116 protein-coding genes, 1 tRNA gene, 1 other RNA gene and 3 other annotated features (2 of these 121 running past the window's edge) are annotated in these 115,343 nt (G+C 30.0%); of the genes, 95 read left to right on the top strand and 23 right to left on the bottom strand.

What is annotated here, in order from left to right:
* A protein-coding gene (gene holA / locus QPK35_RS03945) for a DNA polymerase III subunit delta (protein WP_290034173.1) crosses the window boundary here: on the top strand, positions 1 to 331 show its 3' portion. Its footprint begins 701 nt before the window's first position; the window shows 331 of its 1,032 coding nt (coding positions 702-1,032); the start codon falls outside the window, past its left edge; it ends in the stop codon at positions 329 to 331.
* A gap of 11 nt (positions 332 to 342) precedes the next feature.
* Here holA and rpsT read toward each other — a convergent pair whose 3' ends face one another.
* Positions 343 to 597 carry a 30S ribosomal protein S20 gene (gene rpsT / locus QPK35_RS03940; protein ID WP_290034172.1) on the bottom strand — a complete coding sequence of 85 codons (255 nt, stop codon included), beginning with the start codon at positions 595 to 597 and terminating at the stop codon, positions 343 to 345.
* Positions 598 to 863: 266 nt separating this feature from the next.
* Here rpsT and rpsO point away from each other — a divergent pair, with 266 nt between their 5' ends.
* The 5 genes from rpsO to tig all read left to right on the top strand — a co-directional run bounded on the left by rpsO (position 864) and on the right by tig (position 6,875).
* Entirely contained in the window at positions 864 to 1,133 is a 270-nt protein-coding gene (rpsO, locus tag QPK35_RS03935; RefSeq protein WP_290034171.1) for a 30S ribosomal protein S15, read from the top strand.
* 147 nt (positions 1,134 to 1,280) lie between these two features.
* The gene (locus tag QPK35_RS03930) at positions 1,281 to 3,026 is read left to right on the top strand and encodes a ribonuclease J (RefSeq protein ID WP_290034170.1); all 1,746 of its coding nucleotides are present in this window, start codon (positions 1,281 to 1,283) and stop codon (positions 3,024 to 3,026) included.
* Positions 3,027 to 3,118: 92 nt separating this feature from the next.
* Complete coding sequence (locus tag QPK35_RS03925; protein WP_290034169.1) at positions 3,119 to 4,015, top strand: hypothetical protein; 897 nt, start codon at positions 3,119 to 3,121, stop codon at positions 4,013 to 4,015.
* 193 nt (positions 4,016 to 4,208) lie between these two features.
* Positions 4,209 to 5,396 (top strand): elongation factor Tu, encoded by a 1,188-nt coding sequence (tuf, locus tag QPK35_RS03920; protein ID WP_290034168.1) that lies wholly within the window; start codon positions 4,209 to 4,211, stop codon positions 5,394 to 5,396.
* A 165-nt stretch (positions 5,397 to 5,561) separates the two neighbouring features.
* A complete protein-coding gene (gene tig, locus QPK35_RS03915) occupies positions 5,562 to 6,875 on the top strand; it encodes a trigger factor (protein ID WP_290034167.1) in 1,314 nt (437 codons plus the stop codon).
* 37 nt (positions 6,876 to 6,912) lie between these two features.
* Here tig and QPK35_RS03910 read toward each other — a convergent pair whose 3' ends face one another.
* The gene (locus QPK35_RS03910) at positions 6,913 to 7,551 is read right to left on the bottom strand and encodes a TetR/AcrR family transcriptional regulator (protein ID WP_290034166.1); all 639 of its coding nucleotides are present in this window, start codon (positions 7,549 to 7,551) and stop codon (positions 6,913 to 6,915) included.
* Between the two features lie 205 nt (positions 7,552 to 7,756).
* On the opposite strand from QPK35_RS03910, the gene QPK35_RS03905 reads away from it, so the two are divergent.
* The 5 genes from QPK35_RS03905 (at position 7,757) to QPK35_RS03885 (ending at position 16,901) form a co-directional block, all read left to right on the top strand.
* Positions 7,757 to 11,704 (top strand): MMPL family transporter, encoded by a 3,948-nt coding sequence (locus QPK35_RS03905; RefSeq protein WP_290034165.1) that lies wholly within the window; start codon positions 7,757 to 7,759, stop codon positions 11,702 to 11,704.
* Positions 11,705 to 11,870: 166 nt separating this feature from the next.
* On the top strand, positions 11,871 to 13,115 hold the full coding sequence (gene clpX, locus QPK35_RS03900; protein ID WP_290034164.1) for an ATP-dependent Clp protease ATP-binding subunit ClpX: 1,245 nt from the start codon (positions 11,871 to 11,873) through the stop codon (positions 13,113 to 13,115).
* A 64-nt stretch (positions 13,116 to 13,179) separates the two neighbouring features.
* Positions 13,180 to 14,604 carry an NADP-dependent phosphogluconate dehydrogenase gene (gnd, locus tag QPK35_RS03895; RefSeq protein WP_290034163.1) on the top strand — a complete coding sequence of 475 codons (1,425 nt, stop codon included), beginning with the start codon at positions 13,180 to 13,182 and terminating at the stop codon, positions 14,602 to 14,604.
* A gap of 102 nt (positions 14,605 to 14,706) precedes the next feature.
* Positions 14,707 to 15,393 carry a response regulator transcription factor gene (locus QPK35_RS03890; protein ID WP_290034162.1) on the top strand — a complete coding sequence of 229 codons (687 nt, stop codon included), beginning with the start codon at positions 14,707 to 14,709 and terminating at the stop codon, positions 15,391 to 15,393.
* Positions 15,393 to 16,901: a HAMP domain-containing sensor histidine kinase gene (locus QPK35_RS03885; RefSeq protein WP_290034161.1), complete on the top strand. Its 1,509-nt coding sequence runs from the start codon at positions 15,393 to 15,395 to the stop codon at positions 16,899 to 16,901. The genes QPK35_RS03890 and QPK35_RS03885 overlap by 1 nt, the downstream gene beginning before the upstream one ends.
* Before the next feature lie 40 nt (positions 16,902 to 16,941).
* Here QPK35_RS03885 and yidC read toward each other — a convergent pair whose 3' ends face one another.
* Both yidC and QPK35_RS03875 read right to left on the bottom strand, forming a co-directional pair.
* Positions 16,942 to 17,865 carry a membrane protein insertase YidC gene (gene yidC / locus QPK35_RS03880; RefSeq protein WP_290034160.1) on the bottom strand — a complete coding sequence of 308 codons (924 nt, stop codon included), beginning with the start codon at positions 17,863 to 17,865 and terminating at the stop codon, positions 16,942 to 16,944.
* Between the two features lie 80 nt (positions 17,866 to 17,945).
* Positions 17,946 to 18,206, bottom strand: coding sequence for an acylphosphatase (locus QPK35_RS03875; protein ID WP_435302716.1), 261 nt, complete (start codon positions 18,204 to 18,206; stop codon positions 17,946 to 17,948).
* Between the two features lie 140 nt (positions 18,207 to 18,346).
* Between QPK35_RS03875 and QPK35_RS03870 the strand changes: the two genes are divergently transcribed.
* The 4 genes from QPK35_RS03870 (at position 18,347) to QPK35_RS03855 (ending at position 21,960) form a co-directional block, all read left to right on the top strand.
* Positions 18,347 to 19,510: a hydroxymethylglutaryl-CoA synthase gene (locus tag QPK35_RS03870; RefSeq protein ID WP_290034158.1), complete on the top strand. Its 1,164-nt coding sequence runs from the start codon at positions 18,347 to 18,349 to the stop codon at positions 19,508 to 19,510.
* Positions 19,511 to 19,618: 108 nt separating this feature from the next.
* Positions 19,619 to 20,491: an exonuclease SbcC gene (locus tag QPK35_RS03865; RefSeq protein WP_290034157.1), complete on the top strand. Its 873-nt coding sequence runs from the start codon at positions 19,619 to 19,621 to the stop codon at positions 20,489 to 20,491.
* A 10-nt stretch (positions 20,492 to 20,501) separates the two neighbouring features.
* On the top strand, positions 20,502 to 21,473 hold the full coding sequence (locus QPK35_RS03860; RefSeq protein ID WP_290034156.1) for a hypothetical protein: 972 nt from the start codon (positions 20,502 to 20,504) through the stop codon (positions 21,471 to 21,473).
* A 19-nt stretch (positions 21,474 to 21,492) separates the two neighbouring features.
* The gene (locus tag QPK35_RS03855; RefSeq protein ID WP_290034155.1) at positions 21,493 to 21,960 is read left to right on the top strand and encodes a hypothetical protein; all 468 of its coding nucleotides are present in this window, start codon (positions 21,493 to 21,495) and stop codon (positions 21,958 to 21,960) included.
* An 88-nt stretch (positions 21,961 to 22,048) separates the two neighbouring features.
* Here the strand turns inward: QPK35_RS03855 and QPK35_RS03850 are convergent.
* Positions 22,049 to 22,122 (bottom strand) — tRNA-Arg (locus QPK35_RS03850).
* Between the two features lie 130 nt (positions 22,123 to 22,252).
* Positions 22,253 to 22,330, top strand: a sequence feature (ribosomal protein L21 leader region).
* Between the two features lie 16 nt (positions 22,331 to 22,346).
* On the opposite strand from QPK35_RS03850, the gene rplU reads away from it, so the two are divergent.
* The 13 genes from rplU (at position 22,347) to recN (ending at position 31,899) form a co-directional block, all read left to right on the top strand.
* Positions 22,347 to 22,655 (top strand): 50S ribosomal protein L21, encoded by a 309-nt coding sequence (gene rplU, locus QPK35_RS03845; RefSeq protein ID WP_290034154.1) that lies wholly within the window; start codon positions 22,347 to 22,349, stop codon positions 22,653 to 22,655.
* A gap of 18 nt (positions 22,656 to 22,673) precedes the next feature.
* Complete coding sequence (locus QPK35_RS03840; RefSeq protein WP_290034153.1) at positions 22,674 to 22,991, top strand: ribosomal-processing cysteine protease Prp; 318 nt, start codon at positions 22,674 to 22,676, stop codon at positions 22,989 to 22,991.
* 23 nt (positions 22,992 to 23,014) lie between these two features.
* Positions 23,015 to 23,296 carry a 50S ribosomal protein L27 gene (gene rpmA / locus QPK35_RS03835; RefSeq protein WP_290034152.1) on the top strand — a complete coding sequence of 94 codons (282 nt, stop codon included), beginning with the start codon at positions 23,015 to 23,017 and terminating at the stop codon, positions 23,294 to 23,296.
* A gap of 48 nt (positions 23,297 to 23,344) precedes the next feature.
* Positions 23,345 to 24,397, top strand: coding sequence for a M24 family metallopeptidase (locus QPK35_RS03830; protein WP_290034151.1), 1,053 nt, complete (start codon positions 23,345 to 23,347; stop codon positions 24,395 to 24,397).
* A 101-nt stretch (positions 24,398 to 24,498) separates the two neighbouring features.
* Entirely contained in the window at positions 24,499 to 25,056 is a 558-nt protein-coding gene (gene efp, locus QPK35_RS03825) for an elongation factor P (protein WP_290034150.1), read from the top strand.
* A 27-nt stretch (positions 25,057 to 25,083) separates the two neighbouring features.
* On the top strand, positions 25,084 to 25,512 hold the full coding sequence (locus QPK35_RS03820) for an Asp23/Gls24 family envelope stress response protein (RefSeq protein ID WP_290034149.1): 429 nt from the start codon (positions 25,084 to 25,086) through the stop codon (positions 25,510 to 25,512).
* Positions 25,512 to 25,910 carry a transcription antitermination factor NusB gene (gene nusB, locus QPK35_RS03815; RefSeq protein WP_290034148.1) on the top strand — a complete coding sequence of 133 codons (399 nt, stop codon included), beginning with the start codon at positions 25,512 to 25,514 and terminating at the stop codon, positions 25,908 to 25,910. Before QPK35_RS03820 ends, nusB begins: the two co-directional genes overlap by 1 nt.
* A 136-nt stretch (positions 25,911 to 26,046) precedes the next feature.
* Positions 26,047 to 26,904: a bifunctional methylenetetrahydrofolate dehydrogenase/methenyltetrahydrofolate cyclohydrolase FolD gene (folD, locus tag QPK35_RS03810; protein ID WP_290034147.1), complete on the top strand. Its 858-nt coding sequence runs from the start codon at positions 26,047 to 26,049 to the stop codon at positions 26,902 to 26,904.
* Positions 26,905 to 28,245, top strand: a complete 1,341-nt coding sequence (xseA, locus tag QPK35_RS03805) for an exodeoxyribonuclease VII large subunit (protein ID WP_290034146.1) — start codon at positions 26,905 to 26,907, stop codon at positions 28,243 to 28,245.
* 5 nt (positions 28,246 to 28,250) lie between these two features.
* Positions 28,251 to 28,487 carry an exodeoxyribonuclease VII small subunit gene (locus tag QPK35_RS03800; RefSeq protein WP_290034145.1) on the top strand — a complete coding sequence of 79 codons (237 nt, stop codon included), beginning with the start codon at positions 28,251 to 28,253 and terminating at the stop codon, positions 28,485 to 28,487.
* A complete protein-coding gene (locus QPK35_RS03795; protein WP_290034144.1) occupies positions 28,477 to 29,364 on the top strand; it encodes a polyprenyl synthetase family protein in 888 nt (295 codons plus the stop codon). The genes QPK35_RS03800 and QPK35_RS03795 overlap by 11 nt, the downstream gene beginning before the upstream one ends.
* A 10-nt stretch (positions 29,365 to 29,374) precedes the next feature.
* On the top strand, positions 29,375 to 30,193 hold the full coding sequence (locus QPK35_RS03790) for a TlyA family RNA methyltransferase (RefSeq protein WP_290034143.1): 819 nt from the start codon (positions 29,375 to 29,377) through the stop codon (positions 30,191 to 30,193).
* Positions 30,194 to 30,213: 20 nt separating this feature from the next.
* On the top strand, positions 30,214 to 31,899 hold the full coding sequence (gene recN / locus QPK35_RS03785) for a DNA repair protein RecN (protein WP_290034142.1): 1,686 nt from the start codon (positions 30,214 to 30,216) through the stop codon (positions 31,897 to 31,899).
* 31 nt (positions 31,900 to 31,930) lie between these two features.
* Here recN and lexA read toward each other — a convergent pair whose 3' ends face one another.
* Positions 31,931 to 32,554, bottom strand: coding sequence for a transcriptional repressor LexA (gene lexA, locus QPK35_RS03780; protein WP_290034140.1), 624 nt, complete (start codon positions 32,552 to 32,554; stop codon positions 31,931 to 31,933).
* A 140-nt stretch (positions 32,555 to 32,694) separates the two neighbouring features.
* Here lexA and QPK35_RS03775 point away from each other — a divergent pair, with 140 nt between their 5' ends.
* The gene (locus tag QPK35_RS03775) at positions 32,695 to 32,964 is read left to right on the top strand and encodes a DUF896 domain-containing protein (protein WP_290034139.1); all 270 of its coding nucleotides are present in this window, start codon (positions 32,695 to 32,697) and stop codon (positions 32,962 to 32,964) included.
* A gap of 83 nt (positions 32,965 to 33,047) precedes the next feature.
* Entirely contained in the window at positions 33,048 to 33,287 is a 240-nt protein-coding gene (locus QPK35_RS03770) for a YneF family protein (RefSeq protein ID WP_290034138.1), read from the top strand.
* Positions 33,288 to 33,371: 84 nt separating this feature from the next.
* Here the strand turns inward: QPK35_RS03770 and QPK35_RS03765 are convergent, their stop codons facing one another.
* Positions 33,372 to 33,998: a lysophospholipid acyltransferase family protein gene (locus QPK35_RS03765; RefSeq protein ID WP_290034137.1), complete on the bottom strand. Its 627-nt coding sequence runs from the start codon at positions 33,996 to 33,998 to the stop codon at positions 33,372 to 33,374.
* A 91-nt stretch (positions 33,999 to 34,089) separates the two neighbouring features.
* Here QPK35_RS03765 and QPK35_RS03760 point away from each other — a divergent pair, with 91 nt between their 5' ends.
* The 4 genes from QPK35_RS03760 (at position 34,090) to tsf (ending at position 37,077) form a co-directional block, all read left to right on the top strand.
* Positions 34,090 to 34,839 (top strand): tRNA1(Val) (adenine(37)-N6)-methyltransferase, encoded by a 750-nt coding sequence (locus QPK35_RS03760; protein WP_290034136.1) that lies wholly within the window; start codon positions 34,090 to 34,092, stop codon positions 34,837 to 34,839.
* Positions 34,826 to 35,107 carry a GIY-YIG nuclease family protein gene (locus tag QPK35_RS03755; protein WP_290034135.1) on the top strand — a complete coding sequence of 94 codons (282 nt, stop codon included), beginning with the start codon at positions 34,826 to 34,828 and terminating at the stop codon, positions 35,105 to 35,107. The genes QPK35_RS03760 and QPK35_RS03755 overlap by 14 nt, the downstream gene beginning before the upstream one ends.
* A gap of 184 nt (positions 35,108 to 35,291) precedes the next feature.
* Complete coding sequence (gene rpsB / locus QPK35_RS03750; RefSeq protein ID WP_290034134.1) at positions 35,292 to 36,086, top strand: 30S ribosomal protein S2; 795 nt, start codon at positions 35,292 to 35,294, stop codon at positions 36,084 to 36,086.
* A 115-nt stretch (positions 36,087 to 36,201) separates the two neighbouring features.
* A complete protein-coding gene (gene tsf, locus QPK35_RS03745) occupies positions 36,202 to 37,077 on the top strand; it encodes a translation elongation factor Ts (RefSeq protein ID WP_290034133.1) in 876 nt (291 codons plus the stop codon).
* A 98-nt stretch (positions 37,078 to 37,175) separates the two neighbouring features.
* Here tsf and QPK35_RS03740 read toward each other — a convergent pair whose 3' ends face one another.
* From QPK35_RS03740 to QPK35_RS03725, 4 genes are all read right to left on the bottom strand, one after another.
* Positions 37,176 to 37,430 (bottom strand): DUF1883 domain-containing protein, encoded by a 255-nt coding sequence (locus tag QPK35_RS03740; protein WP_290034132.1) that lies wholly within the window; start codon positions 37,428 to 37,430, stop codon positions 37,176 to 37,178.
* Between the two features lie 120 nt (positions 37,431 to 37,550).
* A complete protein-coding gene (locus QPK35_RS03735; RefSeq protein ID WP_290034131.1) occupies positions 37,551 to 37,763 on the bottom strand; it encodes a hypothetical protein in 213 nt (70 codons plus the stop codon).
* A gap of 20 nt (positions 37,764 to 37,783) precedes the next feature.
* On the bottom strand, positions 37,784 to 38,737 hold the full coding sequence (locus tag QPK35_RS03730) for a hypothetical protein (protein WP_290034130.1): 954 nt from the start codon (positions 38,735 to 38,737) through the stop codon (positions 37,784 to 37,786).
* Positions 38,738 to 38,759: 22 nt separating this feature from the next.
* Positions 38,760 to 40,196 carry a C69 family dipeptidase gene (locus QPK35_RS03725; protein ID WP_290034129.1) on the bottom strand — a complete coding sequence of 479 codons (1,437 nt, stop codon included), beginning with the start codon at positions 40,194 to 40,196 and terminating at the stop codon, positions 38,760 to 38,762.
* Positions 40,197 to 40,348: 152 nt separating this feature from the next.
* Between QPK35_RS03725 and thmT the strand changes: the two genes are divergently transcribed.
* Positions 40,349 to 40,537, top strand: a complete 189-nt coding sequence (thmT, locus tag QPK35_RS03720) for a 2-hydroxymuconate tautomerase (protein WP_290034128.1) — start codon at positions 40,349 to 40,351, stop codon at positions 40,535 to 40,537.
* Between the two features lie 39 nt (positions 40,538 to 40,576).
* On the opposite strand, the gene QPK35_RS03715 is transcribed toward thmT, so the two are convergent.
* A complete protein-coding gene (locus QPK35_RS03715; RefSeq protein WP_290034127.1) occupies positions 40,577 to 41,386 on the bottom strand; it encodes a Cof-type HAD-IIB family hydrolase in 810 nt (269 codons plus the stop codon).
* Positions 41,387 to 41,521: 135 nt separating this feature from the next.
* On the opposite strand from QPK35_RS03715, the gene QPK35_RS03710 reads away from it, so the two are divergent.
* Genes QPK35_RS03710 through QPK35_RS03700 form a run of 3 tightly spaced genes read left to right on the top strand, consistent with a single transcriptional unit; the run spans position 41,522 to position 44,731 of the window.
* Positions 41,522 to 42,277: an alpha/beta fold hydrolase gene (locus QPK35_RS03710; RefSeq protein WP_290034126.1), complete on the top strand. Its 756-nt coding sequence runs from the start codon at positions 41,522 to 41,524 to the stop codon at positions 42,275 to 42,277.
* Between the two features lie 46 nt (positions 42,278 to 42,323).
* Positions 42,324 to 43,304, top strand: coding sequence for a hypothetical protein (locus QPK35_RS03705; protein WP_290034125.1), 981 nt, complete (start codon positions 42,324 to 42,326; stop codon positions 43,302 to 43,304).
* 56 nt (positions 43,305 to 43,360) lie between these two features.
* Complete coding sequence (locus QPK35_RS03700; protein ID WP_290034238.1) at positions 43,361 to 44,731, top strand: RsmB/NOP family class I SAM-dependent RNA methyltransferase; 1,371 nt, start codon at positions 43,361 to 43,363, stop codon at positions 44,729 to 44,731.
* Between the two features lie 40 nt (positions 44,732 to 44,771).
* Here QPK35_RS03700 and fni read toward each other — a convergent pair whose 3' ends face one another.
* Genes fni through mvk form a run of 4 tightly spaced genes read right to left on the bottom strand, consistent with a single transcriptional unit; the run spans position 44,772 to position 48,810 of the window.
* A complete protein-coding gene (gene fni, locus QPK35_RS03695; protein WP_290034124.1) occupies positions 44,772 to 45,797 on the bottom strand; it encodes a type 2 isopentenyl-diphosphate Delta-isomerase in 1,026 nt (341 codons plus the stop codon).
* A complete protein-coding gene (locus QPK35_RS03690) occupies positions 45,794 to 46,864 on the bottom strand; it encodes a phosphomevalonate kinase (RefSeq protein WP_290034123.1) in 1,071 nt (356 codons plus the stop codon). Before QPK35_RS03690 ends, fni begins: the two co-directional genes overlap by 4 nt.
* 12 nt (positions 46,865 to 46,876) lie before the next feature.
* Positions 46,877 to 47,854 (bottom strand): diphosphomevalonate decarboxylase, encoded by a 978-nt coding sequence (gene mvaD, locus QPK35_RS03685; protein ID WP_290034122.1) that lies wholly within the window; start codon positions 47,852 to 47,854, stop codon positions 46,877 to 46,879.
* Entirely contained in the window at positions 47,854 to 48,810 is a 957-nt protein-coding gene (gene mvk / locus QPK35_RS03680) for a mevalonate kinase (protein WP_290034121.1), read from the bottom strand. The genes mvaD and mvk overlap by 1 nt, the downstream gene beginning before the upstream one ends.
* Positions 48,811 to 49,049: 239 nt before the next feature.
* On the opposite strand from mvk, the gene QPK35_RS03675 reads away from it, so the two are divergent.
* The 4 genes from QPK35_RS03675 to QPK35_RS03660 all read left to right on the top strand — a co-directional run bounded on the left by QPK35_RS03675 (position 49,050) and on the right by QPK35_RS03660 (position 54,519).
* Positions 49,050 to 51,809, top strand: a complete 2,760-nt coding sequence (locus QPK35_RS03675; RefSeq protein ID WP_290034120.1) for a helicase C-terminal domain-containing protein — start codon at positions 49,050 to 49,052, stop codon at positions 51,807 to 51,809.
* A 17-nt stretch (positions 51,810 to 51,826) separates the two neighbouring features.
* Entirely contained in the window at positions 51,827 to 52,330 is a 504-nt protein-coding gene (locus tag QPK35_RS03670) for a cell wall elongation regulator TseB-like domain-containing protein (protein ID WP_290034119.1), read from the top strand.
* 101 nt (positions 52,331 to 52,431) lie between these two features.
* Complete coding sequence (gene asnS / locus QPK35_RS03665; protein WP_290034118.1) at positions 52,432 to 53,733, top strand: asparagine--tRNA ligase; 1,302 nt, start codon at positions 52,432 to 52,434, stop codon at positions 53,731 to 53,733.
* Positions 53,734 to 53,820: 87 nt separating this feature from the next.
* On the top strand, positions 53,821 to 54,519 hold the full coding sequence (locus tag QPK35_RS03660; protein WP_290034117.1) for a DnaD domain-containing protein: 699 nt from the start codon (positions 53,821 to 53,823) through the stop codon (positions 54,517 to 54,519).
* A 45-nt stretch (positions 54,520 to 54,564) separates the two neighbouring features.
* Here the strand turns inward: QPK35_RS03660 and QPK35_RS03655 are convergent, their stop codons facing one another.
* The 3 genes from QPK35_RS03655 to recU all read right to left on the bottom strand — a co-directional run bounded on the left by QPK35_RS03655 (position 54,565) and on the right by recU (position 58,689).
* The gene (locus QPK35_RS03655) at positions 54,565 to 55,665 is read right to left on the bottom strand and encodes a baeRF6 domain-containing protein (protein ID WP_290034116.1); all 1,101 of its coding nucleotides are present in this window, start codon (positions 55,663 to 55,665) and stop codon (positions 54,565 to 54,567) included.
* A 122-nt stretch (positions 55,666 to 55,787) separates the two neighbouring features.
* Positions 55,788 to 58,070, bottom strand: a complete 2,283-nt coding sequence (locus tag QPK35_RS03650; protein WP_290034115.1) for a transglycosylase domain-containing protein — start codon at positions 58,068 to 58,070, stop codon at positions 55,788 to 55,790.
* Complete coding sequence (recU, locus tag QPK35_RS03645; RefSeq protein WP_290034114.1) at positions 58,051 to 58,689, bottom strand: Holliday junction resolvase RecU; 639 nt, start codon at positions 58,687 to 58,689, stop codon at positions 58,051 to 58,053. Before recU ends, QPK35_RS03650 begins: the two co-directional genes overlap by 20 nt.
* A gap of 79 nt (positions 58,690 to 58,768) precedes the next feature.
* Here recU and QPK35_RS03640 point away from each other — a divergent pair, with 79 nt between their 5' ends.
* The 27 genes from QPK35_RS03640 (at position 58,769) to greA (ending at position 85,030) form a co-directional block, all read left to right on the top strand.
* On the top strand, positions 58,769 to 59,329 hold the full coding sequence (locus QPK35_RS03640) for an SLOG family protein (protein WP_435302715.1): 561 nt from the start codon (positions 58,769 to 58,771) through the stop codon (positions 59,327 to 59,329).
* 61 nt (positions 59,330 to 59,390) lie between these two features.
* Positions 59,391 to 59,732, top strand: coding sequence for a cell division regulator GpsB (gene gpsB / locus QPK35_RS03635; RefSeq protein ID WP_290034113.1), 342 nt, complete (start codon positions 59,391 to 59,393; stop codon positions 59,730 to 59,732).
* 20 nt (positions 59,733 to 59,752) lie between these two features.
* Positions 59,753 to 60,127, top strand: an RNA gene (gene rnpB, locus QPK35_RS03630) — RNase P RNA component class B.
* Between the two features lie 109 nt (positions 60,128 to 60,236).
* Positions 60,237 to 61,358 (top strand): THUMP domain-containing class I SAM-dependent RNA methyltransferase, encoded by a 1,122-nt coding sequence (locus QPK35_RS03625; RefSeq protein WP_290034112.1) that lies wholly within the window; start codon positions 60,237 to 60,239, stop codon positions 61,356 to 61,358.
* Positions 61,359 to 61,379: 21 nt separating this feature from the next.
* A complete protein-coding gene (locus QPK35_RS03620; RefSeq protein ID WP_290034111.1) occupies positions 61,380 to 61,763 on the top strand; it encodes an EbsA family protein in 384 nt (127 codons plus the stop codon).
* 45 nt (positions 61,764 to 61,808) lie between these two features.
* The gene (gene lspA / locus QPK35_RS03615; protein WP_290034110.1) at positions 61,809 to 62,261 is read left to right on the top strand and encodes a signal peptidase II; all 453 of its coding nucleotides are present in this window, start codon (positions 61,809 to 61,811) and stop codon (positions 62,259 to 62,261) included.
* Positions 62,254 to 63,153, top strand: a complete 900-nt coding sequence (locus QPK35_RS03610; protein WP_290034109.1) for an RluA family pseudouridine synthase — start codon at positions 62,254 to 62,256, stop codon at positions 63,151 to 63,153. Before lspA ends, QPK35_RS03610 begins: the two co-directional genes overlap by 8 nt.
* 139 nt (positions 63,154 to 63,292) lie before the next feature.
* Entirely contained in the window at positions 63,293 to 63,826 is a 534-nt protein-coding gene (gene pyrR / locus QPK35_RS03605) for a bifunctional pyr operon transcriptional regulator/uracil phosphoribosyltransferase PyrR (protein ID WP_290034108.1), read from the top strand.
* Positions 63,827 to 63,972: 146 nt separating this feature from the next.
* Positions 63,973 to 64,923: an aspartate carbamoyltransferase catalytic subunit gene (locus tag QPK35_RS03600; RefSeq protein WP_435302721.1), complete on the top strand. Its 951-nt coding sequence runs from the start codon at positions 63,973 to 63,975 to the stop codon at positions 64,921 to 64,923.
* Positions 64,923 to 66,206, top strand: a complete 1,284-nt coding sequence (gene pyrC, locus QPK35_RS03595; RefSeq protein WP_290034106.1) for a dihydroorotase — start codon at positions 64,923 to 64,925, stop codon at positions 66,204 to 66,206. Before QPK35_RS03600 ends, pyrC begins: the two co-directional genes overlap by 1 nt.
* Position 66,207: 1 nt before the next feature.
* Complete coding sequence (locus tag QPK35_RS03590) at positions 66,208 to 67,293, top strand: carbamoyl phosphate synthase small subunit (protein WP_290034105.1); 1,086 nt, start codon at positions 66,208 to 66,210, stop codon at positions 67,291 to 67,293.
* Positions 67,286 to 70,462, top strand: a complete 3,177-nt coding sequence (gene carB / locus QPK35_RS03585) for a carbamoyl-phosphate synthase large subunit (protein ID WP_290034104.1) — start codon at positions 67,286 to 67,288, stop codon at positions 70,460 to 70,462. The genes QPK35_RS03590 and carB overlap by 8 nt, the downstream gene beginning before the upstream one ends.
* 31 nt (positions 70,463 to 70,493) lie before the next feature.
* Positions 70,494 to 71,438, top strand: a complete 945-nt coding sequence (locus tag QPK35_RS03580; protein WP_290034103.1) for a dihydroorotate dehydrogenase — start codon at positions 70,494 to 70,496, stop codon at positions 71,436 to 71,438.
* Positions 71,428 to 72,144, top strand: coding sequence for an orotidine-5'-phosphate decarboxylase (pyrF, locus tag QPK35_RS03575; RefSeq protein ID WP_290034102.1), 717 nt, complete (start codon positions 71,428 to 71,430; stop codon positions 72,142 to 72,144). The genes QPK35_RS03580 and pyrF overlap by 11 nt, the downstream gene beginning before the upstream one ends.
* Complete coding sequence (gene pyrE, locus QPK35_RS03570; protein ID WP_290034101.1) at positions 72,144 to 72,764, top strand: orotate phosphoribosyltransferase; 621 nt, start codon at positions 72,144 to 72,146, stop codon at positions 72,762 to 72,764. Before pyrF ends, pyrE begins: the two co-directional genes overlap by 1 nt.
* A gap of 76 nt (positions 72,765 to 72,840) precedes the next feature.
* On the top strand, positions 72,841 to 73,785 hold the full coding sequence (locus QPK35_RS03565; protein WP_435302714.1) for an LCP family glycopolymer transferase: 945 nt from the start codon (positions 72,841 to 72,843) through the stop codon (positions 73,783 to 73,785).
* 165 nt (positions 73,786 to 73,950) lie between these two features.
* Positions 73,951 to 74,916 (top strand): LysR family transcriptional regulator, encoded by a 966-nt coding sequence (locus QPK35_RS03560; RefSeq protein ID WP_290034100.1) that lies wholly within the window; start codon positions 73,951 to 73,953, stop codon positions 74,914 to 74,916.
* A 38-nt stretch (positions 74,917 to 74,954) separates the two neighbouring features.
* Positions 74,955 to 75,881: a manganese-dependent inorganic pyrophosphatase gene (locus QPK35_RS03555; RefSeq protein ID WP_290034099.1), complete on the top strand. Its 927-nt coding sequence runs from the start codon at positions 74,955 to 74,957 to the stop codon at positions 75,879 to 75,881.
* A gap of 115 nt (positions 75,882 to 75,996) precedes the next feature.
* The gene (locus QPK35_RS03550) at positions 75,997 to 76,920 is read left to right on the top strand and encodes an alpha/beta hydrolase (RefSeq protein ID WP_290034098.1); all 924 of its coding nucleotides are present in this window, start codon (positions 75,997 to 75,999) and stop codon (positions 76,918 to 76,920) included.
* Positions 76,921 to 77,019: 99 nt separating this feature from the next.
* A complete protein-coding gene (locus tag QPK35_RS03545) occupies positions 77,020 to 77,787 on the top strand; it encodes a TrmH family RNA methyltransferase (RefSeq protein ID WP_290034097.1) in 768 nt (255 codons plus the stop codon).
* Between the two features lie 97 nt (positions 77,788 to 77,884).
* On the top strand, positions 77,885 to 78,373 hold the full coding sequence (locus tag QPK35_RS03540) for an HD domain-containing protein (protein ID WP_290034096.1): 489 nt from the start codon (positions 77,885 to 77,887) through the stop codon (positions 78,371 to 78,373).
* Positions 78,374 to 78,445: 72 nt separating this feature from the next.
* A complete protein-coding gene (locus QPK35_RS03535) occupies positions 78,446 to 78,787 on the top strand; it encodes a winged helix-turn-helix transcriptional regulator (RefSeq protein ID WP_290034095.1) in 342 nt (113 codons plus the stop codon).
* A gap of 44 nt (positions 78,788 to 78,831) precedes the next feature.
* Positions 78,832 to 79,046 (top strand) — a binding site (T-box leader).
* Positions 79,047 to 79,098: 52 nt separating this feature from the next.
* On the top strand, positions 79,099 to 80,145 hold the full coding sequence (gene pheS, locus QPK35_RS03530) for a phenylalanine--tRNA ligase subunit alpha (protein WP_290034094.1): 1,047 nt from the start codon (positions 79,099 to 79,101) through the stop codon (positions 80,143 to 80,145).
* A gap of 12 nt (positions 80,146 to 80,157) precedes the next feature.
* Positions 80,158 to 82,578: a phenylalanine--tRNA ligase subunit beta gene (gene pheT, locus QPK35_RS03525; RefSeq protein WP_290034093.1), complete on the top strand. Its 2,421-nt coding sequence runs from the start codon at positions 80,158 to 80,160 to the stop codon at positions 82,576 to 82,578.
* 108 nt (positions 82,579 to 82,686) lie between these two features.
* Positions 82,687 to 83,865, top strand: a complete 1,179-nt coding sequence (gene mltG, locus QPK35_RS03520) for an endolytic transglycosylase MltG (protein WP_353851763.1) — start codon at positions 82,687 to 82,689, stop codon at positions 83,863 to 83,865.
* An 18-nt stretch (positions 83,866 to 83,883) separates the two neighbouring features.
* Positions 83,884 to 84,531 carry a uridine kinase gene (udk, locus tag QPK35_RS03515; RefSeq protein ID WP_290034092.1) on the top strand — a complete coding sequence of 216 codons (648 nt, stop codon included), beginning with the start codon at positions 83,884 to 83,886 and terminating at the stop codon, positions 84,529 to 84,531.
* A 25-nt stretch (positions 84,532 to 84,556) separates the two neighbouring features.
* Positions 84,557 to 85,030, top strand: coding sequence for a transcription elongation factor GreA (gene greA / locus QPK35_RS03510; protein WP_290034091.1), 474 nt, complete (start codon positions 84,557 to 84,559; stop codon positions 85,028 to 85,030).
* Positions 85,031 to 85,133: 103 nt separating this feature from the next.
* Here greA and apf read toward each other — a convergent pair whose 3' ends face one another.
* A complete protein-coding gene (gene apf, locus QPK35_RS03505; RefSeq protein ID WP_290034090.1) occupies positions 85,134 to 86,138 on the bottom strand; it encodes an aggregation-promoting factor in 1,005 nt (334 codons plus the stop codon).
* 233 nt (positions 86,139 to 86,371) lie between these two features.
* Here apf and QPK35_RS03500 point away from each other — a divergent pair, with 233 nt between their 5' ends.
* Positions 86,372 to 86,848, top strand: coding sequence for a DUF6568 family protein (locus QPK35_RS03500; RefSeq protein WP_290034089.1), 477 nt, complete (start codon positions 86,372 to 86,374; stop codon positions 86,846 to 86,848).
* A 53-nt stretch (positions 86,849 to 86,901) separates the two neighbouring features.
* On the opposite strand, the gene QPK35_RS03495 is transcribed toward QPK35_RS03500, so the two are convergent.
* Together QPK35_RS03495 and QPK35_RS03490 are read right to left on the bottom strand one after the other, a co-directional pair.
* Complete coding sequence (locus QPK35_RS03495) at positions 86,902 to 87,252, bottom strand: hypothetical protein (RefSeq protein ID WP_290034088.1); 351 nt, start codon at positions 87,250 to 87,252, stop codon at positions 86,902 to 86,904.
* 17 nt (positions 87,253 to 87,269) lie between these two features.
* Positions 87,270 to 88,229 carry a nucleoside hydrolase gene (locus QPK35_RS03490; RefSeq protein ID WP_290034087.1) on the bottom strand — a complete coding sequence of 320 codons (960 nt, stop codon included), beginning with the start codon at positions 88,227 to 88,229 and terminating at the stop codon, positions 87,270 to 87,272.
* Positions 88,230 to 88,552: 323 nt separating this feature from the next.
* On the opposite strand from QPK35_RS03490, the gene QPK35_RS03485 reads away from it, so the two are divergent.
* From QPK35_RS03485 to QPK35_RS03430, 12 genes are all read left to right on the top strand, one after another.
* Positions 88,553 to 89,629 carry an ABC transporter ATP-binding protein gene (locus QPK35_RS03485; RefSeq protein WP_290034086.1) on the top strand — a complete coding sequence of 359 codons (1,077 nt, stop codon included), beginning with the start codon at positions 88,553 to 88,555 and terminating at the stop codon, positions 89,627 to 89,629.
* A gap of 1 nt (position 89,630) precedes the next feature.
* The gene (locus QPK35_RS03480; protein ID WP_290034084.1) at positions 89,631 to 90,509 is read left to right on the top strand and encodes a carbohydrate ABC transporter permease; all 879 of its coding nucleotides are present in this window, start codon (positions 89,631 to 89,633) and stop codon (positions 90,507 to 90,509) included.
* Positions 90,506 to 91,324, top strand: coding sequence for a carbohydrate ABC transporter permease (locus tag QPK35_RS03475; RefSeq protein ID WP_290034083.1), 819 nt, complete (start codon positions 90,506 to 90,508; stop codon positions 91,322 to 91,324). The genes QPK35_RS03480 and QPK35_RS03475 overlap by 4 nt, the downstream gene beginning before the upstream one ends.
* Complete coding sequence (locus QPK35_RS03470) at positions 91,308 to 92,588, top strand: MBL fold metallo-hydrolase (RefSeq protein WP_290034082.1); 1,281 nt, start codon at positions 91,308 to 91,310, stop codon at positions 92,586 to 92,588. The genes QPK35_RS03475 and QPK35_RS03470 overlap by 17 nt, the downstream gene beginning before the upstream one ends.
* A gap of 30 nt (positions 92,589 to 92,618) precedes the next feature.
* Positions 92,619 to 93,905, top strand: coding sequence for an ABC transporter substrate-binding protein (locus QPK35_RS03465; protein ID WP_290034081.1), 1,287 nt, complete (start codon positions 92,619 to 92,621; stop codon positions 93,903 to 93,905).
* 122 nt (positions 93,906 to 94,027) lie between these two features.
* On the top strand, positions 94,028 to 94,510 hold the full coding sequence (locus QPK35_RS03460; protein ID WP_290034080.1) for a DUF3013 family protein: 483 nt from the start codon (positions 94,028 to 94,030) through the stop codon (positions 94,508 to 94,510).
* 11 nt (positions 94,511 to 94,521) lie between these two features.
* Positions 94,522 to 95,409, top strand: coding sequence for a 50S ribosomal protein L11 methyltransferase (gene prmA, locus QPK35_RS03455; RefSeq protein ID WP_290034079.1), 888 nt, complete (start codon positions 94,522 to 94,524; stop codon positions 95,407 to 95,409).
* A 3-nt stretch (positions 95,410 to 95,412) separates the two neighbouring features.
* The gene (locus QPK35_RS03450) at positions 95,413 to 96,177 is read left to right on the top strand and encodes a 16S rRNA (uracil(1498)-N(3))-methyltransferase (protein WP_290034078.1); all 765 of its coding nucleotides are present in this window, start codon (positions 95,413 to 95,415) and stop codon (positions 96,175 to 96,177) included.
* Between the two features lie 39 nt (positions 96,178 to 96,216).
* Complete coding sequence (locus QPK35_RS03445; RefSeq protein WP_290034077.1) at positions 96,217 to 96,537, top strand: hypothetical protein; 321 nt, start codon at positions 96,217 to 96,219, stop codon at positions 96,535 to 96,537.
* Positions 96,538 to 96,584: 47 nt separating this feature from the next.
* A complete protein-coding gene (locus QPK35_RS03440) occupies positions 96,585 to 98,810 on the top strand; it encodes a RelA/SpoT family protein (protein WP_290034076.1) in 2,226 nt (741 codons plus the stop codon).
* 25 nt (positions 98,811 to 98,835) lie between these two features.
* Positions 98,836 to 99,282 (top strand): D-aminoacyl-tRNA deacylase, encoded by a 447-nt coding sequence (dtd, locus tag QPK35_RS03435; RefSeq protein WP_290034075.1) that lies wholly within the window; start codon positions 98,836 to 98,838, stop codon positions 99,280 to 99,282.
* Positions 99,283 to 99,300: 18 nt separating this feature from the next.
* Entirely contained in the window at positions 99,301 to 99,930 is a 630-nt protein-coding gene (locus tag QPK35_RS03430; RefSeq protein WP_290034074.1) for an HAD-IA family hydrolase, read from the top strand.
* A gap of 41 nt (positions 99,931 to 99,971) precedes the next feature.
* Here QPK35_RS03430 and QPK35_RS03425 read toward each other — a convergent pair whose 3' ends face one another.
* On the bottom strand, positions 99,972 to 100,850 hold the full coding sequence (locus QPK35_RS03425) for an N-acetylmuramoyl-L-alanine amidase (RefSeq protein ID WP_290034073.1): 879 nt from the start codon (positions 100,848 to 100,850) through the stop codon (positions 99,972 to 99,974).
* Between the two features lie 172 nt (positions 100,851 to 101,022).
* Positions 101,023 to 101,201 (top strand) — a binding site (T-box leader).
* Between the two features lie 67 nt (positions 101,202 to 101,268).
* Between QPK35_RS03425 and hisS the strand changes: the two genes are divergently transcribed.
* The 13 genes from hisS to dsdA form a co-directional block, all read left to right on the top strand.
* The gene (hisS, locus tag QPK35_RS03420; RefSeq protein ID WP_290034072.1) at positions 101,269 to 102,546 is read left to right on the top strand and encodes a histidine--tRNA ligase; all 1,278 of its coding nucleotides are present in this window, start codon (positions 101,269 to 101,271) and stop codon (positions 102,544 to 102,546) included.
* Positions 102,547 to 102,563: 17 nt separating this feature from the next.
* Positions 102,564 to 104,336, top strand: coding sequence for an aspartate--tRNA ligase (gene aspS / locus QPK35_RS03415; protein WP_290034071.1), 1,773 nt, complete (start codon positions 102,564 to 102,566; stop codon positions 104,334 to 104,336).
* Between the two features lie 148 nt (positions 104,337 to 104,484).
* Complete coding sequence (locus QPK35_RS03410; RefSeq protein ID WP_290034069.1) at positions 104,485 to 105,357, top strand: YitT family protein; 873 nt, start codon at positions 104,485 to 104,487, stop codon at positions 105,355 to 105,357.
* Between the two features lie 17 nt (positions 105,358 to 105,374).
* Positions 105,375 to 106,550, top strand: coding sequence for a CDP-glycerol glycerophosphotransferase family protein (locus tag QPK35_RS03405; RefSeq protein WP_290034068.1), 1,176 nt, complete (start codon positions 105,375 to 105,377; stop codon positions 106,548 to 106,550).
* Between the two features lie 14 nt (positions 106,551 to 106,564).
* A complete protein-coding gene (locus QPK35_RS03400; RefSeq protein WP_290034067.1) occupies positions 106,565 to 107,722 on the top strand; it encodes a glycosyltransferase in 1,158 nt (385 codons plus the stop codon).
* Between the two features lie 2 nt (positions 107,723 to 107,724).
* Complete coding sequence (locus QPK35_RS03395; RefSeq protein ID WP_290034065.1) at positions 107,725 to 108,927, top strand: glycosyltransferase; 1,203 nt, start codon at positions 107,725 to 107,727, stop codon at positions 108,925 to 108,927.
* Positions 108,928 to 108,941: 14 nt separating this feature from the next.
* The gene (locus tag QPK35_RS03390; protein WP_290034064.1) at positions 108,942 to 109,961 is read left to right on the top strand and encodes a glycosyltransferase; all 1,020 of its coding nucleotides are present in this window, start codon (positions 108,942 to 108,944) and stop codon (positions 109,959 to 109,961) included.
* 45 nt (positions 109,962 to 110,006) lie between these two features.
* Complete coding sequence (tagD, locus tag QPK35_RS03385) at positions 110,007 to 110,417, top strand: glycerol-3-phosphate cytidylyltransferase (protein WP_290034234.1); 411 nt, start codon at positions 110,007 to 110,009, stop codon at positions 110,415 to 110,417.
* A 1-nt stretch (position 110,418) separates the two neighbouring features.
* The gene (locus tag QPK35_RS03380; protein ID WP_290034063.1) at positions 110,419 to 111,324 is read left to right on the top strand and encodes a deoxyribonuclease IV; all 906 of its coding nucleotides are present in this window, start codon (positions 110,419 to 110,421) and stop codon (positions 111,322 to 111,324) included.
* A gap of 171 nt (positions 111,325 to 111,495) precedes the next feature.
* The gene (locus QPK35_RS03375; RefSeq protein WP_290034062.1) at positions 111,496 to 112,701 is read left to right on the top strand and encodes a glycosyltransferase family 2 protein; all 1,206 of its coding nucleotides are present in this window, start codon (positions 111,496 to 111,498) and stop codon (positions 112,699 to 112,701) included.
* Positions 112,698 to 113,009 (top strand): hypothetical protein, encoded by a 312-nt coding sequence (locus QPK35_RS03370; RefSeq protein ID WP_290034061.1) that lies wholly within the window; start codon positions 112,698 to 112,700, stop codon positions 113,007 to 113,009. Before QPK35_RS03375 ends, QPK35_RS03370 begins: the two co-directional genes overlap by 4 nt.
* Entirely contained in the window at positions 112,993 to 113,910 is a 918-nt protein-coding gene (locus QPK35_RS03365; RefSeq protein WP_290034060.1) for a polysaccharide deacetylase family protein, read from the top strand. The genes QPK35_RS03370 and QPK35_RS03365 overlap by 17 nt, the downstream gene beginning before the upstream one ends.
* 123 nt (positions 113,911 to 114,033) lie before the next feature.
* On the top strand, positions 114,034 to 115,343 hold the 5' portion of the coding sequence (gene dsdA, locus QPK35_RS03360; protein WP_290034059.1) for a D-serine ammonia-lyase. 19 nt of this gene lie beyond the right edge of the window; only the first 1,310 of its 1,329 coding nucleotides appear in the window; its start codon is at positions 114,034 to 114,036; the stop codon falls past the right edge of the window.

Raw genomic sequence — 115,343 nt, 5'->3', positions numbered from 1 at the left:
ACTCGCAATGTATCGTGATTTATTAGCACAAAAGGAAGAACCGTTAAAAATTAATGCAATTTTGTTAAGCCAATTTAGGTTACTACTTCAAGTAAAAATTTTAAAAAAACATGGATATGCACAGGGAAATATTGCAAGCACAATAAAAGTTCATCCTTATCGTGTTAAAATTGCTTTAAGAAAAATTAATAGATTCAGTATTAAGGAATTAAAAAGAGGATTTTTAGGATTAGTTGAAAACGAATTGAAAATGAAATCAACTCAGGAAAGTCCAGAATTATTATTTCAAATGTTTCTTTTACAAATGAATACAAAAAAAAATCTGGGATAACCCAGATTTTTTTATTTAGCTAAACGATTAGCCATACGTGATTTATCACGAGCAGCTTTATTAGCTTTAATTAAGCCTTTTGAAGCTGCCTTATCAACAGCAGAAACAGCTGCTTGATAAAGTTCTTCAACATTATCAGCACCAGCAGTCTTAGCTTTTTCAAATTTCTTAACAGCTGTACGCATCTTGCTTAATTGTGCAGAGTTGCGATCATTTGCTTTTTCATTTACTTTAACACGTTTGATTGCAGATTTAATAATAGGCATGTTTTCACCTCCACATAATGCGATCACATTAAACTTTAACATAAGTAATTATACAAGAGCAAATTAAACATTGCAATAAGAAATTAAATTGCATAAAATTATGTGATAAAAATAATGGATATTGAGATAAGGTATTTGATTAAATAGTACTTGCATTTTATTTAACTATTATGTAAAATCTACTTTGTACCACTACTGAGTTTATCTCGATTCACCGACGGTTTACTCGGTAATAGGCATATATTTTTTGAAAGGGTGGGAATAGAATGGCTATTTCACAAGAAAAGAAAAACGAATTAATGAAAAAATACGCTCGTCATGAAGGCGACACAGGTTCAGCAGAAGTTCAAATCGCTGTTTTAACAGAAGATATTAATGAACTTAACGCACACGTTAAGGAACACAAAAAAGATTTTGCTGCACAACGTGGTTTAATGAAGAAAATTGGTCACCGTCGTAACTTACTTGCATATTTACGTAACACAGATGTTCAACGTTACCGTGAATTAATCAAGAGTTTAGGTTTACGTCGTTAATATTTATGAAGCTATGTTACTACATAGCTTCTTTTTTTATACTTATATTTTTCATAATATTGTTTCACGTCTTTAAATATAAATGTGGTATACTAATAATTAAGTACTGTGAACGGTTTTAATTATTTTAATATTAGGAGTGAAATTATGAGCGAAATTAAACTCGACGTGTTAAGTGGCGTACGTGAAAATGGGAAAAATATGTATGCAGTAGAAGTCGATGATAAAATTTTTATTTTAGATTGTGGCCTTATGTACCCAGAAAATGAATTATTAGGGATTGATATTGTTATTCCTAATTTTGATTATTTAGAAGAAAATGCTAGAAAAATTCAAGGAATATTTTTAACACATGGTCATGCTGATGCAATTGGCGCATTACCATATTTTATCGAAAATCATCCTGTTCCAATTTTTGGTTCTGAATTAACAATTGCATTAGCTAAAATTGCATGTGAAAATGTATCAAAAGCAAAAAAATTTAACGATTTTCATATTATTGATGAACAAACTGAGATTGATTTTGATGATGTAACTGTTTCATTCTTTAAAACAACTCATTCGGTACCTGATTCATTAGGAATAGTTTTACAAACACCAGAAGGCAATATTGTTTATACTGGAGATTTTAAAATTGATCAGACTGCAACAAGTGATTATCAAACTGACTACTCTCGAATTGCGGAAATTGGTAATCAGGGAGTTTTAGCTTTATTAAGCGATTCTACAAATGCTGAAAATCCTATTGAAATTGAAAATGAAAAGGATGTTTTAGATTTTATTTCAGAAACTTTTGAATATCATTCTGGTAGAATTGTTGTTTCTGCGCATTCTTCTAATATAATTCGGATTCAACAAGTTTTTGAAGCAGCATATCAAAATAATCGTAAAATAGCATTAATTGGATATGATGTAGAAAAAATTGTTAAAACTGCTTTAAGACTTAATAAATTACATATTCCTGATGATGATTTATTAATTGATATTCATGATATTGGAAAATATGATGATGATGAATTAGTTATTTTACAAACAGGTCGTTCTGGGGAACCTTTAAAATCATTACAAAAAATGGCACTTGGTCGTCATAAATCAGTAAAATTAAAACATGGTGATCTCGTTTTAATTACAACAACACCTTCACCATCTATGGAAACAAATGTTGCTAAAACTCGTGATATGATATTTAGAGCTGGAGCAAATGTTAAAACAATATCTGATAATATGAATTTATCAGGACATGCGAGTCGAAATGATTTGCAATTAATGTTCAATCTTTTAAAACCAAAATTTGTTATTCCTGTTCAAGGCGAATATAGGCAATTATTTGCAACTAAGGAATGTGCACTTGAGGTTGGCATACCTGATGAAAATGTAATTTTAGTAAATAAGGGTGATATTTTAGAATACACTCGTGATAAGTTTCAATTAATCCAGTCAGTAGATGCAAGTAATACGTTAATTGATGGTATTGGAATTGGAGATATTGGTAATATCGTATTACGAGATCGTAAATTATTAGCTGAAGATGGTATTTTTATTGCAGTCGTTACAATAGACCGTAGAAAGCATAAAATAGTTGATACTCCTAAAATTACTTCTCGCGGATTTGTATATGTGAAAACAAGTCGAGATTTAATTGCAGAAAGTCGTGAAATTGTTACTAAAGTAGTTCAAAATAATTTAGATAATAAAGAATTTGATTGGACTCATTTAAAACAAGATATTCGTGACCAATTAAATCACTACTTGTATGAACAAACTAAGAGACATCCTGTAATTATGCCTGTTATTATGGAAATAAATCAATCTCATATGAAAAAGGGCCATAAAAAAGTAAAAAAAGAGAACGTTAAGCAACAAAAAAATAATTCAAAATCGAAAAATAAATAATATAAAAAGGTTGTGACCGCTTGGCATAACCTTTTTATATTTTATAGAGACTAAGTAGCTTTAATTAATTTTAGATATTTAGGAGATTAAGGATGGATGAAAAAAAACTAGAATTATTGAAACAAAAAGCATATAAGTTAATGGAAAATCAAAATTACTGTGAAGCAGTAGAGATATATAATGAAATTTATTTAAAAGAAAATAGTTTTAAAAATAATTATTCTCTTTTCCATGCATTGATGAAAAATCAGGAATATTCCAAGGGATTGGAAATTGCATTTGAATATTTAAAAAAATATATTCAAAATGATCTTGCGTTATATGAATTGTTTGATGCTTATTTGTATTCAGGAGATATTTTTGATGCTTTTATTTTATTCTATGAAATTAAAGATTTTGCCAACCATGATGAACAGAAAATCATTGAGGAAAAGTTGACAAATTATAATAAATATCTTTCAAAAGAACAACAAATTAAGAAAGATGAAGTTATTAAAAAAATTAAATATGCTGGTTTTTTTAATGATAAAGAACAATTGGACATATTAAATGATATAAAAATTCTTAATCCTACTGAATTGCAAGTAAATGTTAAGAATGCTTTAATTGATCCAAATACAAATGAAGTTTTTCGAATTTCAATATTAGATGCATTAAGTAAAGTAAATAATTCAGAAGTTGAATGCTTAGGAATTAATGGTGAAATTAGGAATTTTGATTTAAATCAATTAAAAAAAATAAAAAAATCCACAGAATTAAAAAGTAAAATTCTATTGAAAATAGATGAATTATATCCAGATATAACTGATGAAAATAGAAATCAACTAATTACAGAAGTATTTTTAAAAGTCATAATTTTATTAACAAGTTGTAATTTTGATTTTTCTGAATATATAAAAATCATTTTTACACCAAATGAATTTTTAAATGGAAAACAAAGAGAGTTAGCTGAAAAAATTGAAAAAATATTTGAAAAAAGATATTTCTAATAAAAATTTACAAGTTTTATATTTACAAATGATTAATACACTTATATAATGAATCAAGGATTCTTCTTTTAAGATAAAAAACTAGTTTAATTACTTGGTTTTAATTAAAAGAAGTAGTATAATAAAACTCAAAAGAATATCAACAAACATTTTTTTGTGGATATCTTTGGAAAAATTCAGGAGGTTCGTATTAATGGCAAAAGAACATTACGAAAGAACAAAGCCCCACGTTAACATTGGTACAATCGGCCACGTTGACCACGGGAAAACAACTTTAACAGCAGCTATTACAAAAGTTTTAGCTGAAAAAGGTTTAGCACAAGCTGAAGACTATGCTTCAATCGATGCTGCTCCAGAAGAACGTGAACGTGGTATTACAATTAACACAGCTCACGTTGAATATGAAACAGAAAAGCGTCACTACGCTCACATCGACGCTCCAGGACACGCTGACTATGTTAAGAACATGATCACAGGTGCTGCTCAAATGGATGGTGCTATCTTAGTTGTAGCTGCAACAGATGGTCCTATGCCACAAACACGTGAACACATCTTACTTGCTCGTCAAGTTGGTGTTAAGTACATTGTTGTATTCTTAAACAAGACTGACTTAGTTGATGATGATGAATTATTAGACTTAGTTGAAATGGAAGTTCGTGACTTATTAAGTGAATACGACTTCCCTGGTGACGATATTCCTGTAATTCGTGGTTCAGCTTTGAAGGCATTGGAAGGCGATAAAGATGCAGAAGCTCAAATCATGAAATTAATGGATACAATCGACGAATACATTCCAACACCAGAACGTCCAACAGATAAGCCATTCTTAATGCCTGTTGAAGATGTATTTACAATCACAGGTCGTGGTACTGTTGCTTCAGGTCGTGTTGACCGTGGTACAGTTTCAGTTGGTGACGAAGTTGAAATTGTTGGTTTGAAGGATGAAGTTCTTAAGACAACAATTACAGGTGTAGAAATGTTCCGTAAGACACTTGACCAAGGTGAAGCTGGAGATAACATCGGTGCTTTACTTCGTGGTGTAAACCGTGATCAAGTAGAACGTGGACAAGTTTTAGCTAAGCCAGGTTCAATCCAAACTCACAAGAAGTTCAAGGGTGAAGTTTATGTCTTAACTAAAGAAGAAGGTGGACGTCACACACCATTCTTCTCAAACTACCGTCCTCAATTCTACTTCCACACAACTGACGTTACAGGTGTTATCGAATTACCAGAAGGTGTAGAAATGGTTATGCCTGGTGATAACGTTACATTTACAGTAGAATTAATTGCACCAGTTGCTATTGAAAAAGGTCTTAAATTCACAGTTCGTGAAGGTGGACGTACAGTTGGTGCCGGTGTTGTTTCAGACATCCTTGACTAATTCAAATAATTGTATATTAAAGAGCTTAAGTTTAACTTAAGCTCTTTTTTTATTAAATTATCAAAATTTATTAGAATTCATTTACTTTTAACGATTTGTAAGGTAAACTTAATTAATATACAGATGCTATTTATTGTATAAAATTAATAGTTCGGAGGGAATAAAATGTCTGTTAAGTGGGAAAAAGAAGAAGGCAAAAATAACGGTAAATTAACCTTCAAAATCCAACCAGATAAAATTAAGGAAGGCTTGGACATTGCTTTTAACAAAGTGAAAAAATCATTGAATGTTCCAGGTTTCCGTAAAGGAAAGGTTCCTCGCCAAATATTTAACAAAATGTATGGCGAAGAAGCATTATATCAAGATGCTTTAAATGCTTTATTACCTGAAGCATATGCAAATGCTGTATCTGAATCAAAAATTAAGCCAGTTGGTCAACCTGAAATTAATGTTGAATCAATGGAAAAGGGTTCAGAATGGGTTTTATCAGCTATGGTTACTGTTGAACCTGAAGTTAAATTAGGTGAATATAAAGGACTTGAAGTTGAAAAACACTCTACACGTGTAACTGCAAAAGAAGTTGATGCAGAATTAGAACGTCGTCGTCAACAACAAGCTGAATTAGTTTTAAAAGAAGACGAACCTGCTGAAAAAGGCGATACAGTTGTAATTGACTTTGAAGGTAAAGTTGATGGTAAAGCTTTTGATGGTGGCAAGTCACAAAACTATTCATTAGAATTAGGCTCAAATACATTCATTCCTGGCTTTGAAGATCAATTAATTGGTCACAAAGCAGATGATGACGTTGAAGTCAAGGTAACATTCCCAGAAGATTACCAAGCAAAAGAATTAGCTGGCAAAGATGCTATTTTTGATGTTAAGATTCACGAAGTTAAACAAAAAGAACTTCCAGAATTAGATGATGATTTTGCTAAAGATATTGATGATGATGTTGATACATTGACTGAATTAAAAGCAAAGATCAAAGAACAAATTAAAGAACAAAAAGAAGCTGCTGCCAAGAATGCAATTCAAGAAGAAGCAATTTCAGAAGCAGTAGAAAATGCTACAATTGGTGACATCCCAGAAGTTATGATTGAAGATGACGTACAACGTCAAATGGATCAATACTTCGGTGGTATGCAACAACAAGGAATCGATCCACAAATGTACTTTAAGTTAACAGGTACTTCAGAAGAAGATTTACGTAAGCAATTCCGTGAAGGTTCTGAAGAACGAGTAAAGACTAACCTTGTTCTTGAAGCTATTGTAAATAAGGAAAACCCTGAAGTTACAGATGATGAAATCAACGACGAAATCAAAGATTTAGCTAAGCAATATGGTATGGATGAAAAAGCTGTTCGTGCTGCTTTATCAACAGATATGTTAAAACATGATATTGCAATGCGTAAAGTTGTTGATGAAATGACTGATTCAGCAAAACCTGTATCAAAAACAAAGAAAAAAGAAAGTAAATAATTCTTAAAAAAAGCCATGTCAATGACATGGCTTTTTTTTATTTTTGAAATGAATTATCATCAATTTCACTAACACCTAAAATATCATGAGGACTTAGATATCGTGTCCTAATAATAATTTCAGCGATTTTTTGTGGGGATTCAGGATTAGTTTTAGATAACCAAAGTTTAATGATATTTAATAATTCTGAAACCACAATTTCATGTGCATAATCATCGGGAATATATTTATTTAACATATGATTTCCTTTAATATAATCTAAATCAAGATTTAAAATGTCGTCTAACATGCGCTTTATCTTTACTTCAAAATATGGATCGCCATTTGGACCAATTAAAGCCTTTGCCAATTCAAAATCAGCATAAATATATTCTATTATTTGATTAATGGTTGAATATAAGCGTAATTGAATTTCTTCTCTAGAATGTTCTTTTAATGTATTTTCTAATTTGTCAAAATTTAATGAGTGATTAACATGATTTAGAAATTGCTGTTCATAATGATTTATTAAATCAGGTTTATCAATGAAATGTTTATAAAATGTACTACGATTTATATTTGCAGTTTCAGTAATATCCTTTACCGTAACATGATTTAATCCCTTTTCATTTACTAAATTAATAAATGCAGCTTTAATTTTTTTATCTGTAGTAACGATTTTTTTATGAATAGCCATTTTTTTACTCCTTATAGTATTATTCAGTAATATATTATCAAACGATTTAAAGTAAAATACAAATTTAATTAAACATAAATTTATATTAGAATCAACATAATTAAATAAATTGATGATTGTTTTCAAATAAAAAATACGATATATTATATTAAAGTGAAAGCAACACAGTGTCTATTTAATTTTAAATTAGAAAGAGGGAATCATAATGGAAGAAAATAAATCTTCCAAGAAACGTTATATAGTACAAGCAATTATATGGTTTGCACTATTGGTGGTTTCATTGATTGCCTTACCGAACATAAATAAATTGGTTCGAGAGAAAGGGCAAATCACATTACCTAGTTCAGCAACAAGTCAAGTTGCTGATACTATTCAAAATCATTGGGGAAGACATGAAAGTAATACACGACAAGTTGTTGTGGTATTTAATAACGGTGATAAAAAACTTACTAAATCACAAAAAGAAAATATTGATGATACAATCAACTCATTAAATAAGCAGAAGAAAAAGTATCATATTAAATCAATGACTGCTCCAAACGAAAATAAATATACAAAAGAGCAGTTGATTTCAAAAGATAAAACAACAGAAATTTTACAATTAAATGTTGATAAAAAAATCACAGTGTCAAAAACACGTGAGTTAATTACAAAAGGGGCAAAAACACCGGGAGTAAAGACTTATGTTACAGGTAGCGATATATTAAATGATGACTTCATTAATGAAACTCAGCAAGGAATTAAGAAGACAGAAGCGATTACAATTGTTTTTATTTTTATTGTATTAGCATTTATTTTCCGCTCGCCTTTAACACCAATTTTTTCATTATTATCTGTAGGAATTTCAATGTTGATTTCTTTAAGTTTAGTAATGAATCTTGCAAGTCGATATAACTTCCCATTATCAAACTTCACACAAGTGTTTATGGTTGTTGTTCTATTTGGTATTGGGACTGACTATAATATTTTAATGTTTGATCAATTTAAAGAAGAATTAAGTAAAGGACTGACGCCGCTGCAGGCTACACGAAATTCGTTGAAAATTGCTGGTAAAACAATTCTCTTTAGTGGTTCTTCTGTATTAATTGGTTTTTCTACATTAGGACTTGCTAAATTCAGTATTTATCGTTCTGCAGTAGGTGTTGCAGTTGCAGTTGCGATTTTATTATTAGCATTACTTACATTGAATCCATTTTTTATGGCCTTACTTGGAAAGCATATATTTTGGCCAACTAAAAGATTTAATGGATCTTCGTCAAATAAAATGTGGCATAACATTTCAAAAACAATGGTTAAAATGCCATTTATTGGATTATTAGTAACGCTGTTATGTACATTACCATTTTTCTTTTCAAAGGGTAATCCATTAAATTATGATACTTTAGTAGAATTGAATGATTCAGTGCCTGCTAAACAAGGTTTTAAGGTTGTCGAGAAACACTTCTCAAAGGGAACTGCAGAACCTACAACATTGTATATTGAAACTGATCATCCTTTGAACAATGAAAAAGACCTTAAAGAAATTGATGACTTAGCTCAACAAATTAGAGCCGTTAAAGGTGTTAAAACAGTTGCAACTGTTACAGAACCTGGTGGATCGAAGTTAAAAGAACTTTACGTAAATGATCAATTAAAAACTGTTACAGATGGAACAAAAGATGCTCGTAAAGGGTTAACTCAAATTAGTGATGGTTTAAATGATGCAAATGATCAGTTAAAAAATGCAAATGTCCAATCAGGTGTTGATGGTGCAAAACAACTTTATGATGGAAGTAAACAACTTCAATCTGGTGCAAATACACTTTCAAACGGTGCTAGTGCTTTAGATAGCGGCATGTTGACTTATGCAAATGGAGTATATACGTTAAACAATGGTATGAATCAACTTGCTAGTTCAACAGGTGGATTAAAAGATGGTGTAAATACACTTTATAATGGTGCTAATACTTTAAGTAATGGATTGAATACATTAAATAGTAAAACAGGTTCATTAAGCTCTGGCATTGGTTCACTAACAAATGGTGGACAAAAACTAGCAGATGGTTCAAATCAATTAGCTCAAAAATTAAACGAAGTTAAAAATAGTGGGCAAATGAACCAATTGAATTCTAGTGTTTCACAATTACAAAGTGGAGCTAACCAAATTGCGGATGGATTAAGCCAAATGCAAAATCAACTTGCAGGTCAAAATTTTGATACATCAAAAATTAATGAATTGAAAGATGGATTGAATGCATTAAATCAACAGTTGGAAAATCTAAATAATATGTCAACGCCTGATTTAAGTAATATTCAAAAATCTGCACAGGTTTTATCTTCAAATAGCGATAAGGCTAAAACAGATGCAAGTAATTTAGAAAATTCGCTTAATGATCTAAAGAACGCAGCTTCATCTGCAAATTCAACTCAGGGATTATCTGAACAAGATATTAATAATATTGTTGATTCAGTAAATTCAAATGGTGGACAAAAATTAACTGATGCTCAGGAAAGTGCATTAAGAAAAACTTTGCAGAATACATCAGAACAAATATCAAAAAAACAAGCTGATATGATGAGTAGTTTGAATGGTAGCATTGAAAATGCAACTACAAATGCACAAAACTTACAAAATGATATGCAAAATGTTTCTTCAAGTGGCAATGATTTATCTTCACAATTAAATGAATTGAAATCATTAAGTGATCAAATGAGTAATCTTAAGACACTTGCTACAAAACAAACACAAGCAAATAATAGTTCATTAGAAGCATTAGATAAGTTAAACAATGCTGTAAATGGTTTGAAACAAATAAATGATGCATTAGGACAACAAGGATTAGTTGATGGATCACGTAAAGTTTCAGATGGATTAAATCAATTAAGCTCTGCAACTGGACAAATGCAACAGCTTGTATCACAAGCTGCTGATGGAGCAACACAAATTAATAATGGCGTAAATGCATTAAATGGTGGATTAGGACAATTAAGTTCACAAGTGCCAACATTAACAAGCGCAATTTCACAATTAGCAAATGGTTCAAATCAATTAACAGGTGGAATTGGTTCGATGAGAAGCCAAATGCCTACAATGTTGAATGCTATTTCTGCATTGAATAGTGGAACAAATCAACTAGCAGCAAATACACCAGCATTACAATCTGGAGCTAATCAAATTGCTTCAGGCGCATCATTATTGGCACAAAACCAAGGAACCTTGACAAATGGATTAGGTCAAATGTATAGCCAAATTAATGGATTAGCTGGTCAAGTTGGTAAATTAGAAAATGGACTTTCAACAGCAAGTAATGGTGCTGACAAGATTAATGATGGATTAGGAGATGCTAATAGCTATCTTAAAGGATTAAAGAATTCCGCTGCAGCTGATTCTTACTATGTACCAAAAGACGTACTTAATAGTAAAGAATATCAAAAAGCAGAAGATGCATATCTATCAGAAAATAACCATGCAGTTAAATTTACAATTATTTTAGATGAAAATCCTAGTTCATTAAGTGCAATGAATACAGTTGATAATATTCACAGTTTAGTGAATAAATCAATTAAGGGTACTTCTTTATCTGGAGCAACAGTTGCACTTGGCGGTCAAACATCATATATCAATGATACAAAAAACATTGCATCTAAAGATTTCATTAGGACAGCTATAATTATGTTAAGTGGAATTTTACTTGCATTAATGTTTATTACACGTTCTATCTTGCAGCCGTTTTATATTCTAGGTACATTGTTATTAACATATATTATGTCATTAGATATTACACATTTAATTAGTAAAGCATTCCTAGGACAAAGCATGTTAACATGGAATACACCATTCTTTAGTTTTATTATGTTAATTGCCTTAGGAGTAGATTATAGTATTTTCTTAATGATGAAATATCAAGAATATGATTCAATGTTAGCAACACCAGGTGTTAGAATAGTTAAAGCAGCTACTGAAATTGGAGCAGTTGTTGTTTCGGCAGCTTTGATTTTAAGTGGTACATTTGCTGCTTTGATGCCATCTGGAGTATTAACTTTAATTCAAGTTGCGTTAGTTGTAATTATTGGGTTAACAATTCTAGTATTTGCTATTCCAACAATTATTCCAAGTTTACTTAGTCTAACTTATCCAATTAAAGATAAAATGGATGGAAAAAACAATAAATAAACATTAATATAAAAGCTATGGTGAATATTCATCATAGCTTTTTTTATGCTATATAATAAAATATTTCAAATCTTTTTTATAAAAATAAAGCCAGAAAATAGAATAAATTATTAAAATTTGGTAAGATAAAGGTATCGATTTTTAATAGGTGAAGGTGAAATTAGTTATGCATGAAAATACAGATAATCAAGATGAAATCAGATGTTCATTTTGTGGAAAATCAGAAGCACAAGTTGGCAGTATGATTTCTGGGCCTGGCGTTTATATCTGTGATGAATGTGTTGGAGTGGCAGAATCTATTATTAAACAAGAAAAGCAGGCACAAATGACTAATAGTTTTTCGAAAATTCCAACACCTAAAGAAATAGTTAAAACTTTGGATCAATATGTTATTGGGCAAAGCGAAGCTAAAAAGATTTTAGCTGTAGCTGTATACAATCACTATAAAAGAATTAATTCATCACTATCATCTGATGATGATGATACTGAATTGCAAAAGAGTAATATTTGTTTGGTTGGTCCAACCGGATCCGGGAAAACATATCTTGCACAAAGTTTAGCAAGAATTTTAAATGTACCTTTTGCAATTGCTGATGCAACTACATTAACTGAAGCAGGATATGTCGGTGAAGATGTAGAAAATATTTTACTTAAATTAATTCAAAATGCGAACTATGATATTGAACGTGCAGAACATGGGATTATCTATATTGATGAAATAGATAAAATTGCAAAAAAATCTGAAAATGTGTCAATTACACGAGATGTTTCAGGAGAAGGGGTGCAACAAGCACTTCTAAAAATTCTTGAAGGAACAATTGCTAATGTACCTCCTCAAGGTGGTCGTAAACATCCTCAACAAGAAATGCTACAAATAGATACAAAAAATATTTTGTTTATTGTAGGTGGAGCATTTGATGGAATTGAAACGATCGTAAAACATCGATTAGGTGATAAAACAATTGGTTTTGGAACAAGTTCAATAATGAAAAATGACATAAATGAAAAAAGTATTATGCAGCAAATTATTCCTGAAGATTTGATGAAATTTGGTTTGATTCCAGAATTTATTGGTCGTTTGCCAATTCTTACTTCCTTAGAGAAATTAGATGAACATGATTTGGTAAGAATTTTAACAGAACCAAAGAATGCATTGGTTAAACAATACAAGAAATTAATGTCTCTAGATAATGTGGATCTTCAATTTACGGAAGATGCATTAAATGAAATGGCAAAAACTGCAATTCAAAGAAATACAGGTGCTCGTGGATTACGATCAATTATTGAACATACAATGATGGATGTTATGTATGAAACTCCAAGTAATGACCAAATAAGTAAAGTAATAATAACAGGTGAAACTGTAAAAGGTACAGGTAAACCTGAAATTGTGATGACAAATAGTAAATAAGCCTTTTCTAAGAATTTTATTTTTGCTAAAATAAATCTTAAAGAATGTAGCAGGAGGAATAAAAATGAAAAAAGCGCAATTCGGTGTAATTGGAATGGCTGTAATGGGGAAAAACTTAGCATTAAATATTGAACGTCAAGGATATGACGTTGCAATTTATGATTGGGATAATTCATATACTAAGAAGGTTATGGCTGACCATGGTGATAAGAACTTTATTCCAAGTTTTGAAATTGAAGATTTTGTAAAATCAATTCAAAAGCCAAGAAGAATTTTAATGATGGTGAAGGCTGGAGCGCCTACAGATTCAACAATTCAAAATGTATTACCTTATTTAGAAAAAGGTGATGTTTTAATTGATGGCGGTAATACATTCTTTAAAGATACAATGCGTCGTAATAAAGAATTAGAAAATTCCGGCATCAATTTTATTGGAATGGGAACATCTGGCGGTCAAAAAGGTGCATTGAATGGACCATCTTTGATGCCAGGAGGTCAAAAAGAAGCATATGATTTAGTTGCTCCAATTTTAAAACAAATTGCTGCAAAAGCTCCTGAAGATGGTGAACCATGTGTAACTTATGTGGGTCCAAATGGTGCAGGACACTATGTTAAAATGGTTCATAACGGAATTGAATATGGTGATATGGAACTTATTGCTGAAAGTTATGATTTAATGAAACGCATTTTAAAAATGTCAAACGCCGAAATTGCTGAAGTATTTAATAATTGGCGTTCAACAGAGTTAAGTAGTTACTTAATTGATATCACTGCGGAAATTCTAACTAAAAAAGATGATTTAGACACAGGCAAAGATATTATTGATGTTATCTTAGATCGTGCAGGAAACAAGGGTACAGGGAAATGGAGTTCTCAAAGTGCATTAGATTTAGGAATGCCTCAAACACTTATTACTGAAGCTGTTTATGCACGTTATATTTCTGCTATGAAAGATGAACGTGTTGAAGCAAGTAAAGTATTACCTGCTCCAGATGTAGAAATTGGTGAGTTAGATAAAAAAGAAATTATTGAGCAAATTCGAAAGGCTTTATATTTCAGTAAAATTATGAGCTATGCCCAAGGATTTGAACAAATTAAAGTTGCATCGGATAATTACGATTGGAATATTGATTTAGGTGAATTAGCCAAAATTTGGCGTGCAGGGTGCATTATTCGAGCTCAATTCTTGCAAAAGATTACGGATGCATATCAAAAGGATCCTAAATTAAATAACTTATTACTAGATGATTACTTTAAGGAAATTGTAATGAATTATCAGGAAGATGTTCGTAATATTGTTGCATTGGCTGTTAAAACAGGTATTCCATGTCCATGTTTTACTGCTGCAGTCACATACTATGATCAATATCGTTCACAAACATTACCTGCTAATTTAATTCAAGCACAGCGAGATTATTTTGGCGCCCATACTTATGAACGAACAGATAGAAAAGGTAATTTCCATTATGAATGGTATCCAGAAGAGTAAGTATTAACACAAAACAATAAAACGCCGTCTTTTAATTTAAACCATTAAAGTATAAATTAGGGGGCGACGTTTTTAATTATGAAGAATAGGAGAGTGAATGCGTTGAACAAAATTTTAATTGTTGAAGATGAAGAAAATTTAGCAAGATTTGTAGAATTAGAATTAAAGCATGAAGGATATGAAACACAGGTTGTTTATGATGGAAGAGAAGCTTTAGAATTAGCACTTGATAATGATTGGGATGCAATCTTATTAGATTTGATGCTTCCAGGATTGAATGGATTAGAAGTATGTCGTCGAATTCGTCAAGTTAAAACTACACCTATTATTATGATGACGGCACGGGATTCAGTAATTGATAGAGTTTCTGGACTTGACCACGGAGCAGATGACTATATAATTAAACCATTTGCAATTGAAGAACTTTTAGCACGCCTAAGAGCTGTACTCCGTCGAGTTGATCTTGAAAGCGAAGGAAATTCTAATAAAGCTACAACCGTTAAATATAAAGATTTAACAATTGAGAAAGAAAACCGCGTTGTTCGACGTGACGATGAAGTCATTGAATTAACAAAACGTGAGTATGAATTATTATTAACATTAATGGAAAATATTAATGTTGTATTAGCTAGAGAAGAGTTATTGAAAAAAGTATGGGGATATGAAAGTAAAATTGAAACAAATGTTGTAGATGTTTATATTCGATATCTTAGAAATAAGATTGATCGTCCTGGTGAAGATAGTTATATTCAAACTGTTCGTGGAACAGGTTATGTGATGCGGTCGTAATGACAAAAGAAATCATAGACGTTGATAGTATCCAAGCAAATCAAGAGAAAAAATCAGTTTCATTAAAACTAAAGTGGGCGCTTGGAACAGCGATTGGGGTAACAATTATCTTTGGCATATTTGCTATCTTATTATTTCAATGTTTTTCAAATATCTTATTTAAACAAGAACAAAGCTATTCTAGAGATGCGCTCCAAGCAACTGAAAAAAAGCTCACTGGATATGATCAACCGTTAGATAAAAATAACATCCAACAGAGTTTTAATATTAGTTATTCCCCAAAAAACAATGATTCTTTAAATACACCGTACAATGATTCATTTATTCAGTCTGCGGCACATAAAAATTTAATTGTAAGTATTTATAATAATAGTGGAAATCAACTATACTCAACAAGCAAGGAAGTTCTTACTTTTAAAAAAGTAAGAAGTACAGAAGAAAATAAAGTAAAAAGTGATAAACATACAGTACTTTTGATTCGAAAACCGATTTATTCAAAAAAAACTAATGAAAAAATTGGATATATTCAAATTTCTGATAAACTAATTCAATATGATCAAACAAGAAAGAAACTAGTTTATTTATTTATTATTATAGGAATTACTGTTTGCTTTGCAATCTCTTTGATGAGTTACTGGCTTGCTTCAATTTTTTTACAACCAGTAGATTTATTAAACGAAACAATTGATGAAATTAATAATAGTGATGATGAAGCTAAAGCATTGTCAGAAGTAAGAGTTCCAGTAATTTCTAAAGACGATGAATTGGCGCAACTTAGTAATTTATTTAATAATATGTTAGATAGGATGCAAAGATATATAGAACAACAGCAACAGTTTGTAGGAGATGTTTCGCATGAATTAAGAACACCTGTTGCAATTATTCAAGGACATCTAGATTTACTTAAACGTTGGGGAAAGGATGATCCTAAAGTTTTAGAAGAATCAATTCAGGCATCACTACAGGAAATAGATCGAATGAAAAATCTTGTACAAGAAATGCTTGATCTGTCTAGAGCAGACCAAGTGGAGGTACAGTATGGCAGTGAAACTTCAGATGCTAGAGAAGTTGGGTTACAAGTATATAACGATTTTCAAATGATTCATCCTGATTTTCAAATTATTTTGGATAATGATTTAAAAAATAAAACATTAGTAAAAATATATCGAAATCATTTGGAACAAATTTTAATCATTTTACTTGATAATGCGGTTAAATATTCAACTGATCGAAAAGAAATTCACTTAACAATGTCTAAAAATACACGATATGTAGAATTTGTAGTACAGGATTTTGGTGAAGGAATCTCACAAGAAAATATTAAAAAAATTTTTGATCGTTTTTATCGAGTTGATAAAGCACGTAGTCGTAATAAAGGTGGTAATGGATTAGGACTTTCAATTGCACATCGTTTAGTAGAGGGGTATCATGGAAAAATTAGTGTAGAAAGTGTTGAAAATCAAGGCTCTGTGTTTAGGGTTCAATTACCATTAGTAAATCCAGAATAAAAAAATGGAATTTATAGTTTTAACTATAAATTCCATTTTTTTATTTTTTATGATTTTGTTTGCCAGCATTTCGTTGGCGGTTATTTTCATGGATTTGTGCAGCTTTTTCTTGAGCTTCATGAATTTGTTTTTTTATTGGCTTAACCTTTTTAGGTTTATTTTTAGTTTTTTGAGCCATTTCTTTTGCAATTTCTGCTTTAATTTTCGGACGCATTCCATTTACTAATAATGTTTGGAAACAGGCAATTATTCCTCCAGCAAAGAAATATAAACCTAATCCTGCAGGTGCAATCCATGTCATGAAAGCAAACATTACAGGAGTATAAATCATCATCATTCCAGTTGTCATTTTATTCATTTGACTATCTGGCATTCCTCGAGTAGCTAACCATCCTTGGAGTGCATAAATAAGAAAAGTCAATGCAACGAATGTGAAACTTCGACCTGCTAAATTAATTCCAAAGAAAGAGGAATGTGCTAAATCTGGAGAATATTGAATAGCAGCATATAAAGCAGCGAAGATTGGCATTTGAATAATTAAAGGAAGACATCCAATACCACCTGTCATTGAAATTTCGTTTTCACGGTATAAAGCCATCATTTCTTGACTTAATGCCATTTGCTCTTCTTGGCTTTGAGCATTCTGTGCCTGCTTTTGAATCTCCATTAATTGTGGTTGAATAGCAGCAATTTTTTCTTGTTGTATTGTTGATTTCTTCATTTGCCCTAGCATTAAAGGCATTAATAATAAGCGTACAACAATTGTAATAAATACAATAGCCCAACCATAACTACCATTCAGCAAGTTTGCAATCCAAGTTAATAAATGTTGTGTCGGAACAGCTAACCAATCGTAAACGATGCCATATGGCTTACCTGAACTTGTTCGTTGAACACATCCACCTAAGAACAAAGTAATTGTTAAGAATGAGATGGCAAGGATACCAACTTTTTTCTTTTTCAATTTTAAATTCCTTTCATTTTGAGTAATACAAATTTTATAATAAGCAAAAAAGAAAGGAATTTCAATATTTACTAAAAAGTTTATTCATAAACAATTGAAAAATCAGAGTAATTTTTTTGCGAAATTTCTTTAATAATATAATGATCAACATGTCCACTTGGAGATGGAGAGAGTTTTACTTTATCGATAAACTCTTGCAGAAGTAAAGGAGTACCCTCCGCTTCAATATAAACAGAGCCATCATTGCGATTCATTACAATACCTTTGATACCTAATGAATCAGCTAATTGTTTTGTTGAAAATCTGAATCCTACACCTTGAACTAAACCATACACTTCCATTTTAATACATTTCATGAAAACACTTTCTTTCTTGGATTTAATTATATTCTATCATATTTGGATTTTATTGCAGGTTTTCTTTTTCATTTTATAATTGATTATGTTAAAATTTATTCTAGTATTTTTTTGGAGGGATTTTGATGAATATTGGTATTGATAAAATTGGTTTTTTTACTCCACATTTATATTTAGACATGAAAGATCTAGCCGAGGCTAGAAATGTTGACCCAAATAAATATTTAATCGGAATCGGTCAAAGTAAAATGGCTGTCATTCCTCCTACACAAGATGTAGTATCAATGGCCGCAAATGCTGCAGATAAAATTTTAACAGAAGAAGATAAAGAACAAATCGACATGATTTTATTTGCTACTGAATCTGGAGTAGATAATTCTAAATCAGGCGCTGTATATATTCAACGATTATTAGGATTTAAAAAACAGGTAAGAGTAGTAGAACTCAAGCAAGCATGTTACGCAGCAACGGCAGCAATTCACTTTGCACATGGTCATATTGCAATGAATCCAGATTCTAAAGTTTTAGTTATTGGAGCAGATAATGCACGTTATGGTCTTGGTACAAAAGGCGAAGTAACTCAAGGTGGTGGTGCGGTTGCAATGTTAATTAGTCGCAATCCACGTATTTTATCTGTACAAGACGATGGAACATACTGGGCTGATGATGTCATGGACTTTTGGCGTCCACTTACACATGATGAAGCTTTAGTAGATGGCAAGTATTCAACAAATGTTTATCTTGATTTCTTTAAACATGTTTTTGAAGAATATCAAGCTAAGACAGGTTTTGATATTTCTAAATTTGATGCAATGTGTTTCCATTTGCCATATACAAAAGAAGGATTTAAAGCTTTAAAAATAGCAATAGAAAATGCAGATGCAGAGGTAGCAACTAAATTAACAAGAGAATTTGAAAATGTACGTCGTTATAGTAATCAAATTGGTAACTTATACACAGGTTCACTTTATCTAGGTTTCTTATCATTATTAGAAAATGCAACAGATTTAAAACCAGGGATGAGAATCGGAATGTATAGTTATGGTTCTGGTGCACAAGGCGAATTCTATTCTGGATTACTACGACCAGGTTTTGATAAATACATTGAACATCAAGCCTTCCAAAAAACTTTGGATGCTCGGAAACGACTCACTGTTGATGAATATGAAAAAATTTATAATTCAAGAATTAAAGATGAAAAAACACGTAAATTAGATATTAGTTCAGATCCAGCTAAATTTGTATTTGCTGGTGTAGAAGATTATCAACGACAATACGTTGTACGTTAATTCAGTTTAATCAAATAAATTAATAGTGAAACATTGCTTTTAATGACTTTTTTTGTCAAAATAGAATTAAAGCAATGTTTTTATTTTAGGTAATAAGAGGAGATTCTTATGACAAATGATAATCAATTTACTTTATCAGATCATGATAAAGCAACAGAAACATTAACGCAGGCAGTAACTGGAAAAATCCAGTATTTACAAACACTTGATGATGCTGTAAAAAAACAAGATGATCGTCATGTTTACGAATTAATTGATGCTCAGCGTTATGCAGAAGAAATTTTACAAGCACATGAAAGTATTAACAATTTTGGAAATGAAAAATTAGTTGAGGATATTAAACCACAAATCAGTGATTTTTTAAGTAAAAAATTAATTGATTATTTAAATGAAACATATCCATTTTTCTATTTTGAAGAAACTGTTCCAGGAAACTTTCAATTTTATTTTGGAAATTGGTGGGGCAGAAGATTATTTGGAACTTTTGATGTGTTAAATGTTAAATTTCATTTTGACAAAAATGAGTATGATAAATTATCTAAAGCATTTGAACTTGAATTTGAAAATAAGAGATTGAATAGTGATGCAATTGAACGGCTATCAAAGGAAAATGAACAATTGCAAAATTTAATTGATTCACAAGACGAACGCGATCAACAAAAAGAAGAGTTGCGTGCACAAATTAAAGAAATTACACAAGAAAAAGTTATGCCATGGGAAAGTTCAAAGCAAAAAGAATCTAAACAAAGATTGATAGATAAGTTAAGTCATCTTACAGAATTAGATGAAAAAGCAAATAGTGCATATCGAACAATTAGAGATAATGAAGAAACTATTTTAGCTTTATCTAAGGAAGATACATTGATTGGTTATGAAAAGCAAAGTATTGTATCTAAATTTGGAACTTTTGAAAACTTTGAAGCCAAAAACGAAACATTATATCGTGATTATATAGCTAATTTGATTGCATCAAAAGAATAGGTGAGATTCAATGGATGAACAAAATAAATTAAAAACAATTACATTTCTTCCAAATGGTCAAGAAAAAATGCAAACTAAGGATGTGCGTTCATTAAGTACAACAGGTAGATTGTTAGCATATCGTGATCAACTAAAGAAAAACTTAGATAATGGTATTCATTTTACAGAAATTTTAAATGAATTAATTACAACTAAAAATCCAGATACATTATTGACTTCAATCCAACAACTTTCTACATATCAGCTAGATTCAGCTTATTTGATATATCCACAACAATATAGCAAGCAGGATTTTTATTTAATATTTTTAAGCCGCTTATTAGGTTTGCATCAAGCTGAAAAACTTGTTTTACAAGCTAATGAAAAAAATGATGAACTTTATCATCAATTTCCAGGAATTGATAGTTTAGGTTACTTTACATTTCAAGAAAATGTTGATGGTAGTGCATACTATGTTGAACGTAAAAATAATGAAGCATTATTTTTTATTGATTTTAATAAACATCTTTTATTATTCAATAGTGAATCTTTAACTGATTTATTAATTAAAAAATATCGTAGTGAAGTTTCTCATGAGGTACTAAGACAATTTGAATTACAGCTTTTAGCAATTGGAAAGTTTATGAAGGAGGATTACGGGTTTGATGTAGACTTCAATATTTTGGATCCATCAAACTATGCTAAATATCCAATTATGGATGCTCAAATGCCACAAAAGGCACTTGATAAATTATTTATTTCTGCTTCGAACGCTGATTATATGCTAGTTACAGGTACTCAAAATGAGGCAATATTAAAATTAAATCATGGTATAGAAATGGCAATTGGACCATCAGAAAATAATCAATGGATTATTCAAATTAAAGACCCAGATAATAGAATTTCATGGTTTGATATATTGAATAAGTATGATTTCTTACGTGATTGGTACCTTAATAATTTAGATAGTTTAGAAATAAAGAATGATCCAAGATACTATTAATGAAGAGAAGGTTTTAGTCATGGATTTTAATCAAATGTTTTCAATTGCTCGACACAGTGAATACTCTGAAATGTTACCAGCTAAGAGTTATTCATTAGATGAAAAATATAGTAATTTAGTAGTGAATGTAAATTTAAGTCTAGCTACTTTATTTAATAAAATTCGAAATAAAGCATCAAAATCTGAATTACTTGATAGTTATTGCATGACAATGAGAGATTTTTTTGCAATTGCAAATTTTAAAGAGTGGACATATATTATGTTAATGAGTGATGAAGATTTAAATGCAATTGGGCAAAAATGGAAAAGTGAATCACTTGCAATGGTTTATTTAAGCATTCAGCAACAGATTAATAGTTGTTATTTTAAACGACAACCTCAAAGCTTAGTACATGCATGGCATATGTTCTTAAAACTTGGGTTAATAGATTTGGACTTTGATGAAAATCAAATTGAAAGTCATTTTGAAAAAATGTTTATGAAATAAAATTAATTCAGTCTAATTTATTTAGACTGAATTTTTTTATAAAAAAAGCACAATATCATGATTGATATTGTGCTCTAGATAAATTGAATGATTCGGGAGAGATTCGAACTCTCGACAATCCGCTTAGAAGGCGGATGCTCTATCCAGCTGAGCTACCGAACCATATCAACAACATAATGATTATATTATTATTGTGAAAAAAAGTCAATTCAAAATTTCAATGAATTTCATTAATATATATTTGACTAAACACAAATTTTCTGATAATATACAACTGTTGTACTTGTGCATAGTACAACTGCAACCGCACGTTTTAAGTTTAAGTGTCTCTTTTGGAGGCCACTAAATTACGGCGAGTCTAAGGATTAATTAAGGAGGTGCACAAGATGTACGCAATCATTAAAACTGGTGGCAAGCAATTAAAAGTTGAAAAAGGTCAAGCTATTTACGTTGAAAAATTAGACGTTAAAGCAGGTGACAAAGTAACTTTTGATGAAGTTGTATTAGTTGGTGGCGAAAAAACTGTAATCGGTACACCATTAGTTGAAGGTGCAACAGTTACAGGTACAGTTGAAAAACAAGGCCGTGCTAAGAAAGTTGTTACATTTAAGTACAAGCCTAAGAAACACCAACACACAAAACAAGGTCATCGTCAACCATATACAAAGGTTGTTATTGACGAAATTAATGCATAATTGAAAGCTGGTTAGGTTTTGATTCAAGCACAAATTAGCTACTATCAAGATAAAATTAGCGGATTTAAATTATCAGGTCATGCAGGATCAGGAGAATATGGACATGATATTGTTTGTGCTGCTGTTTCTGCTTTGGCAATTAATACAGTCAATAGTTTGGAAAAGTTGGCAGATTCAAATCCAGTTATTGAATCGGATGAAGGATCTGGATTTTTAAATGTTAAACTTCCAATTGACCAAATTCAACATCCAAAAGTTCAACTTTTACTTGAAAGTTTTAAGTTAGGCTTATTAGATATTGAAAATAGTTATGATAAATACATCGAAATAAAATAAATAATCAAGGAGGTGCAACGGTTATGTTAATGAACTTACAATTCTTCGCTCATAAAAAGGGTGGTGGTTCAACTGCTAACGGTCGTGACTCAAAGGCTAAGCGTTTAGGCGCAAAGAGTGCTGATGGTCAAGTTGTTAAGGGCGGTTCAATCATCTACCGCCAACGTGGTACACACATTTATCCAGGTACAAATGTTGGTATGGGTGGCGACAACACATTATTTGCTAAAGTTGAAGGTGTTGTTCGTTATGAACGCAAAGGACGTGACAAGCGTCAAGTATCTGTATACCCTGTTGCAGATTAATTTATTTTATCAAGAGGTTGGGAACCAACCTCTTTTTTTGTGAGGAAAATGGAAATAAATAATAGAATTAATAAATTAAGAAAATATTTAAAAGAATTTTCTTTAGATGGCTTTTTAGTTACTAACCAAACAAATATTAAATACTTAACAAATTTTACTGGTGACGATGGGATTGTATTAGTAACTTTTGAAAGTGTATATTTAATTAGTGATCAAAGATTTAAAATTGAATTAAATAATCTCAAAGATATTCAACCTATAATTTCTAATGAATATTTGAAGGCTACATGTGATATTATTTCAAAAGATCATTTGATTGCAGTAGGATTTGAAGATTCTATCGAATTTAGCATGTATGATTATTTAGATGAAAATGCTACTTCAGATATTGTTTCGATTTCAAATTTAATAGAGTCATTGCGATCGATCAAATCAAATAATGAGATTCAAAAAATAAAAAAAGCAAATTTAATTGCTAAAAAAGCATTTGACTTTTTTATTGATAAAATTGATTATCAAACAGAAAGAAGTTTAGCAATTGATTTGGATTATTTTTTAAAGAAAAATGGTGCAGATAAACCTTCATTTGATACAATTATTGCAAGTGGAAGTAATACTGTATTACCACATAGTACTATTTCAAATAGGAAAATTAACCATAATGATTTAGTAATGCTAGATTTTGGATATTTTGTTAACGATTATACATTTGATATTACTAGAACAATTAGTTTGGGAAAACAAAATAAAGAAATTAAAAAAGTATACAACGTTGTTTTAGATGCCCTAAATGAAACAACAAAATTAGTTCGTAGTGGATTGCCAGCAAATTTGCTTTATGAACGCGCAAAAAAAATATTAAAGAGCAATAATTTAGATCAATATTTTACGCATGGAATTGGCCATGGTATTGGGTTATCAATTCATGAACTTCCCAATTTGAATAGTTTTGATGAATTGATTTCAGGACAAATTATTACAATTGAACCTGGGGTATATATTCCAGGTTTAGGTGGAATTAGAATTGAAAATGATATTTTAGTTACTGAAAATGGATATGAAAATTTAACACCAATTTCTACTGAATTCATAGAGCTTTAGTAATAATATGCTTGACAAATCTTTAAATTCACGTGAAAATATTGTGTATAGTTCTTTTGGATAAGACGGAATTTTTAAATTACCCTAGGAGGAATAATTAAATGATTTCTGTAAATGATTTTAAAAACGGATTAACTATTGAGGTAGACGGCGAATTATGGCGTGTTGTTGAATTTCAACATGTTAAACCAGGTAAAGGTTCTGCCTTCGTTCGTTCTAAATTAAAAAATTTACGTACAGGTGCTGTTCAAGAAAAGACTTTCCGTGCAGGTGAAAAAGTAAATCAAGCACAAATCGATCGTAAAGAAATGCAATACTTATATGCAGATGGCGACAACTATGTATTTATGGATACAAATACATATGAACAACTTGAATTAAACAAAACACAAATCGAAGATGAAATTAAATATTTAAAAGAAAATATGTCAGTTAAAGTTGTAATGTTTGGTTCAGAAACATTAGGTGTTGAATTACCTAATACTGTTGATTTAGTAGTTGCTGAAACTGAACCAAATATTAAAGGTGATACATCATCAGGTGGTAGTAAACCAGCAACAATGGAAACTGGTTTAGTTGTTCAAGTTCCATTCTTTATTAATGAAGGTGAAACATTGACTATTAATACAGCAGATGGAACATATATTTCACGTGCATAGTTATGCATAATTAAAGGAGGCTTAATAATGACTGAAGATAATAATATTATTTTAGCAAGTCAAGAACCTGGTTTAGGAGAAATCAAGATTGCACCGGAAGTTGTTGAAGTCATTATTGGAATTGCGGCCAGTCAAGTTGATGGAGTTTATTCAATGCGAGGTTCTTTAGCCAATAGTGTATCAAAATTATTCGGTAAAGAAGATCGAAGCAAAGGGGTAAAATTAGATCAAAAGGATTCTGAATTAAAAGTAGATGTTTACGCTCTATTAAATTATGGAGTTTCAGTACCTAAAGTTGCTTGTGAGATTCAAGAAAAAGTAAAACAACAAGTACTTTTTATGACTGGGTTAAAATTAGATATTGTTGATGTTCATGTTCAAGGAATTGTTCCTGAAAAACAGGAATCAGCAATTGATCCAAATAATCCTTTTGCCGAAGAAGATGGTGAAGAATAGTGAGTATTACAAGACATCAAATTAGAGAATTAGCATTTCAAACTTTGTTTGCAGTTAATAGCAATCCAGATGCTGATAAACAATTTGTGGTTGATTCACTTTTGGAAGAAAATAAAGTAAAAAAGCAACCTGAATATTTACTCATGCTTGTAAATGGTGTATTGGAGCAACAAAATCAATTAGATGATTTAATTTCAAGTAAACTTAATTCTAAATGGACGTTAAGTCGTTTAAATAAGACAGATTTAATTATTTTACGTCTTGGTTTATATGAAATTAAATTTGTTCAAGATGTACCTAATAAAGTTGCTTTAAATGAAGCTTTGCAATTAGCAAAGGAATTTAGTGATGAAAAAGAACGTAGTTTTATAAATGGCGTTTTATCGAATTTTGTCTAAATTTGTTTTATTTAATTTTTAAGTTTTTATGTAAAGAGACTGTGATTTTATTCATAGTCTCTTTATTTTATAATTAATTTTTAAATAAAAAAATTAATTGAGATATGCTAAAATGAAGAAGATACTAAATTAAGGAATGATTTTTGTGACAACGAAACTAGATGGAAAAAAGCTAGCAATTAAAATAAGGGAAGATTTAAAAAAAAGGGTTGAAAATTTAAAAAAGAATGGAATTAAACCATGTTTAGCAGTGATTTTGGTAGGGGAAGATCCTGCAAGTAAAGTATATATTAGAAATAAAAAAAAGGCAGCGGAAAAAGTCGGAATGGAAACATTTGATAAGTTACTTCCAGAAACAACAACTGAAGAAGAGTTAATTAAATTAATTAAGAAATTAAATAATGATCCAAAAATTCATGGAATATTGGTTCAACTACCATTACCTAAAACTATTAATGAACAACATGTAATGCAGGCTATTGATCCTGCAAAGGATGCAGATGGTTTTCATCCAATGAATATTGGCAAATTATTTATGAATCAAGCTCAATTAATACCATGTACACCACATGGTATTATGAAACTTATTTCAGAATATAATATTGATTTAACTGGAAAAAATGTTGTTATTGTAGGAAGAAGTCAAATCGTGGGTATGCCACTTATTGCTTTAATGATGAATGCCAATGCGACAGTGACTGTTACTCATAGTTATACACAAGATCTTGTAAATAAGACCAAAAATGCAGATGTTGTTATTACAGCTATTGGTAAAACAGAATATTTTGATGAAAGTTATTTTAATGAAAATGCAATTGTAGTTGACGTAGGAACTAATCGAAACAGTGAAGGTAAATTAGTAGGGGATGTTAACTATGATTCTGTAAATGGTAAAGTAGCTTATCTTTCCCCAGTACCTGGTGGAGTTGGTCCTATGACAATTACAATGTTATTGGAACAGACGATTCAAATTGCAGAAAGAAGTATCAAATAGATGCAACATGATCAATATTTGACAGTTACCGCATTAACAAAATATATTAGTAAAAAGTTTACGTATGATCCATACCTAGATAAGGTATATCTGATTGGTGAAATTTCAAACTTTCGTTTAAGACCTCGTCATCAATATTTTAGCTTAAAAGATAAAAATGCAAAGATTGAAGCAGTTATGTTTCAATCAAATTTCAAACGCATTAAATTTCAACCTGAAGAGGGAATGAAAGTTCTTGTTACTGGAAAAATTGAAGTTTATGAGCAAACTGGAAAATATCAAATCAATATTGAAACGATGCAGCCGGATGGAGTTGGTGCTTTATATAAAGCTTATGAGCAATTAAAAGAAAAACTAACTCAAGAAGGACTATTTAGCAAACCAAAGAGAGAGTTAGCTAAATTTCCTAAAAGAATTGCAGTAATTACTAGTCCATCTGGTGCTGTAATACGAGATATTATAACAACTACTCGAAGGAGATACCCTATTGTACAATTAGTCTTATTTCCAGCTGAAGTTCAAGGAGAATATGCGAAAGATTCACTTGTAAAGAGATTAAAAGAAGTTAATAAACTTGCAAATTTTGATACAATTATTATTGGTCGAGGTGGTGGATCTATTGAGGATCTCTGGCCATTTAATGAAGAAGAAGTTGCTCGAGCAATTGCTAACAGTAAAATTCCTGTTATTTCATCAGTAGGTCATGAAACAGACACTACATTAGCTGATTTAGCAGCAGATGTTAGAGCAGCAACTCCAACTGCAGCAGCAGAATTGGCAACTCCAGTATTATCAGAGGTACTTGTAAAGTTAAAAGATTCACAAGTTCGTTTAGCAGGATCTATGCAACGAATAATTAAAAATAAATCAAATCAATTAACGAAATTAAAGAATTCATTTATTTTTACTCAGCCTGAACGATTATATGATGGTTATGTTCAAAGACTAGATTTAGCAGAAACAAGATTGATTAATAAAATTGAAACTATTTTCCATCAGAATCAAAATCGCTTATTGATGGAGAAAAATAAGTTAGAACATGTATCACCAATTAATAGAATTGAAAAGTTAAATGTATTATTAGATTCTAGCAAAAAACAACTTGTTACTTTAACTAATAATATTATTAAAGAAAAAATTTCAGAATTTAAGAAAAAAGAAAAGGCTCTTGAATTGTTAGATCCATCACAAATTATGGATCGTGGATATTCTTATGTTACAGCTATTAAAAATGACGCAGTAATTAAGAATGTAGATGATTTAAGTGATAATGAAGAGTTAAATTTACATTTTAAAGATGGAGTTGCACAGGTTAAAGTGCTTAGAATTAGAAGGGATTAATTCTTATGGAAAATAAAAAAATGAGTTTTGAAGAACAAATGGATGAATTAGAAAAAATTGTTAATCAATTAGAACAAGGCGATGTTCCATTAGAACAAGCTTTAGATCAGTTTCAAAAGGGAATGGAAATAAGTAAAAAATTACAAAATACATTGGATAATGCTCAAAAAACATTAACTCATGTAATTGATAATGATGAAAATGAAGAATTATTTGAAAAAGAGGATTTAGATGAAAAATAATTTATTAAATAATTTTATTGATAACGTAAATCCTCAATTAAATAATTTTTTAGATGACTATTTAAAAAGTTTGAATTGTTATTCTGTTTTAAATGAAGCAATGCGATATTCTGTAGATGCAGGCGGAAAACGTATACGACCTATTTTAATTTTAGCTATTGTTAAAAGTTTAAAAAACGAAATTAATAAAGATGATATTAAGGTTGCTTCTAGTCTTGAATTAATACATACTTATTCTTTAATTCATGACGATTTACCTGAAATGGATAATGATGACTTAAGACGAGGTAAACCAACAAATCATAAAGTTTTTGGACAAGCAATGGCTGTTCTTGCTGGTGATGCATTATTAACAACTGCATTTGAATGTATCTGTAATACACGATTAAACAATGATTTAAAAATAAAATTAATTAGTGGATTAAGTAAAGCTGCGGGTCCGGAAGGAATGATTAATGGACAAGTAGGAGATATACAGGGAGAAAAACAAGAATATAATTTATCTCAATTAAGAAAAGTCCATTTAGGTAAAACAGCTGCATTACTTAAATATGCTTGTTATGCTGGATCTCTATTAGGAAATGCAAATCAGAAACAAGAAAAAATATTAGTTGATTTTGGCGAGAAATTCGGACTTGCTTTTCAAATATATGATGATATTTTAGATGTAATTGGAAATAAAGAACAACTCGGCAAAAATGTACATAAAGATAATTCTGAAAATAAAAATACATATCCTATTTTATTAGGCCTGGATGGCGCTAAAAAATGTTTAAATAAACTAATAGGTGAAATGTCAAGAAATCTAAATGAATTATCAAAGAATAATTTTGATATAGAATTATTAATGGGATTTTTAGAATATTTTAAATATTAAGGGATTAGTCATGAAAAAAGAAAGAATTGATGTATTGCTAGTTCAACAAGGATTATTTTCAAGTCGTGAACAGGCAAAAAGAGCCGTAATGGCTGGTGAGATTTTAGGTGAAAATGAAGAACGATTAGATAAACCTGGTATGAAAATCTCTCCTGAAATTAAATTACATTTTAAGGGAACTAAGATGCCATATGTTAGTCGTGGTGGATTAAAACTTGAAAAGGCACTAAAGGTATTTAAATTATCAGTTAAAGATAAAATTGTATTAGATATCGGTTCATCAACTGGTGGATTTACAGATGTCTCTTTGCAAAATGGAGCAAAAAAAGTTTATGCATTAGATGTTGGAACTAATCAATTAGTCTGGAAGTTAAGACAAGATGAACGAGTTGTAGTAATGGAAAATACTAATTTTCGTTACAGCAAGTTAGAGGACTTTAATGAAGGACAACCGGAATTTGCAACTACAGATGTTTCTTTTATTTCATTGAAATTAATTTTGCCACCTCTTCATTCTATTTTAAAAACAAATGGAGATTTAGTTGTACTTATTAAACCTCAATTTGAAGCTGGACGTGAGAAAGTTGGAAAACATGGTATTATACATGATGAAAAAGTTCATCAAGAAGTAATAAATGAAATTGTTAATTTTTCAGTTGAAAATGGTTATGATGTATGTAATTTAGATTTTTCACCAATTACAGGTGGACATGGAAATATTGAATTTCTAGTTCATTTAAAGAAAGTTAGCGGTTTAGGCGAAATTTATTCAAATATTAATATAGATGAAGTTGTAAAACGTGCACATGCCACATTACAAAATCAATAGTTAAGAGAGGAGCAATACCAATGTTACAAGAGCTAGTAATCAAAGATTTTGCAATAATTGAAAAAGCAAATATTGATTTTCAATCAAAGATGACGGTTTTAACAGGTGAAACTGGTGCAGGTAAATCAATAATTATTGATGCATTAGGACTTTTAGCAGGTGGTAGAGGTTCCGTAGATTTTATTCGTAATGGAACTAATAAAGCTTCTCTTCAAGGACAATTTTTATTACCAAAAGAAACATTAATTTTTAGTATTCTTGATGAATTAGGAATTGACCATGAAGACGGTACTATAATACTTCAACGTGATTTATATAAAACGGGAAGAAATGTTTGCAGAGTAAATGGTATATTAGTTAATTTAACAACATTGCGTAAAATTGGAGAATTGTTAATTGATATCCATGGACAAAATGAACATCAATCATTAATGCGGCCTGAAACGCATTTGGGATTACTAGATGATTATAACCATGAATTAAATAAAGATATTGATAAGTTTCACAAAGCCTTTAAAGAATACCAAAAATTACAACGAGCACTTGAAAAAAGAAGAGCAAATGAAAAGGAATGGGCTCAAAGACTTGATATTTTACAATTTCAGTTAGAGGAAATTGAGAATGCTGATTTGAAACCTAATGAAGAAATTGAACTAAATGAAGAAAAAGATCGTTTGGATAATTACCAAGAGATTCATGGCGCGTTAGAAAATAGCTATCAGGTTTTAACAAATGGTAATTCTGATATTATTGGTCAACTTGGAACTTCTATGGATGAATTAGGAAAGGTTTCGGATTATTCTGATGATTTAAATAACATCTATGAAAAAGTATCAGATGCATTTTATAATTTGCAAGACGTATCGCATGAAATCTCTTCACAATTAGATTCAATGGAGTGGGATGAAGGTCGCTTAGATCAGATTGAGCAAAGATTAGAGTTAATTCATCAACTAAAAAGAAAATATGGAGATTCTGTAGAACAAATAATTAACTATGGAAACAAAATTAAAGTAGAATTAAATGATATGCAAGGTGGAGAAGAAAACATAGAAGAACAAGAGCAAGAAGTTCAAAACGCATATAGTAAAGCACTTAAATTAGCTCAAAAATTATCAAAGAAAAGGCATCAAAGCGCTCAAGAATTGGAAATAGCGATACACAAACAATTAAGCGCATTATATATGGATAAAGCCATTTTTAAGGTTAAATTTAAAGAAAATAAAAATTTAACTAATGAAGGATTAGACGATGTGGAATTTTATATACAGACAAATCCAGGAGAATCAATGGGACCATTAGCTAAAATTGCTTCTGGTGGCGAACTTTCAAGAATTATGTTGGCTTTGAAAACAATTTTTTCTCAAAAACAAGGAGTAACAAGTATCATTTTTGATGAGGTAGATACTGGAGTTAGTGGTAGAGTAGCACAAGCAATTGCTGAAAAAATTTCACAAATTGCTCAAAAATCCCAAGTTTTATGTATTTCTCATTTACCACAAGTTGCAGCAATTGCTGATCATCATTACTTTATTTATAAAAAAATAATTAATGGTCGTACAGAAACTTGTGTAGAGAAATTAAATTCCAAAAATAAAATTAAAGAGATTGCAAGAATGTTGTCTGGATCTGAAATTACTGAATTAACACTTGAACATGCAAAAGAATTAATAAAAATGTCAGATCAAATAAAAACTGAATTTTAGAAAAAAACCTAAGGAATTAACCTTAGGTTTTTTAAATGCTATCACGATAAAGCCCAATGACTTTTCCTAAAATAGTTACATGATTTAAAATTATAGGATCCATCATATCATTTTCAGGTTGTAAACGATAATGATTTTTTTCTTTGAAGAAACGTTTACATGTAGCTTCATTTTGGTTATTCATTGCGATAACAATATCTCCGTTATCTGCAAAAGTTTGTTTTCGAACAATTACTTTGTCGTCATTTAAAATTCCAGCATTTATCATACTTTCACCACGAATTGTAAGCATAAATAAATCATCTGCAGATTCAAAATTAGGTGGCAGCGGGAAATAATCGCTAGTTTGTTCCACTGCTAAAATAGGTTGTCCTGCTGTCACAGTTCCAATAATAGGAATAACATTTGATTTTTTAGTTACGCCTAATGCCTCTACTCCTGCATCAGTCACTTCAATTGCACGTGGTTTTGTTGGATCTTTTGTAATAAAACCACGATTACTTAAGCGTGTTAAGTGACCATGCACAGTCGATGTAGATGATAAATTTACTGCTTCGCCAATTTCACGTACAGTAGGAGGATATCCCTTCTTTTGAACGGTTTCATAGATAAAACGAAGGACTTTCATTTGACGTTCTTCAATTGATTTTGCCATAATGTTACCTCGTTAATCTTATATTAGTTTGATATTATCATAATTTTTTTTTAAGTACAAACAAAAGTTCGTTTTTGGTTGATTAAAAAAGTATATTTATGTAAAATATACTAGTAAATTCGATTGAGAGGAGGATTAAAATGTCTGAAAACAAGGAACAAAAAAATGGTAAGATTTCAGATGAATTAATCGAAAGAATCAATGAACTTTCACATAAAAAGAAAAATGAAGGTTTAACTGAAGAAGAAGCAGCAGAACAAAAAGAATTATACAAAAAATATCTTGCAACTTTTAAAAATAACTTTCGTAGTCAAATCGAAATGCTTCAAGTATATGATGAAAATGGTAATGAAGTAACTCCTGAAAAAGTTAAGGAAATACAACGTAAGCGTGGACTGCGTGATGACTAATTAGTTTTTTGTTAAGAGTCCTTTATTTTTTATAATTTTTTCGCTAAAATTAATTATATGTTATTTGTAAGGAGGACTAAATCTTGTCAACAGGATTTGTAATTTTATTTGTTGTACTTGGAGCAATTGCTGGTTTTATTGGTGGCTTTTTTGTTGCAAAGAAATATCTTGAAAACTATTTAAAAAAGAACCCACCATTTAATGAACAAATGCTTAGAACTATGATGCTTCAAATGGGACAAAAGCCTTCACAAAGAAAAATTAATCAAATGATGACTTCAATGAAGGCTAGTTATGCAAAAGAAAACAATAAGAAAAAGTAATTCTTAATATAAATAGTTAATTTTACTATATAAAATGAGAGACCATGACATTGTCAAAGTCTCTCATTTTATATTTATTTAAATTTATTTTTTAGAAGAAGGATCAATATATACAAAATTTGGATCAATTTCATTATCTAATTTATTAAATGCCTGTTCCATTTGTTTAATTACCTTCTTTTGGTTTTCGTCTGTGAGTTTTGTTTTTCGATCAATATAAATTGGATCACCAAAAGCAACTACAGTTTTTTTACGTGAAAGTAACGATTTAAAAGTTAATGGTCCTTGATAAACTGCAGGGACAATGGGGACATTTGCCATTTTTGATATTAAAGTTACGCCACCCTTCATAGCTTGTGAATGACGAGTTCCAGATGGAAACATAATTAATGATATATCCCGATTTCGTAGCCACTTTACTGGAATTTTTATTGCAGATGGTTTTGGATTTTCACGATCAACTGGAAATGCATTTGCATTTTTTAAAATAAATTTTAAAATAGGGTTTTTAAAGAGTTCTTTTTTAGCCATAAAGGCAAATTGTTTGGGCGATGCAGCAAGTGCAAAAAATAACGGATCAAACCATGTTCGATGTGGTCCTACTAGAATGTAATTGCCCTGTGGTAATTTATCTTTATTTAAAATTGTAATTTTCCCATTTAAAATGCGGACTAAAAATGCCACAACTCTTCGCATAAAGTTGTAAAACATTAAAAGACTCCTTTCATAATTTTATACATGCTTTAGTATGCAAAAAATTATTCAAAGTTGCAAGTTTATTTTTATTTAACGAGGAAAAAATATGGATATTAAATTATATGAAGATGAACGAATTGATCAATTATATGCACAAGATGTGAAAATTATTCAAAGTTCGAGTGTATTCTCTTTTTCGCTTGATGCTGTTTTATTAGCAAATTTTGTAAAGCCGAGCTTTAAAAATAATAAAAAAGCACTAGATTTATGTGCAGGTAATGGTGCTGTTGGTCTTTTTATTAGTAAAATATTTAAGGGAAAAATTGATGAGGTAGAAATTCAAAATCGGTTAGCAGATATGGCTTTGCGCAGTGTTAAGTTAAATGATTTAGAAAATAAAATTACAGTTTATAACGAAGATTTAAATAGTATAGATTCAATTTTAAAAAAAGATTCATACGACATTGTAACATGTAATCCTCCATATTTTAAAGCTTCATCAAATAGTAAAAAAAATCCAAATAAATATTTGGCAATTGCAAGACATGAAATTGCTGTAACATTAGAACAGGTAATTTCTGTTAGTAGTGGAATGTTAAAGACGGGGGGAAAATTATATTTAGTTCATCGTCCTGATCGCTTATTAGAAATATTAGAAACAATGAAAAATAATCGATTAGCGCCTAAAAGAATAAAACTAGTTCATCCAAAACGAGAAAGAGAAGCAAATATGGTGTTAATTGAAGCAATTAAAGACGGAAAAATAGATGGAATGAAATTTTTAGCACCGATTTTTATTTACAATAAAGATGAATATACTGATGAAGTAAAGGAAATGCTTTATGGAAGAAAGTAAATACTTTATGTATGTGTTATTATGTTCAGATCGCACATTTTATGGTGGGTATACCAATGATCTAAAAAAAAGAATAAAAAAACATAATAGTGGTAATGGCGCTAAATATACCAAAACTAGGCGTCCTGTAAAATTAATTTTTTATAAACAATTTAATACAAAATCTGAGGCTTTAAAGGCAGAATATGCATTTAAACATCAATCTAGAAAGAAAAAAGAAAATTTCTTATTAGAAAATGGTGTTCCTGAAAAATATCTAAAAAAATAAAATCATTATTTAAGATATAAAATTCTTATTAATTAAAATAATATTGCTTTTTTTATGATTATTTATTATACTTAAAGAAGTGTTTTTACACAATTCACACCTTATGCGATAGATTCGGAGGTGCTCTAAGAGTTCTGAATCAATTGAACATAGGGGAGGAACAAACTATTTTGGAGGTATTGTAATGTCAGTTATTACAATGAAACAATTACTTGAAGCTGGTGTACATTTTGGACACCAAACACGTCGTTGGAACCCTAAGATGAAGAAATACATCTTCACAGAACGTAATGGTATCTATATCATTGACTTACAAAAAACAGTTAAGTTAATTGATCAAGCTTATGATTTTATGAAAGATGCTGCAGCTGATGATGGTGTAATTTTATTTGTTGGTACAAAGAAACAAGCACAAGATGCTATTGAAGAAGAAGCAAAACGTGCAGGTCAATATTACGTTAACCATCGTTGGTTAGGTGGTACATTGACAAACTGGAATACAATTCAAAAACGTATCAAACGTTTAAAGGATATCAAGAAGATGGAAGAAGACGGAACATTTGAACGTCTTCCAAAGAAAGAAGTTGCTTTATTAGTTAAAGAACGCGATCGTCTTCAAAAATTCCTTGGTGGTATTGAAGATATGCCTCGTATCCCAGATGTAATCTTCATCGTAGATCCTCGCAAAGAACGTATTGCTGTTAAGGAAGCTCAAAAATTAAATATTCCTATCGTAGCTATGGTTGATACAAATGCTGATCCAGATGAAATCGATGTTAAGATTCCATCAAACGATGATGCAATTCGTGCCGTACGTTTAATTACTTCAAAGATGGCCGATGCAATTATTGAAGGTCGTCAAGGTGAAGATGAAGTGGACGTTGACGTGGAAACATTCGTTGATGATGACGAACAAGTAGATTCAATCGAAGATATCGTAGAAGCTGTTGAAGGCGACAACGATACAGATGCTGAATAGTTTTTAATAAATGGCTGTCTCAAAGTGGGCGCAAAGCCTTTTGTTTTGAGACAGTTTTTTAGAATGTTAATTATTTATTATTTAAATAAAATTTTATTTAGGAGGATGTAGTTCTATGGCAAAAATTTCTGCACAACAAGTTAAAGAATTACGTGATAAAACAGGCGTTGGTATGATGGACGCTAAAAAAGCTTTAGTTGCTGTTGATGGCGACATGGATAAAGCTATTGACTTTTTACGTGAAAAAGGTATTGCAAAAGCTGCAAAGAAGAGTGATCGTGTAGCTGCTGAAGGTTTAGCAAGTGTTGTTGTTAAAGGTAACACAGCTGCAATCGTTGAAGTAAATGCAGAAACAGACTTTGTTGCTCAAAACGATAAATTCCAAGCATTAGTAAAGCACACAGGTGAAGTAATTGCTGATGCAAAACCAGCTAATGTAGAAGCCGCATTAGAAATTAAAACAGAAAAAGGTACTTTAAACGATGAATTCATTGAAGCTACACAAGTTATCGGTGAAAAGATTACATTACGTCGTTTTGAAGTAATTGAAAAATCAGATAATGATAACTTTGGTTCATACTTACATGACGGTGGACGTATTGCTGTTTTAGCTGTTTTAGAAGGTGCAGACGAAGCTACTGCAAAGGATGTAGCAATGCACGTTGCAGCTATCAATCCTAAATATGTAAATCGTGACCAAGTGCCAGCAGATGAAGTTGCTCACGAAAAAGAAGTTTTAACAGAAGAAGCTAAAAATGAAGGTAAGCCAGAAAAAATCATTGAAAAAATGGTTGAAGGTCGCTTAAACAAGTTCTTCTCAGAAATTTCATTAGATGATCAACCATTTGTTAAAGATGGTGACCAAACAGTTGCTAAATATGTGGCTTCAAAGGGTGGTAAAGTTAAAGCATTTTACCGTTATGAAGTCGGTGAAGGTATCGAAAAACAAGAAAATAACTTTGTAGACGAAGTTATGTCACAAATTAAATAATCTATTTAATTATTAGCTCTATTCCTTATAGGAATGGAGCTTTTTTTAATATAAATAATCACAAATTTGCAAAGAAGTTTACAAATTTGTGATTGTTGTTAATTTTGTTCCCAGCAATATGAGTATCTACTGTCACATTCTCCATCGTTTACAAGTAAGTACCAAATTCCTGGTTGATTGACGGACACTCTGGCAGGACTAAAAATAAATCTACCTCCATAAAATACATATTCTGAGCCATCAAAATAATTTTTTAAGTTATTATAATCTAATAAAAATACATTACATGCAAAGGGAATTTTTACAATTGCAGATAAAATTTTCCCTTTGTTTTTACAATGTGGGATATGCATATAACATCACCTCTTTAGTGTAGGATACATTATTTGTTACTTAATTTGTTATAAAATTTTAAAATGATCAGATTCATTGCTTTATAAAAAAAGAAGTATGAGGAAAATCATACTTCTTTTTTATTTAGTTGGAAATTCTTTTCCAATTTCAATACATGCGATTTCATTACTACCACCAATTGTTTTCACACCAGGTAATTCGTTTAATGCTTCTGCTAATGCAGAAATATTTAAGCCACTTTCATTTTTTATCTCTTCAATTGTTTCAATATTTCGGATGCCACACGGCCTATTTGAAGGAGCATGCTTGATTAATATTTTTTCTAAATTCATAATAAAACCTTCTTTGAAACTTAAATCATATATGTTTCTTGTGCTTTAATCATTTTAACAATGTCTGAAAAATCGCTTTGTGGTAACGAATGTTTAAATTTTCTAGCATAAATATCAATTTGATTTATTAACGGTGTTGGATCTTTTTTTTCAACTAACATATCTTTTTTTATTTCATCTTTTGTATAACATATTAAGTGATTCTTTTGTTTCTCATTAATCTCTGAACCATCATCAATATAATAAAAATCATTATCTGGAAAATAATAATTTAATAACTTTGCGCTTTTGCATTGCCAGATTATTGGTTGATCTTGTTTTAAAGAATAATCATTAATTTCATTTAATCGTGTTGGATTAAATGGTTTTAACCATGATTGAAGTAAAGTTAGGTCAGAAAATAAAGAAGGTAAATTTTCAGAAAAACTTTTTTCTGAATAATTAACCTGCGTTGCGGTAGTATCTGGATTGATATTACTATTAAAAGATGTAAATTGAGTTAAATGTGCATCGCGGAACATTCGTTTCCATTTTTTAATTCTATTTTTATATTGTCCTTGAGTAATAAAATTTGGAACGTATCCTAATTTTTCACCTGAAGCAGTATCCTCAATTATAATTGCAATAGATCCAATTAAGCCATCATCATTGTCATATGCAGTGATATTAAATTCTAATCCTAATTTTGTTTTGTATCCAGTAGGTAAAATCCGAAAATTTGGCATTACGTTTGGACGAGAAATAATATTATAACGCCATAATTTTTGTAATAAAAGCATTAAATCATGACTCAAGTTTATTCTTCGAAATTTATTAGAATTATTTTGTATAATGTTTAAAGTATCTAATGATAAATGCGTAACGATAACATCATCAAAAGCACTAGCATTTTCTACATCAGAGTCAATAATAGCATTTTTTATTGATGATTTGATAATTAGACCTCTTGCACCATTAATTTGCGTAATTTTCATTGAATAATTAAAACTCCTTTAATTATAGATTTAAATCAGTTTTAAAGTTTAGTTTTGACATATCAGTGGATTCTGTTATTAACTGATATGTCAATTCTTTCATCTTTGTAATTCCAAGTTGTTGAATTTTAATACTTTGTTTTGTTAAATATTCAGTCAATTGTGGCTCATCAAGACTAGTTGCATTTTTATCTGTTATTGAGATAAGTTCAGTAAATTTAGAATAAAGTTCATCTTGGACATCAGACAGCATTTTACCAAATTCAAGATAATGAGGATCAACTAAAACTCCAACTAATTTATAAATCCAATATGCTGAATCAGGTGAGTATACTTGAGCTCCTTTTTTATAAGCTTCGTGAACATCAGTTGCACTGGCATAGAAGGGGACGTAAACACTTTGTGCAGCTACTCCCATTGCTAGCCAATGAATACCAGCTAACTTCGAAGAGACGTTAGAACGTAATTGTAATATATGTGATTCTTGAGTCTTTGCAAGACTAATTGGTCTGAATTTATTCTTTAAATCTTTTGGACCATTTCCAAGTGGATCATATTCTGTTCCTTTAAAGTGGGAGGCAAGGACATTTTGAACGTCATCTAAATGAATTAGCCTGTTAGCTTTTCTGATGAATGGGAGATCATCACTCATTGGTTCTTGTTTAATTTCAGGATTTAACTGACGTTGTCCATCCCAGACACGAGGAGTGTTGTAAATTTCATCAGAAAATGTATGAGTACCAAATATATTACGGAAATTAAAACCATTATTACTTGGATTAAGATGATTTTTACTTACAAATTTCTCAATATCTTTGGAATACATAAAGTTTTCTGAATCTGAAAAATCAATTTCTTGTATAGATAATTGATTAGCTACAACAGCATAGCAGTCATCAGGGATTCGTTGGGCAACCCAATGGTGTCCAGAGCCAATTTCCATATACCATACTTCATTTACATCAGAAAATAAAACGCCATTAGCTTCAGCTGCACCATGTTTCTCAACGATTGAGCCTAAACGTGCAACTCCTTCACGTGCAGATTTAATAAATGGTAAAACGGTGTTTATCATTGCTTCTTCAGCAATTCCTTCATTCGTTAATGGATCAAATCCAAGAACACGTTTATTTGCATATGCACTTTCTGTAGCACTCATTGCTACATTATATTCATTAATACCGTCTTCTTCCATTAAACCATATTCGGTAGTCCATTCAGGAGTAGCAGTATATTTAAAGCTAGTAGAAGGTAAATCAATTGAAAATTTACTATTTTTATCTGCAGAAGTGTAATGATTATTCTGAAGATTTTCTTTATGAGGATGAACAGTCATATGTTTAGGCCATGCACTTTTAAAATCTTCATTTCGACCAATCATTGTTGAACCATCTGCAGTAGCTTTTTTTCCAACTAAGATGCTTGTACATGCAGATAAATTTTGTTGATTATATGCCATTACTAAAACCTCACTTCGATTAAATATTCTATGGTAATTATATCAAGATTGTAATTAAATTAAAAATTTGACTTAATAATATTTTCAAATCTAGATTTTAATCGCTCTGTTTGATAACATATACTAAGAAGATTGAAAGGAGAATGTTTATTATGCCATTAGTTCATGTAGAATTAATTGAAGGTCGTTCACAAGAACAATTAAAACAACTTGTTGAAGATATTACTAATGCAGTTACTAAAAATACAGGTGCACCAGCAGAACATGTACATGTCATTTTAGAAGAAATGCGTAAAGATCGTTATGCTGTTGGCGGAGTTTTAAAAAGTGATGAAAAATAAAAAAATAGTCTAAGAAATTAATTCTTAGACTATTTTTTATTATGCCAAGTCTAAATAATCTTCTAGATAAAAAGCCATACCATCATGATCATTATCTAAAGAAGTAACATCATTTGCTAATGAACGAATTTGTTCAGTTCCATTTTTCATAGCAACTCCCCATCCGGCATATGTAAGCATTTCAGCATCATTGTGTTCATCTCCAAATGCAATGATATCTTTTTGCTCAATTTTAAAATGATTTGCTAAATACCGTATACCATATGTTTTATTAATTCCTCGTGGAGATAGTTCTAGTATTGGATTTGGTCCTCCCCATACACCAACGCTTATGCGATCACCAAAACTTGAGTTTAGCTCGTTAACAATCAGTTCCTTTTTTTCTTTATCTACAAGTAACATCATTGAAGTAGGGTCTTGTTTAAGATTAAATTTATTAAGAACTTCATTTGAAGTTAATGCAGTAGGAAAATAATCTCCCCAAGTATGATTGGGAACATCGGCAAGTGCTAAGTTTTTCCCTTCAGCAGCTATTACTTTGATTCCTAAATTTTCCTTTTCTTTTAAAATTTCAAATGCAATTTTTTTATTAAATGTTAATTCATACTCTTTGTCCCATTTTTTGTGAGGAATATGACCTAAAGCGCCATTAAAATTAATCATGGGACTTGTTAGATTAAGTTCATCATAATAATTAACAGAATTTCGGTTAGGTCTTCCAGTTACTATTGAAACAATATGGCCAGCATCTTGAGCTTTTTTTAAAACTTGCTTAGTTTTAAAAGATAATTCAGAGTTACTATTTAAGGTTGTTCCATCTAAATCTAATGCAATTAGTTTTCTATTCAATATTATACCTCCCTTGTAAAATCGTAATTAATATAAAATTAACACAAACACATTATAAATGCTAGAGTTTATTTATAATAAAGCGTTATAATGTTTAATATAATTAATCAACTATAAATAATAAGGAGCAAATTTATGATTTCAATTTCTCACAAAATGTATGAAAATTTACCATTTTTAGAAATAGTGGAAGAAAGCAAAATAGATGATCCTTTACCACTAATTATTTTTTATCATGGTTGGCTTGGTAGAAAGGAAAATGTACTAACTCAAGGATATGAAATTGCCAAAAGAGGTTTTAGAGTTGTATTACCAGAAGCGTTATTTCATGGAGAACGTGCTGATGGACCAACAAAAGATCACCAATTACAATTTTGGCAAATAATTGAAAAATCAATTGAAGAATTTCCAAAATTTGTTAAACTATATGCACAACAAGACTTAATATTAGATAATAAAGTTGCAGTTAGTGGTCTATCAATGGGTGGAATTACTACTTGTGCAATTTTTACTGTTTATCCATGGATTAAATGTGCAGTATGTTTAGAAGGAACACCTAATCCAGTAGCATTTGCAAAATTATTAATAGATAATTTACCTGGTATTGAAAATATTCCTGAAGACTTTATACATGAGCAACTTGCTGGATTAAATGAGATTGATTTATCATTAAACCCAGAGAAGATTGCAGGACGACCATTACATTTTTGGCATGGCACAGATGATAAAATGGTACCTTATGATTTAACTAAGAAATTTTATGATGAAGTAAGTGGAAAACCATATGCTAAAAATGTGACTATGACAACTACAGAAGGGGCAGGACATAAAGTATCATTTGATACAACTGTTGAAATGGCAGATAAATTTGTAGAATATTTTACTGATTAATTTATAGTAATGAAATGTTTAATTTTAATCAGTTAGGATGTAGTTTATGGCTAAAAAAAATTTTTTAACGATCTTATATGCGGCGATTCTTTCTTTTGCATGTGTATTTATTTTCTCAAAGATTAATCAACGAGATTTAACATTACAATTAAATAATCATAATTTAACAGCACAAACTTATCAAATCAATTTAAAAGAAAATGAAAAATTAAGTAAGTTTACTGATGAATTAAATGAATGTTCTAAAATAAATAATGTTCAAGTACATTTTCAATCAAAGAAAGACAAAAATGTAACTTATTTTTATGGAAAGGGAAATTTTCCAATTCCGCCAATGATTTCAGGATCTTTTTTTTCTAAAAATGATTTTGATTCAATTGTAAATGTAGCTGTTGTAGGTCAAAATTTAAGTAAAAAATTATATAAACCTAAAGATCAAGCATATTTGCATTATGGAAATTATTATATTCCAGTATTAGGTGTTATGGGTGATCAAACTCATTCAAAATTAGATAACCAAATTTTTATTGCTGGAGGAAAAGAAATTATGGAAAATCTAATGTCCAATGATTTTCTAATTAAAATAGATGGACGTAAAGATTTTTCTACAAAGATGTTGAAAAAAACATTTAATGCTGCAAGTGTTAAAAAAATTAATAAACAGAACACATTTGTTCAAAGTGGATCATGGGTATCTAACCATTTTGTTCAATTAATGGGATTAGTTTTGATTATTTTTGCAATGCTAGCAGCAATAATCTTATGGACAGTTGCTGGAAATAAAGATTATCGTGAAGAGTTATTTTCTTTAAGAGATAAAAAGCGAGTTATATTTAATGAATGGCGTTCATTTACAATTTACAATGGAATTGGTATCATAATAGGGACGTTATTAGGAACAATGATATTTACGTTAAGTACATATATACAATTAATTCCATTTATTGTTATTTTTTACTTAATGTCAAGTTTAATTTTCTATATAATCGTACGTAAGAAAATCAGTAAATTAAATATTAAATATTAATATTAATTCCAGAAAGGAGCAGAAGTGGTAATAAAGGGACCACTTCTATTTTTATGTTGCAATTACCAAAAGACTTTATTGAAAAGTATAAAAAATTATTGGAAAATGAAGCACAAAGCTTTTTTGATAGTTTAAATGAAGATACTCAAAAAGCTTTTAGAATAAATTCACTAAAATTGAATTATAAAGATATAAGCATGTCCTTAGGAGAACCAATTCCGTTTATAAATAATGGGTACTATGGGCAAATACACGGAAAATCATTAGAACATCAATCTGGTTATGTATATAGTCAAGATGTTAGTGCTATGTATGTTGGTCAAGTTGTAAATGCAAAACCAGGAGAATTTATATTAGATTTATGTGCTGCTCCAGGTGGAAAATCTACCCATATAGCTCAACAATTAGATAATGAAGGGTTATTAGTAAGTAATGAAATAAATCATAAGCGAGCAGAAATTTTAGTGGAAAATTTAGAACGATTTGGTGCTAAAAATGTAATTATTTTAAATGAAAGTCCTGAAAATATTTCGCAAAACTTTCCTCCAATATTTGATAAAATTATTGTAGATGCTCCATGTTCAGGAGAAGGTATGTTTAGAAAAAATCATGATGCAATTAAATATTGGCACAAGGATTATCCAAATGAATGTTCAGTTCGCCAAAAAAACATTTTAAGTGATGTAATTAAAGTTTTAAAACCAGGCGGAGAATTGATTTATTCCACATGTACCTTTGCACCCGAAGAAGATGAACAAGTAGTACAATGGATTTTAGACAATTATAGAACTTTAAGATTAGCTAATATTGAAAAATGTGATGGAATGGATGCTGGTAGACCAGATTTTGCAAATGGTAATCCAGAACTCGTTAAATGTGTTCGTCTTATGCCACATCATTTTAAAGGGGAAGGACAGTTTATTGCAAAATTTGAATCTACAGAACCACAAAAAGTAATTAAAAAGAAAAAAAGAAAAAGGAATAAACAAAATAATTTTCAATTAAATAAAACAGAGTTTGAGTTATGGCGACAATTTATTAAACCTTTTTCAGATGATTTAGCTAATCAAAATATTGATAATTTTAAAGTATTCAATAATCATTTATATTTTTATAAAAATGATTGGCCAGATATCAGTAAACTAAAATTTATGCGCCCAGGTTTATACCTAGGTGAATTTAAGAAAAAGAGATTTGAACCAAGTTATGCTTTAGCTCTTACTTTGAATCCCGAACATACAAATAAAAAAATTGAATTTACAAATGATCAATGGGCAAAATATTTGAGAGGTGAAACTGTGAATATTGATGTACAGGTTATGAATGGTTGGTATTTGTTAACTTGTAATCAAAAAGCATTTTCATTTGGCAAAGTAGTAAATGGAATTGTTAAAAATTTCATACCTAAAAAAATTCGATTTAAATAAATAAAAAGACACAAGAATTGTAATTCTTGTGTCTTTTTATTTATAATTGATTTTTAAAAGTTAAAAGCTCAGGGCTTAGAAAATATTTTGTTTCATGTAATTCAGCAATGTTTTTACATCCTAAAAGGACCATAATATCTTTTATTTCTTCTTTAAATTTTTCAATTGTTTCAATTAATTCATTTTTTCCATATTTAATTAATATATGTAAAAAATATCCTGAAATTCCTACATTATCAGCACCGAGACAAAGTGCTTTAACTATATCTAGTGGATTTCGAATTCCTCCAGAAGCAGTAAATGAAATATAATTTGTATAAGGTTTAATACTAAGCAAACATTGCGCTAAACTAAAACCTAAATCATTTATATATTGGTAATCATGAGAATCGTGTCTACGTTGATTTTCAATTCTTATAAAATTAGTACCACCTTTAGCACCTAGATCAATGTTTTGGATTCCAATTGAGGCAAGCTTGTTGATGGTTGTAGGTGAAATTCCTTGTCCAACTTCTTTAATCATTATTGGTTTATTTAAATTAGAAACAATTTGCTCAATATTGTCTTTCCAATAAAATTCACGATCTCCTTCAGGCATTACAATTTCTTGAGCAACATTTAAATGAATCTGCAATCCGTCAGCTTGACAAATTTTAAGTGCTTTTTGAGCATTTTCTAATGTGTTTCCAGCACCTAAATTAGTGAATAATAAAGTATCTTGAGTTATTTCTCGTAATTTAGCAAAACCTGCTTGGCAATTTTTATTTTTTAATGCAACACTTATTGATCCTGTTGCAAAAGGAATTTTACAATAGTTTGCAGCTTCTGCTAACTGAAAATTATATTTATCAGTTTCAGGACTTCCCCCAGTAATTGCATTAATAAAAAAGGGACTATCTATTTGATATCCCATTAATGTTGTTTTTAGTGAAACTTCATCTCGACTAATTTCAGGTAGATTATCAAGCATTAACTCTACTTGATCCAGTTGATTAAAACTTTTATCGTGATATTGTTTTTCGGCTATAATTACATGTTCGTCTTTTCGATGTTCTTGAATATTCATGATAAAATTTCCTCTTGATAGATTGATAATTGAAGGGGGATAATGTTATTTTTTTTCCATTCTTGAATTACATTTTTATAGTTATCATTTTTGTTAAAAATGGCAATACCACAATCGCCACCACCTGCACCTGATGTTTTTGCAGAACCACCATTATTATTAGCAATTTCAATTAATCTTTTTAACTTAGGTGTCTCAATTTCAACGCCACTTAATTTTCCTAAATTATTTAATAGGTGGTGGTTAGTATTTATCTCTTTTTGAATTAATGCGAGATTTTGTTTTTTAAACCCTTCAATTAATTTTGATACACAATCTTTACTTTTTAAAATAAAATCTTGATAGTTAGCCTCATGATAAGCTTTAACTTCTTTTATTAAGTGACTAGTAGATGCTGGTATGCCAGTCCATCCAATTAATAATTTTAAATCAGATGGTGCAGTTAGCGTTTCAATTTTTAAATCTGGCCAGTTTTGTTGAATTAAAGGTAGTAATGATTTTTGATTTTGCTTTTCTAACCAATCGCGGTTTACTGAATGATATCCAATCCAACCAGTATAAGCAATTGCTGCAATATCTCCAAGCGAACCATTTCCTTGTATATTATAATGTGCAAGAGCTGCAAGTTTAAATAAGGTTAGTCGATCAATTTTAAAGTTATAAAATGCACAAAGAACTTTGACTACACCTACTGTAACGGCTGCTGAAGAACCTAATCCATATTTTTTACCATCACCATTATCTAATTGACTATCAATAACTAAATCAAAATTTTTTAATTGAATATGATTTTCAATTAAAAATTTTTCAGTTACATGAATTGCTGATAAAACATAATCTAATGAATCTGTGTGATTAATTAAATTAACTTGATTCTTATCGCGAATCCATGAAAGGGGAGTATCCTGATATTGCTTAGAGAAAATTGTACCATGTTGTTCAGATGATTCTTTTATTGATAAATTAATAAATCTATTAATTGTTGTTACAACAGCAGGAAAACCATTTTCAACAACTGCATACTCACCAGCAATATATAATTTCCCAGGGACTTTAATATTAATCACACAACCACATCCTTATTTATTTAGATACTTAATTCCTGGTCCAGGTTTAGCAAACTCAAATTCGATATTTGAGAATTTTTGAGATAATTCATTTTTAATTATTGCTGCATCTTTTTGTTGACATAAAATTTTTACGTTTGGACCAGCATCAAGAGTGTAGTAGCATAAAATATTTTGTTCTTCTCGAATTTTTTCAACAGCTTGCATAATTTCTAAACTCATCGGTTCAAAATAATTAAAATGTGGGGTAGCACTTAAATTTAAAGAGTGCATTCTTAAAGCATTACTTTCAGTTATTTCACCTATTAATTTAAAGTCTCGTTTTTTAATAGCATCTTTTATATTTATTAAATCATTATTAACGCTTTTAACCCATGCTGAATAGAAAGGAGAAGTTTCAACAACACCTTGCATTCCTGCTCTTGATGATACTTTTTTTTCATTACGATTAACCATTGCAACCAGCATGCCAATTTCCCAATCTAATTCTTCTTCTATAGGAACAGCATAAGAACTATCATCGTCATATCCTTTTACCCATTCAACAAATCCGCCGTAAATTGATCGACACGCTGAGCCAGATCCTTTTCGAGCTAATTTAGATAAGTCTTGACGATTTAAATTTAAACCAGCAGCTTTACTTGCAGCAGCGGCTAATGCGGCATATGCAGATGCTGAAGATGCTAATCCAGCAGTTGATGGCACATGATTAACTGAATCAATTCGAGCAAATAATTTGATATTTGCTTTTTTTCGGACAATATCTAGGAACTTGGAAACTTGTAAATTATTTTGTATATTACCATTTAATGAAAAAATATCATTTTTTAAATTGCTATCAAACTGTACGCTTGTGTCTGTATAAAAATGATCTAACGTTAAGGAAAGGGATCCATTCATTGGAATTATAAGATCTTGATTCTCTTTTCCCCAATATTTTACTAATGCAATATTTGTATGCGCACGTACAGTTATTTGAGGACTCAACATTAATTAATATCCTCCTTAAATAATGGTTCTATCCATGTTTTAGTAGCCCCATTTTGCTTTAAAATATTAGAAAGGTGTAAAGCGTCACTTTGACTTTTTACAAGATTAATAAAGCAGCCACCTTTACCACCGCCAGTTAATTTGCTACCTAAAGCACCATTAGATAAGCTAACACTAATTAAATTATTTAATTCGCTACAACTTACACCAAGTTTAACGAGATTTTCTTGTGCATCATTAAATATATCGCCTAAAAGCTCAATTTTATTATTAGATAAAGCATCTTTTGCACTGTAAGTTAATTGTCCAAGATTTTCAATTAATTTTTGTGTTTCATCAGGATGCTGAATTAAACGTTCCTTTACAATAGAAATAGCTTCACTTGTTTTTCCTTTAATACCACTATCTGCAATTACTAAGTAGCCATTTAGATTAACTGGAATATTTTTTAATTCTTGGTTTCTAACCATCCAAATGGGTTCTTGGCTTGCGCATGTTGCAGCATCTAAGCCGCTAGGGTTTTTATGTGTATCTTTTTCTGCTATATTAGCTAAATTTAGAAGTCTAGTTTTTGTTAAAGGTTTATTAATATAGTTATAAAAAGCTCGAATTAAAGCAATTGAAACAGCTGCTGAAGATCCCATACCTCGTTCTGCGGGTAAAGAACTATCAATTTTGATATTTAATGATTCAAATACATTATTTTTATTTGTTAGGTAATCAATTAAATGTTTAAAACCAATCATTGAATTAGGTAAAGTATCTAACTGACCATTAAAATATGTACTTTCGATATTTATATCAGTCAAATCTGATTTCTCAATTGTAACTTTAACATTAACTGTTGTAAGAGGAAGTGCAATTGCAGGTTGACCGTATACAACAGAATGTTCGCCAATCAATATGATTTTTGCGTTACTTATTCCTTGAGCTTGAATTCTTTTTGTCTCAGTCAAGGCTAAGCTTCCTTTCATATAAGTTATTCCGATCAATTTACCTATTGGTAAAATCATTTTAATTATACATTACATTTACAAAATGTAACAATAATAATTATAAAGTTAGTCTACTGAATTTTAACATTTAAATCTTTAATTGCAAACTTTAAAAGACTAAAATGTATATCTTTTTTTGAGTTAAATTAATTTTTTTTGTAAAATCTATTATAGGAATTTATAGAGAGAGAAATGCAAAAATGAAAAAAAAGACATTTGCCGTAGTTGATTTAGAAACAACGGGAACTAAAATGGATGGTACAAATAGAATAATTCAGTTTAGTTGTGTTTTTGTTGAAGGATATAAAATTGTAAATAAGTTTAATACATTAGTTAATCCACAGTGTAATGTTCCATCAGAAATACAACATTTAACTGGAATATCACAAACAGATTTACGCAAAGCTCCAATTTTTGAAGACGTTGCGGGTACAATATACGCATTATTACAAGATACGATTTTTGTTGCACATAATATTCAATTTGATTATCGTTTCCTAAATGATGAGTTAGAGCGTGTAGGATATCCTCGGTTGGATTTATCTGGAATAGATACTGTTCAGTTAAGTCAAATACTATATCCATGTATGAACTCTTATAGACTCCAAGATTTAGCACAGTCTTTAAAGATTGTGCATGATCATCCTCATCAAGCAGATAGCGATGCGTTAGTAACAGCTAAATTATTAATAAAGTTAAAACAAAAAATTCAAAAGTTACCTTATACATTAGTAATACAATTATCAAAAATGAGTAATGTATTACTATATGAAACAGGTGATTTATTTAATGTAATTAAAAGAAATAAAACTATTGAAAAGAACTATATTAAAGTTGGAAAAATTACATTACATAAACAAGATGAAACAATTGAAGATAAATCAAATTTAAATAATAGTTGGCAGAAAAAGTGGGCTGAAAAATTTGAAAAGAGGCCAGAGCAAAATCAGTTAATTGATGATGTATATAAAGAATTAAGAGGGGCAAATAAAACTGCCTTTTTTGAAGCCCCTACAGGGATTGGAAAGACACTAGGATATTTATTGCCATGTACATTACAGTCAATTCATGGTCAAAAATTTTTAATTAGTACCACAACAAATGCTTTACAGAATCAATTGATAGAAAAAGAATTTCCTAAATTAAATAATATATTGTCTTATAAACCTAATGTTGTTTCTATTAAGGGAAGTCAGCACTATATTGATTTGGATAAGTTTGCTCATACATTGGACTTGGTGCAAAATGATTATACAAAGATGGTACAAATGAGGATATTAGTGTGGCTTTCTGAAACTAAAACAGGTGATTTAGATGAATTACAATTAACTGTAAAGCAATTGCCGTTATTTGATGAAATAGTACATCATGGTATAAAGGGACTTAATCCAGATAGCATGTATTATAAATATGATTTTGTTCAACGAAGATCACAAGAAATAAAAAATGCGGATTTTATAGTTACAAATCATGCATATTTACTGAAACATGCTTCTGAATTTCAAAAATTAAATCGAGTTTTGATTATTGATGAAGCACAACAGCTTGTTGCAACAACATTGCAGAATAATAATCAAATTTTAGATTTAGATGAAGTTAAGATTTTAGCTGATACACTTTTAGTAAAGATGGAATCTTGTGTTTCTTATTCATTTAATAATTTAGTTAAACAAAATTTAATTACAGAAGCAGAATATCATAAATTATTGTTGCATATTAGAACTATTGATCATCAAGTACCAGTAATTCGTGATGATTTATATTTCAATTTTATTCAGAAAAAAAATAATTTAGGTATCAATGAAATACCTATAAAATTTAAACGTTTATTTGGATTTTTTAAATCGAATGTAAATATATGGAAAAAAATTGATAACTCTATAAAATTTATAAATAAAAAAAATCAAAGTTTATATCAACATTTTATTGAATTGCTTGATAATAATAGATTAGATAATCAATCATTTAGTTTGTTTAAATCATATTTTAAGTTATGTAACCAACTTTTAGACTTATTAAAAAATTGGAATTTACTATCAGTTGAAGAACTTGAGCATAATCAAGATCAAAGTTTGATTTGGTTAAGTTATCCTGTCAATCAAGAAGGAGCACACCTGCGAATTCATTTTGGCCTTTTTGAAGCTTCTGATTTTTTAACAAATTCTGTATATAAACAATTTACTAAAGTATTTTTATTTAGTGGAAATCATTTTTCAAAACAAACATATTCTTACATTAGTCAACAATTAGGTTTAGATTTAAAAACTTCGCATTATGTATATAAAACATCATTTGATTATCAAAAAAATTCAAAACTCGTTGTAATAAAGGATGCTCCAGATGTTTCATATTCAGCTAAGGAAGAATATATAAAATATTTAGTACATTCAATAAAACAAATATGTCATGCACAAAATAAACAAACAATGGTTTTATTTAATTCAAATGAAGTCATAGAAAAAGTGTATAATTGCTTAATTGATTCAAGTTTAAATGAAAATTGGGAAATTTTAGCACAGGGAATCACAGGAAGTTCTGAAAAAGTAAAGAAGCGTTTTATTAATGATAGTAATTTCTCACAATTGTTATTAGCTACTGGAACATTTTGGGAGGGAATAGACTTACCTCAAAAAAAACTTGAAACTTTAGTAATAACAAGATTACCATTTCAAGCTTTTCAAAGTTCATATAATCAAATACGTTATCGAAAAGAGGAACAAAAGGGTGGAAATGCATTTAATGATATAAGTTTACCAGAAGCTGTAATGCGATTCACGCAAGGAATAGGAAGATTAATTCGAACTCAAAATGATAAGGGGTTAGCAATTTTACTTGATTCAAGAATTTTAACCCGAAATTACGGACAAGAATTTTTTAAATCATTACCAAATAAAATGCCTGTAGATAAAATTATTCAGGATAATTTAGAAAGTACGATTCAAAGTTTTTTTGATAAGTAATAAGATAGGAGAAAATTATGACAACACGGATTGAACGTCAAATTAAACGTAATAAACACTTGATTATTTACGGTATTATTGCTTTGGTTTTCATTTTAATTTGGGGATTTTATATGATTGCTCAAATGCCATATAGAGAAGCAAAACATGAAGCAACACAAATGGCAGAAAAATATGCAAAAATTGAAAATGTAGATAACTTCTATATTTATAATCGTGATAACACATATTACACGGTCGAAGGTGAAAATAACAATAATCAAAAAATATATGTAACTATTCCTAAAAAAGGAAATAAAATATTTATTTATGATAAAAATAAGGGAATATCTTTAAATGATGCTCAAAAAATTGTAGAAAATAAATTTGCACCTAAGAAAATAATTAAAACTGTTTTTGGAATGAAAGATGGTAAAACTCCAATTTGGGAAGTTGCATATAAAAATAAACAAGGAAATTTATGTTATGCACAGGTAGAGTTTAAGAATGGTAAGATCTTACAAAATATCAGTAATTTATGATTAATTTTTTAATGACACATTATCAAAGATAGTTTATAATTTAGTAGAACAATAATATATTATATAGAAGACCAAAAATTTTTATTAAGGAGGAACAGCTTGTGAAGACAATTAGTATTATTGATTCCAAAAACCATGTTAACGAAAAAGTTAAAATTGGAGTTTGGTTGACAAATAAACGTTCAAGCGGAAAAATTGCTTTTCTACAATTGCGAGATGGATCAGCTTATTTTCAAGGAGTTGTAGTAAAAAATAATGTTTCCGAAGAAGTGTTTAAGATTGCTAAAGAAGTAAAGCAAGAAACAAGCATGTATGTGGTGGGAACAATTCATGAAGATTCTCGTTCACATTTTGGATATGAAATTGAAATCGAAGATATAGAAATAGTCGGTGAAAGTGAAAATTATCCAATTACTCCTAAGGATCATGGAACAGATTTCTTAATGGATCATCGTCATTTATGGTTACGTTCAAAGCGTCAATTTGCAATTATGAAGATCCGTAACGAAATTATTCGTGCAACATATGAATTCTTTAACAATGAAGGATTTATTAAAATTGATGCTCCTATTCTAACAGGAAGTGCACCAGAAGGCACAACTGAATTATTCCATACAAAGTATTTTGATCGTGATGCATATTTATCACAATCTGGTCAACTTTATGAAGAAGCTGGCGCAATGGCATATGGAAAAGTATTTTCATTTGGACCAACATTCCGTGCAGAAAAATCTAAAACTCGTAGACATCTAATTGAATTTTGGATGATTGAACCTGAAATGGCATTTATGCACCAAGAAGAAAGTTTGGAGCTCCAAGAAAGATATATTGCATATTTAGTACAAAACGTATTAGATCATTGTGATTATGAATTAGATATTTTAGGAAGAGATAAAACAACATTAAAACGTTATACTGAACTTCCATATCCACGTATTTCATATGATGATGCAATTGAATTATTACAAGAATCTGGAGAATTTCCAGATGTTAAGTGGGGAGAAGATTTTGGATCTCCTGAAGAAACATACTTGGCAGAACATTTTAGTAAACCAGTATTTGTAATGAATTATCCTAAGGCAATTAAACCATTTTATATGAAACCACATCCAACACGTGATGATATTGTAATTTGTGCAGATTTATTAGCACCTGAGGGATATGGTGAAATTATTGGTGGATCAGAACGTGCAACTGATGCAGAGTATCTAGAAGAACAAATTAAGAATGCTGGATTAAACATCAAAGATTATGAATGGTACTTAGATTTGCGTCGTTATGGAAGTGTTCCTCATTCAGGATTTGGTCTTGGATTAGAACGAGCAGTAACTTGGATTACTGGAGAAGATCATATACGTGAAGCTATTCCATTCCCACGTTTATTAAATCGTATTTATCCTTAATATTTATTAATTTAAGAGAGATTGTGCATTTTATGTAACAGCCTCTCTGTTTTTTTGTTATATAATTAAGTTAGAAGGGAGATTTTTATGGGTAAAGATATTGCATTTAAAATTTTAAATGATGGAAGTACAAATATTCCGAATGTAATCCTTTATAATTATAAAAAACTAGGATTAAATGATACTGAATTTGTATTTTTAATTGAATTGCTTTCTGTCTTAAAAAGTGAAAATTATATTTTAAATTTTCAGGAGATCTCTCAAATAATGGATAAAACAGATGCTGAAGTTTATTCTCTTTTAAATAGTTTAATTCAAAAGGGCATAATAAGTTTGAATTCTGTAAAAGATAGTCAAGGCAGAAACGATGATAAATATAGTTTTACTCCTTTATACAAAAAGATTGTAAAAGTTTTAAATGAAAATGAGAAAGAAGAAGAAACTAAAAAAAATAATACTAGTCGTGAAGATGTATTTTTAAGGATTCAAAAGGAATTTGGTAGACAATTATCATCTTTTGAAATTGAAATGGTAGATAATTGGCTAACCGAAGATAACTATTCTGCTGAATTAATCATATTAGCATTAAAAGAGGCTATATTAAGTAATGCTTATAGTTTGAAATATATGGATAAGATTTTAATTTCATGGGAAAATAGAGGAATAAAGAATGCTAATGATGTTCAAAGAGTAAGAGATCAACGTAGGGGAAAAGAAAAGCCTAAGCTTTCAGGGAATACCTCTAAGCCTAAAATTCCATTAATAAAATTTTCAAATAATAATTAAAAATAAAGGACTATGGATTTTATCCATAGTCCTTTATTTTTATTATTAAATTCCACGTAAGATGCCGACAATTTCTTTATTATTTATAACATTTTGATTAATCATTGTAACTTGTCCGCCATATACTAATGTGTAAATTGCAATTTCATTTTCCTGAATTTGTTTTTCAGACTCGATTTCATTATCAACATCTTGACATGCAATAATTAATTGATCCAGACGTCCTTCAATAGCAGCTTGCTTAATATCTTCTAGATTATCTAAGAATCGCTTTTTTGAATGAGCAATATCAATAGCTTGCTCAATATTTTGTTGTTTTTTATTGATGAAGTCCTCATTTATCTTTTTAGTAACTTTTTCTAATGATTCATGGTTAATAATAGATGGTGTTGTTATTACATATTTCACATTTAAAAATTGATTATGAGAAATTTTCTTGAATTCACCTGCATCTGCATCAGTTGCCATTAATACAACATTTAAATGATCTTTTAAACTAATATGTTTATTTACATATTCATCAACAATGCGGAAGTAGCGTTCCATATTTGACTGCTCTGCTTCAGATTTTACATCATTTCCTCTAAATTGATCGTATGAAGCACCACCACGTTGTTCCATACGAATTTTTTGATCGGGTGTATCAATATCTAATGCTTTTACTGCAGAAGTAGGAGCTTCTTTAGGTAAATTCTTTTTAATTACTAATCCATTTTTAACACTAAACATCTCAAAACCAGACCGGCTTATTTTAAGAATATTATATGTTGGCATAAATTCAATTCCTGAAATAATAGGTAGGATATAAGGGCTTTCACTAACATGTACTTGTAAATCAACTTTACGTGGTAAATAATAATGATATGTTGCTTCTTTACCAATAATGACAGCTAGTGATTTTGACTGTGCATAATCAAAGATTATATCATTTTTAGTATCTTTAATTTTTTTATCGTATTTTTGCCAACCTTTATCCCCAAATTGTTGAGCATACAATTTTTTTGCTTTTAATAACAAACTATTAAATTCAGTATCATCAAAGCGATAATTGCCATTATTTGGATATAAAGGCAAATACATTGAAATAAAAGGTCCCGAAATCTTTTCATTAATTACAATATTCTTTAAATCATTTTTTAATGACATAATGAATAGCCTCCTTTAACTTACAATTTTATTATATAATAAAATTTATAAAGAGGGCATTAATAAGCATTTATATAACAATACACTTATAAAAAAAGAGATGGTATAATACCATCTCTTTTTTAATGACTAGTATTTGTATTTTCTTGTTGCTTGTTTTCTTCGTTCTGTTGTGTATTTTCATTATGTTGTTCACTATTTGATTGAGTGTTTTGTACATTTTGATTTTCTTGTTCACTATTTGCATTTACTGAGCTACTTGTTGCTTCTGAACTTTGAGAAGAACTTTTTACTTCAGAAGAAGATTTTGAAAGTTCAGAAAATACACTCTTATATGAAGAAATAGATTTTTTAGAACTTGAAGAACTATATAATAAACTTGAAGGTGGTTCTGAACCTGATAAGTATAGTTCTCGAACACCATTGATGTATTTAACATAAACATCAGCTGGTTTTGTCCAATCAGTATTTGTTACACCTTGAGACATATATGACATAATTTCTTTATAATATTGTGATGCTAAACTTGCAGTAGACTGAACCATATAATTTCCTGATTCATACTGATGGTCATATCCTAACCAAACTGAAACAGAGTAGTTCTTTGTATACCCGTTAAACCACGAATCCATTATAGCACCAGAAGGGAATTTACTTGCTACATCAGATGGATAAGCATTTGTCCCAGTTTTACCAGCTTGATATAAGCCACTGATATTTGCTTTTGTACCTGTACCTTTTGAGGATGTAATAACTTGTTTAAGCATATCAGTAATCATATATGCAGTAGATGTTTTCATTGCACGTTTACCATGACTAGAGAATTCTTTGACAGTTCCATCTGGCGTTTCAATTGCATTGATATATTGTGGCTTGTAGTAAATTCCGCCATTTGCAAAAGCAGCATATGCAGCAGCATTTTGTAAAGTTGAAGATGGAATTCCAATCCCATTTTGATAATTTAATTTATTTTTAAAACTAAATCCAAGTCCCTTTAAGAAAGTAGTTGCTTTATCAATTCCAACGCTAGATAAGGCATGAATTGCAGGAATATTACGTGATTCGATCAAAGCTTCACGCATTGTCATATTACCTTCGTATTTATGATCAAAGTCATAAAGTTGTATATCAGTGCCTGGATAAGTATATGGTTCATCTTCGAGTAAATGATACGTTGCCCAACTATTATATTCAATTGCAGGAGCGTAATCCATTAATGGCTTAGCAGTGGAGCCGTCAGTACGATCTGTTTGAACTGCTCGGTTTAATCCAAAAGTTACATCGCTATTTTTACGACCACCAATCATTGCAACAACTTTACCATTATTTGGATCAACTACGGTTGAAGCAATTTGAATTTCATCATTTGGAAAAGTTATGTAATCATTAGTATTAGCTACTTCATACATTCTCTTTTGGATATCCATATCCAAATTAGTATAGATTTTTAAACTTTGAGAATATGGTTTATATCCCTTCTTTTCTGCAGCAGTAATAACCTCTTTAATATATGAATCGGCTATTTTGGTGTTTTCACTATATTGTTCAGTATTAGAATGTTTTGGTAATAATCCATCATTAATATCTTTAGATTTAGCATCACGTAATTCTGCAGCAGATATTTTTTTATTTTCATACATTGCTTGTAAAACTTCATTACGACGTTTTAATGCTAGATCAGGATTAGCATATGGATTATAAGAAGAAGGGGCATTTGGTATTCCAGCAATTAAAGCTGTTTGTGCTAGATTAAGTTTATTTAATGATTTTCCATAATAAAATTTAGCAGCAGTTTCCATCCCATAATTTCCATTTCCCATAAACACTTTATTAATATAGAATGTTAAAATCTGATCTTTGGAATAGTGTTTATCTAATTGAATGGCAAGCCATGCTTCTTGAGCTTTTCGCTTTAAAGTTTGATCAGATTTTGCAGTTGAGAAATATGACAATTTAATTAACTGTTGATCAATTGTACTTCCTCCTTGCAAACCAGAACCAGGAGCCAAATTATTTAAAAATGCACCTAAAATACGCTTAAAGTCGATACCATTTTGTTCATAGAAACGACGGTCCTCAATTGATACAATTGCATCTTTTAATTGTTTTGGTACTTTATTAGCAGAAATAGAAATTCGATTATCAGATCCAAGTGAGGTTATTTTTTTATTATTTGCGTCGTAAATAACAGTTGAACCAGGACTAGATAATTTACTTTCACTTAATTTAGGAGCACTTTGTACATAATAAAAGAATAGGGTAGCACCTAAAGCAATACCTATTATTAAGGTTACAAATATAATCAAAAAAATCCGTTTAATTATTTGCGATGGGGATTTTTTGCTCGCTCTTTGTTCTGATTGACGACGAGCAACCCTTGAATATTTAGGATCTTGTTCCTTCATTTTCTTCTCCTTCAATTTGTTTAATTAATAAATCTACATATTTAAGATATGGAATTCGTGGTTGTAAAGAGTAATTGATTTTAAAACTGTTTTTTTGAATTTCTGATTTGGGAATTGACTTGCGTTCATTTTGTTGGTTATCCCAATATTTAAAGAGTAAATTGCAAGGCATCAGAAATAATTCATCAGTTAAAACAAAACGAACTATGGTAAAACAAATTCCTTTCTGCTTTAAACATGCTTTCATATGTTTAATTTGATGTGCATGAAAATTACTTAAAGGAAAAGAGGTTTTATTTTTAGTTTCTTTTGCTTCAAAATCTAAATAATATCCGCGATAAATACCATTATAATCTGTTGTTGATGGAGTCTTAAAATAAGCTTTTTTGATTACAGCAGCACTTCGCTTGGGATAATCAACATCAACAATTTGGATAGGAATTGGTTTCTTATGTATTACTGCAATTTCATTTTCCAAATAATAAGCATTACTATCGTTAATTTCTTGTTCTAAAGACATTCCGCGATTTCCATAGATGATTTTTGATTTATGTTTTTCATGAAATATGTTACTCTTCTTTTGTGAGTAAGGTTTCCCATTTGGATAATTGAATGTCATCTAAAACCACGCTCCTATCCCGGTATTTTACCATTTATCGAAATTTAAGGCAAAGAAACTTTAAATAGTGAGGTTAATTATGAGATTATGGGTAAGTGGATATCGTAACTATGAACTAGGAATTTTTAGTAATAATGACCCTAAAGTAACAGTTATTAAATATTTATTAAAAAAACATTTTGAAAGCAAATTTAACGAAGGATTAGAGTGGATAATTTCAAGTGGGCAATTAGGAATTGAACAATTAGCAATAGAAGTTGCGCTTGAAATGAAAGCAGATTATCCTGAATTAAAAACATCAATAATGTATCCTTTTAATGAGTTTGGAAACAGATGGAATGAAACAAATCAGGCAAAGTTACATGAACTAGAAGAAAAGGTTGATTTTTGTGCAAGTGTTAGCAATAGTCCATATGAATCAGTACAACAATTAAAAAATTTTCAAAAATTTATGTTAACACATACTGATCAAGCCACATTAATCTATGATCCAGAATATCCTGGAAAGTCTAAATTTGATTTCGTAGCAATAAAAAATTATAGTTATAATCATAGGTACAAATTTAACTTATTTAATATGGATGATTTGCAATCAGCCGCGAATGAATTTCAAGAAAAAAATAATTGGCAAAATGATTGAAATCTGATATAATAACTCATGTTATGAGTTAAGTACCTATTCGGAGATGAGGTGTAATTTTATGGAAAATGTCAATCTTACGCCTAAAGAAATCGTAAATAAACATTTTAAACCTAAAATGCGAGGATATGATCCTGCAGATGTTGATGAATTTTTAGATAAAGTTATTCAAGACTATGAAACTTTTACTAAAGAAAATCAACGGTTACAAATGGAAAACGATCGTCTTGTAAGTAAGGTCGATGAACTTACAAAACAGGTTGCAGTAGGTAAATCTGGACAAACTGCAAGACCTACTTCAAACATGACCAATATGGACATTTTGAAACGTCTTTCTAATTTGGAACGACGGGTTTTTGGTGCTCAACTTAACAGTGATGACGACCAAAGTAATCGGTTTTAATTAAATAATTATTTTGTGTAGTGTTCGGGTAATCGCGGGTTGCATTTGCAGCCTGAGGAAAGTCCAAGCTTGCACAGGCTGAGATGCCTGTAGTGATCGTGCTTGCTGAAAAAATAAGGCAAGGTATCTAGTGTATTCTAGGTAACGGCAGACAAAAGGGCTAAAGCATTATGCCATGTCTGAGTAGTCTTGAAAAGTGCCACAGTGACGAAGTAATAATGGAAACATTATTAGTGGAACGCGGTAAACCCCTCGAGCAGGTAACCCAAATTTTGGTAGGGGCGCTTCATGACGGAAATGAACTAATCATGGGGGCGAGTTTTTAACTCGGAGATAGATGATTACCACTGATTCCAATTCCTGGTTGGATGACGTACGGAACGTGGCTTATAGAGCACTGCATATAACAGGTTAAGAGGCTGTGGCTTAAGTCATAGTCTCTTTTTAATTTTATATACTAATTTAGAGATTAATCTGAAATAAATTTTGTGAGGATGAAATTTTATGAAATTAATTGCTACTTGTGCTGCTGGCATAGAAAGCGTATTAGGAAATGAAATGAAACATCTTGGATATTCAGCCAATGTAGAAAACGGAAGAGTTTGTTTTGATGGTGACTTTGATGATGTGATTTTTACAAATTTGTGGTTAAGAACTGCTGATAGAATTAAAATTGTATTGTCGCAATTTACTGCTAAAACATTTGAAGAACTTTTTGAAAATGTTAAGGAAATTCATTGGGAAGATTGGCTTGCTTTAGATTCCGCTTTTCCAGTTAATGCTAAAAGTCAAAAATCTCAACTTCATAATGTTCCAAGTATTCAATCTATTGCTAAAAAAGCTATTGTTGAAAAAATGAATCAAACATATCATAGGCGAACAAAATTTCCTGAAACTGGCAGTGTATATCCAATTGAAGTAATTATTAATAAAAATAAAGTAATGGTTACATTAGACACAAGTGGCTCTAGTCTTTTTAAAAGAGGATATCGATTAGATAAAGGAGGGGCTCCACTAAAAGAAAATATGGGAGCAGCACTTGTGTTACTTTCACATTGGTATCCAGAGTTACCATTTGTAGATCCAACATGTGGTTCTGGAACTATTCCGATCGAAGCAGCAATGATAGGGAAAGATATTGCCCCAGGACTAAAAAGAAAATTCGCATTTGAAAATTGGCAACAAGTTTCTTGCCAAAAAATTAAATGTCAAAGAGAAAAAGCTAAAAGTAAGATAAAAAGTGATATTGAACTGGATATTTCAGGATACGATATTGATGGTAGAATGATTAATATTTCAACTGTGAATGCAAAAGCAGCAGGTGTGTTAGATAATATTAAGTTTAAACAAATGGCACTTAAAGATTTCCATACTGAAAAAGTAAATGGAATAATAGTATCAAATCCCCCATATGGTAAACGATTAAGTGATCGTGAATCGGTTCATAAAATTTATAATCAAATGGGAGAAATATATCGTCCATTAACAAGTTGGAGCAAATATATCTTAACTAGCGATCTACAGTTTGAAAAATATTATGGTCAAATTGCCTCAAAAAAGCGTAAATTATATAATGGTTCTTTAAGAACTGACTTATTCCAATATTGGGGTAAAAAAATTAGATAAATTTAAATGAGGAGTTATAAAATGAATGAAAATAAAAAATATTTTTGTCAACCAGATATACCTACATCAATCACGTGTTGGTCATTTACATGGATGATATTTTTAACTAGTATGCTCCTATGGCTTGAAATTACGGTATTTCAAATTTGGACTTTAATTATATTAATTTTATTTATTTTAGTTGCTTTTATACAAATAAGAGGCAGATATTTAACAATATCAGAAGATGAAATTAATTATCATGCTTTAATTTTATATAATAATATTGTAATTAAGAAATCTGCAATCAAAACAATTTCAACAAACAAATGGGGACTTATAAAAATCGAAACAGCGTCGAATGTTTATGAATTTCTAACTTTACCTAAAATAGCAAATAAATTAACAACTGCATTAAGTAAATAATATTTTGTATTATAAAATTGCATTTTAAGGGCTTGGAGGCATTCAATGTCATTTTTAGGATATATTTTTATTAGTTTTATTATTTTAGTAATTGATCAAATAGTTAAATGGCAAATTGTAATTCATATACCATTAAATACTACAATTTCATTTATTCCACATATTTTATCATTAAGCAATGTACGTAATACAGGAGCGGCGTGGAGCATTTTTGCTGGACAACAATTATTATTTTTTATCATTTCAATAATTGCATTGATCGTAATGGTTGTTCTACTAAAAAGAAATAATCATGATAAATTATTTGCATTAGCATTAGCTTTTATGATTGGTGGTACATTAGGAAACTTTTTAGATAGGTTGAGATTAGGTTATGTTATAGATATGTTTACATTAGATTTTATTAATTTTCCGATTTTTAATATCGCTGACTGTGCATTAACAATTGGAGTTGTTTTACTAATTATTGCTTTATTTAAAGGTGAAGATGATGTATGAATTTGAAATTTTAGATGAAAAAGGAAGATTAGATAAAGTCTTAGCTATACTTTTACCGGAGATTTCTAGATCCCAAATTAAAAATTTAATTGAAAATGGTAATGTAACAGTAAATAACAAAAGTGAAAAACCGAAGTATAAGGTTAAATCTGGAGACCAAATCAAACTAATAAAACCTAAAACTAAAAAAATAGATTTGGAACCAGAAAATATTGATCTTGATATTGTCTATGAAGATAACGATGTAATTGTAGTAAATAAACCACAAGGAATGGTTGTTCATCCTGCACCAGGACATGAAAAACATACATTAGTCAATGCGCTACTTTATCATTCTCCGCTATCAACAATCAATGGTACTTTTCGACCAGGAATAGTACATAGAATTGATAAAGATACTTCTGGATTATTAATGGTTGCTAAAAATGATGTGGCACATCAAAGTTTGGCAAAACAATTAAAAGAGAAAACTAATAAACGAGAGTATATTGCATTAGTTTATGGAAACATAAAAGAAGATAAGGGGACAATTGATGCACCAATAGGTAGGAACCCTCAAGACAGGAAAAAACAAGCAGTTGTGAAAAATGGTAGAAGGGCAGTCACACATTTTGAAGTATTAAAACGATATCAAAACTTTACTTTAGTAAAATGTATTTTAGAAACAGGAAGAACGCATCAAATACGCGTTCATATGAAATATATTGGTCATCCATTAGTTGGTGATCCATTATATGGTCCTAAAAAAGTTATTGGTAATACAGGACAATATTTACATGCTGCTGTATTAGGATTTAAGCATCCTACAACTGGCAAAGAACTATTATTTTCAGCCGATTTGCCACAAAATTTTCAAAAAATGTTAAGAAAGCTTGACAATTTAAACAAATAAAGGTAAATTAAAAGAAATAGAAAAAGACCTTTAAAACTAGTCCCGTGAGGCTAACAAGGTAAGCAGAGTGATTACTGGCTTAGTCTATGCGAAATCAGTTTTGTATATGGCTAAGTCTTTTTTGTTAGGAGGAATAATTTTGTCAAAAGAAATCTACGATTCAATGGCTGTTAAGCGTGCACTAACACGTATGACATATGAAATTATCGAACGTAATAAGGGAATTGATAACTTAGTTTTAGTTGGCATTAAAACACGTGGTGTGTACTTAGCTCAACGTATTGCTAAACGTTTAGAGCAACTGGAAGGTGCTAAAATTCCTGTTGGAGAGTTAGACATTTCAATGTATCGTGATGATCGTGAACATAAAGAAGATCCAGTTGTAAGAGACTCTCAACTTTCATTTGATATTACTGGAAAACATGTAATATTAGTTGATGATGTTTTATATACTGGTCGGACTATTCGTGCCGCTTTAGATGCATTAATGGATCAAGGAAGACCTAAAAAAATAAATTTAGCAGTTTTAGTTGATCGTGGACACCGTGAATTACCAATACGAGCAGACTTTGTCGGAAAAAATATTCCAACTGCTTTGAATGAGCAAGTATCAGTTTTTGTTGAAGAAATTGATGGCAAAGATGGAATTGATCTTATAAAAGAAAATGACTGATTTTTAAATAGTAACCATTTAATTGACTCCAGAGAGGGCAAAACGGTTGGTATTTCTGTTGTGATACACAAAAATGACAAGCCATATTAACAAAGCCTATCTGGATTCAGATAGGCTATTTTTTATAAAAAAAATGAGGTGAATTGATTATGAAGAATGTAGCATTAAAGAATTTTGTAACTGTTGAAGATTTAACAAATGATCAAGTATTAAGTTTGATTGAACATGCAGAAAAATTTAAAGATAATACATATCAATTAGAGTTAACAGAACCTGTATATGCATCAAATCTTTTTTTTGAAAGTTCAACACGTACACATACAAGTTTTGAAATGGCAGAAAAGAAATTAGGAATTCAAGTAATTTCATTTGATCCAGAACATTCATCAATTAATAAGGGTGAAACTTTGTATGATACTTTATTAACTTTAAATGCTTTAGGGGTAAATATGTGTGTCATTCGTCATTCTCAAAATGAATATTACAAATCTTTAATTTCATTAAATGAAGATCAACATTTAGAAATGCCAATTTTAAACGGTGGTGATGGAAGTGGACAACATCCTTCACAATGTATGTTAGATTTAATGACAATTTATGAAGAATTTGGACATTTTAAAGATTTAAAAATTGCGATTGCAGGGGATATCACCAGTTCTAGAGTAGCCCGTAGCAATATGGAACTTCTTCATCAACTAGGCGCAAAACTTTATTTTGCAGGCCCAGAATATTGGTATGATCAAAAATTTGAAAAATACGGTGAAAGATGTGAACTAGATGATGTAATTGATCAACTTGATGCGGTTATGTTATTGCGTGTTCAACATGAAAGACATGCAGGCGACAATAATGAAAATGATTTTTCAGCTGTAAATTATCATGAGAAATATGGTTTAACTAATAAACGTTACCAACAAATGAAGAAGGAAGCAATTATCATGCATCCAGGACCAATTAATCGTGATGTTGAATTATCTTCAAATTTAGTTGAAGCTGAGAGATCAAGATTTTTCAATCAAATGCAAAATGGTGTTTATATGAGAATGGCAATGATAGAGGCAGTTTTAAGAGGAAATAAATTAGGAGGATTAAAATAATGCAAATTTTATTACAAAATGGACATGTATATCAAAATGAGGCTTTTGTTAATGCAGATGTTTTAATAAAAGATAATAAAATTGCTGCAATAGGTAAAATAAAACCAAGTAGTGAAATGAAAGTTATTGACATTACTGGAAAAATTGTAACACCAGGATTAGTTGATGTACATGTGCATTATAGAGATCCAGGTCAAACATATAAAGAAAATGTTCATAGTGGAAGTTTGGCTGCTGCACATGGTGGCTTTACTACAGTTTGTGCTATGGCAAATGTTGAACCGGTTCCTAATGGATTAAATGAAATTAAAAGTATGATTGAACATAATAGAAAAGAAAGTATAGTACATATTTTTCAATATGCCCCAATTACTGAAGATTTAACTTCAGATAAATTAATTGATTATCAAGCAATGAAAAATGCAGGAGTTTGTGGCTTCAGTAATGATGGACATGGTGTACAAAAAGGTGGAACAATGTTTCAAGCAATGAAGCACATTCAAAAAACTGGATTACCATTAGCAGAGCATATTGAAGATGATTCCTTGAAATTCGATGGAGTTATGAACGCAGGGGAAAATGCGGAGAAATTGGGATTATCAGGAATTTTAAGTGAATGTGAATCAGCTCAATTAGCACGAGATTTAGTATTGGCAGCTAGAACTAAAGTTCATTATCATGCTTGTCATGTATCTACAAAAGAAAGCGTAGAATTAATTAGACTAGCTAAGCAACATGGTGTAAATGTAACATGTGAGGTTGCACCTCATCATTTATTATTAACGGATGACATGATTACTAAAGATGATGCATATTTTAAAATGAATCCTCCATTAAGAACTAAGGAAGACCAAGCTGCATTAATTGAAGGATTACTTGATGGAACAATAGATATGATTGCTACAGATCATGCACCTCATTCCAAAGAAGAAAAACAGCATGGATTTAAAAATGCATGTTTTGGAATTACCGGAAGCGAAACTGCATTTGCAAGTTTATATACAAAATTTGTTAAAAATAATGTGTTTACATTAACACAACTAGTAAATTGGATGGCAATTAAGCCAGCTAGTCTATTTAATTTAAAGGATGCAGGGATGCTTAGAATTTCTGATCAAGCAGATATTGCAGTTTTTGATTTAAATCATCCATTTGAATTAAATGAAAATGATTTCTTATCAAAGGGTAAGAATACGCCTTTTGTAAATACAAAATTATTTGGTAAAACTGTTTTAACGTTTGTAAGTGGCAAAATAGCATATTCTGAAGAAGGAGTTAAATAATTTGAAGAGGTATTTAGTTTTAGAAGACGGAAGTGTTTTTGAAGGAGAAGCATTTGGATCAAAACAAATTGCAACTGGAGAAGTAGTTTTTTCTACAGGAATGACAGGATATCAAGAAGCAATTACAGATCAATCATATGCAAATCAAATATTAGTATTTACTAACCCATTAATTGGAAATTATGGTGTTAACTTAGATGATTATGAATCTTTGCAACCAAAATGTCGTGGTGTAGTTTGTCGTGAAGTTGCAAGATATTCCAATAGTTGGCGTAAGCAAGATACACTGGATCATTTCTTAACACAAAATTCAATTCCTGGTATTAGTGGAATCGATACTAGAAAATTAACTAAAATAATTCGAAATCACGGGACAATGAAAGGTTGTTTAGTAAACTCTATTGAAGACAAAAATCATACAATTGAGCAGTTAAAAGCAACGGTATTGACAGATCAATTAGTAGATCAAGTATCAACTAAACAGCCATATCCAAACCCAGGCACTAAAAGAAATATTGTTGTTGTGGATTTTGGAGCAAAACATAGCATTTTAAGAGAATTAAGTCAAAGAGACTGCAATACCATTGTTATGCCATATACTGTGAAAGCAGAAGAAATTTTACGTTTACATCCAGATGTAGTATTACTATCAAATGGACCTGGTGATCCTAAGAGTCTTCCAAATGCTATTACAATGATTCAAAATTTGATGGGTAAATTACCTATTATGGGTGTTTGTTTAGGGCATCAATTAATGTGTTTAGCAAATGGAGCTGATACATTTAAGATGAAATTTGGTCATAGAGGATTTAATCATCCAGTTCAAGAAATTGCAACAGGAGAAATTGCATTTACTTCACAAAATCATGGATATGCAGTAGATCCAAATTCATTAAAGAATACAGATTTAATGCCAACTCATATTGAAATAAATGACCATACAATTGAAGGCGTTAGACATCGCAAATATCCCGCATTTTCTGTGCAATTTCATCCAGATGCCGCTCCTGGACCTCATGATGTGGTAAGTTTATATGATGATTTTATGCGAATGGTTGATTTAAGAAAGGATGAAAATCGTGACTAAAAAAACAGATATTCACAAGATTATGGTTTTAGGTTCTGGCCCTATTATTATTGGTCAGGCAGCTGAATTTGACTACTCGGGTACACAAGCATGTTTATCTCTTAAAGAAGAAGGATATGAAGTTGTACTTGTTAATTCTAATCCAGCAACTATTATGACTGATGAAGAAATTGCAGATAAGGTATATCTTGAACCTTTAACCGTTGAATCAGTCGAAAGAATTATTCGACAAGAATATCCAGATGCATTGCTTCCAACTTTAGGTGGACAAATTGGTCTTAACTTAGCTGTTGAATTAAATAAAAAAGGTATTTTAGATGAATTCAATATTGAATTACTTGGAACAAATTTAAAAGCAATTGATGAAGCAGAAGATCGTGAAAAATTTAAAAAATTAATGGAAGATCTTAACGAACCAATACCACCTTCAAAGACAGTTAATACAGTTGAAGAGGCATTGTCTTTCGCAAAAGAAATTGGTTATCCTGTAATTGTTCGACCAGCATTTACAATGGGTGGAACTGGTGGAGGTATGTGTGATAATCCAGAACAATTAGAAAAAATTGCAAGTAATGGATTGGATTTATCTCCAGTTTCTCAATGTTTGATTGAAAAATCTATTGCTGGATTTAAAGAAATTGAGTTTGAAGTCATGCGTGATAAAAATAATAATGCAATGGTTGTATGTTCAATGGAAAATGTTGATCCAGTTGGAACACATACAGGAGATTCAATTGTTGTTTCTCCAACTCAGACATTATCTGATCGTGAATATCAAATGTTACGTGATTGTTCACTAAAATTAATCAGAGCATTAAAAATCGAAGGCGGATGTAATGTTCAATTAGCATTGAGTCCAAATAGTTATCAATATTATGTAATTGAAGTAAATCCTCGTGTTTCACGCTCATCTGCACTTGCATCTAAAGCTACTGGTTATCCAATTGCAAAATTAGCTGCTAAGATTGCTGTGGGATTGACACTTGATGAAATTAAAAATCCTGTTACAAAAACAACTTTTGCTGAATTTGAACCTGCATTAGATTATGTTGTAACTAAAATTCCTCGCTTCCCATTTGATAAATTTAGAGATGCAAATCGTAATTTAGGAAGTCAAATGAAAGCAACTGGTGAAGTAATGGCAATTGGACGTAATTTAGAAGAATCAATCCAAAAAGCTGTACATTCACTAGAAATTGACCAAACTGATTTGTTAGATTTCGATGATAGTTCAATCAGCGATGAAGAAGTGGAAAATCATCTTGTCAATATTCAAGATGATCGGATCTTCTATTTAGCTGAAGCATTTAGAAGAGGTTACTCTATTGAAGAAATTCATGAATTGACTCAAATTGATGGATATTTCCTAAGTATTATTCAGCATATTGTAGAGATTGAGAAAGATTTATTGAATAATTGCAAAAATGTTGAAAGCTTAAAGGATGCAAAAGAATATGGTTTTAGTGATTATACAATTGCGCGTCTTTGGAAAATGAAAGAATCTGAAGTACGAAAATTTAGAATTAAAAACCATATTGTCCCAGTTTACAAAATGGTAGATACATGTGCAGCAGAATTTGAATCACAAACACCATATTTTTATAGCACATATGAAGAAGAAAATGAAAGTATTAGAACTTCAAAAAAATCAGTTTTAGTAATAGGATCAGGTCCTATTAGAATCGGGCAAGGTGTTGAATTTGATTATGCAACCGTACACTGTGTAAAAGCCTTACAAAAAATGGGATACGAAGCATTAGTAATGAACTCTAATCCAGAAACTGTTTCTACGGATTACTCAATTTCAGATAAATTATACTTTGAACCTCTAACAATTGAAGATGTATTAAATGTAATTGATTTGGAAAAACCAGAAGGCGTTATTTTACAATTTGGTGGGCAAACTGCAATTAATTTAGCAGAGAAATTAAGTAATAATGGCGTCAAAGTCTTAGGAACAACTGTAGAAGATTTAAATCGAGCTGAAGACCGTGAATTATTTGATAAAGCAATTCAAAAATTAGATTTGAAACAACCAGAAGGTAGAACGGCAACGACTAATGATGAAGTTAAGTCAATTGCAAAGAAAATTGGTTATCCTGTTTTAGTACGTCCAAGTTACGTATTAGGTGGACGAGCAATGGAAATAATTTATTCTGAAAATGAATTAGATACATACTTAAAAGAACATCAAGTAGCTAATCAGTCTCATCCAATTTTAGTTGATGCATATTTAACAGGAAAAGAATGTGAAGTTGATGCAATTTGTGATGGAAAAGATGTTTTAATCCCTGGAATTATGGAACATATTGAACAAGCAGGTATTCATTCTGGTGATTCAATGGCTGTATATCCTCCACAATCATTTTCATTTGAAATTCAACAATCAATTGTTGAAATTACAGAAAAACTTTCACTGGAATTAAATTGTATTGGAATGATGAATATCCAATTTATTATTCATAATGATCAAGTTTATGTTTTAGAAGTCAATCCACGTGCAAGCCGTACTGTTCCATTTTTGAGTAAAATTACAAATATTCCAATGACTCAAGTAGCAACAAAAGTTATGTTGGGTGAATCTCTTAAAGATCAAGGATATATTAGTGGATTAGCACCGATTAAAGAGAATGTTTATGTGAAAGCACCTGTATTTTCATTTAATAAGTTGACAGATGTAGATAGTTTACTTGGACCTGAAATGAAATCAACTGGTGAAGTAATGGGACAAGATAGAACATTTGAAAAAGCATTGTATAAAGCATTTGAAGCTGCAAATATGAAATTACCACTTAATGGAAAAGTATTATTTACAATTGATGATCATGATAAAAAAGATGCTTTACTCTTAGCTAAAAGATTTGAAAAAATTGGATATCAAATAATCGCAACTTCAGGTACCGCTAAATACTTTGAAGAAAATAAAATTCATGTTACTAAAGTAAATAAAATTCATGAAGATCATCCAAACTTGATTGATAAAATTCAAAATCAAGATATTAATTTAGTAATTAATACTATGGGGCATGATATTGAACACAACTCAGATGGATTTATAATTCGCCAAAGTGCAATTCAACATAATATTCCATTAGTTACTGCTTTATCTACAGCAGATGCATTGTTAAAATCAATTGAAAATCGCGCTTTAAGTACAAGTGCATTATAGATAAAATAATTTTCATCAAGGAGGAATTTTAATGAATAACCGATTAGCAATTAAAATACCAGGACTTTCAATGAAAAATCCATTGATGCCAGCGAGTGGGACCTTTGGATTTGGCGATGTGGCTTTAGCAGAAAAATTTGATTTAAATAAGTTAGGGGCATTAGTAATTAAAACTACAACTCTTAATGAAAAAATAGGAAATCCAGATCCAAAAATTGCTGTTTTAGCAAATGGAGTTTTAAATTCTGTAGGGTTAAAAAATCCTGGTGTTGATGTTGTGATTAGTGAAAAAATTCCTGCTTTACGTGAGAAATATCCTGATTTACCAATTATGGGAAGTATTGGTGGAACAACTATTGATGATTATGTGGAAGTTGCTGATAAATTGGCATCAACAGGTCAACTAGATGCATTAGAATTAAATATTTCTTGTCCTAATGTCAGACAGGGAGGTATGGCATTTGGTACAAATTCAGAAATTGCTAAGCAAATTACAAAAGCAGTTAAACAAGTAACTGGTCAAATTCCAGTATATGTTAAGCTTTCTCCAAATGTTACAGATATAGTAGAAATTGCTAAAGCAGTTGAAAATGGTGGCGCAGATGGAATTTCGATGATTAATACAATTTTAGGAATGCATATAGATGTTAAAACGCGTAAGCCAGTTATTGGTAATAAAATGGGAGGATTTTCTGGTAGTTCAATTAAACCAATTGCTGTTAGAATGATTTACCAAGTTGCACATGCTGTTAATATTCCTATTATTGGAATGGGTGGTGTTGAAACCGTTGATGATGTTATTGAAATGTATTTAGCAGGGGCATCTGCAGTGGCAGTTGGATCAGCACATTTTAATGATGCTGAGATTATCCCTCATCTTGCTGAAAATTTAATTGCAAGAATGGACGAATTAAATATTGATAGCTTAGAAAGTTTGAGAAAGCAAGTTAAAAAGGAGTTTAATGATGAAAATTAATGAACCAATAATTGCATTAGATTTTCCAAATAAAGAAGATACATTTGCATTTTTAAATAAATTTCCTACAGACCAACATTTATTTGTAAAAGTTGGCATGGAATTATTTTTTAGTGAAGGGCAAGATTTAATTCGAAAATTAAAAGATAGAGGATATTCTATCTTTTTAGACTTAAAATGCCATGATATTCCTCATACAGTAGAAAAAGCAATGACAGTCATTGGCAAACTTGATGTTGATTTAACAACAATACATGCGGCTGGTGGGTCAGAAATGATGAAAGCTGCAAAAGAAGGGATTTTAAATGGATGTAGCACTAATAACCCTACAAAAATTTTAGCAGTGACACAATTAACTTCAATTACACCTAAGATGTTAAAGAATGAACAATTAGTTGATGTTCCATTAGAAAAGAGTGTAATAAATTATGCAAAATTAGCACAAAATAATGGTATTGATGGTGTTGTTTGTTCTGGAAATGAAGCAAATTTAATTTATAAAAATTGTGGAGAGGACTTTTTAAAAATAACTCCTGGGATTCGTTTGCTTGGAGAAGATGTAGGTGATCAAAAACGCGTTATGACACCACAGAAAGCAGCTGAACAACATTCAAATGGATTGGTTGTTGGACGGTCAATTACTCAAGCTTCAAATGTGATTGAAGCTTATAAAACAGTAAAGAAACAATGGTTGGAGGGAAAATAATGAAAAAAATTGCAAAAGATTTATTAAAAATAGAAGCTGTAAAATTATCGCCTGAAAATCCATTTACTTGGGCAAGTGGAATTAAAAGTCCAATATATTGTGATAACCGATTAACTATTAGTTATCCAGAAATTAGAAAACAAATTGCAGATGGTTTAGCAAAAAAAATTATTGAAAAATTTCCAGATGTAGAGGTTATTGGTGGAGTTGCAACCGCTGGAATACCACATGCTACATTGGTTGCTGAAAAGTTAGGTCTACCATTGATTTATGTTCGTTCTAAGCCAAAAGATCATGGTCGAGGAAAACAAATTGAAGGTGTATTAAAACCTGGAGCAAAAACTGTTTTAATAGATGATTTGCTTTCTACTGGAGGTAGTGTATTAAAAGCAGTTGATGCTGCAAAAGGTGAGGGAGCAGATGTTATTGGTGTAGGAGCTATTTTTAGTTATGAATTACCTGCTGTATATCAAAACTTTGAAAAGAAGAATTTAGAATTCTTAACATTAACTAATTATTCGGAATTAATAGATCAGGCACTAGATATGAATTATATTACAGATTCTCAAGTAGAGATATTAAAAAAATGGCGTGAAGAACCTGAAGATTGGATTAATTAAATTTTTCTAAACTTTACCATTGTTTGACATATTGCTATAATTATTTTGTTTGAGTTTAATTTATGGAGGTTCGAATATGACTGAACACGGTGATTTGCACCACCATCATCATCGCCATCGTCATCACCATAAAGGTAAAAAGATGGGTTGGGGTAAAAAAATAGCTATAGTAATTGGTGTATTTTTATTAATTGATGCATTAGCGATTGCAAAGATGTACTATGATGCAAAAAATTCAATAGGAAATACATATCAAAGTGTCAAGAATGAACAGACTACAAAGTTAGATGGTAAACATCCATTTTCGATTTTGATATTAGGTTCTGATACAGGAGAATTCGGTAGAACATATCGTGGTCGTTCAGATACTATTATGGTTGCAGCAGTAAATAATAAAAAGACAACGTTGGTAAGTATTCCACGTGATACTAAAGTATCAATCGCAGGTCATGGAGATAATAATAAAATTAATGCGGCTTATTCATATGATGGTGTTAGTGGAGCCATTAATACGGTTGAGGATTATTTAAAAATTCCGATTAATTATTATATTGAAATCAATATGAAGGGATTAAAAGAATTATCTTCAGCAATTGGTCCTGTAAAAGTGGATAATGATTTAGATTTTACTAGTGATGGAATTCATTTTGAAAAAGGTGAAATTACTATTGATAGTAATAATATTTTAGCATATACTCGAATGCGTCATGAAGATCCACGAGGAGATTATGGACGCCAATTAAGACAGCGGCAAGTAGTTACAGCAATGTTACAGAAATTGGCTTCTGTTAATAGCATTCTTAAATATAAGAGCATTTTAAATGTTCTCTCAGCTAATATGAAAACTAATTTATCATTTGAGGATATGCAAAAAATCTTTATTAATTATCGTGGAGGAAAGAATATAACTCAACTTCAATTGCAAGGTCAAACGCAAGAAATTGATGGAGTTGATTATGAAGTAGTCCCAGAAAGTAATTTAACAAAAATTCAACAAGCACTTAAAAAAACGTTGAAATAAATAGGGGAAACTTAGCTTTATGCTAAGATCTTCTATTTTTTTGTTTTATTAATTAAAATTTTTAGAATTATATATGTATTTATAACTGTCAGTATGTTATAAAAGAATATGTATGCAAATACGTCCGGTATAAAAGTTAATAAACTTATTGAAAGGAATTCGAATATGAAGAATACAAAAGGAAGTTTTTTACCTTCTAAAGCCCTTGATTATTTTTTGCAACTTACAGAAACAATGAATTATACGCAAGCTGCTCAAATCTTAGGGATTTCCCAACCAGCACTTACACAACAAATAAAAAAGTTAGAGCATAGTGTAGGTGCACCATTATTTTATAATGTAGGGAAAAAGTTACATTTATCTGATGCAGGATATACTTTGCTTGATGCAACGCATCAAATTTATGAGACTGTAAGTAGCGCTACAGATCAAATTCAACGTTCAACTGAAATGAACCAGGGATCTATTGACATAGGAGTGCTTTCATCAATTGAAAATGACGTTTTCACTGATTTTGCAGTTAAATATTATCAAAAACATTCAGAGGTTAATATTTCATTTCATGTTTTAACGAGAAAAGAACTTTGGCAAAAATTAGAAGATAATCGAATTGATTTAGGAATAATGTATTTACCTGATTCAAGTATTAAGAATTGGAAGCCATATGAAAGTAAGAAAATTATAAGTGATGAGTTAAAATATCTACATCATAATGATAATTTAAAAAAATCAGTTAAAATTTCACTAAAGAAAACACTTAAAGATGACTGGGTTACATACCCTAAAGATTATTACTTGAGTAATATAATAAATGAATTTTATAAGAAACAAATGATAGATTCTCCTAATGAAGTTGCTCATTTTACTAAATCGGATTCGATTTACCGATTTGCAAGTGAAGTAGGTGTAAGTACTGCTTTACCTGCTTCATATGTTCAAGCAAATAATAATGGCATTAAAAAAATGCATACAGCTTCATTTGATCCCAAAATTCAATTTGAACTTTCATTTGTATATCGAAAAGGAAAAGAAAAAATTCCACGTATCGAAAATTTATTAAATGAATTTGATAACTATTTAGCAAAAAAAGATTACGTTTCACGCTTGACAGAGCTTAGTGAAAAGGCATAATCTTTTAATTAGATAAATTTTATAAAGGAGAGTTATTAATGAAAGAATTAATCTTTGGTCATAAAAATCCTGATACAGATGCAATTGTTGCAGCAAAAGAATATTCATATTTACAAAATAAATTAGGTGCTGATACAGAAGCAGTTGCGTTGGGTGAACCTAATGAAGAAACAAAGTTTGTTTTAGATTACTTTAATGAACCTTCTCCTCGTGTTATTAAAACAGCATCAAATGAGGTAGAAGCTGTTATGTTAGTTGATCATAACGAAAAACAACAAAGTGTTGATGATATTGATAAGGTTCAAGTTACACACGTTGTTGATCACCATAGAATTGCAAACTTTGAAACAGCAGCACCTTTATACTATCATGCAGAACCACTTGGATGCAGTAGTACAATTATTTTAAAAGAATATAAAGAACACAATATTGATGTTCCTAAAAATATTGCAGGGATGATGTTGTCAGCAATTATTTCAGATACTTTATTATTAAAGTCACCAACAACTACAGATGAAGACCGTGCTGCAGTTAAAGAATTAGCAGAAATTGCTGACGTTGATTATGAAAAATATGGATTAGAAATGTTAAAAGCTGGAACTAACTTATCTAGCAAATCTGATGATGTATTAATTTCACAAGATGCAAAATCATTTGATATGAATGGAACAACTGTACGTGTAGATCAAATTAATACAGTTGATTTGAAGGAAGTTTTCGATCGTGAAGATGGATTACGTGCAGCGATTGAAAAGCAAAACAAAGAAAATGGTTATGATCTATTCATTTTAATGGTTACAAATATTCTTAATTCTGATACTCGTTTATTGGTAATTGGTGAACCACAAGATGTTGTTGAAGATGCATTTGGTAAAAAACTTGAAGATAACAAAATGGACTTACCAGGTGTTGTTTCAAGAAAGAAACAAATTGTGCCTCCATTAGAAGAAGCATTTAAGAAGTAATTTATTTATTTTAAGCACTGACGTTGTCAGTGCTTATTTATTTTTTGTTTTTCTTTGACATTCATTATATTATTTATGATAAGTCTAATGTATATAATATTTTGAAGGTGAAGATATGTTATTAGCAATTTTACTTATTTCAATATTAACAATTTATTGTTTTAATACTGCTTTTTATGCAAAGCCAAATAGAATTGATGATATACATGATGTGCCAAATACTAATCAGTATAAACCTTATTATAATGAGATGATTAGTTTAATTGATAAATTAAATCAAGAGCCGTTTGAAGCAGTTTCTACTGTATCAGTAGATGGATTAACATTGCGAGGAAGATTATATATGAGAGATGAAAACGCTCCAATAGAAATTGCTTTTAATGGATATCGAACAACTGGGGTACATGATGCAGGTGGAATTTTTCAATTAGCACGAAAAGCAGGTCATAATATATTGATAGTAGATCAACGTGCAACTGGAAAAAGTGATGGGACTGTGATTTCATTTGGAATAAAAGAAAGATTTGATGTTTTATCATGGGTAAATTATATAAATCAACGCTTTGGAACTAAAATGAAAATTATATTGATTGGCGGTTCATTAGGGGGTGCAACAGTACTAATGGCTTCTAATTTGGACTTGCCAAGTAACGTAGTAGCTATAATTGCAGATAGTGCCTATACTTCACCTAAAGAGATAATAATAAAGGTTATTAAATCAATGTACTTGCCAGCAAACTTTATCTATACTTTTGTAAAATTTGCAGCTAAACTTTTAGGACATTTTAATCTTGAAGAAGCAACAGCATCTGATTCAGTTATGCATACGAATAAGCCAATATTGTTTATCCATGGAGGTAGTGATCATTATGTTCCATGTGAGATGGCAAAAGAAAATTTTCAAAAATGTAATTCAAAGAATAAACAATTATTGATAATTCCTGATGCTCCTCATGATATAAGTTTATTAACTGATTGGAATACATATCAAAATACAGTTTTTAATTTTTATAAACAACTTGGTATTATGGTTAAATAATTATATTGAGTAAAAAATAATTTAAATAATGATACTTTTTATTTTGCCAATATAGTATAATTAAAATCAGAAATTTATAATTGAGGGGATTTTCATAAAGTGAAAGTTATTACTTCTGTCAATAATTCACAGGTTAAAGCGTGGACGAAACTAAATACCAAAAAGGGCCGATTAAAGCAAGGAAAATATTTATTAGATGGCTGGCATTTAGTTAAAGAGGCAATTCGAACAAATGCTTCAATTGAAACAATTATGGTTGATCCTAATTTTAAACATATGCAAGAGATAACAGTTCCAGAGGGCACTGATATGATTCAAATAACTGATAATGTAGTTAAGCATTTAAGTGACACAAAGCATCCTCAAGGAATTTTTGCGGTGGTTCGTATTGAAATGCAGCAGGATGTTCAACCTGAAAATGCTACTGGAGCATGGTTATTTATGGATAATGTTCAGGATCCTGGAAACATTGGAACAATGGTTAGAACTGCAGATGCTGCCGGATTTACTGGTATTGTTTTTGGGAATGGAACAACTGATATATATAATTCAAAGATTGTACGTTCAATGCAGGGAAGTCAATTTCATTTAAAAATGGTTTCAGCTCCATTAGATCCATGGATTGATGCATTTAAAGAACAAAAAAAACCAGTATTTGGAACAGAACTAAATCCTAAAGCTCGTCCATATAATGAAGTAGGAAAACATTCTGATTTTGCGTTAATCATGGGAAATGAAGGCAACGGAATGCAAAAAGATTTACTTTCAAAGACATCATTGAATTTATATATTCCAATTGTTGGTAAGGCAGAATCATTAAATGTTGCAGTAGCAGCTGGAATTTTAATGTTCCAATTAAAAAATTAATTTAATTATTTTTTATGATAGAATTACTTGATTTTTGATGTAAAGCTCTATATTATAAACGCTAGAAAGAAATTTAATAAAAGACAGTGAGGCTTATATGAAAGAAAATGAATGGCGTAATGATTGTGAATACATGAGTTATGTGGGAAATTTACTATTAAAGCCAGAAGTTCAAAAGTTGTCTGAATATCAGCAGCATCATTATGAAAGCAGATTAGATCATGTAATTAATGTATCCTATACTTCATATAAGATTGCTAAAAAATTACATCTTGATGCACGTGCAGTTGCAAGAGCTGGACTTTTGCATGATCTGTTTTATTATGACTGGCGAGATACAAAGTTTGATTTAGGAACTCATGCATGGATTCATCCAAGAGTTGCTGTAAGAAATGCAGAGAAGATAACGACTTTGAGCCCTAAAGAAAAAGACATCATTATCAAGCATATGTGGGGAGCAACAATTGTTCCTCCTAAATATCCAGAGGGTTATATCGTAACAGTAGTTGATAAAATTTCGGCGGTTGAAGAGTATAGTCATCATCTGCTTGATCGGGCAGAAAAAGTAATGCATGTTCATGAATAAAATAATTTAATTATCTTAATTTAAGACTGCGATTTAATCACAGTCTTGTTTTGTGTAAAGGGTGATTTTAGCATGACAAATATCAGTAATGAAGAATTTAAAATATGTCCTAAATTTAGTAAAACTTTTAGCATTTTAGGACGAAAGTGGAATGGCTTAATTATTGAAGTTTTGCTTAAAGAAGGACCTCAACGATTTAAAGATATTGCATTAAAAGTTTCTAAATGTAGTGATAGAGTTTTAGTAGAACGTTTAAAAGAATTAGAAAATGAAAATATAGTAAAAAAAATAGCTTTTGATTCTTGTCACAATATGTACCAATTGACTGAACGAGGTAAAGACTTGAAAATTGTGATGGAAGCTATTCATTTGTGGGCAGATAAATGGTGCAATGCAGATAATGCAAAATCATAAATAAACTTGACGTTTGTTGTTTAAAAAGTTAAAATTCTATATTAGGAAAAGCGTAGACGGAAAATAGTAAGTCAGAAATTAACTTTTAGTGAGAGCCTGATAGTGAAAAGGGCTTAGTTGATATTGACTGAATTCACTTCCTGAGTGATTACTGGGAAATTATCGAAAGTAATCCGGTATTAGGCCGTTATCTAATTAAGTGTTGTTTATGTAATTATAAACAAAATAAGGGTGGTACCGCGAAGACCTCGTCCCTTTTGGGATTGAGGTCTTTTTTTACGCAATTAATTAATGTGAAGGGAATGAAATAAATGAGTTTACAAACACGACTAACTGAATTACGAGATCAGGGATTAAAAGATATTCAAAGTGCAGAAAACTCAGAAATGATTAATGACATTCGGGTTAAACTTTTAGGGAAAAAGGGATCTATTACTGAAGTATTACGCGGAATGCGTGAATTAGATAAAGAAGAACGTCCTAAAGTAGGTGCATTAGCAAATAAAATTCGTGATGAACTTAGCAATGCAATTGTAACTCGTCAAAATGAAATAGAAGCTGAAAAGATTGCCAAGAAATTAGAAAAAGAAAAAATTGATGTTACACTTCCTGGTGTACCAGTCAAAGAAGGACAAGCTCATGTTTTAGCTCAAATTATTGATGAAATTGAAAAACTATTTTTGGGATTAGGTTTTCAAATAATTGAGGGACCAGAAGTTGAAGAAGATCACTATAATTTTGAAATGCTAAACTTGCCGCCTGATCATCCAGCAAGAGATATGCAAGATACATTTTACATTACAGATAAAACATTAATGAGAACGCAGACATCACCTGTTCAGGCACGTACATTAGAAAAACATGATTTTTCAAAGGGACCACTTAAAATGATTTCTCCAGGAAAAGTTTATCGTCGTGATACAGATGATGCAACTCATTCACATCAATTTCATCAAGTAGAAGGTTTAGTAGTTGGTGAAAATATTTCTATGGCTGATTTAAAAGGTACTCTAGAATTAGTTGCTAAAACAATTTTTGGTGAAGATCGTGACATCCGTTTGCGTCCAAGTTATTTTCCATTTACAGAACCATCAGCTGAAGTAGATGTTTCATGTTTTAAGTGTGGTGGCAAAGGTTGCCAAGTATGTAAGCAAAGTGGATGGATTGAAGTATTAGGTGCAGGAATGGTTCATCCAAATGTATTACAAATGGCTGGAGTTGATCCGGATGTATATGGAGGATTTGCTTTTGGATTAGGGCCAGACCGTTTTGCAATGCTTAAATATGGTGTAGATGATATTCGTGAATTTTATTTAAATGATTTAAGATTCTTAAATCAATTCTCTCAAAAGGGATAGGAGGTAATTATAGTGAAAGTTTCAACAAAATGGCTTAATGAATATGTAAAAGTTGATGATATTAAACCAGTAGACTTAGGCGAAAAAATTGAAAGAACTGCGGTTGAAGTTGATGATGTTAGTCGACGTGAAGATGGGCAAAAGAAAATTGTTGTTGGTCACATTTTAGAATGTGTTCCTCATCCTAATTCTGATCATCTTCATATTTGTCAAGTTGACGTTGGAGAAGAAGAACCTTATCAAATAGTTTGTGGTGCTCCAAATGTTAAAAAGGGGCAAAATGTAATTGTAGCTTTACCTAATTCATGGATTGCTGGACACGTGAAAATTAAAAAGGGAAAGATGCGTGGCGAAATTTCAATGGGAATGATTTGTGGATTACAAGAAATTGGTTTTCCAGATAAAATTGTTCCAGAAGAATTTTCTGATGGAATTTATGTTTTACCAGAGACTGCAATTCCGGGTGATTCAATCTTTGATTATTTAGGGATGAATGAAGATGTTATTGATATTGATATAACTCCAAATAGAGGAGATATGTTAAGTATGCGTGGAGTAGCTTATGAAGTTGCTGCAATTTACAACCGTAATGTAAAGTTTCCAACTCCACAAGTACAAGAAGATGCTGACTTACACATTGAAGATTATTTAACTTTAGATGCTACATCAAATGATTTGGTATCACCATATAAAGTTAGAATGGTAAAAAACGTTAAAGTTAAGCCAAGTCCATTATGGCTACAAAGACGTCTCTGGAATGCTGGAATTAAACCAGTAAATAATGTTGTTGATGTTACTAATTATGTTTTAATGGATTATGGTCAACCAATTGAAGCTTATGATTTTGATAAATTAAAAGATAAAGAAATCAAAATTAGATATGCTTCAAATGGAGAAAAATTAACAACTATAAATGAAGATAAAATAGAGCTTAAAGAATCAGATGTAGTTGTTACAGTTAATGATGAACCAATTTCTTTAGCTGGTATCATTGGTGGACAAGAAACTAGTGTAACTGAAATGACTCAAAATGTTGTTTTATGTGCTGCAAAATATAATCCATCACTTGTAAGAAAAACTGCTCGTCGTGAAAATATACATTCAGAGTCTTCACAAAGATTTGAACGTGGTATTAACATTCAAACAATTCAAGAAGCAATTGATTATGCCGTTATGTTAGTTTCAGATTTATGTGAAGGGGATATTATTTCTGATACGTTAGAAATAAATCAAGAACAGGAAAAAAATGTAAATATTGAAATTACATCAGAACGAATTAATAAAGTTTTAGGTACATCATTATGTGATGAAGAAATTATTGATATTTTTGAACGTTTAGGTTTTAAAACATCAAAAGATGAACTAGGAACGCTAATTGTCAATGTTCCATCTAGAAGATGGGATATTCAAATTCCAGCAGATTTGATAGAAGAAGTAGCTCGGATTTATGGATATGACAATATACCTACTATATTACCTATAATGCCATTAACAGAAGGACATTATACTAAATCTCAAAAAATTATTAGGTCAGCTAGAAAGTTATTAGAAAGTTCAGGATTAACTCAAGCAATTTCATATGGATTAACAACTGAAACAAAGGCAAAACGATTTATGTTAGCTGAATCCGAAACTACACAATTAGATTTCCCAATGAGTTCAGATCATACGACTTTGAGAATGAATCTAATTAGCGGATTATTAGATGATGTTGCATATAATCAAGCTCGAAAAGTGAATAATGTAGCACTTTATGAACAAGGAAGGGTATTTATACGCAATAAAGATCAAGAACGACCTGAAGATATTGAATATATTGCAGGTGCATTAAGCGGATTATTCCACGAAGCAACTTGGCATGATGATAAAAAAGTTGTTGATTTTTATCTTGTAAAAGGGATTGTGCAACATTTATTAAATTCATTAGGAATTACTCAAAATATTTCATACATTGCAACAGATGAATTTGAAGAAATGCATCCAGGACGTACAGCAAAAATATTTATTAATAATGAATTTATTGGATTGATTGGTGAAGTTCATCCAAACTTATTAAAAGAATTAAAAATTAAAACAACTTATATATTTGAATTGGATTTACAAAAAATAATTGAATTACCAAAAGATAATGAAATTTATATTCCAATTTCTAAATATCCTGAAATAAAACGTGATATGGCATTACTAGTACCAAATAACATCACAAATGAACAAATTGTAAAAACAATTAAGAAAAATGGCGGTCAATACTTAGTTGATGTAAAATTATTTGATTTATATCAAGGTAAGAACATTGACGATGGTTTCAAATCTCTTGCATATACACTAGTATATTCAGATAATTCTGGAACACTTAATGATGAAAAAGTAAATGATGCTTTTAATAAAGTTACTGATAAATTAAAAGAAGAATTAAATATCAAGGTGCGTTAAAATTACTATATTAATATTCTATAAATATTTCTTTTAAATTAAATTTTATAATGAAATATTTATTGAGATTTAGTAAAATAATAACGAATCTTGGGGAGGGGAATACTCTTGATTCAAAATAAAAAAAATAAAAAAAATAAAAAAGTATCATCAACTCCATCAGGTACAAATTCAACTTGCAAAAGTTCTCATGTTGCAAAAAATTCAGCTGCTCAAAAAATTATACATTGGACAGTTGGACTATTAATAGTTGTTTTTCTTTTCTTTTGCTTTTTGGGATATAGATTTGTACAGAAATCACTTAAGCCATTAGATCCTAACTCAAATCAATCAATAGAAGTTAAGATTCCAATTGGAAGTACTAATAAAGAGATTGGTGATATTTTACAAAAGAAACATGTTATACGCAGCGGTTTTGTATTTAATTATTATGTTAAATCAAAGCGCTTAGGTGCATTTAAAGCCGGATATTATAATTTTAAACCTTCAATGTCTCTAATGCAGATTTCAAAAACGTTACAGAAGGGTGGTTCAAGTACGCCTATTGATTCTGGAAAAGTTGTAGTTAGAGAAGGCGTCACAATAGAACAAATTGGTGATGAAATTCAAAAAAATACAAAATTTAAAAAGAGTGATTTTTTAAATTTAATGAAAAATCAGGATTTTTTGAATAAATTAAAAGATAAATATCCAGATTTATTATCATCTGCAATAGGTGCAAAAGATGTAAAATATCAACTTGAAGGATATTTATATCCTGCAACGTATGGTATAAATAAACATGAAACATTAGAGCAATTAGTTGAAAATATGGTAAAAAAAGAAAATCAAGAATTGAAGCCATATTATAAAAAAATTAAAGAAGAAAATATGACGGTCCAACAAGCATTGACATTAGCTTCAATTGTTGAAGGAGAAGGAACAACGCAAGAAAGCCGTTATATTATCGCAGGAATTTTTGAAAATCGATTGCAAAAAAATATGAAACTTCAAACAGACGTTGCGGTAACCTATGCATTAGGTAAACATAAACAAAACATTTCTTATAAAGATTTAGAAGTGGATTCACCATATAATCTTTATAAGAATAATGGATTAGGACCTGGTCCATGTAATAATCCACCAATCTCTGCTTTAAAAGCAGTTCTTAATCCTAAAGATCGAGATAAAGGATACTTATATTTTGTTGCAAATATGAAGACGGGTAAAATTTATTATTCGAAAACATATGAAGAACACCAGCAAAATGTTGAAAAAGTTCAAAAAGATAATGAATACAAAAAATAAAGAACCGAGGAATTTATAATGTCAGAAAATAAAAAAAATCATCGTCCTGTAATTATTGGTGTAACTGGTGGTTCAGGAAGTGGTAAAACAACTGTATCAAATGCAATCTTGGAACAATTACATGGACATTCTTTGGCAATGATTCAAGAAGATGCATATTATAAAAAACAAGATGATGTTCCATTTGATCAACGTGAAAAAGTAAACTACGATCATCCTAATGCGTTTGATACAGATTTATTAGTTGATCAATTAAAAGAATTATTACAATGGAAACCAATTGATATCCCAGTTTATGATTATACGATTCACACACGTAGCGACCAAGTTATTCATCAAGAACCAAAAGATGTTATCTTGGTTGAAGGTATTTTAGTATTAAATGATCCAAGACTACGTGATTTAATGGATATTAAAATTTTTGTTGATACAGATGATGACATCCGTATTATTCGTAGAATTCAACGTGATATTGAAGAACGTGGCCGCTCATTACAATCTGTAATTGATCAATATTTGGCAACAGTTAAACCAATGTATCATCAATTTATTGAACCATCAAAACGTTATGCTGACATTATTGTTCCAGAAGGTGGAGAAAATCAAGTTGCTATTGATTTATTAGTAACAAAAATTCGTGATATTATTCAAAAAAATGAATTGTAATTAATTATATTTAGGAGGAAAATTAATGGCAGAAGAAAAAACTTTTCCGATGACTGCAGAAGGAAAAAAGAAATTAGAAGAAGAATTAGAAGAATTAAAAACAAATAAAAGAGCAGAAATAATTGAACGTATTAAAATTGCAAGATCATTTGGTGATTTATCTGAAAATTCTGAATATGAGTCTGCAAAAGATGAACAATCATTTGTAGAGGGTAGAATTAAAGAAATTTCTAATATGCTTAACCATGCTGAAATCATTGATAATGAAAATGTAGATTCAGACGAGGTTTCAGTAGGGAAAACAGTTACATTTCAAGAAGATGGTGAAGAAGCTGAAACTTATCAAATTGTTGGTGCGGCTGAAGCAGATCCATTTAACGGTAAGATATCAAATGAATCACCAATTGCACAAGGATTGGTAGGTCATAAAAAGGGTGAAAAGGTAAGTATTACAACACCTGGTGGAGATATGATTGTAAAAATTATTAGTGTTAAATAATTTAATATCTCAGTATAAAAGACTTGATTGTTATAACAATCAAGTCTTTTTAATTTTTATTATGAAAAAAAAACACAGTTTCAAAACTGTGTTTTTAAATATTTTAGTACCAACCAAATGTTTCCCAATGTTCTTTGGCATTTTGCCAAGAACCATAACGACTTGCAACATATTGTCCAGCAACATAATCTTGGTTTTCTTCAGAATAATCACCATTTAAGTAACTTTCACTTAATTGATATTTACCAATGTATTGTCCATTACGAGCTGAATAGTCTCCACCAGATTCACGGGATACAATCCAAGCACGAGCTTCTTCTTCAGATGAAGATAAATTACTTGATGAACGTGAAGTAGATTGTTGGTTTGATGAATTTGATTCAGTTTGAGTTTGTTGAGCAGCAGCTTCTTGAGCTTGCTTTTGTTGTTCAGCTTCAGCGGCAGCTTGTTGAGCAGCAGCTTCTTGAGCTTGCTTTTGTTGTTCAGCTTCAGCGGCAGCTTGTTGAGCAGCAGCTTCTTGAGCTTGTTTTTGTTGTTCAGCTTCAGCGGCAGCTTGTTGAGCAGCAGCTTCTTGAGCTTGCTTTTGTTGTTCAGCTTCAGCGGCAGCTTGTTGAGCAGCGGCTTCTTGAGCTTGTTTTTGTTGTTCAGCTTCAGCGGCAGCTTGTTGAGCAGCGGCTTCTTGAGCTTGTTTTTGTTGTTCAGCTTCAGCGGCAGCTTGTTGAGCAGCAGCTTCTTGAGCTTGTTTTTGTTGTTCAGCTTCAGCGGCAGCTTGTTGAGCAGCAGCTTCTTGAGCTTGTTTTTGTTGTTCAGCTTCAGCGGCAGCTTGTTGAGCAGCAGCTTGATCTGAAGTTACTTGAACATTATTGAATTGTTCTGCTGTTGAGTTTGCTTGTGTTGGAATGTTTAATTGTTGCCCAACTGTAATAAAATTGACATCCTCAATCTTATTTGCTTCTTGAATTGCTTCAACAGTTGTATTATATTTTTCAGCTAATTCAGAAAGTGTATCACCTTGTTTTACAGAGATGCTATCTGCATTAGCAACTGATGTAGCTGCAGCAATTCCAGTAACAGCAGCTGCTGACACTAAGACTTTATTTAATTTCATTATAGAAACTTCACTCCTAAAAAATTATTTATATATTACTATTATTTCGAAACTAGTTCTAAAAGAACCACCAGTGAAAAGTATATCTAAATAAAGTAACATTAATATAGCAAAAATATTACTTTTTGACACTTTTTTGTAATATTTGTAACATTTTGTAATATTTCTTGTGATTAAATTTTTTTAGACAAATGGGTTATACTTAATTTAGTAGTATATTAGGAGGCGATCCCATGAATTTAAAGAGTAAATTAAAAATATTTTGTATTAGTTCTACTATAATTTCAATTCCAATAATGATTCATAAGTTCGCATATAATGAAAATAATAGCTTGACTTTTGAAGAAAAAAGGATGCTTTTTTGGCAAAAAAAAGTATATGATAAAAAGGTTGATTTTTTTATAAAAATAAAGTCATATAATTGGGATGAATTAATTATAAATAGAGATCGCTTTTTTGTTTATTTTGGTAAACGATCTAATATACAGTGTTTAGAGTTTGTATCTCATTTAAGTTATATTGCAAGAAAATTAGGAACAAATATTTATTATGTTGATGTAAATAATCAAGAAACGAGACCTATTTTAAAAAATATAATTGAAAAATTAAAAATTGATAATTTTCCAGCGTTTTTACATTTTAATAGGGGAAATTTTAAAAAATATAATTTTGATGAAGAGTTAGAGAAGTTTATTTTAAAGAACATATAAAAAAGCAAATTTCGATTTATCTAAGGTTAAAAGATAATCGAAATTTGCTTTTTTTATAATTTAATTATAAATGTACCACTTAAAAATGTGCAAATAAAGCAGGAAAGGAAAATACCTAAGTCAACCCAGGGATTCCCAATACATCTAAAGAAATTTTTAATTCCTGTAATTCCAAGTATAAAAGCAGAAATAAAAATTAATAAATATACTACTTTAAGTGGAGCATACCAAACTGTAATCGCTATAGATATTAATAATAATAGCGTACGAACATTATGGTACCACTTTATTTTGCCAAATACAGCAGACATATATGAAAATGAACGATTACGAGGTAAACTTCCAAATTTAAACATCGTAATTAATAACCATAGAACATATAGTAGAACTCCGATATATTCCAAAATAGATAAACTCCTTATTAATTCTGATTAAATAAGGCTGATAACTTGTCCATAAACATTGATACAAATCTGTCTTTTTCAACATTTACAGCAGCTTGACATGTAGTTGCTGGATCGTTGATACGTTTTTCATCACCAATCGTTCTTCCGGCATATGGGCCTTCAGTTTCAACTTTCATATTTAAGTATATTGTCTGTAATAAACTAGGATCAACTGCAGCAGCAACAGCTAATGGATCATGTAAAGCACAGCCTCCAAGATGTGGGCTAGTAATTTTATATGCATCTATATAATAATCAACAATATCGGCAAATGCAATAGCAGATTTAGTACCTAATTCGCGCCAAATTTGTGTTTCATTTTTTGTTAATAGTGTTCTTGTAGTAACATCTAATCCAACCATTGTAAGAGGTAAATTACTTTGAAATACTTGATTTGCAGCTTCCGGATCTTGATTTATATTTGCTTCAGTAACGGGATTAACATTCCCAGGAATTGTTAACGCTCCTCCCATAAGTGTTACATGACCGATTAAATCTACAATCTCTGGATCTTTTTTAATTGCTTGGGCAAGGTTTGTTAATGGACCAGTAGGAACAATTATTAAAGAACCTTGGTATTTATGTGCTGCTTCAATGTAAAAATCAACACCATCTTGCTTTTCAATTGGACGTTTTGCAGTAGGTAATTCAACTTCTCCAATACCATTTACACCATGAATTTGTTGACTTATAGGCATTACATCAAAATGATCTGTTGTTAATGAATGCTCTGCTCCTATAAAAACAGGAATGTCTGAATGTCCAAGTAATTCTAATAGATCTAAACTATTTTGAGCTGCCTTTTTAGTAATTACGTTACCATAAGAGCATACAATACCAATCAAATCACATTCGGGAGTAGCGAGCGCATATGCAATTGCTAATGCATCATCAATACCAGTATCTAAATCAAGAATCATTTTATATTTTGCCATGGGAATGTCTCCTTTACTATTCTTGTTAATCATTTTAACAAAAAAAAAATAGAAATGCAGTGTCTTTTTATTATATTTTTTGGAACGTTCCAAATGATAAAATGATAAGTTTCCATATTTATTAAAGATGACACAAAAACCGAACATTTAATTTTTTTGGAAAAAAGGCAATATTTCAAAAAAATGACTTAAAATTCAAAAAAAATTCAAAAAATCTATTGATTATTTTTTAATCACTGATACAATTTATGGTGTTATATGAATTGAAAAATCGCAATATTTTGTGGATAACTTTATTTGAATGAATAGGAGAGTATTGCAAGATGATTGAAGTTTCTAACCTCAATAAGACTTATGAAAATGGCTATGAGGCATTGAAAAATGTTAATTTTTCAGTGGAAAAAGGCGAATTAGTTTGTTTATTAGGGCCAAGTGGATGTGGTAAATCGACTTTATTAAACATCATTTCTGGGCTATTAGATGCAACATCTGGTGATATAAAATTTGATGGTAAATCTGTTTTGAATATTGCACCTGAAAATCGCGATATTGGTTTCGTATTTCAAAATTATGCTTTATTTCCACATATGACTGCTGAAGAAAATGTAATGTTCCCATTAACTGTAGGAAAAAATAAAATTTCAAAAAAAGAAGCAAAAAAAATTGCTTTAAAATATATGGAATTAACTCATATAACAGACATTTCTCAAAAAAGGCCAGGTCAATTATCTGGTGGTCAGCAACAACGTGTTGCAATTGCAAGAGCTTTAGTTCAACAACCTAAGGTTCTATTAATGGATGAACCGCTCAGTAATTTAGACGCACGTCTTCGGTTACAAATTCGAGAAGAAATTCGTTCTTTAGTGAAAGAGGTTGGTATTACAACTATTTTTGTAACACACGACCAAGAAGAAGCACTTTCTATTGGAGATCGCATTATTTTATTAAATAATGGGATTGTCCAACAAGCAGATCAAAGTCAAAATTTATATTTAAATCCAACAAATCAATTTGTTGCTAATTTTATTGGCAATCCAGTCATTGACTTATTTAATGTTAGTTTTGATGATGATCAGTTAAGATCATCACAATTCAGTATTTTATTAAATAGAATAAATCAATCAAAATTAAAAGAACCATTAAAATCAGGTAAATATGTTTTAGGAATTCGTCCAGAAAATTTACAACTTTCATCTGAAAAGTCTGCAGATTTTCAAATTAAAGTTGATGATATAGAACTTATCGGACGAGATAGAATTTTAAAATTTTATATTAATCAAACACAATATAGATCTCTAGTTAATATAGAAGATTTAATTAATATTGGTGACTTTATTAATTTAAGATTCGATATGGATAAAGCATTTATATTTAAAGAAAATGGAGAACGGGTATATTAAGATGAAAAAACATAAAGCAAAAAATGATTGGAGTGCATGGTGGTTTTTAGGACCTGCATTAATCGGAATTGCACTTTTTAGTATTTTCCCTATAATTAGAGCATTTATAATGAGTTTCCAATCAGGTACTCTAATTTCAATGCACTGGACAGGTTTATCAAATTATAAATATGTTATTCATGATCCATATTTTGCAAAGGCATTACAGAATACAGCTTTATATGCATTTACTGTAGTACCGATTGGAATGATTATTTCAATTGCAATTGCATGGAATTTATTTAATAAAGTAAAACATTCTAAGTTTTTTGAAACATTATTTTTTATGCCATATGTAACAAGTACAATCGCCATTGGTATAGTATTTCGTTATATTTTTAATGGTCAATATGGATTATTAAATTACATTTTAAAATTTTTCAACCTAGGAACACCAAACTGGTTAGATGATCCAAATATGAATATGATTACTGCAATAATTTTCGGTATATGGTTAAGTTTAGCTTTTAATATTGTAATTTTAATGTCCGCATTAAGAGGTATTGACAGTCAACACTATACAATTGCAAAAATGTATGGCGCATCTGATTCAGAAGTATTTTTTAAAGTTACATTACCTCAATTAATACCAACATTAGCGTTTTTATTAACTGTAAATTTGATTAATGCTTTCAAAGTTTATACTCAGATTTATGCGCTATTTAATGGCCAACCTGGAATAGCTGGAAGTGCAATGACAGCAGTATATTATATATTTAATAAATTCCAAATCGTTGGTACTCCAGGTGTGGCAATGGCAGCTACAGTTTTATTATTCTTTGTTATTTTGATAATTTCATTTTTACAAAATAAATTACTAGATAAGGTGAACCATCGATGAAAAAGATAACAGGTCTAATTACGTGGACTTTTATAATTGTACTAAGTATCATTACAGTTTTTCCATTTATTTATATGATTTTAGGTGGATTAATGTCATTTCCAGAAACAACAAGTATTCCACCAACAATAATTCCTCATCATTTGCATTTTGAAAATTATATACAAGTATTTCAACAAGCGCCATTTTTAAACTATTTTGTAAATACATTGATTATTTCTTCAATTGATACAATTTGTGTTTTATTAACTTCATTATTAGCTGCTTTTGCTTTAACAACACTTAATTTTAAGGGTAAGAAATTTGTAAAATTTCTTTTAGTATCTTTGTTAATGATTCCATCGGAAGCTATTATTTTTACAAACTATAATACTATAGCTCAATGGGGATTATTAAATACTTATATTGGCTTGTTTTTACCATTCACTACGAGTGTATTTTATATTTACTACTTAAATAGTTACTTCCAAGGGATTCCACGAAGTATTTATCAAGCAGCAAAGATAAGTGGTGCAAGTAATTGGGATTATATTTGGAAAATTTTGGTTCCAATGGCCAAACCAGCATTAACAACTGTTGGATTATTATCATTTATTTCTGGATGGAATTCATTCTTATGGCCTTTATTAGTTACAAATGATGATAAGATGAGGCTTTTGAACAATGGATTAGCAAACTTTACTTCTGATGGTGGAGCACAAACACAATTGCAATTAGCTGCTGCAACTCTGACTGTTATTCCTATTTTAATTGTCTACTTTATTTTTAGAAAACAAATAATTAAAGGAGTTACACGTGATGGTATTAAAGGATAAAAAAACAGAAATAATTTATCATCAGGGTGTAAATACAATAGGTGGGACAAATATAGAAATTATATATGATGACTCACATATATTTTTTGATTTAGGAACTGAGTTTCGTCCAACGTTAAAATTACCAGATGAAACTTACAAAACATTAATAAAAAATAAGCTAATTCCTAAGTTAAATGATTTTTATGATGAAAATTTAGATGGTGCTCCTAAATGGGAAAATAAGTTTAAACATTCTGCTGCATTTATTTCACATTTGCATTTAGACCATACAAAAATGTTAAATTTTGTTGATCAAAGAATTCCAATTTATAGTAGCTTTGATACAATTGAAATTTTGAAAACATTAAACCAAAGTGGCTCATTTTTATTACCAGCAGCAAAACATCCGCAAAATTATATGCGAAATATAATTGCTGCAAAGATGTATGAACCAATAAAAATTGGTGATATCACTGTTGAACTTTATCCCGTTGATCATGATGCGAGTGGTGCAGTTGCACTTTTTATTCATACTCCAGATAAATTTATTGTTTATACAGGAGATTTAAGAATGCATGGATTTAATCCAGAATTTACACAAAAAATGCTTAAAAGTGCTAAAAATTGTGATCTATTAATTTGTGAAGGTGTAGGAGTTAGTTTTCCTGACAATAACCAAAAGGATGCGATATCTGAAAAAGAATTACTTCAGTCTTTTATTAATAAAGTTAACCAAGCTAAAAATCGACCAATTGTGTTTAATACTTACCCAGGTAACATAGCTCGATTAATTAATTTTTGTAATTATTGTCCACGAAAAATAGTTTTAACAGCTAAACGTGCACAATTAATTAAAAAGATTACTAATAAAGAGTTTCTATATTATTATTTACCGAATGAAGAAAAAATTGAGGAACTTAATCCTATTAAGGAGGTGAGTTATAAAGCATTATTGAAAGATAAAACAGAATTTGTATGGCAAATAGAAGATAACTTTGATAAGTTACAACCTTATACTTTATATATTCATAGTGATGCGGAACCATTAGGAGATTTTGATCCTAAGTATCAAAAATTTTTAAATTGTTTAAAGAAGCATCAAGTTGAATTCGTTGCTCTTGCATGCTCGGGACATGCTACAGCACAGGAATTGGATGAGATTATCGCAGGAATAAAGCCGCAATTGTTAACAACAATACATAGTTTTCATCCTGAAAAATTAAAAAATCCCTTTGGAAAATGTATATTAGTGCAAAATGGACAACGTCTAATTTTGTATTAAAATAAAAAATTTTATAAAGGAGGAACTTTTATGAAGTTCATAAAAAAATTAGCAGTTGCAGTTACTACAGCAGCTACTGTTTTTGCAACAATTGCTGGGAGTGTTAATGCTACTGCAAACGCAGATAGTATTCCAACAAAAGTTACAAAGAAAACAACTATTACATTTTGGCATGGAATGTCAGGAAATCAACAAAAGGCATTGGAAAAGTTAACAAAAGATTTTGAAAAAGAAAATCCTAATATTACTGTTAAACTTGAAAATCAAGGACAATATAAAGATTTACAGTCTAAGATTACATCAACTTTGCAATCACCAAAGGATTTGCCAACAATTACTCAAGCATATCCTGGATGGCTATATACAGCAGCTCAAAATGATTTATTAGTTAATTTAAAACCTTATATTAATAATTCAAAAATTGGTTGGGGCAGTGCTGCAAAAAGTGGAATTAAGTCTGATTTATTAGAAGGTGCACAAATTGATGGTAAACAATATGGATTACCATTTAACAAATCAGTTGAAGTATTAGTTTACAATAAAACATTGTTAGATAAGTATGGTGTAAAAGTTCCAACTACAACGAAAGAATTGAAGGAAGCAGCAAAAACAATTTATGAAAAATCAGATCACAAAGTTGTTGGTGCTGGATTTGATTCATTATCAAATTACTACGTTTTAGGTATGAGAAATGAAGGCGTAGATTTTACATCAAAGATTAATTTAACATCAAAGAAATCTAAGAAAGTAATTAATTACTACGCTGATGGAATTAAAGATGGATACTTCAAAACAGCTGGTTCTAATGGATATTTATCAGGTGATTTTTCAAATCAAAAAGTAGCAATGTTTGTTGGTACAAGTGCAGGAGAAAGTTTTGTAAAGAAGGGTGTAAATAATAAGTTCGAATATGGGGTTGCACCTCGTCCAGGAAAATGGAATATGCAACAAGGAACAGATATTTACATGTTTAAAAATGCATCTAAAGAACAAAGAACAGCTGCATTTATGTATATGAAATTCTTAACAAGTAAGAAATCTCAATTATACTGGGCACAACAAACAGGTTATATTCCAGTTTCACAAAGTGTAATTGACAGCAAAGAATATAAGGATAATAAAGATTCTAAAGTTCCAGCACAAGTTGAAGCTTCTACAAAGCATTTATACTCAGTTCCTGTAACAAAGAATTCAAATGCTGCATATCAAGAAATGAATACTATCATGCAAGATATTTTAAGCCATGCAAAAGATGGTAATGTAAATTCATTAATTAAAAAAGGTGAATCACAATTTAAGAATGCATGGAATCAATAATTAAATATTATTGTTTTTAATAAAGACTATGGTAATGCCATAGTCTTTATTTTTATTGTTTTGCAAGTTTTATTAAACCACGATAAAATATTGACAAGAGAATATAAATTGAGGTATGGAAAATGAAACAAAAATCTTTGATTGACTATTTGGATGAGAATTTAGATCAAATTGATTTTGATGGAGCATTAGAATGGAAATGGAACAAAAAAAATCGGTCGTTTATATTAGGAATGGAATTTTATATTGAGAATAATAGTAATCGAGAAATTATAGATTCAAACGATATGAAATCTGTAGAACCCATAATTGATTTTTATGATGAAATTTTATTATTTGATAAAACTAAGGAAATTAAATTTAATAAAGACGATTTTTTAGTTTGTTTACCCTTTAATGGAAAAAAAGGATGGACAAAAGGGGAGGCAGATGCTTTTTTAGATGTATTACAAGATACATTAGATAATGGTGAATCTGATTTAATGGACTTTATTAATGATGAAAAAATTGAAACATTCAATTTAAATTGGAATATGGATGAATTTAAAAAACAACTTGAAAAAAATAATGATGATAATGAAATTCTACCATATCCTAAGTTTTAGGAGGAATATAAATGGAATGGACTAAATTAGTTATTGAAACTTCAAACGAAGCGAGTGAAGCTGTAATAAATATTTTAATGGAAAATAATGCTGGTGGAGTACAAATTGATGATACTAATGGAGCAAATGATGTAGAAATAATTACATATTTCCCAGATAAAATTAATATAATTGAAAAAATTCCTGAGTTAGAAGAAAAAATTAAATCATTATCAAAATACGGATTAAATCCAGGAAAAGCGGTTGTTAAGGTTAGTGATGTTGATGATGAATCATGGAGAGATGTTTGGAAGAAGTATTATCATCCAATTAGAGTTACACGTTATTTGACAATTGTTCCTAGTTGGGAAGATTATGTTCCTGAGGATAAGTTAGAAAATGTCATTAGATTAGATCCAGGACGTGCATTTGGTACAGGTAAGCATCCAACAACTAGTTTAGCATTGTTAGCTTTAGAAAAGACCATTCGTGGAAATGAGTCAATAATAGATGTTGGTACTGGATCAGGTGTTTTAAGTATTGCAGCAAAATATTTAGGTGCTGGTAAAGTTGATGCTTATGATATTGATAATGAGGCTATTAAAGCAACAAAAGAAAATTTAGCTTTAAATTTAGTTGCAAAAGATGTAAATGTTAAAGTTAATAATCTTTTAGATGGAATAAATGAAAAAAAAGACTTAATTGTTGCTAATATTTTAGCGGAAATCATAATACCATTAATTCCTCAAGCTAAAAACAATTTAGTGAAGGGTGGAAAATTCATAACATCAGGAATTATTTCCAATAAAAAAGATATTGTAATTAAAAATTTATTATCAAATGGCTTTATAATTGATGACATTTTAAATGAAAAAGATTGGTATTCAATTATTGCACACGTTCCAATGGCAGGAGAATAATTTATGCAACGATTTTTTACAACAAAAGAATTTTCAATTGAAGATAAAAATAAAAAGTTACTTTTACCAGATGATATTTTTCATCATTTAGTTCATGTTTTAAGAATGAAAAAAGATGATTGCTTTGAACTTGTAACAACTAATGAAAATGGATTTATAGCAAAAATATTAGATGTTGATAAGAAGAAGGGATATTTTGAAATTGTTTCGGAATTACATTGTAATTCTGAATTGCCTGTCGATGTGACAATTGCTTGTGGTGTATCCAAGGGAGATAAAGCAGAAGAAATTGTTAAGAAAGGCACACAACTTGGTGCTAATAACTTCATTTTTTTTAATAGTCAATATTCAGTTGCTAGATGGAATAATAAAAAACAAATAAAAAAAATTCAACGACTTCAAACAATTGCACAAAATGCTGCCGAACAATCACATCGTATGCGTATACCTAATGTTAAATTTATTAGTGGATTAACTGAATTGATCGAGATCAGTAAATCATGTAACTATTCTTTAGTAGCATATGAGGAATCAGCAAAAAATGGTGAGAAGAATGCACTTTCTGATTTAGTAATTAAATTAAAAAAGCATGGATATTCTTCTATAATTTCATTTTTTGGCCCAGAAGGAGGTATTTCTCCTGAAGAAATTGAACAATTATGTAATAATAATTTTATTTGTGCAGCATTAGGACCACGCATTCTTCGTGCTGAAACTGCACCACTTTATTTTTTAAGCGCTCTTTCTTTTGGCTTAGAATTAGAGTAATATATATGTAAATATTTTATATTAAGAGGAATTAAATGAATGAGTAAAAAAATAAATTTAATTAGAACACTGTGGTATATAGTGATTTCAGCAATTTTTGCATTGGTTATTCCAATGGTTTCTGAATTATTTACAATTGATGATGTTACGCAAATTGGTTTTATTGTATTTGGATTTGATATGATTTTTTCAGTTTTAGTAGGTTTGTATGCTGGAAAACATAAAGATTCATGGATTTTACTATTAATTTTTCCAGTTATGTTTTTTATTACAGCAAAAACATTCTTTATTAGTCCTTTAAAATTTGTTGCATTTATTTTTTTAGCAGCTAGTTTATTAGCATATGGTATAAAAAGATAATTAAAATGTCTGATTTATTTTTACTAGAATTAAGGTGAAGGAGAATAATGGAAAAAGAAACAATATGGAATGCTGACGACGTAATAGAAATGTGCCAAAAATATATGAATAAAGAACATGTAAAGTTAGTGCAAAAGGCATGTGATTTTGCAACTTATGTTCATAGTAAGCAATTCCGTCAGTCTGGTGAACCTTATATTATTCATCCAATTCAAGTAGCTGGAATTTTAGCTAATTTAAAAATGGATCCTGAAACAGTTGCTGCTGGATTTTTACATGATGTAGTAGAAGATACTAATGTTACATTAGGTGATATTGGGGAATTGTTTAATCACGATGTTGAAGTAATTGTTGATGGTGTCACAAAATTAGGTAAAATTAGATACAAGTCTCATCAAGAACAACTTGCTGAAAATCATCGTAAATTATTACTTGCAATGGCAAAAGATTTACGTGTAATTATTGTTAAATTGGCAGATCGTTTACATAATATGAGAACTTTAGGACATTTAAGACCTGATAAGCAAAGAAGAATTGCAAATGAAACGTTAGAGATTTATGCTCCACTAGCAGATCGTTTAGGAATTAGTACAATAAAATGGGAATTAGAAGATATATCATTAAGATATTTGAATCCACAACAATATTATAGAATTGTTCATTTAATGGACTCTAAAAGAACAGAACGAATTAAGTATATTAATGAAGCAATTGAAGATATAAAAGATGCGATTAAAGATCTTAATATTGAATGTGAAATTTACGGTCGACCAAAGCATATTTATTCGATTTATAGGAAAATGCGTGACCAACATAAGCAATTTAGTCAGATTTATGACTTGTTAGCTGTTAGAGTAATTGTTAAATCAATTAAAGATTGTTATGCAGTTTTAGGTGCAATTCATACTAAATGGAAACCAATGCCAGGTAGATTCAAAGATTATATTGCAATGCCTAAAGCAAATATGTATCAGTCGTTACATACAACAGTTATTGGACCAAAAGGAAAACCATTTGAGGTTCAAATAAGAACTGAAGAGATGCATAGAGTTGCTGAATATGGTATTGCTGCACATTGGGCATATAAAGAAGGAAAAACTGATCCAGTTAAAGCTACGGTAACTGGAGATAAGCTGAATATCTTTAAAGAAATTATTGAACTTCAAAATGAATCAGTTAATGCAAAGGATTTTATGGACAGTGTTAAAGGTGATCTCTTTAGTGACCGAGTGTATGCATTTACTCCTAAGGGAGATGTTACAGAATTGCCTAAAGGCGCTGGACCACTTGATATGGCGTATGCAATTCATACTGAGATTGGAAATCATACAACTGGAGCAAAGGTAAATGGTAAAATTGTACCATTAAATTATCAAATTAAAAATGGCGATATTGTAGATATTTTAACTTCAACAAATTCTGTAGGACCTGGAAGAGATTGGTTAAAGTTAGTCCACACTAATAGGGCACGGAATAAAATTAGAAAATTTTTCAAAAAACGAGATCGAGAAGAAAATCTAGATAAGGGACGCGAAATTTTAGATAATACTTTAACTGAAGAAGGATTTAATCCACATGATGTTTTAGTTGAAAAAAATATTAAACGAGTATTAACTAAAAAACAACTTCCTTCAATGGAAGAGTTATACGTTGGAATTGGTTTTGGAAGCATTCAACCACTAGGAATCGTAAATTTACTTACAAAAGATATTCGACAAAAGCGTGAAGACGAAGAACGAAAAAAACAAGAAAAAGAATTATTAGAACATCATAAAAAAATTGAAAATGTAAAAAATGATCATGAAAAAATTCAAGAAAAGCAAAGTGATATTTTAATTGCTGGAATTGATAATATGATGGTTCGATTAAGTCGATGTTGTAATCCTATTCCTGGAGATAAAATTGTTGGTTATATTACCAAAGGAAGAGGTGTCTCGATTCACCGTGTAGACTGTCCAAATGTTAATTCTGAGGAACAACATGGACAAAGATTAATTAATGTCTCCTGGAATACATTGCCAAGTGAGCAAAAATTATATGATGCAGAATTAAAAATTCAAGGATACAATCGAAGTGGCTTATTAAGTGACATATTACAAGTCATTAATAATACTACTAAGACATTAAAGTCTGTGAATGGAAATGTTGATCATAATCAAATGACTACAGTTACAGTTGTCATTAGAATTCGTAACAAAGTTCATTTGCAACGATTGATAGATAATGTAAAGCGTATTCCAGACGTTTATTTAGTAGAACGTCCAATTCATTAATTATATTTAAAATGGAGGATATGTTATGCGCGTTGTCTTACAAAGGGTAAAAAGTGCAAAAGTAGAAATTGATAAGGAAATTGTCGGAGAGATTAATAAAGGTTTTTTATTATTAGTTGGTTTTGGAAAGAATGATAGTACTAAACAAATTGATTATTTGGCACGTAAAATTGTAAATGCTAGGCTTTTTAATGATGAAAATGGTAAAATGAATTTGTCAATAAAAGAAATTGAGGGTAAAATTTTATCAGTTTCGCAATTTACTCTATATGCTGCAACCAAAAAGGGAAATCGTCCAAATTTTATGTTGGCACAAGAACCGGAGATTGCGAAAGAAAACTATAGATATTTTAATAATAAATTACAATCTTTTGGAATCGAAGTTGAAACTGGAAAGTTTGGTGCAGATATGCAAGTAAGTTTGATAAATGATGGCCCAGTTACAATTATTTATGACACTGATGAAATTTAATTGAAAAGAGTGAGAAACGTGTATCGAGAATTTTTCTGGGATTTTGATGGTACTTTGTTTGATACTTATCCAGGTATGGTAAAAGCTTTTATAACTGTTTTTAAAGATGAAAATATCGATTTAGATGAAAGCGCAGTTTATAAAAGAATGCGCCAAACATCATTAGGACAAACCTTTAAATACTACTGTGATCAAAATGGACTTCAAGATCCAAAAAAAATGCGTGAGTTATACAACCCAGTTGAGGAAAAACTAGAGGAAAATATGCATCCATTTGTTGGAGTCAAAGATGTTCTAGAAAGAGTCGTAGACGAAGGTGGTCACAATTATTTGATGACTCACAGAAATCAAAGTTCTTTAGAAATGCTTGACGGATTTGATTTGAAAAAATATTTCAAAGATGCAGTTACAGCTGAAAAATCATTTCCAAGAAAACCAAATCCTGCTTCATTAAATTCATTAGTAGAAAAATATGAATTGAATCCTGAAAATTGTGTAATGGTTGGTGATCGTGTTTTGGATATCGAAGCTGCACATAATGCAAAAATGTCAGGGATTTTATTTGATCCTGATGATTTAATTGTAGAACCTGTGGAACCAGAACACCGTATTCATCAAATTAGCGATATTATAAAATGGATTGATTAATAAAAAAGCACAACAATCAAATTGTTGTGCTTTTTTATTTACTATGAATTGTTTGATATTACTGTATTCTCATCTTTGCCTTCAAAGAATAATTTCAATCCTTTGACAACATCACTTGTAACTTGATTTTGATAATTACTATCTGTAATCATACTAAAGTCTCTTGCTGAATTAATATAGCCACTTTCTAATAAAACAGCAGGTCGAGTATTATCTCTTAATACTAGGAAATTTCCAAAATCTACTCCTCGATTATCAATTCCGAGAGAAGTTAATTGACTATTAATATCATTTGCTAATCTAAGTGAACCATTATCTTTATGATAATAATATGTTGTAAATCCAGTTGCAGTATTATTTTGCGGTGAAGAATCAAAATGAAAACTAATAAAAGCATCAGCATGTACTTGTTCAGCTAGTAAAGGACGTTTGCTTAAACTTACTGTTTCATTTGAACTTCGAGTCATATAAACTCGAGCACCTTCTTTACGCAATTTTTCTGCTAATTGTTTTGCATATTTAAGGGTATATGTTTTCTCTTGTTTTCCTTGGATAGAGAGAGCTCCAGAGTCTTCACCACCATGCCCTGCATCAATAACAATTGTGGCTTCTGAGATTGAATTGATTGGAACTTTATAATCAGAACTTATCATCCATGATCCCATCCATCCATATTTATTTTTATCAGTTTTTACATAAACCCAATTATATTTATGTTTTAAAACCTTTACACGGCTATTTTTCTGTATAGAGCATTCTTTTTTTGCACTAATTTCAGGTTTTTCGTATAAAGCAGCATTTTCAGTTTCAATTGGAACTTGTTCAAAATATGTATAAGTTCTAAAACCTAATACAGCAATAAATAATAACAATATTAACCATAAATAAGAAGAACTATTTTCGTTTTCGCTTTCTTGCATAATCAATCTCCAAAGTTTATAAATTAACTTCATATTAGCAAATTTTTTTAAAAGCGTGCAACTGTATTCATGATTATAATAATTTTTTAGAATTTTTTTCAGATTAAATTTATAATTAGTGCTAATTAAACTTGACTAAATTTTTAATCCTTTGTAAACTTTATCTAGTTAAATAAATCCGATGAGAAAGACTAGTAATTCGAAAAAAATTTTTAAGAGAGTAAGAGGTTGGTGGAATCTTACAATTTTTTAGAATGAAGACACTTTTGAGGTGTACATTAGTACCGTGAGGAGCGTTATTCCTAAGCAATAAGTTAAGGTGGTACCGTGCACACTAAGTGCGCCCTTGAATTGGAAAAAATATTCCAATCAAGGGCGTTTTATATTTAACTATAAAATATAGAAGGGAATTGAAATTTTGAAATATCAAAAACCAAAGGGAACAGCAGATATTTTAGCTGATGAATCAACTAAATGGCAATATGTAGAAGAGAAAGCACGAGAATTATTTAAGAAGTATCGTTATCACGAAATGCGTACTCCAATTTTTGAAAATTTTGAAGTGTTTTCAAGAACTTCAGGAGAAACCTCAGATATTGTTACAAAAGAAATGTATGATTTTCATGATAAGGGAGATCGTCACATTACATTAAGACCAGAAGGAACAGCAGGTGTTGTTCGTTCATTTGTAGAAAATAAATTATATGGGCCTGAATATCAAAAGCCATATAAGGTATATTATATGGGACCAATGTTCCGTTATGAAAGACCACAATCTGGTCGGCTACGTGAATTTCATCAAATTGGTGTAGAAGCATTTGGCGTAGATAATCCTACTTTAGATGTGGAAGTAATTGCAATGGCAATTGATTTACTAAAAAGCGTAGAGATTAATAGTTTAAAATTAGTGATTAATACATTAGGAGATATTGAAACTCGTCAAAATTATCGACAAGCGCTAATTGATTATCTGGAACCATTTGAAGATCAGCTTTCAGAAGATTCAAAAGAAAGAATGCATAAGAATCCACTTCGTGTTTTAGATAGTAAAGATGAAAACGATCAAAAAATTGTAGAAAATGCACCATCAATACTAGATTTCTTAACAGATAATTCAAAAAAACATTTTGAAACTGTGAAGTCATTATTAGATGATCTAGGTATTAAATATGAAATTGATGCAAATATGGTACGTGGATTAGATTATTATAATCATACTATTTTTGAAATAATGAGTGATTCAAAAGCTTTTGGTGGGAAATGGACTACTGTATGTGCTGGAGGACGCTACAATGGGCTTGTAGAACAATTAGGTGGGCCAGCAACGCCAGGTGTAGGCTTTGGATTAGGTGTTGAACGCTTATTACTTATTTTAAACACTGAAAAAGATAAATTACCACTTGATGATGACTTAGATGTTTATGTTGTTGGCATTGGAAATGAAACAAACGCTAAATCATTAGAAATTGTTCAAGCATTACGCCAACAAGGCTTCTCTGCTGATCGAGATTATTTAAATCGAAAACCAAAGGGGCAATTTAAAACAGCAAGTCGTTTAGCGGCTAAATATACAATTACTATTGGTGAACGTGAAATTGCAGAGAATAAAGCTAATATTAAAGATATGGCAAGTGGACAAGAAAATTCAGTAAACTTAGATGATATATTAAATAACTTTGAAAATGTTATAAAGTAGTTTTGGAGGATTATAGGTTGAGAAGAACAACATATGCTGGACTTGTAGATGAGAGTTATCTAGGAAAAGAGATTGTACTTAAAGGTTGGGTTCAAAAGCGCAGAAATTTAGGGAATTTAATTTTTATTGATTTACGTGATCGTGAAGGAATTGTTCAATTAGTATTTAGTCAAGAATTTGGTCCGGAAGCATTGAAAATTGCAGATTCATTACGAAGTGAATATGTTATTGAAGTAGTAGGAAAAGTTGTTGCACGTAATGAAAATGCAATTAACCCAAATATGAAAACTGGAAAAATTGAAGTTGAAGTTAGCGATGTTAAAATTTTGAATAAGGCTAAATTAACTCCTTTTGAAATTGTAAATAATACAAATGCAACTGATGAAATGCGATTAAAATATCGTTATTTAGATCTACGTCGACCAGAAATGCAAAAGTCATTAATGATTCGAAATCGTATAACGCAGACAGTACATCGTTATTTAGATGAAAATCACTTTATGAATATTGAAACACCATATTTGACACGGTCTACACCTGAGGGGGCTCGTGATTATTTAGTTCCTTCAAGAGTATATCCTGGACATTTTTATGCATTACCACAATCCCCACAATTATTTAAGCAACTATTGATGGGTGCTGGCTTTGATAGATATTATCAAATTGCTCGTTGTTTCCGTGACGAAGATTTGCGAGGAGATCGACAACCTGAATTTACTCAAATTGATATTGAAACATCATTCATGGATCAAGATGAAATTATTGAAATGACAGAAGGTTTATTAAAGGCAGTCATGAAGGATACTTTAGGAATTGAAATTCAAACACCAATTCAACGTATCACATGGGATGAAGCAATGGATCGATTTGGTTCAGATAAACCAGACATTCGTTTTGATATGGAATTGCAAGATATGGGAAGTGCAGTTAAAGAATCTGGATTTAAGGTTTTCGATAGCACATTAGAAAATGGTGGACAAGTTAAGGCGATTACTGTTCCAAATGGTGCTGAAAAATATTCTCGTAAGCAAATTGATGCAAAACAAGAGTACATTAAACGATTTGGTGCAAAGGGATTAGCATGGATGAAAGTTACAGATGATGGCCTTGCTGGACCAATTGCAAAATTCTTTAAAGATCGTGAAAAACAAATTTTAGAAGCAGCAAATGCTAAAATTGGTGACTTAATTTTGTTTGTTGCTTCTACACGAAAAGTAGTAGCAGATTCACTTGGCTATTTGCGAAAAGAAATTGCCAAGGAACAAAATATGATTGATGAAAATCAATTTGCATTTGTTTGGGTAGTAGACTGGCCATTATTTGAATATAGTGAAGAATTCCAACAATATATTGCAGCTCATCATCCATTTACAATGCCAAATGAAGAAGACTTAGAGTTATTGAAGACAGACCCACATAAATGTCATGCACAAAGTTATGATATTGTTTTAAATGGATATGAATTAGGTGGTGGATCAATTCGTATCCATCAACGTGATATTCAAGAAGACATGTTTAAGGCATTAGGCTTTACTAAAGAAAAAGCAGAAGAACAATTTGGTTGGTTTATGGATGCATTAGATTATGGATTCCCACCACATGGTGGTTTGGCACTTGGATTAGATCGTTTTGCAATGCTTTTATCAAAGAAAGATAACATTCGTGAAGTAATTGCATTTCCTAAAAATTCAAAAGCTACTGAACCTTTGACACATGCACCAAGTATTGTTGCTGAAAAACAACTTGAAGATTTGCATATTGATGTGGAAGATGTAAAGGACGATGAATAATATAAAAAAGCTCTTAGTTAATAAGGGCTTTTTTATATGGAAAATTTAATTTATTTCTTTATCGCTGGATAAAACATTGATAAAATTATATGAGGTAGTATAATAAAATAAATTATTTGGAAAATGATAGAAAAGTGGTCATTTAAAGATGAATGAATTACAAAAAAGATGGAAAAAACATATTTATCTTTCTCGTGCTTCAGCCGCATTTATATATGGATTATTAGTTTCTGTAGCGATGAATTTCTTTTGGGATCCAGGTCATATTTATTCTTCAGGAATAACTGGATTAGCACAATTACTAAATTCATTATTAAAGCACACTGTTTTTCCATTATCAACTGCGTTATTAATTTTCCTATTAAATTTGCCATTAATTATATTAGCTTGGAAACAAATAGGTCATAGATTTACAATTTTTACAGTAATTGCAGTTGTATGTTCTAGTGTAATGATTAAGTTATTACATCCAACAGTTTTAACAAAAGATCCCATGGTATGTGCAATTTTTGGTGCTATTTTAAATGGATATGGGACAGGTTATGCACTAAAAAGTGGGATTTCAACTGGAGGATTAGATATTATAAGTTTAATCGTAAGAAAATTAACTGGGAAATCTGTTGGTACAGTTAATATGATATTTAATGCATTTATCGTTTTAGCGGCTGGTCTTGTTTATGGTTGGCCATATGCTTTTTATTCAGCAATTGGATTATTTATTAATGCACAGGTAATGGATGCTATTTATACAAGACAACAGAAAATGTTAGTGATGATTATTACAACAAAACCAAATAGTGTAGTTGATTGTATTCAAACACATATGAGACGAGGCATTACAATTGTTCATGGTGCAGAAGGGGCATATCGACACGATGCAAAGGCAATTTTATTTACAGTAATTTCCAGATATGAGATTCCAGAATTACATGCTGCATTAAATGAATCAGACCCACATGCCTTTGTAAGTATTACAGAAAATGTCCATACAATTGGTCATTTCTATGAACCAGAACCATAATTTTAAGGTGAATAAGAATGAAAAAAATTATTTATATTTGGCTTGTTAAGCTAATTTCAAAATTAAAGCATGAAAAAAAGCCTGAAAATATTGTATATTTAATGAGCTTTAATGGAAACGTAAATTTTATTAAAGAACTAAGTAAATTAGCAGATAACAAACATTCATTAACTGTACTCTATTTACCACAATGTCAAAATGATGCTAATAAATTAAACAAAATAGGAATAAAAACAGTTAAATTTCAAAATAATATTGATTTTTTAATACATAAATTACCTTTTATTTTAAACGCTCAGTTGTTAATTTGTGATAATTATTATGCTTTTTTAAGTGGAATTGGTTTTGATCATGATAAAACGCATGTTGTACAAATTTGGCATGCGAATGGTGCAGTAAAATCCTTTGGTTGGGATGAACCACAAACTTTAAAACGTTCTAAAAGTGATAAAAAAAGATTTCAAAGAGTATATAATCAATTTGATGAGTTTATTGTCGGATCAACTATGATGGGAGAAGTTTTTCAACGAAGTTATCATATTTCAAAAGAAAAAATTAGTTTATTAGGATATCCAAGGACTGATAATTTATTTAATTGCAAATGGCAATCTAAAACTTTGGATAAAATTTACTATAGGCATCCAGAATTAAAGGGAAAAGAAATTCTTCTATATGCACCAACATATAGAGAAGATGAAAATCATAAAGTGAAATTAGAATTACCAATTGATTTAGATTTGATCTTAAAGCAACTAAATAAAAATCAGAAATTAATTATTAAACTACATCCTCATTTAATAAAAGAGGAGAAAAATTTAAAACAAAGATTTCAAGATGAACATTTAATTTGGATAGATGATTTTTCTACTAATGATTTACTTTTAATTACTGATAGACTAATAACTGATTATTCATCTGTGATTTTCGATTATACTCTATTACCAAATGCTAAACAAATAATACTTTATTGTTATGATTTTAAAGAATATAAAGAAAATATTGGAATTCAAAAAGATTTTCAAGAATGGGCACCTGGCCCCATTGTTACTTCTGAGGCAGAACTTAATTCAATTATAAAGAAACCTTTAAAAAGGGCTAATTTTGATAAATTTAATATAAAATGGAATACGTTCAATGACGGCAATGCAACTGAACGTGTCATTAAACATGAAGAAAATTATTTACATTCGTAAAGAGGGAGATAATTATGCGGCGAAAAATTACGATTTTTGGTTTTTTTAGTGAAGACAGCGGTTTAACATGTTTTATTAAAACAAATTATCATGCATTAGTAGCAGAAGGTTATGATTTTAACATTATTAACACTGCTAATTATCGTCCTGCAAGAGAACTAAAAAGACTTGGTACATATTATGAAGTTCCATTTTATTTTTCAGATATTAATGGACGTAATTTTTTTCAAAAGAGGAAAAATTTTATTCGTGAATTAAAGGATATACTTGAAGAATGCCGCAATACAAGCCAAACAATACATTTATATCTCAATACATTATGTGATCCAATTTCTATAATATTGGCACATAAGGCAAATTTTAATCGCATAATTACTCATGCTTATGCTGATTATACCAATATTTTTAATATTGCTGAAAAACAATTACAATATGTCGGACGCAAAATGGTGGAAAAATATGCAACTGATTACATTGCTGTAACACCTGAAGCTGCAAACTTCTTTTATTCTAAAAAATTACAGAGAAGTCCTAAATTTAGTATTATTCAAAATGGAATTGCTGTAAAAAAACAAAGATATCATGAAGAGCAAAATTTATATTATCGTAAAAGATATGGAATAGATAGTAAAACTTTTGTTATTGGGAATGTTGGAAGATTTATCAATTCAAAGAATCAAGTTTTTTTAGTTGAATGCTTTGATTTATTTCAAAAGATATATCCTAATGCTAAGTTAGTATTTATTGGTGATGGGCCAATGATTGAGGATGTTCGCCAAAGAGTATATCAACTTAATCTAGAAAGTAAGGTCATTTTTACAGGTTATTTAGAAAATACTGAAGAAGTGCAAAATATATTTAATGTTTTTGCATACCCAGCAATTAGTGATGGATTATCACTATCGTTATTACATAGTATTGCCAATGGTGCAATGGCTGTAGTTTCAAATACACAATCACAACAATTGAAAGAATTAGATGGAATTGTGTCATTGCCAATTGATAATGCTCAATTATGGGCAGATGAATTTTATCGATTAAATCAACGTAGATATAATCGAAGCATACAAAGTGAAAAAATAATGTCAGAACTTATTCAACATGGTTTTACAATTTCCACTGTATCACGACAATTAAAAAAATTATATGGTAGACCACAATGGGAGGATTAAAAATGAAAAAAATTGCAATCATTGGATATAATCTTTTTTCTATTGGTGGAACTACACGTAATAATATAAATCAATTAAAAAATTTTGTTGAAAATAACTTTGATGTATTTTATTTTAATTTTACTTTTTTTAATCAAACTGATATAAGGAATTTATTAGTTAGTGAACCAACTTTAAAAAAAGTTCATTTTAGGGAAATTAATGATTTTTTTGAAAATCAACAACCACGAGATTTAGATATAATAATAATTAGTCGCGAAAGTTTATTTCCATTAAGTGAATTATTGCGTTCATTTTATTCTGACGCAGTTATTTTAGGAGAAATTCATACTCCTTTAGCATTACTAAAAAAAATATATGGCTTAAAATATTTTACTGCAATTCGAGTAGCAACTAAGAAAATAAAAAAAGAATTTGAATCAAAGTATCATTATCAAAATGTTTTTGTGAAAACAGTAAATGCTAATCATATCTGTTGGAGTAATGAAAAATTTCAATTTAAAAAAACGAATAACTTTTTAATTTCTAGTCGTTTTTCAGAAGATCAAAAAGATATAATATATGCTTTGAAAATCTTTTGTAATTTAAAAAAACAAGGATATAATAAATTTCATTTATATTTAATGGGAACAGGTCCAGATAAAAGAATATATCAACATTATATAAAAGAAAATCATTTACAAGATATGATCACATTTACGAAAAAAATTCCTGAAAATTATATCTATTTATCTACTGCTAAATATGAAACTTTTGGTTATTCAATTATGGAAACAATTGCTAAGGGACACTTAGTAATTGCTTATGTTGGTGATGACTTTTCAATTAAAGATATATATAATGATTTTCCTTCTGTATTTTGGATAAAAAAGGAAAATATTTTATCAGATGCTAAATGTTTAATAAAGGCATCACAAACTAAACTTACATTGAACGAATATCGACAAGATAAAAAATATTTTGATAAATTAACATATGGCGAAAACTATAATGATGAGTTTAATAAATTCTTACTTGAGTTAAAAAACTTATCAGTAAATTCAATAAATGTAGATCAAAAAGAAATTCAAAAAATAAAAAAACAAATTCAAGAAGAGTTAGGACCATTAAATGCAAATTTAGTTATAAAAATTTATCATTATCTTATGCAAAATAAGTTATTTGGGAATTTGATTATAAAGTTAAAAAATATTATTAAAAAATAAGAAAGAAGTTTTTTATGGTTAATTATGTACTTACATCAGATATTTATAAGGGATATAAGCATGCTGGGCCCAAAGCAAAAGCTGATATTAATAAATTTTTAGCAGATGATGGTTGGAAAATATTGGATTTGGATTTACCTATAAAAAGAATTCCTAAATTAATATATCGGTTCTCAAAATTACCTAAATTGTTTAAAGGAAAAGATATTCAAAATATTATTTTTCAATATCCTATGTACTCTGTATTTTTGACTAAATCAATTATTAAAGAGATCAGAAGACAAACAAATGCTAATATCATTTTTGTAATCCATGATTATGAATCAATCCGTAAATATAAGGGTGACACAACATTTTTTAAAAATGAAGTGGAAATATTTAATTCTGTAGATTGTTTAATTGTGCATAGTGTGGCAATGAAAAATGAGATGAGAAAAAATGGAATTAAAACCAAAATGGTTATATTAGGATTGTTTGATTACTATAATCCTCAACCACTAATTAGCCATTCAAATTATGATCATTCTATTTGTTTTGCTGGTAATTTAGAAAAGTCTTCATTTTTAACTAAATTGACTTTAAAAGATTCTCATGCATATTTATTTGGAATGGATCCAGCATCGAATTATCCCCAAAATATTAGTTATGAGGGCCTCTATCAGGCTGAAGAATTACCCAAACACTTAAAAGGGGACTTTGGATTAGTTTGGGATGGAACAACATTAAATGGTGATGGAGGAATTTATGCTGATTATCAAAGATTTAATGCACCTCATAAAGCTTCGTTATATGTTAGTTCAGGAATGCCAGTTATTGTTTCTAAAAAAGCTGCAATTAGTGATTTTGTAATTGATAATAAAATAGGAATTGCAGTAGATAGTTTAAACAATTTAGATACAGAGTTATATAAAATTACTGAAACTCAGTATTTACAAATGCAAAATAATACAAAAATTATCGCAAAGAAACTACGAAATGGTTTGATGATAAAGAATGCAATAAGTACTGCAATTAATATTATTTCAAATAAATAACTTTTATTGTCAAATCAGTTATAATCTTTTTTAGGAGTTGATATTATTAAACGAGTTATTACATATGGCACATTTGATTTACTTCATTATGGACATGTAAATCTTTTGCGTCGTGCTAAAGAATATGGCGATTATTTAATTGTTGGTTTATCAACTGATGAATTTAATTATCGTCAAAAACACAAGAAATCTTATTTTGATTATGCTCAACGAAAACAACTATTAGAGGCAATTCGTTATGTAGATAAAGTTATTCCTGAAAAAAGTTGGGATCAAAAAAAATCAGATGTACATAAATTTGATATAGACACCTTTGTAATTGGAGATGACTGGAAAGGAAAATTCGATTATTTAAAAGACGAAGGTGTAAAAGTAGTTTATCTTCCACGAACTCCAGAAATAAGTACAACTCAAATAAAAGAAGACTTAAATATTAAAAAGAATGAAGGGAAATAATATGTTACTTGGATCGCATGTAAGTATGAGTGGTAAAAAAATGCTATTAGGTTCTGCAGAAGAAGCTTTTAGTTTTGGTGAAAATACATTTATGATTTATACAGGTGCACCTCAAAATACAAAAAGAAAACCAATAGATGAAATGAATATTCCTGCCGGCCAAGCATATATGCAAGATCATGATTTATCACATATTGTAGTGCATGCACCTTATATTATAAATTTAGGAAATACAAAAAAACCTGATAAATTCGAATTTGCAGTTCAATTTTTACATGATGAAATTGTACGTGCTCAAGCATTAGGAGCTCATCAAATGACCTTGCATCCAGGTGCACACGTTGGTGCAGGTTCTGAAGCAGCAATTGAAAATATTGCTAAGGGACTAAATGAAGTATTAACAAAAGATCAAACGGTTCAAATTGCAATTGAAACAATGGCAGGAAAAGGAACAGAAGTTGGTAAAACATTTGAGCAAATTGCACAGATGATTGAAAAAATTAAATTAGATGACAAAGTCTCTGTAACCTTAGATACATGCCATGCAAATGATGCTGGTTATGATATAAAAAATGATTTTGATGGTGTTTTAAATGACTTTGACCATGTAATTGGACTTGATCGACTTAAAGTTATTCATTTAAATGATTCAAAAAATCCTATGGGAAGTCACAAGGACAGACATGCAAATATTGGATTTGGAACGATTGGCTTTGATGCTTTAAATTATGTTGCACATCATGAACAATTACAAAATATTTCAAAAATTTTAGAAACACCATATGTTGGACCTGATAAAAAACATAAATATGCTCCATATGCATATGAAATTCAAATGCTGAAGAAACAAGAATTTAATTCAGACATGTTAGATGAAATTCTTAAAAATAAGGGAAAGTTAGTTTAGATTTTTTGTTCGATAGTTATTTAAAAAGACTGATTTTATACAGTCTTTTTTTAATTGTTTATTTTTCAAGTCATCAATTTGGTTAAATATTATGAAGTTTAAATAATTAACTTTACATTAAATTGAAATATGGTATAGAATTACAATTAATATAAAATTGGGGGGATTTGGATGTTAGGAGGATTTGAACTTTATTATCCTGTAATAATGTCGTTTGTTTGGATAATAGGGTCTATTTTTTTTAATATGTGTGAAAAACAATTTGTAAAAAAAAGAACACATAAAGTAAACGATGGTCCTTCTGTTGAAATTTTTATGTCATGTTATAACGAGGAAGAAATGCTTCCATCATCAATTGAATCTTTAGAGAAAATTGAATATCAAAATTATAAGATTATATTGATTGATGATAAAAGTACGGATAATACTTTGAAGGTAATGAAAAAACTAGCAAAGAAATATCCTAATATTAAAATTAAAGCTCAAAAAGAGAACATGGGAAAAGCGATGGCTTTAAATTGTGCACTTAAGGAAAGTAAAGCTGATTACATTTTGTGTGTGGATGCAGATACTGAATTTGAAAAAGATTCTTTGAGCTATTTGGTTGCTTCAATTGATGCAGATGAAAAAATTGCTGCAGTTACTGGAAGACCAATTGTAAAAAATACTAATACTTTAATTGGAAAGCTGCAATTTTTAGAATACATTATGAATATTGACATGATTAAAAGGGCACAATCTTTCTTCTTGGGACATATTTTAACTGTTTCCGGTGTATTGACGTTATTTAGACGCTCAGCTTTAATTGATGTGAATGGATGGAGTACTGAAGCGATGACTGAAGATATAGATGTAACATGGAAACTATATGATAATGGTTATTATTGTACATATCAGCCACGTGCACTATGTAAAATTTATGTTCCTGGAACAATCAAAGGATTTGTACGACAAAGAGTTAGATGGGGCCGTGGCGGACTAGAAGTATTAAAAAAACATTTAAAAAAAATCATGTCATTATCATTTGGTCAAAAATTATTAGCAATAGATATGTGTTGCAGCTATTTATGGGTATTCGCTGTTTCATTTGCAATTGCCAAATTATTTTTTGAGTTTATTTATATGAAAAATTTACGAATAAACCTAGGAGCATTAGTGCTTTATTATGTTGTAACATTACTATTTTATTGGTATTCAAAATTTATCAATTTTAAAGTTGAATATATTAATTACAGGCATTATTGGCTGTATTTGCCTTTCTTTTTCTATGCATACTGGTTAAATAATATTGTAGTTGTATTTTCATCGTTTTATCATCTATTTGATGCAGTTAAATATGCTGCATGGGGTGCATCAGATAGGGGGAACAGTAAATGAAAACATTAAAAAAATGGTTTAGTTTCTTATGGTTAATTTTGGGAAATATTATACAAGTTTTTATTGTTTTGGTTTTTGTAGATTTTTTATGTAGAAAGTTTAATGAATGGCTAGTCGATTTTTATGTTTTGACAAATTGTAATTATAATTCATTTTATGATATGTTCCTGCTTCTCATCATTTCGCTTGTAACAGTATTATTTATTGCACTATCCAGATATATTTGGTTTATAAAACGTTACTTAAAGCGAATTTCAAATCAACGAGGAGAACGAGGAGTAAGAAAAAATCATGTTACAAAAAATTAAATATATTTTTGAACGTTACTGGCATTTAATTTTTATTTTGTTTTGTTTAATAATTATTATTTGTACTGGAGTTTCTGAATATAACTCACATGTAAATTATGAGCAAGCTCAAAAAGAGATAAGTAGTGGGAATTTAACTAAGAGAGAACTTCATAAAAATGGTATTTTAGTTTTATGTTATCATCGTGTTTCGCAATCAAATAAAAATTTTTCAACGCGGTTAGCACTTGATTTATCTAATAATGAACAGTTGCATGAATATACAGTGACAAAAAATCAGTTAAAAAATCAAATAAAGTTTTTCCAAAAAAACCATGTAAGAATTATTTCTATTCAAAAAGCCATACAGTTAATTAAAAGTAATAAAAAATTAACGCATAAGTATGTGGTTTTTACGTTTGATGATGTTGATCGTACAATTCTTGACAATGTAGATCCTTTATTTAAAGAAATGGGAGACTTGCCCTATACAGTTTTTATTGTTACAGGTAACACAGGAAGATATGATAACGGAACGGAATTAGCAACTTGGAAAGAATTAAAAAAAATTATTCATAACTCTAATGTAACTTTAGGTGTTCATACAAATAATATGCATTATTTATCTAACAATAAACCAGTTTTATTATATAAGAAAAATTATAATAAATTTGTCAGAGATTATAAAAAATCTGAAAAAGTAATTAAAAAGCATACGGGTAAAACTAGTCCTTATTTTGCATATCCATATGGAGCAGGAACACCTCGAGAACAAAGATATCTAGCAAAACATGGGATGTATACTTTTTCGTTACAGAATGGCATCATCGTTAGTGGACAAGATCTTTCTCAACCATTACCAAGAACAATGATTGACCCAAAGTCTTGGAAAAATGTTGTAGTTAAATGGGTAAAATATTAAAGTTATTGAGTAAATATTATCTATTATTTCATTAAAATTATAAGGCTAATTTTTTGTGTTTATGTTATTATAATTTAGGAATGTAAAAACAATTTAGTTAACTGATGTGGAAAGGTGAAATTAATGAAAATCGATATTGATAAGTATATTGCGCAACAACCAGCATTAGCTAATATTAAGGAACAAAAGCCAACTTTTTGGCCAAATCCAGATAGAGTTCCTGAAAATGAAATTTGGGATCATGAAGAGTTCGGATTAAAAGATATTGAAGCAGCAGAAGCTGATTTAGAACGTTATGCTCCTTTGATTGCTAAGATATTTCCTGAAACAGCTTCAACAGATGGAATTATTGAATCAAAATTGGAAAAATTAGATAAAATGCAAGAATTAATCGAAAAAAATCATGAATTCCATGGTGAGTTATTTATGAAGATGGATTCAGACCTTCCAGTTGCTGGTTCTATTAAAGCTCGTGGAGGAATCTATGAAGTATTAAAACATGCAGAAGATATTGCATTAGAAACAGGATTGTTGAAATCAAAAGAAGATGATTATACTAAGTTAGCAACTAAAGAAGCTAAAGAATTATTTTCACAATATAAAGTACAAGTTGGATCAACTGGAAACTTAGGTATTTCAATTGGAATTACAGCTGCTGCATTAGGTTTTGAAGCAATCGTTCATATGAGTTATGATGCAAAAGAATGGAAAAAAGAATTGCTTCGTAAAAAAGGTGCTGAAGTAAAAGAATACGATACAAACTTCAATATTGCATTGAAAAAAGGAAGAGCAGAGTCTGATGCTGATCCTAAGAGTTATTTTGTTGATGATGTTAAATCAACAACTCTATTCTTAGGCTATGCAACATCTGCAATTCGTGTAAAGAAACAATTTGAAAATCGCGGGATAACAATTGATAAAGATCATCCAATTTTTGTTTATAGCCCAGCAGGAGTTGGTGGCTCATCTGGTGGAACTGCATTTGGTATGAAAGCAGTATTTGGAGAAGCAGCACATGTATTTTTAATTCAACCAACTCATTGTCCAAGTATTCCATTAGGAATGGTTACAGGAATGAATAATGATGTTTCTGTGCAGGATATTGGGATTGATGGTAAGACAGAAGCTGATGGTTTAGCTTGTCCAAGTCCATCTGTATTTTCAGGTGATTATATGAAACCAATGTTAGATGGTATGTTTACAGTAGATGATGCAGATTTATTTAATTATTTACGTGATTTACATTCTTCTGAAGGATTTACAATTGAACCTTCATCATGCGCTAGCTTTGAAGGCCCAATTAAATTATTTGAAGATCCATTTGCTAAAGAATATATGAAAGAAAATAATTTAGATAAAATTCAAGACAATATTATTCATCTAACATGGGCTACAGGTGGTAGTATGGTACCTGAAGAAATTAATGAACAAAA

It is taken from the genome of Ligilactobacillus cholophilus (genome assembly GCF_030389495.1).
GTDB classification, from domain to species: Bacteria; Bacillota; Bacilli; order Lactobacillales; family Lactobacillaceae; genus Ligilactobacillus; species Ligilactobacillus cholophilus.
Note: the sequence above shows the minus strand (reverse complement) of the source record. Positions and strands in the feature narration are given on the sequence as shown.

Excerpts from the sequence above, each read along its gene's own strand:
- tig (WP_290034167.1), top strand. The coding sequence starts at position 5,562 with ATGTCTGTTAAGTGGGAAAAAGAAGAAGGCAAAAATAACGGTAAATTA.
- QPK35_RS03885 (WP_290034161.1), top strand. The coding sequence starts at position 15,393 with ATGACAAAAGAAATCATAGACGTTGATAGTATCCAAGCAAATCAAGAG.
- gpsB (WP_290034113.1), top strand. The coding sequence starts at position 59,391 with ATGGAAAATGTCAATCTTACGCCTAAAGAAATCGTAAATAAACATTTT.
- recU (WP_290034114.1), bottom strand. The coding sequence starts at position 58,689 with ATGACATTCAATTATCCAAATGGGAAACCTTACTCACAAAAGAAGAGT.
- QPK35_RS03445 (WP_290034077.1), top strand. The coding sequence starts at position 96,217 with ATGAGTAAAAAAATAAATTTAATTAGAACACTGTGGTATATAGTGATT.
- QPK35_RS03625 (WP_290034112.1), top strand. The coding sequence starts at position 60,237 with ATGAAATTAATTGCTACTTGTGCTGCTGGCATAGAAAGCGTATTAGGA.
- QPK35_RS03610 (WP_290034109.1), top strand. The coding sequence starts at position 62,254 with ATGTATGAATTTGAAATTTTAGATGAAAAAGGAAGATTAGATAAAGTC.
- QPK35_RS03725 (WP_290034129.1), bottom strand. The coding sequence starts at position 40,196 with ATGGCATATAATCAACAAAATTTATCTGCATGTACAAGCATCTTAGTT.
- rpsT (WP_290034172.1), bottom strand. The coding sequence starts at position 597 with ATGCCTATTATTAAATCTGCAATCAAACGTGTTAAAGTAAATGAAAAA.
- apf (WP_290034090.1), bottom strand. The coding sequence starts at position 86,138 with ATGAAATTAAATAAAGTCTTAGTGTCAGCAGCTGCTGTTACTGGAATT.
- QPK35_RS03740 (WP_290034132.1), bottom strand. The coding sequence starts at position 37,430 with ATGCATATCCCACATTGTAAAAACAAAGGGAAAATTTTATCTGCAATT.
- QPK35_RS03775 (WP_290034139.1), top strand. The coding sequence starts at position 32,695 with ATGTCTGAAAACAAGGAACAAAAAAATGGTAAGATTTCAGATGAATTA.
- lspA (WP_290034110.1), top strand. The coding sequence starts at position 61,809 with ATGTCATTTTTAGGATATATTTTTATTAGTTTTATTATTTTAGTAATT.
- QPK35_RS03365 (WP_290034060.1), top strand. The coding sequence starts at position 112,993 with ATGTTACAAAAAATTAAATATATTTTTGAACGTTACTGGCATTTAATT.
- QPK35_RS03370 (WP_290034061.1), top strand. The coding sequence starts at position 112,698 with ATGAAAACATTAAAAAAATGGTTTAGTTTCTTATGGTTAATTTTGGGA.
- QPK35_RS03560 (WP_290034100.1), top strand. The coding sequence starts at position 73,951 with ATGAAGAATACAAAAGGAAGTTTTTTACCTTCTAAAGCCCTTGATTAT.
- QPK35_RS03800 (WP_290034145.1), top strand. The coding sequence starts at position 28,251 with ATGGAAAATAAAAAAATGAGTTTTGAAGAACAAATGGATGAATTAGAA.
- QPK35_RS03475 (WP_290034083.1), top strand. The coding sequence starts at position 90,506 with ATGAAAAAGATAACAGGTCTAATTACGTGGACTTTTATAATTGTACTA.
- QPK35_RS03470 (WP_290034082.1), top strand. The coding sequence starts at position 91,308 with ATGGTATTAAAGGATAAAAAAACAGAAATAATTTATCATCAGGGTGTA.
- rplU (WP_290034154.1), top strand. The coding sequence starts at position 22,347 with ATGTACGCAATCATTAAAACTGGTGGCAAGCAATTAAAAGTTGAAAAA.
- udk (WP_290034092.1), top strand. The coding sequence starts at position 83,884 with ATGTCAGAAAATAAAAAAAATCATCGTCCTGTAATTATTGGTGTAACT.
- pheS (WP_290034094.1), top strand. The coding sequence starts at position 79,099 with ATGAGTTTACAAACACGACTAACTGAATTACGAGATCAGGGATTAAAA.
- QPK35_RS03875 (WP_435302716.1), bottom strand. The coding sequence starts at position 18,206 with ATGGAAGTGTATGGTTTAGTTCAAGGTGTAGGATTCAGATTTTCAACA.
- QPK35_RS03910 (WP_290034166.1), bottom strand. The coding sequence starts at position 7,551 with ATGGCTATTCATAAAAAAATCGTTACTACAGATAAAAAAATTAAAGCT.
- QPK35_RS03460 (WP_290034080.1), top strand. The coding sequence starts at position 94,028 with ATGAAACAAAAATCTTTGATTGACTATTTGGATGAGAATTTAGATCAA.
- QPK35_RS03670 (WP_290034119.1), top strand. The coding sequence starts at position 51,827 with ATGACAACACGGATTGAACGTCAAATTAAACGTAATAAACACTTGATT.
- thmT (WP_290034128.1), top strand. The coding sequence starts at position 40,349 with ATGCCATTAGTTCATGTAGAATTAATTGAAGGTCGTTCACAAGAACAA.
- QPK35_RS03555 (WP_290034099.1), top strand. The coding sequence starts at position 74,955 with ATGAAAGAATTAATCTTTGGTCATAAAAATCCTGATACAGATGCAATT.
- QPK35_RS03640 (WP_435302715.1), top strand. The coding sequence starts at position 58,769 with ATGAGATTATGGGTAAGTGGATATCGTAACTATGAACTAGGAATTTTT.
- QPK35_RS03440 (WP_290034076.1), top strand. The coding sequence starts at position 96,585 with ATGGAAAAAGAAACAATATGGAATGCTGACGACGTAATAGAAATGTGC.
- pyrF (WP_290034102.1), top strand. The coding sequence starts at position 71,428 with ATGAAAATTAATGAACCAATAATTGCATTAGATTTTCCAAATAAAGAA.
- pyrC (WP_290034106.1), top strand. The coding sequence starts at position 64,923 with ATGCAAATTTTATTACAAAATGGACATGTATATCAAAATGAGGCTTTT.
- QPK35_RS03650 (WP_290034115.1), bottom strand. The coding sequence starts at position 58,070 with ATGAAGGAACAAGATCCTAAATATTCAAGGGTTGCTCGTCGTCAATCA.
- QPK35_RS03830 (WP_290034151.1), top strand. The coding sequence starts at position 23,345 with ATGGAAATAAATAATAGAATTAATAAATTAAGAAAATATTTAAAAGAA.
- QPK35_RS03870 (WP_290034158.1), top strand. The coding sequence starts at position 18,347 with ATGAATATTGGTATTGATAAAATTGGTTTTTTTACTCCACATTTATAT.
- QPK35_RS03620 (WP_290034111.1), top strand. The coding sequence starts at position 61,380 with ATGAATGAAAATAAAAAATATTTTTGTCAACCAGATATACCTACATCA.
- prmA (WP_290034079.1), top strand. The coding sequence starts at position 94,522 with ATGGAATGGACTAAATTAGTTATTGAAACTTCAAACGAAGCGAGTGAA.
- QPK35_RS03765 (WP_290034137.1), bottom strand. The coding sequence starts at position 33,998 with ATGTTTTACAACTTTATGCGAAGAGTTGTGGCATTTTTAGTCCGCATT.
- folD (WP_290034147.1), top strand. The coding sequence starts at position 26,047 with ATGATTTTTGTGACAACGAAACTAGATGGAAAAAAGCTAGCAATTAAA.
- QPK35_RS03400 (WP_290034067.1), top strand. The coding sequence starts at position 106,565 with ATGCGGCGAAAAATTACGATTTTTGGTTTTTTTAGTGAAGACAGCGGT.
- QPK35_RS03795 (WP_290034144.1), top strand. The coding sequence starts at position 28,477 with ATGAAAAATAATTTATTAAATAATTTTATTGATAACGTAAATCCTCAA.
- mvaD (WP_290034122.1), bottom strand. The coding sequence starts at position 47,854 with ATGTTGAGTCCTCAAATAACTGTACGTGCGCATACAAATATTGCATTA.
- tuf (WP_290034168.1), top strand. The coding sequence starts at position 4,209 with ATGGCAAAAGAACATTACGAAAGAACAAAGCCCCACGTTAACATTGGT.
- tsf (WP_290034133.1), top strand. The coding sequence starts at position 36,202 with ATGGCAAAAATTTCTGCACAACAAGTTAAAGAATTACGTGATAAAACA.
- QPK35_RS03550 (WP_290034098.1), top strand. The coding sequence starts at position 75,997 with ATGTTATTAGCAATTTTACTTATTTCAATATTAACAATTTATTGTTTT.
- QPK35_RS03465 (WP_290034081.1), top strand. The coding sequence starts at position 92,619 with ATGAAGTTCATAAAAAAATTAGCAGTTGCAGTTACTACAGCAGCTACT.
- QPK35_RS03405 (WP_290034068.1), top strand. The coding sequence starts at position 105,375 with ATGAAAAAAATTATTTATATTTGGCTTGTTAAGCTAATTTCAAAATTA.
- QPK35_RS03925 (WP_290034169.1), top strand. The coding sequence starts at position 3,119 with ATGGATGAAAAAAAACTAGAATTATTGAAACAAAAAGCATATAAGTTA.
- pyrE (WP_290034101.1), top strand. The coding sequence starts at position 72,144 with ATGAAAAAAATTGCAAAAGATTTATTAAAAATAGAAGCTGTAAAATTA.
- QPK35_RS03380 (WP_290034063.1), top strand. The coding sequence starts at position 110,419 with ATGTTACTTGGATCGCATGTAAGTATGAGTGGTAAAAAAATGCTATTA.
- QPK35_RS03660 (WP_290034117.1), top strand. The coding sequence starts at position 53,821 with ATGGGTAAAGATATTGCATTTAAAATTTTAAATGATGGAAGTACAAAT.
- QPK35_RS03500 (WP_290034089.1), top strand. The coding sequence starts at position 86,372 with ATGAATTTAAAGAGTAAATTAAAAATATTTTGTATTAGTTCTACTATA.
- QPK35_RS03580 (WP_290034103.1), top strand. The coding sequence starts at position 70,494 with ATGAATAACCGATTAGCAATTAAAATACCAGGACTTTCAATGAAAAAT.
- QPK35_RS03930 (WP_290034170.1), top strand. The coding sequence starts at position 1,281 with ATGAGCGAAATTAAACTCGACGTGTTAAGTGGCGTACGTGAAAATGGG.
- QPK35_RS03855 (WP_290034155.1), top strand. The coding sequence starts at position 21,493 with ATGGATTTTAATCAAATGTTTTCAATTGCTCGACACAGTGAATACTCT.
- greA (WP_290034091.1), top strand. The coding sequence starts at position 84,557 with ATGGCAGAAGAAAAAACTTTTCCGATGACTGCAGAAGGAAAAAAGAAA.
- fni (WP_290034124.1), bottom strand. The coding sequence starts at position 45,797 with ATGAATATTCAAGAACATCGAAAAGACGAACATGTAATTATAGCCGAA.
- dtd (WP_290034075.1), top strand. The coding sequence starts at position 98,836 with ATGCGCGTTGTCTTACAAAGGGTAAAAAGTGCAAAAGTAGAAATTGAT.
- recN (WP_290034142.1), top strand. The coding sequence starts at position 30,214 with ATGTTACAAGAGCTAGTAATCAAAGATTTTGCAATAATTGAAAAAGCA.
- QPK35_RS03755 (WP_290034135.1), top strand. The coding sequence starts at position 34,826 with ATGGAAGAAAGTAAATACTTTATGTATGTGTTATTATGTTCAGATCGC.
- QPK35_RS03865 (WP_290034157.1), top strand. The coding sequence starts at position 19,619 with ATGACAAATGATAATCAATTTACTTTATCAGATCATGATAAAGCAACA.
- QPK35_RS03450 (WP_290034078.1), top strand. The coding sequence starts at position 95,413 with ATGCAACGATTTTTTACAACAAAAGAATTTTCAATTGAAGATAAAAAT.
- QPK35_RS03790 (WP_290034143.1), top strand. The coding sequence starts at position 29,375 with ATGAAAAAAGAAAGAATTGATGTATTGCTAGTTCAACAAGGATTATTT.
- rpmA (WP_290034152.1), top strand. The coding sequence starts at position 23,015 with ATGTTAATGAACTTACAATTCTTCGCTCATAAAAAGGGTGGTGGTTCA.
- QPK35_RS03710 (WP_290034126.1), top strand. The coding sequence starts at position 41,522 with ATGATTTCAATTTCTCACAAAATGTATGAAAATTTACCATTTTTAGAA.
- lexA (WP_290034140.1), bottom strand. The coding sequence starts at position 32,554 with ATGGCAAAATCAATTGAAGAACGTCAAATGAAAGTCCTTCGTTTTATC.
- QPK35_RS03565 (WP_435302714.1), top strand. The coding sequence starts at position 72,841 with ATGACTGAACACGGTGATTTGCACCACCATCATCATCGCCATCGTCAT.
- QPK35_RS03705 (WP_290034125.1), top strand. The coding sequence starts at position 42,324 with ATGGCTAAAAAAAATTTTTTAACGATCTTATATGCGGCGATTCTTTCT.
- efp (WP_290034150.1), top strand. The coding sequence starts at position 24,499 with ATGATTTCTGTAAATGATTTTAAAAACGGATTAACTATTGAGGTAGAC.
- QPK35_RS03860 (WP_290034156.1), top strand. The coding sequence starts at position 20,502 with ATGGATGAACAAAATAAATTAAAAACAATTACATTTCTTCCAAATGGT.
- QPK35_RS03425 (WP_290034073.1), bottom strand. The coding sequence starts at position 100,850 with ATGCAAGAAAGCGAAAACGAAAATAGTTCTTCTTATTTATGGTTAATA.
- QPK35_RS03535 (WP_290034095.1), top strand. The coding sequence starts at position 78,446 with ATGACAAATATCAGTAATGAAGAATTTAAAATATGTCCTAAATTTAGT.
- QPK35_RS03480 (WP_290034084.1), top strand. The coding sequence starts at position 89,631 with ATGAAAAAACATAAAGCAAAAAATGATTGGAGTGCATGGTGGTTTTTA.
- QPK35_RS03820 (WP_290034149.1), top strand. The coding sequence starts at position 25,084 with ATGACTGAAGATAATAATATTATTTTAGCAAGTCAAGAACCTGGTTTA.
- QPK35_RS03390 (WP_290034064.1), top strand. The coding sequence starts at position 108,942 with ATGGTTAATTATGTACTTACATCAGATATTTATAAGGGATATAAGCAT.
- xseA (WP_290034146.1), top strand. The coding sequence starts at position 26,905 with ATGCAACATGATCAATATTTGACAGTTACCGCATTAACAAAATATATT.
- QPK35_RS03410 (WP_290034069.1), top strand. The coding sequence starts at position 104,485 with ATGAATGAATTACAAAAAAGATGGAAAAAACATATTTATCTTTCTCGT.
- QPK35_RS03485 (WP_290034086.1), top strand. The coding sequence starts at position 88,553 with ATGATTGAAGTTTCTAACCTCAATAAGACTTATGAAAATGGCTATGAG.
- QPK35_RS03905 (WP_290034165.1), top strand. The coding sequence starts at position 7,757 with ATGGAAGAAAATAAATCTTCCAAGAAACGTTATATAGTACAAGCAATT.
- QPK35_RS03395 (WP_290034065.1), top strand. The coding sequence starts at position 107,725 with ATGAAAAAAATTGCAATCATTGGATATAATCTTTTTTCTATTGGTGGA.
- QPK35_RS03540 (WP_290034096.1), top strand. The coding sequence starts at position 77,885 with ATGAAAGAAAATGAATGGCGTAATGATTGTGAATACATGAGTTATGTG.
- rpsO (WP_290034171.1), top strand. The coding sequence starts at position 864 with ATGGCTATTTCACAAGAAAAGAAAAACGAATTAATGAAAAAATACGCT.
- QPK35_RS03655 (WP_290034116.1), bottom strand. The coding sequence starts at position 55,665 with ATGTCATTAAAAAATGATTTAAAGAATATTGTAATTAATGAAAAGATT.
- QPK35_RS03730 (WP_290034130.1), bottom strand. The coding sequence starts at position 38,737 with ATGAAAATTACGCAAATTAATGGTGCAAGAGGTCTAATTATCAAATCA.
- QPK35_RS03760 (WP_290034136.1), top strand. The coding sequence starts at position 34,090 with ATGGATATTAAATTATATGAAGATGAACGAATTGATCAATTATATGCA.
- QPK35_RS03375 (WP_290034062.1), top strand. The coding sequence starts at position 111,496 with ATGTTAGGAGGATTTGAACTTTATTATCCTGTAATAATGTCGTTTGTT.
- rpsB (WP_290034134.1), top strand. The coding sequence starts at position 35,292 with ATGTCAGTTATTACAATGAAACAATTACTTGAAGCTGGTGTACATTTT.
- QPK35_RS03675 (WP_290034120.1), top strand. The coding sequence starts at position 49,050 with ATGAAAAAAAAGACATTTGCCGTAGTTGATTTAGAAACAACGGGAACT.
- clpX (WP_290034164.1), top strand. The coding sequence starts at position 11,871 with ATGCATGAAAATACAGATAATCAAGATGAAATCAGATGTTCATTTTGT.
- gnd (WP_290034163.1), top strand. The coding sequence starts at position 13,180 with ATGAAAAAAGCGCAATTCGGTGTAATTGGAATGGCTGTAATGGGGAAA.
- QPK35_RS03735 (WP_290034131.1), bottom strand. The coding sequence starts at position 37,763 with ATGAATTTAGAAAAAATATTAATCAAGCATGCTCCTTCAAATAGGCCG.
- QPK35_RS03490 (WP_290034087.1), bottom strand. The coding sequence starts at position 88,229 with ATGGCAAAATATAAAATGATTCTTGATTTAGATACTGGTATTGATGAT.